Annotated in this window: 103 protein-coding genes and 8 pseudogenes (2 of these 111 only partly in view); 58 read left to right on the forward strand and 53 right to left on the reverse strand. The window is 55.8% G+C overall.

Going from position 1 to position 113449, the window contains the following annotated elements:
- From ACYASS_RS15190 to ACYASS_RS15205, 4 genes are all read left to right on the forward strand, one after another.
- Positions 1–777, forward strand: the 3' portion of a protein-coding gene (locus ACYASS_RS15190) for a tyrosine-type recombinase/integrase (protein WP_463586730.1). The gene continues 471 nt to the left of window position 1, outside the view; the window shows 777 of its 1248 coding nt (coding positions 472–1248); its start codon lies beyond the left edge, outside the window; it ends in the stop codon at positions 775–777.
- A gap of 525 nt (positions 778–1302) precedes the next feature.
- Entirely contained in the window at positions 1303–2502 is a 1200-nt protein-coding gene (locus ACYASS_RS15195) for an ABC-three component system protein (RefSeq protein ID WP_463586731.1), read from the forward strand.
- Entirely contained in the window at positions 2499–2993 is a 495-nt protein-coding gene (locus ACYASS_RS15200; RefSeq protein WP_463586732.1) for a three component ABC system middle component, read from the forward strand. The genes ACYASS_RS15195 and ACYASS_RS15200 overlap by 4 nt, the downstream gene beginning before the upstream one ends.
- Entirely contained in the window at positions 2977–4965 is a 1989-nt protein-coding gene (locus ACYASS_RS15205) for a DUF3732 domain-containing protein (protein WP_463586733.1), read from the forward strand. The genes ACYASS_RS15200 and ACYASS_RS15205 overlap by 17 nt, the downstream gene beginning before the upstream one ends.
- Before the next feature lie 162 nt (positions 4966–5127).
- Here the strand turns inward: ACYASS_RS15205 and ACYASS_RS15210 are convergent, their stop codons facing one another.
- On the reverse strand, positions 5128–5556 hold the full coding sequence (locus tag ACYASS_RS15210) for a helix-turn-helix domain-containing protein (RefSeq protein ID WP_463586897.1): 429 nt from the start codon (positions 5554–5556) through the stop codon (positions 5128–5130).
- A gap of 144 nt (positions 5557–5700) precedes the next feature.
- On the opposite strand from ACYASS_RS15210, the gene ACYASS_RS15215 reads away from it, so the two are divergent.
- The 4 genes from ACYASS_RS15215 to ACYASS_RS15230 are packed head-to-tail and all read left to right on the forward strand — an operon-like array spanning position 5701 to position 7921.
- On the forward strand, positions 5701–6438 hold the full coding sequence (locus ACYASS_RS15215) for a metallophosphoesterase (protein ID WP_463586734.1): 738 nt from the start codon (positions 5701–5703) through the stop codon (positions 6436–6438).
- A 33-nt stretch (positions 6439–6471) separates the two neighbouring features.
- On the forward strand, positions 6472–6801 hold the full coding sequence (locus ACYASS_RS15220; protein WP_463586735.1) for a hypothetical protein: 330 nt from the start codon (positions 6472–6474) through the stop codon (positions 6799–6801).
- Positions 6802–6852: 51 nt separating this feature from the next.
- Positions 6853–7242 carry a DUF6957 family protein gene (locus tag ACYASS_RS15225; protein ID WP_463586736.1) on the forward strand — a complete coding sequence of 130 codons (390 nt, stop codon included), beginning with the start codon at positions 6853–6855 and terminating at the stop codon, positions 7240–7242.
- A gap of 34 nt (positions 7243–7276) precedes the next feature.
- The gene (locus ACYASS_RS15230) at positions 7277–7921 is read left to right on the forward strand and encodes an HAD family hydrolase (protein ID WP_463586737.1); all 645 of its coding nucleotides are present in this window, start codon (positions 7277–7279) and stop codon (positions 7919–7921) included.
- Positions 7922–7946: 25 nt separating this feature from the next.
- Here ACYASS_RS15230 and ACYASS_RS15235 read toward each other — a convergent pair whose 3' ends face one another.
- Both ACYASS_RS15235 and ACYASS_RS15240 read right to left on the reverse strand, forming a co-directional pair.
- Complete coding sequence (locus ACYASS_RS15235; RefSeq protein ID WP_463586738.1) at positions 7947–8873, reverse strand: Kiwa anti-phage protein KwaB-like domain-containing protein; 927 nt, start codon at positions 8871–8873, stop codon at positions 7947–7949.
- Positions 8873–9454, reverse strand: a complete 582-nt coding sequence (locus ACYASS_RS15240; RefSeq protein ID WP_463586739.1) for a hypothetical protein — start codon at positions 9452–9454, stop codon at positions 8873–8875. Before ACYASS_RS15240 ends, ACYASS_RS15235 begins: the two co-directional genes overlap by 1 nt.
- Before the next feature lie 1141 nt (positions 9455–10595).
- Between ACYASS_RS15240 and ACYASS_RS15245 the strand changes: the two genes are divergently transcribed.
- The gene (locus tag ACYASS_RS15245) at positions 10596–10946 is read left to right on the forward strand and encodes a hypothetical protein (protein WP_463586740.1); all 351 of its coding nucleotides are present in this window, start codon (positions 10596–10598) and stop codon (positions 10944–10946) included.
- Positions 10947–11244: 298 nt separating this feature from the next.
- On the opposite strand, the pseudogene ACYASS_RS15250 reads toward ACYASS_RS15245, so the two are convergent.
- Positions 11245–11373 (reverse strand): annotated as a pseudogene (locus ACYASS_RS15250) (CopG family transcriptional regulator); the annotation flags it as partial.
- A 164-nt stretch (positions 11374–11537) separates the two neighbouring features.
- On the opposite strand from ACYASS_RS15250, the gene ACYASS_RS15255 reads away from it, so the two are divergent.
- From ACYASS_RS15255 to ACYASS_RS15265, 3 genes and pseudogenes are all read left to right on the forward strand, one after another.
- Positions 11538–11870 (forward strand): hypothetical protein, encoded by a 333-nt coding sequence (locus ACYASS_RS15255; protein ID WP_463586741.1) that lies wholly within the window; start codon positions 11538–11540, stop codon positions 11868–11870.
- Positions 11871–11956: 86 nt separating this feature from the next.
- Positions 11957–12466 carry a ProQ/FinO family protein gene (locus tag ACYASS_RS15260; RefSeq protein ID WP_463586898.1) on the forward strand — a complete coding sequence of 170 codons (510 nt, stop codon included), beginning with the start codon at positions 11957–11959 and terminating at the stop codon, positions 12464–12466.
- 1282 nt (positions 12467–13748) lie between these two features.
- Positions 13749–13922, forward strand: a pseudogene (locus ACYASS_RS15265) (FAD-dependent oxidoreductase); the annotation flags it as partial.
- A 540-nt stretch (positions 13923–14462) separates the two neighbouring features.
- Here ACYASS_RS15265 and ACYASS_RS15270 read toward each other — a convergent pair.
- From ACYASS_RS15270 to ACYASS_RS15290, 5 genes are all read right to left on the reverse strand, one after another.
- The gene (locus tag ACYASS_RS15270; RefSeq protein ID WP_463586742.1) at positions 14463–15980 is read right to left on the reverse strand and encodes an amino acid ABC transporter permease/ATP-binding protein; all 1518 of its coding nucleotides are present in this window, start codon (positions 15978–15980) and stop codon (positions 14463–14465) included.
- 57 nt (positions 15981–16037) lie between these two features.
- A complete protein-coding gene (locus tag ACYASS_RS15275; protein WP_463586743.1) occupies positions 16038–16868 on the reverse strand; it encodes an ABC transporter substrate-binding protein in 831 nt (276 codons plus the stop codon).
- 760 nt (positions 16869–17628) lie between these two features.
- Positions 17629–18789: a M24 family metallopeptidase gene (locus ACYASS_RS15280; RefSeq protein WP_463586744.1), complete on the reverse strand. Its 1161-nt coding sequence runs from the start codon at positions 18787–18789 to the stop codon at positions 17629–17631.
- Positions 18790–18822: 33 nt separating this feature from the next.
- Positions 18823–20055 carry a hydantoinase/carbamoylase family amidase gene (locus ACYASS_RS15285; protein ID WP_463586745.1) on the reverse strand — a complete coding sequence of 411 codons (1233 nt, stop codon included), beginning with the start codon at positions 20053–20055 and terminating at the stop codon, positions 18823–18825.
- The gene (locus tag ACYASS_RS15290) at positions 20052–21236 is read right to left on the reverse strand and encodes a diaminopropionate ammonia-lyase (protein ID WP_463586746.1); all 1185 of its coding nucleotides are present in this window, start codon (positions 21234–21236) and stop codon (positions 20052–20054) included. The genes ACYASS_RS15285 and ACYASS_RS15290 overlap by 4 nt, the downstream gene beginning before the upstream one ends.
- Positions 21237–21350: 114 nt before the next feature.
- Between ACYASS_RS15290 and ACYASS_RS15295 the strand changes: the two genes are divergently transcribed.
- Positions 21351–21824 (forward strand): Lrp/AsnC family transcriptional regulator, encoded by a 474-nt coding sequence (locus ACYASS_RS15295; protein WP_463586747.1) that lies wholly within the window; start codon positions 21351–21353, stop codon positions 21822–21824.
- Positions 21825–22071: 247 nt separating this feature from the next.
- Here the strand turns inward: ACYASS_RS15295 and istB are convergent, their stop codons facing one another.
- Positions 22072–22827: an IS21-like element ISPsy14 family helper ATPase IstB gene (istB, locus tag ACYASS_RS15300; RefSeq protein WP_025992911.1), complete on the reverse strand. Its 756-nt coding sequence runs from the start codon at positions 22825–22827 to the stop codon at positions 22072–22074.
- Positions 22828–22847: 20 nt separating this feature from the next.
- On the reverse strand, positions 22848–23621 hold the full coding sequence (locus ACYASS_RS15305; RefSeq protein ID WP_463586748.1) for a hypothetical protein: 774 nt from the start codon (positions 23619–23621) through the stop codon (positions 22848–22850).
- Positions 23622–24321: 700 nt separating this feature from the next.
- On the opposite strand from ACYASS_RS15305, the pseudogene ACYASS_RS15310 reads away from it, so the two are divergent.
- A pseudogene (locus ACYASS_RS15310) lies at positions 24322–24729 on the forward strand (histone-like nucleoid-structuring protein, MvaT/MvaU family).
- Positions 24730–24851: 122 nt separating this feature from the next.
- Here the strand turns inward: ACYASS_RS15310 and ACYASS_RS15315 are convergent.
- The 3 genes and pseudogenes from ACYASS_RS15315 to ACYASS_RS15325 all read right to left on the reverse strand — a co-directional run bounded on the left by ACYASS_RS15315 (position 24852) and on the right by ACYASS_RS15325 (position 28462).
- A pseudogene (locus ACYASS_RS15315) lies at positions 24852–25106 on the reverse strand (DUF7740 domain-containing protein).
- 115 nt (positions 25107–25221) lie between these two features.
- Entirely contained in the window at positions 25222–28026 is a 2805-nt protein-coding gene (locus ACYASS_RS15320) for a tetratricopeptide repeat protein (RefSeq protein WP_463586749.1), read from the reverse strand.
- Between the two features lie 187 nt (positions 28027–28213).
- The gene (locus tag ACYASS_RS15325) at positions 28214–28462 is read right to left on the reverse strand and encodes a DUF7740 domain-containing protein (protein ID WP_463586750.1); all 249 of its coding nucleotides are present in this window, start codon (positions 28460–28462) and stop codon (positions 28214–28216) included.
- Between the two features lie 113 nt (positions 28463–28575).
- Between ACYASS_RS15325 and ACYASS_RS15330 the strand changes: the two genes are divergently transcribed.
- Complete coding sequence (locus ACYASS_RS15330) at positions 28576–29685, forward strand: hypothetical protein (protein WP_463586751.1); 1110 nt, start codon at positions 28576–28578, stop codon at positions 29683–29685.
- A gap of 442 nt (positions 29686–30127) precedes the next feature.
- On the opposite strand, the pseudogene ACYASS_RS15335 reads toward ACYASS_RS15330, so the two are convergent.
- Positions 30128–30865, reverse strand: a pseudogene (locus ACYASS_RS15335) (glutamate synthase-related protein); the annotation flags it as partial.
- A 222-nt stretch (positions 30866–31087) separates the two neighbouring features.
- Positions 31088–31453: a hypothetical protein gene (locus ACYASS_RS15340; protein WP_243246238.1), complete on the reverse strand. Its 366-nt coding sequence runs from the start codon at positions 31451–31453 to the stop codon at positions 31088–31090.
- A gap of 193 nt (positions 31454–31646) precedes the next feature.
- Between ACYASS_RS15340 and ACYASS_RS15345 the strand changes: the two genes are divergently transcribed.
- From ACYASS_RS15345 to ACYASS_RS15355, 3 genes are all read left to right on the forward strand, one after another.
- Positions 31647–31928 (forward strand): type B 50S ribosomal protein L31, encoded by a 282-nt coding sequence (locus ACYASS_RS15345; protein WP_122665407.1) that lies wholly within the window; start codon positions 31647–31649, stop codon positions 31926–31928.
- Between the two features lie 164 nt (positions 31929–32092).
- Entirely contained in the window at positions 32093–33184 is a 1092-nt protein-coding gene (gene ddlA, locus ACYASS_RS15350; protein WP_463586752.1) for a D-alanine--D-alanine ligase, read from the forward strand.
- A 53-nt stretch (positions 33185–33237) separates the two neighbouring features.
- Positions 33238–33588 carry an NUDIX hydrolase gene (locus ACYASS_RS15355; protein ID WP_463586899.1) on the forward strand — a complete coding sequence of 117 codons (351 nt, stop codon included), beginning with the start codon at positions 33238–33240 and terminating at the stop codon, positions 33586–33588.
- Between the two features lie 6 nt (positions 33589–33594).
- Here the strand turns inward: ACYASS_RS15355 and ACYASS_RS15360 are convergent, their stop codons facing one another.
- The 8 genes from ACYASS_RS15360 to gap all read right to left on the reverse strand — a co-directional run bounded on the left by ACYASS_RS15360 (position 33595) and on the right by gap (position 42691).
- A complete protein-coding gene (locus ACYASS_RS15360) occupies positions 33595–35103 on the reverse strand; it encodes a sigma-54-dependent transcriptional regulator (RefSeq protein WP_243246234.1) in 1509 nt (502 codons plus the stop codon).
- Positions 35104–35378: 275 nt separating this feature from the next.
- Positions 35379–35735, reverse strand: coding sequence for a DUF5064 family protein (locus tag ACYASS_RS15365; RefSeq protein WP_243246231.1), 357 nt, complete (start codon positions 35733–35735; stop codon positions 35379–35381).
- Positions 35736–35853: 118 nt separating this feature from the next.
- Entirely contained in the window at positions 35854–36309 is a 456-nt protein-coding gene (locus tag ACYASS_RS15370) for a YbaN family protein (RefSeq protein ID WP_243246229.1), read from the reverse strand.
- A complete protein-coding gene (locus tag ACYASS_RS15375) occupies positions 36306–36920 on the reverse strand; it encodes a biliverdin-producing heme oxygenase (protein ID WP_463586753.1) in 615 nt (204 codons plus the stop codon). The genes ACYASS_RS15370 and ACYASS_RS15375 overlap by 4 nt, the downstream gene beginning before the upstream one ends.
- A 188-nt stretch (positions 36921–37108) precedes the next feature.
- Positions 37109–39712 (reverse strand): TonB-dependent receptor, encoded by a 2604-nt coding sequence (locus ACYASS_RS15380; RefSeq protein WP_463586754.1) that lies wholly within the window; start codon positions 39710–39712, stop codon positions 37109–37111.
- A gap of 122 nt (positions 39713–39834) precedes the next feature.
- On the reverse strand, positions 39835–40800 hold the full coding sequence (locus ACYASS_RS15385; protein ID WP_463586755.1) for a FecR family protein: 966 nt from the start codon (positions 40798–40800) through the stop codon (positions 39835–39837).
- 67 nt (positions 40801–40867) lie between these two features.
- Positions 40868–41386: an RNA polymerase sigma factor gene (locus ACYASS_RS15390; RefSeq protein WP_463586756.1), complete on the reverse strand. Its 519-nt coding sequence runs from the start codon at positions 41384–41386 to the stop codon at positions 40868–40870.
- Between the two features lie 303 nt (positions 41387–41689).
- On the reverse strand, positions 41690–42691 hold the full coding sequence (gap, locus tag ACYASS_RS15395) for a type I glyceraldehyde-3-phosphate dehydrogenase (RefSeq protein ID WP_463586757.1): 1002 nt from the start codon (positions 42689–42691) through the stop codon (positions 41690–41692).
- A gap of 219 nt (positions 42692–42910) precedes the next feature.
- Between gap and edd the strand changes: the two genes are divergently transcribed.
- The 10 genes from edd (at position 42911) to ACYASS_RS15445 (ending at position 55214) form a co-directional block, all read left to right on the forward strand.
- Positions 42911–44737, forward strand: coding sequence for a phosphogluconate dehydratase (edd, locus tag ACYASS_RS15400; protein ID WP_463586758.1), 1827 nt, complete (start codon positions 42911–42913; stop codon positions 44735–44737).
- Positions 44734–45711 carry a glucokinase gene (locus tag ACYASS_RS15405; protein WP_463586759.1) on the forward strand — a complete coding sequence of 326 codons (978 nt, stop codon included), beginning with the start codon at positions 44734–44736 and terminating at the stop codon, positions 45709–45711. Before edd ends, ACYASS_RS15405 begins: the two co-directional genes overlap by 4 nt.
- A 139-nt stretch (positions 45712–45850) precedes the next feature.
- Positions 45851–46588 carry a response regulator gene (locus tag ACYASS_RS15410; protein ID WP_243246219.1) on the forward strand — a complete coding sequence of 246 codons (738 nt, stop codon included), beginning with the start codon at positions 45851–45853 and terminating at the stop codon, positions 46586–46588.
- A 60-nt stretch (positions 46589–46648) separates the two neighbouring features.
- On the forward strand, positions 46649–48055 hold the full coding sequence (locus ACYASS_RS15415) for an ATP-binding protein (protein WP_463586900.1): 1407 nt from the start codon (positions 46649–46651) through the stop codon (positions 48053–48055).
- A gap of 339 nt (positions 48056–48394) precedes the next feature.
- Positions 48395–49681: an ABC transporter substrate-binding protein gene (locus ACYASS_RS15420; RefSeq protein WP_463586760.1), complete on the forward strand. Its 1287-nt coding sequence runs from the start codon at positions 48395–48397 to the stop codon at positions 49679–49681.
- Between the two features lie 108 nt (positions 49682–49789).
- Positions 49790–50698, forward strand: a complete 909-nt coding sequence (locus tag ACYASS_RS15425) for a carbohydrate ABC transporter permease (protein WP_243246215.1) — start codon at positions 49790–49792, stop codon at positions 50696–50698.
- A complete protein-coding gene (locus ACYASS_RS15430) occupies positions 50691–51536 on the forward strand; it encodes a carbohydrate ABC transporter permease (protein ID WP_243246214.1) in 846 nt (281 codons plus the stop codon). The genes ACYASS_RS15425 and ACYASS_RS15430 overlap by 8 nt, the downstream gene beginning before the upstream one ends.
- Positions 51537–51538: 2 nt before the next feature.
- Positions 51539–52702, forward strand: a complete 1164-nt coding sequence (locus ACYASS_RS15435) for an ABC transporter ATP-binding protein (RefSeq protein ID WP_463586761.1) — start codon at positions 51539–51541, stop codon at positions 52700–52702.
- A 113-nt stretch (positions 52703–52815) separates the two neighbouring features.
- The gene (locus ACYASS_RS15440; RefSeq protein WP_463586762.1) at positions 52816–54171 is read left to right on the forward strand and encodes a carbohydrate porin; all 1356 of its coding nucleotides are present in this window, start codon (positions 52816–52818) and stop codon (positions 54169–54171) included.
- Between the two features lie 188 nt (positions 54172–54359).
- On the forward strand, positions 54360–55214 hold the full coding sequence (locus tag ACYASS_RS15445) for a D-hexose-6-phosphate mutarotase (protein WP_463586763.1): 855 nt from the start codon (positions 54360–54362) through the stop codon (positions 55212–55214).
- Between the two features lie 135 nt (positions 55215–55349).
- Here ACYASS_RS15445 and ACYASS_RS15450 read toward each other — a convergent pair whose 3' ends face one another.
- Complete coding sequence (locus tag ACYASS_RS15450) at positions 55350–56216, reverse strand: MurR/RpiR family transcriptional regulator (RefSeq protein WP_087264633.1); 867 nt, start codon at positions 56214–56216, stop codon at positions 55350–55352.
- Between the two features lie 218 nt (positions 56217–56434).
- On the opposite strand from ACYASS_RS15450, the gene zwf reads away from it, so the two are divergent.
- From zwf to ACYASS_RS15465, 3 genes are read left to right on the forward strand one after another with little or no spacing between them, the layout of a single operon-like run.
- A complete protein-coding gene (gene zwf / locus ACYASS_RS15455; protein WP_463586764.1) occupies positions 56435–57904 on the forward strand; it encodes a glucose-6-phosphate dehydrogenase in 1470 nt (489 codons plus the stop codon).
- Positions 57891–58604 carry a 6-phosphogluconolactonase gene (pgl, locus tag ACYASS_RS15460; protein ID WP_463586765.1) on the forward strand — a complete coding sequence of 238 codons (714 nt, stop codon included), beginning with the start codon at positions 57891–57893 and terminating at the stop codon, positions 58602–58604. The genes zwf and pgl overlap by 14 nt, the downstream gene beginning before the upstream one ends.
- A gap of 17 nt (positions 58605–58621) precedes the next feature.
- Entirely contained in the window at positions 58622–59296 is a 675-nt protein-coding gene (locus ACYASS_RS15465; RefSeq protein ID WP_463586766.1) for a bifunctional 4-hydroxy-2-oxoglutarate aldolase/2-dehydro-3-deoxy-phosphogluconate aldolase, read from the forward strand.
- A 118-nt stretch (positions 59297–59414) separates the two neighbouring features.
- Here the strand turns inward: ACYASS_RS15465 and ACYASS_RS15470 are convergent, their stop codons facing one another.
- Together ACYASS_RS15470 and ACYASS_RS15475 are read right to left on the reverse strand one after the other, a co-directional pair.
- Positions 59415–60590 (reverse strand): aminotransferase class V-fold PLP-dependent enzyme, encoded by a 1176-nt coding sequence (locus tag ACYASS_RS15470; RefSeq protein WP_463586767.1) that lies wholly within the window; start codon positions 60588–60590, stop codon positions 59415–59417.
- A gap of 175 nt (positions 60591–60765) precedes the next feature.
- A complete protein-coding gene (locus tag ACYASS_RS15475) occupies positions 60766–61005 on the reverse strand; it encodes a DUF3820 family protein (RefSeq protein ID WP_122665573.1) in 240 nt (79 codons plus the stop codon).
- Positions 61006–61225: 220 nt separating this feature from the next.
- Between ACYASS_RS15475 and ACYASS_RS15480 the strand changes: the two genes are divergently transcribed.
- On the forward strand, positions 61226–61696 hold the full coding sequence (locus ACYASS_RS15480) for a PA2169 family four-helix-bundle protein (protein WP_463586768.1): 471 nt from the start codon (positions 61226–61228) through the stop codon (positions 61694–61696).
- 173 nt (positions 61697–61869) lie between these two features.
- Here ACYASS_RS15480 and ACYASS_RS15485 read toward each other — a convergent pair whose 3' ends face one another.
- The 5 genes from ACYASS_RS15485 to ACYASS_RS15505 form a co-directional block, all read right to left on the reverse strand.
- Entirely contained in the window at positions 61870–63366 is a 1497-nt protein-coding gene (locus ACYASS_RS15485; RefSeq protein ID WP_463586769.1) for a GGDEF domain-containing protein, read from the reverse strand.
- A gap of 330 nt (positions 63367–63696) precedes the next feature.
- Complete coding sequence (locus ACYASS_RS15490; RefSeq protein ID WP_463586770.1) at positions 63697–65061, reverse strand: heavy metal sensor histidine kinase; 1365 nt, start codon at positions 65059–65061, stop codon at positions 63697–63699.
- A complete protein-coding gene (locus tag ACYASS_RS15495) occupies positions 65058–65741 on the reverse strand; it encodes a heavy metal response regulator transcription factor (RefSeq protein WP_463586771.1) in 684 nt (227 codons plus the stop codon). Before ACYASS_RS15495 ends, ACYASS_RS15490 begins: the two co-directional genes overlap by 4 nt.
- Before the next feature lie 217 nt (positions 65742–65958).
- Positions 65959–69060 carry a multidrug efflux RND transporter permease subunit gene (locus ACYASS_RS15500; RefSeq protein WP_463586772.1) on the reverse strand — a complete coding sequence of 1034 codons (3102 nt, stop codon included), beginning with the start codon at positions 69058–69060 and terminating at the stop codon, positions 65959–65961.
- Positions 69057–70217 (reverse strand): efflux RND transporter periplasmic adaptor subunit, encoded by a 1161-nt coding sequence (locus tag ACYASS_RS15505; protein ID WP_463586773.1) that lies wholly within the window; start codon positions 70215–70217, stop codon positions 69057–69059. The genes ACYASS_RS15500 and ACYASS_RS15505 overlap by 4 nt, the downstream gene beginning before the upstream one ends.
- Positions 70218–70465: 248 nt before the next feature.
- Here ACYASS_RS15505 and ACYASS_RS15510 point away from each other — a divergent pair, with 248 nt between their 5' ends.
- The 7 genes from ACYASS_RS15510 to ACYASS_RS15540 all read left to right on the forward strand — a co-directional run bounded on the left by ACYASS_RS15510 (position 70466) and on the right by ACYASS_RS15540 (position 77658).
- Positions 70466–70837, forward strand: a complete 372-nt coding sequence (locus ACYASS_RS15510; protein ID WP_463586774.1) for a hypothetical protein — start codon at positions 70466–70468, stop codon at positions 70835–70837.
- Between the two features lie 331 nt (positions 70838–71168).
- Positions 71169–71753: a fimbrial protein gene (locus ACYASS_RS15515; protein ID WP_463586775.1), complete on the forward strand. Its 585-nt coding sequence runs from the start codon at positions 71169–71171 to the stop codon at positions 71751–71753.
- A gap of 181 nt (positions 71754–71934) precedes the next feature.
- A complete protein-coding gene (locus tag ACYASS_RS15520; RefSeq protein WP_463586776.1) occupies positions 71935–72684 on the forward strand; it encodes a fimbrial biogenesis chaperone in 750 nt (249 codons plus the stop codon).
- Between the two features lie 242 nt (positions 72685–72926).
- On the forward strand, positions 72927–75374 hold the full coding sequence (locus ACYASS_RS15525) for a fimbria/pilus outer membrane usher protein (protein ID WP_463586777.1): 2448 nt from the start codon (positions 72927–72929) through the stop codon (positions 75372–75374).
- Positions 75371–76102, forward strand: a complete 732-nt coding sequence (locus ACYASS_RS15530; protein ID WP_463586778.1) for a fimbrial biogenesis chaperone — start codon at positions 75371–75373, stop codon at positions 76100–76102. Before ACYASS_RS15525 ends, ACYASS_RS15530 begins: the two co-directional genes overlap by 4 nt.
- Before the next feature lie 201 nt (positions 76103–76303).
- Entirely contained in the window at positions 76304–77332 is a 1029-nt protein-coding gene (locus ACYASS_RS15535; RefSeq protein ID WP_463586779.1) for a fimbrial protein, read from the forward strand.
- A 101-nt stretch (positions 77333–77433) separates the two neighbouring features.
- Positions 77434–77658, forward strand: a complete 225-nt coding sequence (locus tag ACYASS_RS15540) for a hypothetical protein (RefSeq protein WP_243246532.1) — start codon at positions 77434–77436, stop codon at positions 77656–77658.
- A gap of 193 nt (positions 77659–77851) precedes the next feature.
- Here the strand turns inward: ACYASS_RS15540 and ACYASS_RS15545 are convergent, their stop codons facing one another.
- The 4 genes from ACYASS_RS15545 to ACYASS_RS15560 form a co-directional block, all read right to left on the reverse strand.
- Entirely contained in the window at positions 77852–78604 is a 753-nt protein-coding gene (locus ACYASS_RS15545) for a YkgJ family cysteine cluster protein (protein WP_463586780.1), read from the reverse strand.
- A gap of 106 nt (positions 78605–78710) precedes the next feature.
- The gene (locus tag ACYASS_RS15550; RefSeq protein ID WP_243246183.1) at positions 78711–79031 is read right to left on the reverse strand and encodes a hypothetical protein; all 321 of its coding nucleotides are present in this window, start codon (positions 79029–79031) and stop codon (positions 78711–78713) included.
- Positions 79032–79074: 43 nt separating this feature from the next.
- On the reverse strand, positions 79075–79572 hold the full coding sequence (locus ACYASS_RS15555; RefSeq protein WP_463586781.1) for a GNAT family N-acetyltransferase: 498 nt from the start codon (positions 79570–79572) through the stop codon (positions 79075–79077).
- 5 nt (positions 79573–79577) lie between these two features.
- Positions 79578–80477: a chemotaxis protein gene (locus ACYASS_RS15560; RefSeq protein ID WP_243246180.1), complete on the reverse strand. Its 900-nt coding sequence runs from the start codon at positions 80475–80477 to the stop codon at positions 79578–79580.
- A 323-nt stretch (positions 80478–80800) separates the two neighbouring features.
- Between ACYASS_RS15560 and hmpA the strand changes: the two genes are divergently transcribed.
- From hmpA to cyoE, 7 genes are all read left to right on the forward strand, one after another.
- On the forward strand, positions 80801–81982 hold the full coding sequence (gene hmpA / locus ACYASS_RS15565; RefSeq protein ID WP_463586782.1) for an NO-inducible flavohemoprotein: 1182 nt from the start codon (positions 80801–80803) through the stop codon (positions 81980–81982).
- Positions 81983–82460: 478 nt separating this feature from the next.
- The gene (locus tag ACYASS_RS15570) at positions 82461–82985 is read left to right on the forward strand and encodes a disulfide bond formation protein B (RefSeq protein ID WP_463586783.1); all 525 of its coding nucleotides are present in this window, start codon (positions 82461–82463) and stop codon (positions 82983–82985) included.
- 454 nt (positions 82986–83439) lie between these two features.
- Positions 83440–84399, forward strand: a complete 960-nt coding sequence (gene cyoA, locus ACYASS_RS15575) for a ubiquinol oxidase subunit II (RefSeq protein ID WP_463586784.1) — start codon at positions 83440–83442, stop codon at positions 84397–84399.
- Between the two features lie 3 nt (positions 84400–84402).
- Positions 84403–86421 carry a cytochrome o ubiquinol oxidase subunit I gene (gene cyoB, locus ACYASS_RS15580; protein WP_463586785.1) on the forward strand — a complete coding sequence of 673 codons (2019 nt, stop codon included), beginning with the start codon at positions 84403–84405 and terminating at the stop codon, positions 86419–86421.
- 2 nt (positions 86422–86423) lie between these two features.
- Entirely contained in the window at positions 86424–87047 is a 624-nt protein-coding gene (locus tag ACYASS_RS15585; protein ID WP_122665369.1) for a cytochrome o ubiquinol oxidase subunit III, read from the forward strand.
- Positions 87048–87383 (forward strand): cytochrome o ubiquinol oxidase subunit IV, encoded by a 336-nt coding sequence (gene cyoD, locus ACYASS_RS15590; protein WP_243246165.1) that lies wholly within the window; start codon positions 87048–87050, stop codon positions 87381–87383. It begins immediately after the preceding gene.
- Between the two features lie 10 nt (positions 87384–87393).
- A complete protein-coding gene (gene cyoE, locus ACYASS_RS15595) occupies positions 87394–88281 on the forward strand; it encodes a heme o synthase (RefSeq protein WP_122665367.1) in 888 nt (295 codons plus the stop codon).
- Between the two features lie 78 nt (positions 88282–88359).
- On the opposite strand, the gene ACYASS_RS15600 is transcribed toward cyoE, so the two are convergent.
- Positions 88360–89868, reverse strand: a complete 1509-nt coding sequence (locus ACYASS_RS15600) for a hypothetical protein (RefSeq protein ID WP_463586786.1) — start codon at positions 89866–89868, stop codon at positions 88360–88362.
- Between the two features lie 321 nt (positions 89869–90189).
- Between ACYASS_RS15600 and ACYASS_RS15605 the strand changes: the two genes are divergently transcribed.
- The gene (locus ACYASS_RS15605; RefSeq protein WP_463586901.1) at positions 90190–91071 is read left to right on the forward strand and encodes a glycosyltransferase family 2 protein; all 882 of its coding nucleotides are present in this window, start codon (positions 90190–90192) and stop codon (positions 91069–91071) included.
- Positions 91072–91098: 27 nt separating this feature from the next.
- On the opposite strand, the gene ACYASS_RS15610 is transcribed toward ACYASS_RS15605, so the two are convergent.
- Positions 91099–91524: a VOC family protein gene (locus ACYASS_RS15610; protein ID WP_463586787.1), complete on the reverse strand. Its 426-nt coding sequence runs from the start codon at positions 91522–91524 to the stop codon at positions 91099–91101.
- Positions 91525–91649: 125 nt separating this feature from the next.
- Between ACYASS_RS15610 and ACYASS_RS15615 the strand changes: the two genes are divergently transcribed.
- Both ACYASS_RS15615 and ACYASS_RS15620 read left to right on the forward strand, forming a co-directional pair.
- Positions 91650–92534, forward strand: coding sequence for a LysR family transcriptional regulator (locus ACYASS_RS15615; protein ID WP_463586788.1), 885 nt, complete (start codon positions 91650–91652; stop codon positions 92532–92534).
- A 108-nt stretch (positions 92535–92642) separates the two neighbouring features.
- Positions 92643–93662, forward strand: coding sequence for a branched-chain amino acid aminotransferase (locus ACYASS_RS15620; RefSeq protein ID WP_243246156.1), 1020 nt, complete (start codon positions 92643–92645; stop codon positions 93660–93662).
- A gap of 100 nt (positions 93663–93762) precedes the next feature.
- Here the strand turns inward: ACYASS_RS15620 and ACYASS_RS15625 are convergent, their stop codons facing one another.
- From ACYASS_RS15625 to ACYASS_RS15635, 3 genes are all read right to left on the reverse strand, one after another.
- On the reverse strand, positions 93763–94740 hold the full coding sequence (locus tag ACYASS_RS15625) for an ATPase (RefSeq protein ID WP_463586789.1): 978 nt from the start codon (positions 94738–94740) through the stop codon (positions 93763–93765).
- A 166-nt stretch (positions 94741–94906) separates the two neighbouring features.
- Positions 94907–95695 carry a transporter substrate-binding domain-containing protein gene (locus tag ACYASS_RS15630; protein WP_463586790.1) on the reverse strand — a complete coding sequence of 263 codons (789 nt, stop codon included), beginning with the start codon at positions 95693–95695 and terminating at the stop codon, positions 94907–94909.
- A 242-nt stretch (positions 95696–95937) separates the two neighbouring features.
- Positions 95938–96726: a transporter substrate-binding domain-containing protein gene (locus tag ACYASS_RS15635; protein ID WP_463586791.1), complete on the reverse strand. Its 789-nt coding sequence runs from the start codon at positions 96724–96726 to the stop codon at positions 95938–95940.
- A gap of 423 nt (positions 96727–97149) precedes the next feature.
- Here ACYASS_RS15635 and ACYASS_RS15640 point away from each other — a divergent pair, with 423 nt between their 5' ends.
- Positions 97150–97764, forward strand: coding sequence for a YitT family protein (locus ACYASS_RS15640; protein ID WP_463586792.1), 615 nt, complete (start codon positions 97150–97152; stop codon positions 97762–97764).
- An 85-nt stretch (positions 97765–97849) separates the two neighbouring features.
- Here the strand turns inward: ACYASS_RS15640 and ACYASS_RS15645 are convergent, their stop codons facing one another.
- Together ACYASS_RS15645 and ACYASS_RS15650 are read right to left on the reverse strand one after the other, a co-directional pair.
- Positions 97850–98089 (reverse strand): hypothetical protein, encoded by a 240-nt coding sequence (locus ACYASS_RS15645; RefSeq protein ID WP_463586793.1) that lies wholly within the window; start codon positions 98087–98089, stop codon positions 97850–97852.
- A 46-nt stretch (positions 98090–98135) separates the two neighbouring features.
- Positions 98136–99020, reverse strand: coding sequence for a manganese catalase family protein (locus tag ACYASS_RS15650; RefSeq protein ID WP_463586794.1), 885 nt, complete (start codon positions 99018–99020; stop codon positions 98136–98138).
- 721 nt (positions 99021–99741) lie between these two features.
- Here ACYASS_RS15650 and ACYASS_RS15655 point away from each other — a divergent pair.
- From ACYASS_RS15655 to ACYASS_RS15665, 3 pseudogenes are all read left to right on the forward strand, one after another.
- Positions 99742–100267 (forward strand): annotated as a pseudogene (locus ACYASS_RS15655) (BRO-N domain-containing protein).
- A gap of 395 nt (positions 100268–100662) precedes the next feature.
- Positions 100663–101349: pseudogene (locus tag ACYASS_RS15660) on the forward strand (PAS domain-containing protein); the annotation flags it as partial.
- Between the two features lie 105 nt (positions 101350–101454).
- Positions 101455–101889 (forward strand): annotated as a pseudogene (locus ACYASS_RS15665) (methyl-accepting chemotaxis protein); the annotation flags it as partial.
- A 307-nt stretch (positions 101890–102196) separates the two neighbouring features.
- On the opposite strand, the gene ACYASS_RS15670 reads toward ACYASS_RS15665, so the two are convergent.
- The 7 genes from ACYASS_RS15670 to ACYASS_RS15700 form a co-directional block, all read right to left on the reverse strand.
- Positions 102197–102439, reverse strand: coding sequence for a hypothetical protein (locus ACYASS_RS15670; protein WP_243246147.1), 243 nt, complete (start codon positions 102437–102439; stop codon positions 102197–102199).
- A gap of 398 nt (positions 102440–102837) precedes the next feature.
- Positions 102838–103152, reverse strand: a complete 315-nt coding sequence (locus tag ACYASS_RS15675; protein WP_463586795.1) for a hypothetical protein — start codon at positions 103150–103152, stop codon at positions 102838–102840.
- Between the two features lie 201 nt (positions 103153–103353).
- The gene (locus ACYASS_RS15680) at positions 103354–103854 is read right to left on the reverse strand and encodes a hypothetical protein (RefSeq protein WP_463586796.1); all 501 of its coding nucleotides are present in this window, start codon (positions 103852–103854) and stop codon (positions 103354–103356) included.
- Positions 103855–104067: 213 nt separating this feature from the next.
- Positions 104068–104346, reverse strand: a complete 279-nt coding sequence (locus ACYASS_RS15685) for a hypothetical protein (protein ID WP_463586797.1) — start codon at positions 104344–104346, stop codon at positions 104068–104070.
- On the reverse strand, positions 104343–104747 hold the full coding sequence (locus ACYASS_RS15690) for a hypothetical protein (protein WP_463586798.1): 405 nt from the start codon (positions 104745–104747) through the stop codon (positions 104343–104345). Before ACYASS_RS15690 ends, ACYASS_RS15685 begins: the two co-directional genes overlap by 4 nt.
- Before the next feature lie 633 nt (positions 104748–105380).
- Positions 105381–105632, reverse strand: coding sequence for a hypothetical protein (locus ACYASS_RS15695; protein WP_463586799.1), 252 nt, complete (start codon positions 105630–105632; stop codon positions 105381–105383).
- Positions 105633–105981: 349 nt separating this feature from the next.
- The gene (locus ACYASS_RS15700) at positions 105982–106866 is read right to left on the reverse strand and encodes an AraC family transcriptional regulator (protein WP_463586800.1); all 885 of its coding nucleotides are present in this window, start codon (positions 106864–106866) and stop codon (positions 105982–105984) included.
- A 139-nt stretch (positions 106867–107005) separates the two neighbouring features.
- On the opposite strand from ACYASS_RS15700, the gene ACYASS_RS15705 reads away from it, so the two are divergent.
- The 3 genes from ACYASS_RS15705 to ACYASS_RS15715 are packed head-to-tail and all read left to right on the forward strand — an operon-like array spanning position 107006 to position 109136.
- Positions 107006–107749 carry an SDR family NAD(P)-dependent oxidoreductase gene (locus tag ACYASS_RS15705; RefSeq protein WP_463586801.1) on the forward strand — a complete coding sequence of 248 codons (744 nt, stop codon included), beginning with the start codon at positions 107006–107008 and terminating at the stop codon, positions 107747–107749.
- 11 nt (positions 107750–107760) lie between these two features.
- Positions 107761–108162 (forward strand): VOC family protein, encoded by a 402-nt coding sequence (locus tag ACYASS_RS15710; RefSeq protein WP_463586802.1) that lies wholly within the window; start codon positions 107761–107763, stop codon positions 108160–108162.
- Positions 108159–109136 (forward strand): saccharopine dehydrogenase family protein, encoded by a 978-nt coding sequence (locus tag ACYASS_RS15715; RefSeq protein ID WP_463586803.1) that lies wholly within the window; start codon positions 108159–108161, stop codon positions 109134–109136. The genes ACYASS_RS15710 and ACYASS_RS15715 overlap by 4 nt, the downstream gene beginning before the upstream one ends.
- Positions 109137–109152: 16 nt before the next feature.
- Here the strand turns inward: ACYASS_RS15715 and ACYASS_RS15720 are convergent, their stop codons facing one another.
- The gene (locus tag ACYASS_RS15720; protein ID WP_463586804.1) at positions 109153–110031 is read right to left on the reverse strand and encodes an AraC family transcriptional regulator; all 879 of its coding nucleotides are present in this window, start codon (positions 110029–110031) and stop codon (positions 109153–109155) included.
- Positions 110032–110230: 199 nt separating this feature from the next.
- Here ACYASS_RS15720 and ACYASS_RS15725 point away from each other — a divergent pair, with 199 nt between their 5' ends.
- Complete coding sequence (locus ACYASS_RS15725) at positions 110231–110980, forward strand: glucose 1-dehydrogenase (RefSeq protein WP_463586805.1); 750 nt, start codon at positions 110231–110233, stop codon at positions 110978–110980.
- Between the two features lie 49 nt (positions 110981–111029).
- Here ACYASS_RS15725 and ACYASS_RS15730 read toward each other — a convergent pair whose 3' ends face one another.
- Positions 111030–111941 carry a LysR family transcriptional regulator gene (locus ACYASS_RS15730; protein WP_463586806.1) on the reverse strand — a complete coding sequence of 304 codons (912 nt, stop codon included), beginning with the start codon at positions 111939–111941 and terminating at the stop codon, positions 111030–111032.
- Positions 111942–112090: 149 nt separating this feature from the next.
- Here ACYASS_RS15730 and ACYASS_RS15735 point away from each other — a divergent pair, with 149 nt between their 5' ends.
- Positions 112091–112840, forward strand: coding sequence for an SDR family NAD(P)-dependent oxidoreductase (locus tag ACYASS_RS15735; protein ID WP_463586807.1), 750 nt, complete (start codon positions 112091–112093; stop codon positions 112838–112840).
- Positions 112841–112875: 35 nt separating this feature from the next.
- On the opposite strand, the gene ACYASS_RS15740 is transcribed toward ACYASS_RS15735, so the two are convergent.
- Positions 112876–113449 carry the 3' portion of a TetR/AcrR family transcriptional regulator gene (locus tag ACYASS_RS15740; RefSeq protein WP_463586808.1) on the reverse strand. It continues 26 nt past the right edge of the window, so the window shows 574 of its 600 coding nt (coding positions 27–600); the start codon falls outside the window, past its right edge — the gene reads right to left on this strand; its stop codon occupies positions 112876–112878.

Below are 113449 nucleotides of genomic sequence, written 5' to 3' on the forward strand. Positions count from 1 at the left end.
GTTCAGATTCTGGATTACAAAGATGTTGTCTTAAGCAACGAGGAGTACATGGAACTCAGTGGCGCTCTATCAGACATTGATCCCGTGTATAATTATATCGGCTATATGATGGTGACCACGGGTTTACGTATTGGTGGTGTTGTACAACTGCCCCTCGGAGCCGATGCTAAAAATCCTGGATGGCTTCGTTATCCCGAGCTTAAGGCTAAGGGTGTTCCGTTTCAGCGGTTAACGTACCTCCCCAAGGGCAAGAAGCGTTTGTTGAGATGCGCGGTGCTCACTGACGCGCTGAAGCGTCTGCACAATGAATACATTGTGGGAAGTCGCAAGGAACGCCTCAAGTTGTTTTCTCATCGCTACCCTGATGAGTCAGCGCCTCTGTGGTTGACCGCAAACGGCAAGCGGGTTGAGTTTCATGATATCTGGGACGCGTTCAGGGCGGCGTCGGAGAAACTGGGTCGCAGGATCGCTCCTCACCATCTGCGTCACACCTATGCGACCTATGTCGTTTATCACTATTTCAAAGCCCATGGCCTAAAACCGAACCTCGCGTATGCTCATGACATCCACGAGGCCTTGAGAATTCAGCTTGGTCACTCGGATCTTGAAATCACCAAGCGATACATCCGGACAGTCATCGGTACCGAGGCTGACGCTTGGCTTCCCTTGCTCACGCCGCATGTGGGTCAAGTCGTAAATGAGAGCATGCCAGCGCACGTTCTCGCATCGGTGATGAGATTTTTTGAATCTTCCTCTGGGGGGAACGTGGATTCGTGAACGGGGAGGGGAAAGCGGGTTGTACTTCAAATGGTGGTATTGAGGCCGACCCGCGCGCCATCCCTAGAGCTGTTGCTTGGGACGGACTCAACCGTTCGACGAGGTATCGCCTATTTCCCCTGCATGTTTCGCCAATCAGTACCAACCGCCCGCAAATCGCGGCTTACTAACCTTCTGACTTCACCCATTCATACACCAACCCGCGTGTCCTCGGTGCTGACGGCATGGGCCCTTGAGCCAGTACCTTCTTTACTTGGGTTGCCGGCTCAAATCACAACTCTACCGTCATGCTCTTACGAGGTACGGCTGAAGCCTAATGATCAGCCGATGGGGCCTTCTGCGCCGCCTCGTTAGTCCCGCGTCCGGTAGCTTCGAACTTAGAAAATCGGGTTCTGAGGTTCTTGGATCCTGTTAAGATCGCAGGGTGGCTAGATGATATTATTCTCGGCCGGTCTCGCGCGGGAGTGAATCTGGCCCGAGCGGTTGCATCGTTCTCTTGTGGGACATGGAAGACGAGATGGAAAGATGACAGATCAAGAAGCAAGTGCCAGCGCAGCGGGCTATGGCTACCAATACGAACGTGCCCTCTATCGGATTTTTAACGCTCCGAACGTTCAGACTCGATTTGGTATAGAAACGGCTGACGATGTCGAAGAAATCAGCGAGACATCGTCAGGAGTTCGGCGAGTTTCAGAACAGGCAAAACTGTCGGTCCAGCCGCGCAAAAATCCCCTGCAGGACAGCAGTAAAAACCTTTGGAAGACGTTGCGGATCTGGCTGACGGGGCTCGCAGAAGCACGGCAAAGCTTCGACCATCTGGAATACCTCCTCGTAACCAACCGGCTAGTGAAAAAGGGCACTCTGGTTATGCGTCTATCTGAGGCTAGCTCCGAAGCAGATGTCGCGTCGGCGCTCACAGCCTTACGTACCCACGCAACCACCATGACTGGGGAGGCAGGCAAGATAGCCAAGGATGTAGTCGGATATCCGGATGATGATCTTGAATTCGTAATTGAAAGAATGCGTGTTGAGGATGGTCAGCTCAACGCTCAGATGAAGGAGCGCATCATCGCTTCTCTGCACCTACCCGAGGACGCAATTGCTTGCAGTGAGATGATCTACGACGGCTTGGTGGGTTTCCTATTCAGGCAGTGCCAGGAAAGCTGGGTTAATCGTAAGCAGTTTTGGACGCAAGCCCAACCTTTCTACAATCTGCGCCAAGCTTTGGTGGACAAAATTTTGAATGGCCCTTGGGAGCCTCTCCCATTTGAGAAAACAGAGTTTTCCAGATGGGCCCAAATGCTTGATCCGGAAAGCATGTTGTTTATGGGGCAGCTCACCAAGCTCAGCATACCGAGTGACCTTCTACAGGAGCAATTTACCTACTACTGCGCGGCCTACTCGGAGCGCGTCCGACTGTTGGACTCAGGGCGGGTGCTACTGGACGATTTCGACACTGCAGAAAATGTCCTCTGTGCGCGGTGGCGGTCAATCTCGGGGGCACATCGGATTGCGTCTAGCAAGACACTCGATCAATTTGACGTTCCAGATTACAACACCGTCCTTGCCAAGACTCTGTTCCCAGAGACGTTTCCTATGAAAGTTGGGCGAGTTAAGTCGTCGGAGCAATATCTGTTTTGCGGGACGTACCACAGAATGGCAAATCAGATCGAAACACGGTCTCCCATCCACTGGCACCGTGATCCTTCGGATGGTGACGAATGAGTGAGCCTTTCCTCGATCGTCAACTGATCCACAATTCGACGCTGGCGTGTTTCGTGCTTGCTCACTTCATCAGCCAATATCAAAGCAATTCCTCGGGGCAGGCCCCTGACCTACCGAAGCTGATGCTCGTGCTGCCTTTGACTTGGAACGAGCGATCCCGTGATGCGTTGAGCAAACGCAACGCGCGATCAACAATAGCAACGGTTTTTAGGGAGGCGCCTTCGCTCAAGATCGATCTGCAGCAACGGGTGCAAGCTCACGTCGGTGCTACCCTTCAAGGCCTTAATCTCGCAGTCTCTGCACACCTCATCGGCAAGCTTGACGACAGTCGATTTCAAGCGCTATCGACTCGTTGGCCAAATGGCATACGAAACACGATACCTGGCGCGATGTTGCAAACCGCAGAGAAACTTGCCAAATGGTTCGCTGCTGAGTCCACGGAAAATTTGTATAAGCTCATGTTTGGAATTCCCAATGAAATTCACAATTGACGCTGTCATCCTTTGGTCTCGTTTTGAGCACATGGAGCCTAGAGTCATTCCCTTCGTGGAGGGAAAAATCAACATCATCCACGGGATTAGCGGTACGGGTAAGTCGTCAATTGTTCATATCATTGACTACGTCCTCGGCGCCAAGAAATGCCATATCCCGATCGGGATCATTCGAGACTCTGTTGATTGGTTCGGCCTAAAGATTCGCATCCTGGACGCGACTTATATTGTGGGGCGGCGTACTCCAGGGGCGACGCAAGGCTCTAACGATTTTGTCATGCTAGATGCCCATGGTGGTGAGATCCCCGCTAGGGTCGCTCGAACCCATAATCAAAGCCAGTACCAGGCGGAGATCAATGCAATGGTTCGCGTAAGTGACCTTACGCACTCTGAGTCTGATGAGCCATCGGGCTTCGATAGCAAATCCACCTATCGAGATATGGCGGCGTTCAATTTCCTTCCTCAGCACATCGTGGCAAACCCCAACACACTCTTCTTCAAAACTGATTCATTTGCGCATAAAGAGCGTTTGACCAGGGCTATGCCATACGCGCTGGGCATGGTTGACGCTAACTATGTCATAAACGGACGTCGCCGGGACGAAGCGCAGCGGGAGCAGGACAAGTTGCGCAGGCAAATGGAAATTCACGCCGCTGCCAAGGCAAGCCATCACGCGGACATTGATAACTTATTCGATAGGTGCGTACAGCTGGGATTGCTATCCTCCGCAAACGCTTCGATGAGTGCTGAAAAGCTGGTGCAGCTCAGGCGTATACTCACAGCGACTGAAGAAGGGCGTTTGGAGCAAACACTCTTAGAGCCCCAACGCCTCCACATCTCTGAGAAGCTCAAAGAGGCCGTTGCTGCTGTTGCTAGGCAGCAGGCAATCATCGATGAACTCGACACAGAAATTGATGGTTTTTCTCATCTAGCCCGCACAAGTGAGCGTTTTGTCGCTGCGATCGATATCGAGAAATCCCATGTGATAGGCCTCGATTGGCTTAAGCAATGCGTGTCTGACGGTGGACACTGCGTCGCATGCGGCTCTTACACAAACGCATTACCTATGGTAATCGAGAACCTCGAAACAAAGGTCAACCAGGCCACTCGGATTTCGGATGCGCTGAAGGATAATCCGGTCGTCGATCAGCAGCTGGCGGTTCTCAAGCGCAAGCGAGCGAAAGAGGAGCGTGAGCTTTCCCGTCTGCTCAAAGAGCGCAATCGTTTGATCCAGGATGATAAGCGCACCCGCGATGCGGTCGGTCAAATCTACTTCGTGGCGGGAGAGATCAGCCGCCTCGTTAAGCAGCTCGACGGCTCGGATGCTGATCACGATCTGTTGAGCCGGCTCAGCGAGCTAGAGAAACTCATCAAGGGTTACAGTGACTCAATGTCCGCTATCCATAGAGGAGAGCGAGAACGGAAAGTCGATCAGCAACTGACTCCGATGATCGAAGAATACGCCGACCAGTTTGGACTCAACGGCACTCCAGGATCTCGTATCTTCCTAGATAGGAAGGAGCTTACTCTACGCTTTGAATCCGAGAACAGAAGAGACTTTCTTTGGGAGATTGGCAGTGGTGCTAACTGGATGGGATACCACATCGCGACCTTCTTGGGCATCCATGAATACTTATCGCGTGATGAGAACAGAAACCTGCCGCCCTTCAGCTTTATTGTGATCGACCAACCGAGCCAAGTTTATTTTCCCAGTAACTCCGCTGGATTCAACGCTTTAGATAACGGGTTTGAAGCTATCAGCCAGAGCAGGCCTGCGGATGTGATTGCTACACGTCGAATCTTTGAAGTGCTGTCCGAAGGGCTGAGGCGCGCTGGGCACTTTATTCAGATAATCGTACTGGAACACGCCGGGCCTGACATCTGGGGTGGCGTTGAGCATACAGTTGAGGTTGAAGCTTGGGAGCGGAAGGGCGATGGCCTCATCCCCGCTCACTGGATAGATGCCGCCTGACTGAGTCTTTCTCAGCACGTGTTGTGATACTCACCGCAGGCTCTAGTGGCTTCGGTGGGTAATCATGACAAAGACTTGATTGTTGTTAGATCGCAGCCCGAGCATGACAATCGGCCTCCTCAGATCTGTTCGGGTAGAGCTTGAAGAATTGGCGGCGACACGCTAGGTCTTGAGCCAGTACTTATCCACGGTAGAGCGACTTACCCCCAACTGGCGTACGACCACCATCTTTGGATGCCCTTCACCCTGAAGCTTCCTGACAGCCTCCATGGTTTCATCTGCGCGCTTGCCGCGTACGCCCCTCGCCGCAGATTCCTGAGGAGTACTCCCGAGGAGGCCGAGCCCTAAATGATTCGCCACCTTGACATCCCAGAGGGCCTTGTAGGCGTCCAGGTCTATACCTCGCAGGCGAGCCTCAACTGCCAGCAGTACCTGACTGGTCGGAACACCTAGCAGCTCGCATAGGGAATGCAGCTTGATCGCCGTTATGGCTTGTTGGCCCAGTTCAACCTTGGCCAGATGAGGCCTGCTCAATACCTCGGCGCACGCTTCACGGGTCAGGCCTGCCGCGACACGAAGCTCGCGCAACACTTGGCCCAATATTGGCTGGAATCCCATCTCTTGGATGTGCTCACAAAAGAAGAGAATGAAGCCACGCTTTGACGTCTAGCATCGTCAGCGTATACCATTCATTAAATGCGCGTTCTCAACATTCAATAAACGGTAAATCGACTTATGCGGCTGCTAGCGATGTCGGATCTGCACGCCGAGTTTGAGCCCGTTGAGCTGCCCGATCCATCTTTGTATGACGTCGCGGTTCTTGCCGGCGACATCAACATCAAGGGGCGAAGCTCTGAGTGGGCCGGCGAGCATTTTTCGAAAACGACGATTCTGGTGGCCGGCAATCATGAGTTCTACAAGTCGAGCTGGGACAAAACGCTTGGTCGCTTGAACTCATCCAGCGCCCCGCACGTGCACTTTTTGGAGCAGCGCACGCTGGCCGTGGAGGGTGTGCGATTTATAGGTTGTACAGGATGGGCCGATTTTGAAGGCACGGGGAACGCGCCATTGGCGATGATGGAAGCCCGGGCACTGATGAATGATTACAAAGTCATCCGGGTCGAGCCGCAGTATCGAACCTTGGTTCCTCAGCAGACTAGGCGGGTCGCCCAGCAGTCGCGTGAGTGGCTACGTAGTGAGTTGGAGCAACCGTTTGACGGCAAGACGGTTGTGGTCACGCATTTTCCGCCGCTGATGCATTTCGTTCCTGACTACGGCAAGCATCCGCATTTGCGCGCCGCTTATGGCAACAATTGGCAAGAGTTCCTGGACATGAAAATCGATCTCTGGGTGTTCGGGCACACACACATGCCAGTGGACGAAACCATTAACGGGATAAGGTTTTTGTCCAACCCCAGAGGGTATCCGGGGGAAGGGGTGGATTTCGACAACCAGTGCGTAATCACGCTATGAACAGCTGGCGATGGCCGGCCAGAGGACTTTCCATTGTATTTTCCACCCCAGCTGATTGAGGCCACAAAGACCGCCTTCGATGAGACGATCAGTGGCTATTTGCTTGATGCTCGCCCAGCAGGTGCAGGGTTCAAGGGGGCCATGTTTTTCGACATCCACGAGCGATCGGTTGATGGCGACACGGTCATTACCGACGACGTAGCGAAGATGGATGAGGAGCAAGGCTACACGGTTGCGGTCACCGTCAGAGGCGAGCGGTATTTGATCGTCAGCTTCCTTTTGTTCATGGTCGAGGAAGTGAATGGAGCTGAGCAGACACTGGTGCTCTCTATGACGCGGAACGCTGCCAGGTCGAACCCCTAGCCACTGCCCTCTCAATCATTGTTGGTCACCACTTTTGGAAAAGGGATATCCATGTCGGACTTCGATGTACAGGACATGATCGGCCCGAGCGCCGTGATGTCAGGAAGCGACGTTGGGCTTGAAGAGGCCATTCGGGTCACCCGGGAGAAATTTCCGGACTCAAGCTTTTGCGTGGTCAAGGAGTGGGTTTGGCTCGATCTAGATGCGCCTGGGCTAGTCGTTGAAGAGTTGGCTCAAGAGCGTAAACAGCCGGTGATGCTGCTGGTCTTCGATGTGCTCTTCGATAGCTCCACGACCTCCAATACTCATTGGTTTCGCTCGACGCCCTTAATTGAGTTTAGTGAGGGCATGTTTTTCCAGACGGCGAACAAGCTCTATGTCCTGCTGGGGCATGGCCGACGCAAATCCATGGCGCTCTCAGCTGTCGTAAGATTGTTTTGAGCCAGGTTATTTATACCCAAGAGGCTCGCGCCTTATGATCAATGCAGTCGTGTTCGACGCGTTCGGCACCACCGTGCGGATCGGACAGCGCACGAACCCTTACCGCGAGCTGATGCGTGAGGGGCGCCGTCGAGGCATTGCACTCACGCCGGAAAGTGCCAATATTGCGATGACAACGGCCCTCTCATTCGATGACCTGGCTTCATCACTGGGCATCTCGCTGACGCCGTCCAAGCGCGAGGAGTTGCATCGAAGGCTGGAGATAGAGCTCTCTTCGATTGAGCCGTATCCGGACGCAGCTGAGGCGATATCACTGTTGAACGAGGCAGGCATCAAAACCGGTCTTTGCTCAAATCTTGCCAGTCCTTATGGGCCGAAAGTCCGGGAAATTTTTCCGCATATGGATGGCTACGCCTTCAGCTACGAGGTGGGGGCTCCGAAACCCGATCCAGGTATTTACCGGTCAATCTGCAGCGAGATGGATGTCGAGCCTGGTCATTATTTCGGTGATGCACTGGGCCGCGTGCTGATGATCGGAGATTCGCAACGGTGCGACCGTGATGGCCCTCGCGTTGTTGGAATCACCGGGTTTTATCTGGATCGTACAGGACGTGGGCAAATCCATGACCTTGTCCAGTTCGCCCGGATGGTAATCGACAGCAACCGTCCCAATACTTGAGCGCAAGCAACCGCTTGCTACCCCACTACTTCGCAACCGGGCTCGCTGAGGGGACATCGAAGTCATCCCCAGTCATCTCAGAATGCAGGCGGTGGTTCAGAAGCACTTGGATGATCGTTCTGACCGACTCTGGCGATGGGACGATTTTGCCGTCGGCATCAAAGTCGATTTTCCAATTTCGCGTCAGATTGACAGCCTGCAATTTAGCCATGAAGTTGGCATCGCTGTAGTAGGCGCGCTGTTGAACAACTGCCATGCGTCGCAGGTGCATGGTGTTGGTGCCAACGTGTTCGATCAGCAGCGCCATGTCCGAGAACACGCTCTGGAAGGTGGCATCCGCCTGTAGCTGTGTGAAGGAGCTAATATAGGTCTGCTTATACTCTAGAAGGGATTCGAAGTTTGGCCGGTTGGTAACCAGAATGTCCCCATTCAGCACAAAAAAGTCGAAGGTCTTGGTGATGGCAAACGTCTCGTCATCAGCGAGGTCGAGGCGATTTTCACGCAAGACCAGATTAATGCGCTGTTTTCGCTTCTTGACCTGCCAATCGCCCGGAAGCTTGCAGACGCAATACAACACAGCCTCTCCATGAGCAAAGCGTGCGACGTAGCCCAGGCTGCCCTGTAGGTCAGAGAAGTCATCAATCAGATGCTCCTCTGGCGGCTGATCCACGACATCCTGCATCTGTGGAAAAAGTGTTTCGTCAGACTCCAAAAACAGACACGAGGATTCGTTTATCTGGGTAATCAGGTCGTAGTCATCAACCTCTGCACACCTGTCGATGCGCGCACTGGCGATATCCTTGAACTCCTCGATCAGCTCTGGTGTGGCAACCACTGATTGGGCTTTGAAGCGGCCACTTTTGCTCTGGCTTTTCTTCAGCGTCCAGACGCTGAGGGTCGCGGCCTCGACATCAAACTGGCGGAGCGCGCTAAGGGCTTGTTCTGCGGGCATCAATCTTGCTCCTTCGACAGAATGTACATTCCTTGGATGTAGCAGCACTTGAGGGTGTCTTTCGGATTCACTGCCGACCTGGACAGCGCCATTCGCGTCCGCTCCTGTTTGGCGGTCACGATATTGAGTTCGTACAGCTGCCAGCCCATCGCGAGCAGCAGCGGGTTCATCAGGATTTGCCCGGATCGGTAGGTGATCAGAAACATCCATCCCAGGAAGACCAGAAATCCATAGAACTTCCCGTCGCTACCTAGATCCAGGCCCATGAATGAGACTACGTAGGGGAACACGTAGTTGATCAGATCGTTGGGAACCGTCTTCGCGTCCTTTACGGTGACTTCGTGATCGCTGGGCAAGTTGCGAAGCACCCACAGGAACACGATCAGACTGATTGAGCTCAACACGAAAAGGGTGAGGGAGCGCCAGCCATTCATGAGCGTCGGCAGTTCGCAGTTCTGCAGAGACCAGCAGATGGACTGTTTCCAACTGGCTTCGGCTACGTCTTGCAACAACAGGATCACGCTCAGCGGAAAGTACGAGCCGAGAAACAGAAACGCAGCAGGTAGGAGCTTGACCTTCATACCCTGTCCTTGGTGAGGCTAAGCGAGGCCTTCACTATGCCTCAGCCGCCCCAGCCGGCAAAGAAGTTAGTAACACGATGATCTTAAATATCAGCTGCGCACAAAGGGGCGGGCGGCCCGCAGGTCGCTCACCGGGCCTGCTGCCACGCGAAGGCGGACAAACACGGATCAACGCGACGATCCGGTTTTCGCCCATGAGTATCAGCGGTTCAGGTTTGGTAGATAGGAAGACGTGTGTGCTTACTTCCGTATTTTCCCTAGCTGGCATTTGATTTCTAACGCTGCATGAGTCTAGGGGGTAATCCCTCTCGGCTCGCGGTGGTGGATACGTCCCGCGCGCAGATCATCAGTGCAGCGTCGTGGCTTGCTTGATCGGCCTCAATCGCTCATTCGCCTCGGCTCTCTCTTGAATAATGAGCGCCTGCTTTCTGCTGATCACTACGCTTACCAAGCGAATGACCGAATTGCTCACCCATACGGGAGCGCCATTTGAAGGTTTCACGGGATCGATGGAGGAAGCGGTCTCAACCGTCGACGGAAGGCGAAAGCCTTTCTGCATCGTCGCCGATTGGAGAGTCATCGAGGTGGACGTCGACGAAGCATTTCGCCAGTGCCTTGCCCGAGATGGGCTCTCGCGCAGATCGTGTACGCGAGCAATGTTCTGTCTCACAGTCAACATATCCACATCTACCACGCCCACTGGAACGGTATGGTTTGACTCGACCTCGTTGTATTGACTAAAGCGGTGGACGGGGCACGAACCGCAAAAAATCGAGCAGACAATGTGATGGGAATCACATTTCGTCAGCTTTCGAAAAGTAAGTACCCTTTAATTTTTTTTCGCTTGACGGAGTTGTATATTTGAGAGCAGGTGAAAAGCAGCTCTCTAGAACTCACTGGCACCTTGTCTCTCTGCCCGATTTTCTGAGGCCGTTTGCTCTTCGCTTTTCGTTCTTGGTCACAGTCTTGGATCAGAAAAAAATGTGTCGGAGCGCAGGGGGGGGCAGAGGGAAGTCGCCCCTTGGAACGGAGGCCACTGCTTTTCATTTTGATCTCAAAGACACGGCTTTTAAAAAACGCCGTAGGTGTGCCTGCTTCACCAGTGTCGGACAACACGTGCAGCTTCGCCAGATGAGATTTTGTGGATATTGAATTTAAAGGCCTTGTGTGGAAAGCAGCCGCGCAGGCTTTCGGCGCGCGACTGCAAAATCTGGTGGAGGAAGGGATTGCCAGCTTCAAACGGGTACCCGGCCTTGATGATCCGACTCGAATCCATGCCGCTCTCATCGGAGCACTCGGCTTTGAGGCGCTGCAGGGCGCTCTAGAGGCGCGAGGCATCGTCGAAAGCGGTTGGAGTGGCGTCGGCTTTATCGTCGTTCGATCGCATCTCAAAACTCATCTGAGATGCCATCTACAATGGCAGCTGATGCAAACAACGGACTGGAGTGATGAGATCGTCGACAGTTACTTGGCGGGAGACCTTGGGTTGTAAGATCCTGGCGCGATGTACCGGTCTTTATGATGATAATTGGAGGTCATGTGACGCAAGAGAACGCGCCAAGGCCACTTGCAGCTCATGAGTTCGAGGCAATAATGCGCGAGTTCGATGAAGCTCAAGACTGGATGCTTGATCAACTGAGGCAGCGTCGAATTGCTCAAGAGCCTCTTCAGGTGCCAGTGGAGCCTGGTCACTGAAACAGTGATCGATAGCACCGTGCATAGGGTAAGTTTTGGCCAGTGTTGAGCACAGGTATTTATCTTGATCCCGATGAAGCCGAGATTTTGCCTGCTCAACTCAACGGAATGTCAGTGCTGAGACTGTCAGCCCAGGTTTGGACGGATAGGTGGTCAATAACGCGGCCAGCGCCAACATCCGCCAAGGCCGCGCGGGTCAGCCGGCTACGCTCATCTCTGACGTCTCCGCTTCTATCGCCATCAACGTCGCTAATCCCCATCCCTATCAAGTAATCATTCATGAATGTCTAGCTCCGCTTTCAATGGTAGTGCCAGCGTCATCCTACGCTCGCTAGCGTGTGACTGATAGAATTGGAACAGCAAATATGCCTTACCTTCGAGACGACGCATGACCCATGACCTGACAGAAGAAGAGATGCGCCGCGCGCTTTTTGGTGACCCTGAACCTGCATCTCAGGTTACCGCTGCTCCAATTCCGGAGCCCATCCCCGAAGTGGTGTTCGTAAAGCCAGTGCCGTCTACAGCAAAGAAGAAAGCGGCGAAGGCATTCACACCGAGACTGCGAGTCACGCTCCGTGTGGGTAACGAGTTTGAAGGCAAAACGTTTGAGCTGATTCATGAAGCGGACACGCTCAGCAAGCTGTTGGCGGAGCAAGAGGCGATGAAAGCAGCTAGGAAGAAATTTCGGTATGTAGAAGTCGTCTCTGTAAAATCTATGTAGTCGAAGTATCTCGTCTCCGCTGCTCCCAAACGCTGAATGGAATATACTTGCACTCCGTAATCAACCTTCGAGCATTGAATAAAACGATGGGTTTTGAACAATTAGCTGAGCTGCGTGACCGCCTGCGGGCTGAAAAAGAGCCGCAAAAGGTGGATAACGTGAAACAGCCTAAGCGCAAGTCCTCATCGCAGGTTAAACCTCGTATTCAGGATCCAGCGGTGGAAGCGATCTGGCCGTTGCAGAAGCATTTTCCACTGGCCTTCCCTGTCAACCCGGCGCCAAAGGTTCCGCTTAAAGAAGGCATTCTTAAGGATGCTGAGGAACATCTAGAGCTACTTGGGTTGACCCCTGAGCAGCTGAAGTTGGGTATCTCGACTTGGTGCCGGGGAACACGGTACTGGGCAAGCATGGCGGAGAATGCACCGCGCTTGGACTTGAGCGGTCAGCCAGCCGGCGTGGTGACTGCCACTCAGGCTGTGCATGCCAAGCAGCAGGCTTCACGGCAACGCGGTCAAGACCGACGGCATCGTGCGAAGTCAAAAGAGGGTGGGCAGGCTGCAGTTGCCGCTGCTGGGGTAGAGCAGACTGCGAACTGAATTCAGTCTAGGTTTGGTGGTGGAAGTCTGAGAGATACCCATGGAGATCATGAGCACGGCCTCACTCAGCACTAGGTGACCGAGAGATGAGGGGTAGCAGGCGCCGCCAACAGCGCCCTGGTGGGCCGCTATCGCGGAAGGCTATCGTGACCGAGCCTACGCATTACCGCTTCGTCTCGGCCCTCCCGGGCTTCCAGCCTCCCATCCGCGTGCTCCGCTTGCACATAGCAACATCCGCATACGTGGGCTTGTGGCTCAGTCAGTATCGGCTGACTGCTCATGCCTGCTGAGCCATTCCCCGATATTCATCCCATTCGTACCAGTCTGTTGGGGCCTGAAAAGGGTTACAAAGACGAACCTTTCCTTTCGGCGTCTGACCCATGACCCTTATTCTTTCTCGCCCTTCAAAAACACGGCGTAAATTTGGCATTGTTCTCGACGCCGGCATGACGGATGCTCCGCGCCTGGTCGGCCCAGAATCTCTCAGTTTTAGCAAATGAGTCGCTTTTGCTTGTCAATAATCACCTCCCCAGGCGTTCTTGCGGGAGCGTTCAACGCAGAGCTTTCTATATTGGGGGATGGATGTGAGTAACAAAACCAGAAATGATACGGCCACAAGCTTGATGAGCGAACACAGCACAGAATATTGCTTGGTTCCTCGAATGCTGACCATTTTGAGGCAATCTTTTCAGGATGTTACGCCAATTTTTCCAGCAATGATGAGAGAGTTCGGTAAGAAATCATACCAACAACAGAATGGTATATTTCGCGTGTTAGCGCTCTTTCCTCGCCGCCCAAAAGTCACGAACGATCCCTCATCCGGGATCTCTGTGACAATAAGTCAAGAGCTTTATCGGTTTGACGATTTTATGAAAGTCAGAGGCATATATACAATTGCAGGGTGCCCAATGGTAAGGACGATATGGGATCTGTCCCGCGATCCACAAATAGCTTGGATCGATATCCAGCATGCTTCGTTGAACAACTACCTTAATCAAATGGATTGTGTTAGTACATCTGGCGCGTTATTGACGGATCAGGAAATACTAAAGCAGGTCTCAGAGTCGCGAACGTTTTCGCTAGATGGCTTGGGCGATATCGTGCGGGAATGTAGAGAGGTCACTGGCGCAACGTTCATGTACGGCCCTAAATATAAGCCCGTTTTTTTTCTAATCAGGTAAGCAGTAAAGTAATTTTGGAGGACAGTGAAGGCGAATAGATCAGTTTATTCGCCTCATGCTGCTTATTAAAAAATGGCCGAATGATCCGTAATTAGCGTTGAACCGTATCTGGCCGGTTGCTGGCTGATATGGTTGTGGGTGCCGATTCCCAGCAGCTCCAGAACATTCGGGCTGTAACAGGAATGCCTTCATTGAACCCGCCTGAGCCCTTCTTGGGCATGGGAGTGCGGACTCGAATTCGCTGGGCAGCTTGGAACAGCAGGAGTGGGTTGTGATGGGCCATTCCTTTACCGGTACGAGTGAGCATCCAAACCTCGACCTCGTGAGCCTGCCGACGAGCTCGCTCCTTAGCTTCTTGAATTCCCTTTCGCCAAATCGATGAACTCCGATGTTGATACAACTGTGTTGCCCAAGCATCATGGAGTACGGCTTGTCCAGGGCCATTGCTTCGAACGCATTCAGCGACGTCGGAAGATGCTTTTCCAAAGCCGGTCAAGAATAGGCTTGATAGCTTCATGAGCTGTGGAGCAATTGCTCGAAATGTCTTTAGCTGGAATCACATCAACGGTTGACCATGTCTCGGTTCGGCATTCCCCGATGTCGACGTAAGCCGCAGTGATAGCATTTTTCATCGCAGCGTCCTCAGGTGATGGATTATTTGTGGGCTCGCCCGGCGCCTTCGCGGCTCTAAGTCTGGCTGTCGAGGTCACTATGCAGGACGGCTTAAGGGCTATTCGGACAGCCGCCTGGCCGAACAAACCAACGGAACCCCATTCAAGGCCATCAGGCGAGCATGGGGTTGGTGAGCGTCCGGTTTAAGCAGCGACCCTGACGGCTTCCATGAATTTCTGGAGGCGGGCTGAGTCAGTGCCTTTCAACAAAACCTTCGGTGGCGCGTCATGGATGACTTCGCCGCTTTCCATGTACACCACGCGATCAGAGACGTTGAAAGCGAAGTTCATCTCGTGAGTAACAATCACCATGGTCATTCCTTCTTCCGCCAGCTGAGTTATGACCTTTAGCACGTCATTCACCAGCTCGGGATCAAGCGCGGAAGTCGGTTCGTCAAACAACATCACGGCAGGCTCCATCGCCAGGGCTCGTGCTATCGCCACCCGCTGTTGCTGGCCACCGGACAATTGGTGTGGGTATTTGTTTGCGTGCTCGGCCAAGCCCACCTTGGTCAGCATTGCGAGGCTTAATTGTTTGGTGGCCTCGTAGCTATCATGTTGGTGATAAAGGGGGGCCAGCATAACATTGTCCAGAACGGTACGATGTGAGATGAGGTTGAAGTTCTGGAACACCATCCCAACGTGAACGATGCGACTGGGATTTTGCCGGCTTTTTTTCGCTCCGGCGTTCTCAGTCCCGGCTAAAAACGGTTCGCCCTGCAGAAGAACTTCACCCCTGTTGAGAGCTTCTAGGCCGTTCAAACAACGAATCAGGGTAGTTTTTCCGGATCCGGAGGGGCCGATAATGGATATCACCTCACCCCATTTCACTTTTAGTGAAACGCCTTTGATGACTTCATGTGAGCCGTAAGATTTTCGGCCTTCGACCAGCTCCAGCGCATATTCGCCTTTCTGTTCTAGTTTGAGGGCTTTGGACACGGTCGCTGGCTTAATAACGGTCTCCGACGATCTGATGACTCCAGGTTGTCGACGTGTGATGTCAAGTCTCCGCTCAAGCGTTTTGAGCAAGAACCCGAATACCGTCACGATGAGGACGTAGTAACAAGCGACCGCCGTCAAAGTCTCTAAGATCAGAAAATTCTGGGTGTACAGACGTTCGCCAACTAGCAGAATTTCGGCGAGTGAGATGACCGATGCCAGGGAGGTGAGTTTAACAATGGTGATGTATTCGTTAATAAGTGTTGGCAGGGCAATTCGGAATGCCTGTGGGACGATGATCAGTCGTTGGATGCCCACGTAACGCACCCCAAGCGCTTTCCCGGCCTCAACCTGCCCGCGAGCAACTGACAGTAATCCACCACGATGGATCTCGGCAATATAAGCCGCTTCGCTGAGAACCAGAGCAACCAGGCCGGCAACAAATGGGCTTCCAAGCCAGGTGCTAGTTGAAGGAAAGACTTGGGGGATATTGAAGATGAACACCAATAACACCAGCAATGGCAGGCTTCGGAAGAACCAGATGTACAGACCGGCAGTGTGGCTTAAAAAATTGTTCGAAGACTGCTTGCCAAGAGCCAACACGAAGCCGGCGATAATGCCCAAGAGCCACGTGGTTACACTGAGCTCGATGACTGTCCAAGTAGCATTCCAAAATGCTGGCTCGAAGAACAGGGTGAGGATATAACTCCAATCGAAAGACATAATAAACTCCTGCGGGCAGCTTGATGAAGCTGCCGTGTATTCTTATGGTCGAGTTATTTATTTGCCTGCATATGCAGCGGCAATGTCGTCTTTGGTCGGCTCTTGCAGGTTATAGCTTGAAAGCAATGCTTGATATTCACCGCTCTCCTTCAAACGCTTAAGTTGCTCTTCTAGAGCAGCCGCCAATGCGGTATTTCCCTTCGCGATTCCCAGTCCGATAACCACTGGTTCAATGATGCTCTTTGAGGTGATTTCCAGCCTGCCTTTCGTTTGCTTGACGAGCATCTGTGATACGGCAGCATCTTCGAACTGAACGTCTGCAGCCCTCGACAATAAGGCTTGGGCCGCCACTGGAGACGATTCATATTCCTGAACTTCGATGGCGCCCTTGCCAGCAGGAGTGCAGTATTCACTGGACAGCTTTGCCAAGTTTGGTACCCAGGCGGCCCCTTTAAGCGAGGCTACTTTTTTTCCGCAGAGATCGTTCATGGTCTCTGGCCGGAATTCACTGCCTTTGAGAGTCATGAGCGATCCACCGGTTTTCAGATAGGGCACATAATCAATCTGTTTCGCCCGCGCCGGGGTGATGTACAGTGCAGAGGCAACAACATCAAACTTTTTGCCAGAGAGGCCGATTACGAGATTGGCAAATCGGGTGTCATCAATGCGCGGCGTAAGCCCCATGCCTTTGGCGATTTTTGACATCAGGTCAGCGTCAAATCCAGCTGGAGTATTCTTGTCGTAGTAATCGAACGGGGCCCAGGTAAGATCTGAGCCGATGGACAGTACGCCGCTGTTGAGGGTTTGAACCTCTTCAGCGTTAGCATTGATTGCTACTGCGCTGAATCCGCTGATAAGTAACACATTGAAGATCTTCGAAATACGCATGATATAATCCTGAATGAAAAAGACGGTTATGCTGCGCAAGGGACAGGATGCGCAGGTTCATTGTTTTAGAGGTCACACTTCAGAGACCAAAAAAAGCTTCAAAGCGCGGAACTCGTGGTAACGAAATCCATGGTTAGCTCCAAGTGTTTAACCGGCAGTCATTCAAATTGCTCTAGCAGCCATGTACGTGGGCAAGGCATGCCGATGTATTTCGGCTTATAGAGTTTGGTGTTGAGCGTCTTATCTTTTTTTGGTGTTGCCCCGAAACGAGTAAAAGTGGAAATCTCCAGGCGGGCTGATCGAGCTCAGAATCCTGCTTTACTGATGATCTCGCTGCTTTCTTGTCCTCCTGGATTCGAAATGGTCAAGTGGTTATCTGGCTTCGGACAGCTTAGTGATCCTAGGCTTAATAGCCCTTGAGGGAGAATATAAACCTAGCCGCACCATAATTGGTCTCTGAAATTGATGCCCTGGAGAGAAAATTTATCGTGTGCCGGATGGCTCGCATTTTGGCGTGGTGGCGAGTCGTGGAGTCCAGGGGCACGGTTCTCCCTTTTTTACAATCCTATGGGCTATTGATCCTGGCAGGCACCTCGAACATGCAAGGTACGCCCCACTGGGCGACTTGAGGTGTGCCGCAACCCACATCTCGCGGATGTGGGCGGCCACTCACTGCTGTTCAGGTCGATCCCTGCCCATCCACTGGCTGGGTATGAAAACGAACGGCGAAGCATGTCACTGTACAGCGGATCTGTTTCGATCAGTTGTCGATGATCACCATCTCACGCGGAGCTCGGCGAGTCAGAATTTCCGGGCCGGAGCTCGTGATATGGATGTTTTCCTCGTGCACGAGCATCTTGCCAGGGGCATATTCCATGCCGGGCTCAATGGTAATAACCATCCCTTCGCGCAGCACGGTATCGTCAGTTGGCATGTGAGATGGTGGTTCGGTCAATTGGAGGCCTAGGCCATGACCCAAGCGTCCCACGTTGTTGCGAAGCATCCCTGCTGGCTCAAGAATGCCCATCATGGCTTTCCAAAGCTCTGAAACCTTGGTGCCCGGACGAGAGATTGCAAACGCAGCTTCAGTGGCGTCCCAAATTGCCTCGTTTGCACGCAGTGCAGCGTCTTCCACTTTGCCAAATCCGAAGTTGCGGTCGAAGTCACAGAAGTACCCGTTGACCGTCGCGCCGACGTCAATGATCAAAACGTCACCGTTTTCGATCACTCGGTCGCTGGGGCGGGAGATGATTTGCTCATAGCCACCTGGGCCAGAAGCTGCAGCCATGAACGGAAGTGCGTGCGCGCCGCCGGAAATGATGTCTACGGACAAGGCTTTACTAATGGCCAGCTCGGTTTGACCGCAACGAGCATGAGCGGGAAGTTTGTCGAATGCATCGCTCACGATGGTGCAGGACTGGCGGATGTACTCGACTTCGCCTGCAGATTTGATAGCCCTAACGCTCCAGATGCAGGGAGAGCCATCCACCAGATCGACGCTACCCAATTTTTCCTTGAGGAGGAATAGATCATTTACAGGCATCCGAATCACGGATTCGCGCCCCATTTCCATCCCGACTCGGCCATGACGGCGAGGAAGAGAAAGTAGGGCGTCGGTGAGCAATGTTACGCCTTCATCCGTGGGGCGTGGTGCCGGCCAGCTCAACGTTTTACTGATCCAGGAGCCTTGCAGCAAAGGCGCGCCGATTTCTGGAACGACCGCAATGCATCCGCCCTCGGCAGGAATAATGAAAAACCATGGCCGAGTAGGGCTTTCCCAGAACTGGCTATCGAAGCCGCTGAAATAGCGGAAGTTGGGAGGGGAGGTCACGAGCAAAGCATCGAGCTTATGCAGATTCATTTCCGCCTGCACGCGAGACACTCGGTTTGAAAACTCTTCACTGGAAAATGCGATGTTCATGGCTGTATCTCCAACAGTTTTTCTTTATATGGATCAATTCTTGGATGTAGCGAGCGTCCACATTGCGTTAGCCAGAATCTGAGCCCCTAAAACGAGATCGTCATCAGGTGTGCTTTCTCGTGGGTTGTGGCTGATCCCTTTGCTGCTCTGAACAAACACCATGGCGGATGGGCAGACCTTCGACATCATCTGGGCGTCGTGGCTTGCCCCAGACACCATTCGCCGGTTCGACGCTCCGATGAGATCTGTGGTGGATTGAAGTAATGCGCAGAGGCCTTCATCAAATTGCACCGACAACGCTTTCGAGAGCGGCTGAAGTTTTACCTCGAACCCCTCATCCTGAAGTTTCGTCGCCTCAGCTTGGAGCAACGCTTCCGCTTTCCGGAGCTGGGTGTCATTGGCATCTCGGAAGTCAATCGTGAACCTGGCTTTACCTGGCACCACGTTTATAGCGTTCGGCTCCAGCGCAAATGTTCCTATGGTGGCCACATTCGGAAGCCGATCTTTTATCGAGCACTCCTGGAGCTTGCAGGCCAACTGCATGGCCGCAATGCTGGCATCTTTGCGCAAGTCCATCGGGGTTGTCCCTGCGTGGTTTGCACAGCCGATAATCTCCACCTGCCACCAAGAATGCCCTTGTAGCGCTCCCACAATCCCAATCTGTGTTTGGGTGGCTTCCAGCACTGGGCCCTGCTCGATGTGAAGTTCTAGAAAGCTTTCAGGAATGAATTTCCAAGGATCGACCTTACCTGCATAGCCGATGCGTACGAGCTCGCCCTGAAAGGATTTTCCATCCCTGGTTTCGACTGCCAAGGCTTCATCCAGGGCAATGTCCTTAGCGATAACGCGCGATCCCAAGAGATCTGGCGAAAACCTTACTCCCTCTTCATTGCTAAACACGGCAACGGCAATAGGTTTGTCAGGCACCAGGCCGGACTCACTGATGGCGTGGAGCAGTTCGACACCTGCGATGACGCCATAGCAACCATCTAAAAAACCGGCCCTTGATACGGTATCGATGTGTGATCCAGTCATTACTGGTCGAGTACCGGCAGAACCGTCAAGTACGCCGAACATGTTCCCGATTTGGTCAATGTGTAGGGAGGCTCCTGCTTCAGCAAACCAGCTCGCAATTAGATCCCGGCCTTGCTTATCCTCATCGGTCAAAGCAAGACGTGTGCCTCCGCCGCCCGATAATCCACCAATCTGGCCTAGCTCTTGGATCCGTCTCAGCAACCGCTGAGCATTGACCTGAGGAAAGTTCATGGTAGTGCCTTGGCTTGGGCTAGAAGCTGAGCGTACAACTCAGGATCGGTGGCTCCTTCAGTGTTTATCACCAGAGCCACCGAGTCCTTGTTCAGATGCAAGGATTGTCTGATTTCAGGATCCTTGAGAGCTGCGAGCAACCCACCCAGTGAAGCCGCACCGCTTTCGCCCCCTTCTATAACAGGGTCGGGGGAGTGGTCGTGTGCCATGGCCGCCATTGCGTAGAGAGCTTCCTGATCGGAGATCGTAAGGAAAGCGGTAGCGGTCTGTTGAAGGATGCGCCAAGCAATCATCGAAGGCTCAAAGCATTCCAGCATTGCCATAACCGTTGATTCACCATGATCAATTCTGGTGGCTTCACCCTTGATGGCACTTTCGTAAATGCATGCAGCTTTTTCAGGTTCTACCACGACTATTTTGGGAGCCAGTTCTCCGTAAACGAAAGTGAAATACGCTGCCAGCGCAGCGGCGAATCCACCTACCCCTGCTTGGAGGAACACATGAGTCAAACTACGACCGCTGGTCTCAATCTGCTGCACGATCTCGTCTGCCATTACCAGGTAGCCCTGCATCACCCATGTGGGAATTTCTTCATACCCGGGCCATGAGGTGTCTGATACGACAATCCACTGATTTTGATTTGCCGCCTCGGTGGCGTATGCCACTGAGTCGTCATAGCTTCCAGAAACTCGCTCTACTTCAGCGCCAAGTGCCGCGATCGCGCCGGCTCTGCTTTCACTGACACCAGCATGGACGAAAATGACAGACCGACATCCCACGACTTTAGCCGCTGCTGCCACAGCCCGACCGTGGTTGCCATCAGTAGCACATGTGATCGTCATGGAGGCCGCGACTTTTTGCACTTCGGGGGACTGGATGTCGCTTGGCGGGACAGTTTTGCCAAGACGCTTGCTCGCTTCCTGGAGGACAACTCGAATCACAGCGTGTGCGCCGCCCAGCGCCTTAAAGCTTTTGAGGGCTGAACGCTGGCTTTCATCCTTCACAAGGATGGCCCCTACGCCTCGATCGGCAGCTAGACCTGGGAGGCTGAACAGCGGAGTAATCTTGTACTCGATGCACTCCAGGTGACTGCGAATTTCACTGAGGCTGGCAGGGGTAAATGCCCTCATCGCGGCATCTGGCGCATGCATCTTTGCATGAACGTTATTGTTGTATCGCATTTTGGAAGACACCTTCGTTGCATGGGGCATGGGGAGAATATATGCTCACCATGACCATAAATGGTCTCGCTTTTCAGTGCTTCTAAGAGAAAATTTATCTTAAGTGGAGGTTGTATGCGTGAGAAGGCTCCCCAGATGGACGCGTTCGACCTCCACTTGCTTGAGCTAGTCCAAGGCAATAATCAGTTGCCTATGAGAGAGCTGGCCGAGGTCGTAAACCTCTCTCTGCCTGCGGTGGCGAAACGGTTACAACGACTCCGTAAATCGGGTGTGATCATGGCTGATCGAAGCATCCTGGCGCCTGAGATGGTGGGGGTTAATACCACCGTGATCGTCAATGTTTCGGTGGAAAGCGAAGTGATCGAACAGCTCGACTCGATCAGGCAGCGGTTCTTGGATTGCCCACAAGTCCAGCAGTGCTACTACGTCACGGGTGATGTCGATTTCATTCTGATTCTTGCCGTCAAGGACATGAAAGAGTACGAGAGGCTTACCCGTGAACTGTTTTTCGAGGGGGGCAACATCCGAAGATTCAAGACGTTCGTGGCTATGGACAGAGTGAAAGTTTCTCTGGATTTAACCTTGTAAATCTAGGGTGTCTATAGGCCCCGTTATTTCAGTAAGTCAGCCCACGGCCTGAGCTGCAGCCGACCCATTTTGCCCCTTGCTCGCCGGAATGACGCTCATCTGGTTGTAATACGAACGGAGGAACATTGGGAAGATAGTTAATCTGCGGATTCCACGCCATCCGGACACTCAGCCCACCAACATCCGGACACCCGTTCCACGATCATCCGGACAGGCAGTCGGAGCGCAGCGACGCAGGTTCGCATTGTTAGTCTGAAGTCCCTGCTGTCGTCAATTTCGTTGCGCGTCTGCGCATCGACTCGCCCTTCAGTTCGATCCGATAAGCGTTGTGCACCAGCCGGTCGAGGATCGCGTCGCCCAAGGTCGGATCGCCGATCAGCGCATGCCATTTGTCCACCGGCATCTGGCTGGTGACCAGCGTCGAGCGGTTGCCGTAGCGGTCGTCCAGCAGCTCAAGCATGTCGCGTCGTTGCGCGGCAGTAAACGGTGCCAGGCCCCAGTCGTCCAGGATCAGCAGGTCGGTCTTGGCGTAGCCGGCCATCAGTTTGGCGAAGCGGCCGTCGCCATGGGCCAGGCCCAGCTCCTCCATCAAGCGCGGCAGGCGCAGGTAACGCACGCTGTAGCCGTCGCGGCAGGCCTTGTGGGCTAGCGCGCAGGCGAGCCAGGTTTTGCCTACGCCAGTTGGCCCGCCGATGATCAAGTTCAGGCCATCACGCAGCCACTGGCCACCGCCCAGTTGCAGGATCATGGCCTTGTCCAGGCCACGCGGGCTGCGGTAGTCGATGTCTTCCAGGCAGGCGTTGTGGCGCAACCGCGCCGCTTTGAGGCGAGTAGTCAGGCGGGCGTCTTCGCGCTCGGTCACCTCACGGTCGACCATCAGGCCAAGGCGTTCATCGAAGCTCAAATCATTGATATCGGGCGTTGCGTGTTGCTCGCCCAGCGACTTGATCATGCCGTGCAGGCGCAGGGTTTGTAGCTTGTCGAGCGTTGGATTCGGTAGCATTTCGAAGCTCCTTTCTCAGGTCAGTGGTAGTAGCCCGGGCCACGCAGGTTGATGTGCTCGTCGGGCAGTAGCGGCAGGTTTTGCTGAGCCAGCGGCAGGCGCTCCAGCCCTTGGCGCAGGATCGATTCGAGGCTTTTGTAGCTGCATGCGCCCAGTGCCAGCGCCCGCTGGCACGCGGCTTCCAGCCGCGCTTCGCCGTGCTGTTTACTCAGGCGCAGGATGCCCAGGCAGGCGCGGAAGCCGTGCTGAGGGTGGATTCGGCGTTCGAGGATGTAGGCGATGACGCCAGCGGTGTTTGGCCCGGTCTGCTCTGCCCAGCGGATCAGCCGTTGCGGTGTCCACTCGGCGTGTTCGCGGTGGCTCTTGGGCATGTGCTCGGTTTGGGTGGTGTGGCGGCCTTTGTGCAGCGAGCGCAAGTGGCTGACCACGTCGACCTTGGCGGCACAAAGGCGGTAGTGCTCGCAGAACCAGCTGTATTGGAAGCCTTGCGGGTGAGCGAGTCTATATTCCTGCCAGAGCAAGGCCAGAGTGACGCCGGGGCGGCGCAACTCCGCGTGTACCCACGCCCAGTCAGGCATTGGGCGCTGGTCGGTCGGCACCGGCACTGCCGGTGGAAACAGCCGTCGATTCAACTCCGCATCAGAAATATCGATGGGCCACTGAAGCCCACTGGCGGCGAACCGGCAAAGGTAATCCCCTGCACTCGAATGGCCGATGGATAAGCTGGCGGCGATCTTGCGCACGGACAGGCCGGCGTCGAACTTTAGGCGTAGTACCTCTCGGATTTTACGCATGGATAAACGCTCCACGACGACCTCTTCGCTTCGAAAAAAGAGGTCGATAGTAGTGAATAGTCCTGCGTTGCTGCCTGCCTGAAAGTGTCCGGATGGCCGTGGAATCGGTGTCCGGATGCTTGTGGAATGAGTGTCCGGATCAGGGTGGAATCAGTGTCCGGATGTCGGTGGAATGGGTGTCCGGATGGTCATGGAATCCCCAGTTAATCAAGACTGGTACGTCGTACCCACACCGCAAAGGTGTCGGATTTTCCTTGAGCTTTTACTCCACTTGGGCCATGGCCAGAGGGGGTAGTTGCCTGATGCGGGCGATTGCAAACTGTTCGCAGTAGCACCCCGCTGATTCGGTGTCTATCTGCTTGAGCTTGAAGGCCAACCACTGATGGGGGATGCCGGATGCTTCTCATTGGACTCGGCCATGAGCAAAAAACTCTACATCAAGACGCCCGTCAGTCTCATGAAGCCATCGTGAAGCGATTGGGTCGTGCCAAGGGTCGCAGAGTCGTTCCTTTGCGCCGAAGGCGCTGCTCATCGTTGGGATCAAAAAACCACAAAGCCATATCTTTAGTGAGATAGCTTCGTCCAAATTTGAGGAATGGAAGAATTCGCATCCCCCGGTATGCAATCCAGATGACTAGCTGAGGGTTTGTAACTAACATTAAACTCACAAGCGACACCATTAGGATCTCTGGAGAACTTCATGTCCCGCCTTGCCGAATTCCGGAAACTCGAACAGCAGCTCGCAGCCCAATTGGCGGAGTTGGAAACGCTGAAAAACGACGACGGGTTGAAAAGGGAAATCGAGTTTGAAACCAAACTACGGGATCTCTTAGCTGAGCATGGCTAAAGCCTGCGTGATGTGATCAACATCCTTGATCCCCAGGCTGGCAGCCGAAAAGCCGCACGAGCAGGCTCTGAAAAAACTGTTCGTCGTGCGCGCACTGTGAAGATCTACAAAAACCCTCACAACGGTGAGGTCGTCGAGACGAAGGGTGGGAACCACAAGACGCTGAAAGCGTGGAAATCAGAGTTCGGAAGCGATGAGGTTGAGTCCTGGCTGGCTCAGGCTCGTGGTGAGGCCGGGGGTAGAGGCGCCAGTTTTACCTGAAGCCGCTTGCGTAAGGGTACCGGGGCGATGGGGCAACATTGGAACCGACTGGAGCGGTTACCCGTCCATCAATGACCAAGTTGCTCAAGATGAGTGGATGCGGCATGGTCTTTCTCCCTGTATCACCTGGTCGTCACTGCGAGTCCAGATAATCCAGCGTCAAGATTCGACGCCATCTGCCTGACGAGTTCGAGTGGCTGCTTGCTGTCAATGACCAACTAGATGAGGTCGCGCTGACTGCGGGGCAATTTTTTGACCACGTTCTTCGCTGCGGCCCTGACGCCTGCATCTGTGCCGTGGATTTCTGCGGCCAAAAGCAGGACGAGGGTAGCGTGGGATAGGTTTCGGCAGAACCCAACGCATAAAACAAGAGCCAGAATGCCCTGCTCTTGGTTTGCCGACCTTCGAAAAGCCATCCTCTGTAGACAGCGGAGTGGAAGTGCGCGTCCTGCCATTCAAGAAGCAGTATGCGACGCGCATAACACTATGACGCTATGGCAATTTCGCGGTCAGCTTTTGGAGTTGAGATTCCAACTGTTCGCGGTATTTGTGATCAGTGGTGAGTTCGCATGCCGCTGCCATGCTGGCGACGGCTTTTTCTACGTCACCCAAGGCCTCCCAACATTGGCTTTGCTGGGCATGATAAATATTCCTCCTGCCTTGGTTTTTTTCTTCATTTTCAACCATTTCCAATGCAAGCGTCGCAGATTCAATTGCAAGCTCTGGGGTACCCAAGGCCAGCTCAGCCCGGGTCTTCTGATAGAGTACCCAGTGATCAACACGGTCTGGGGGTACCTTGGCAATCGCCACCAAGGCATCTGATGCTCTATTAGCTTCAATCAATGCCTTCGCTACCACACGGGCTGTGTAAGAAGTCAACCGGTCACCGCGACTGACTTCATCTGCGAAACTACAGGCGGCTTCGTTGAGTTCATTGGCAAGCGCCTGCTTCCCAGCCGAGCGAGCCGCAACAGCAACATTTGTCAGCCCTTCGCACGTATTCGACCATTGTCGCGCCTCTACGGAGTTGGGACGAATCGTCAGCATTTCTGGAAATGCCTCAGCGAGCACAAGGCAGATATCAGCGTGGTGATACCCATACAGGCTAGTGAGAGCCAGAAATGCTTCATAGAATTGATCGAAGCCTTCCAGCGCCGAAAGTCCAACGACATCGGCAAGCTGTTGCACCTTTACCGAATCATCCTTGATTTGATTACTAAGCGTAAAGTAGCTCCTAAGCCTGCTAATGGCTGCTAGCGAAACGCGAAGCGGAACCTTCTCCGGCGAATCAAGCGTGCGGTCGATAAGATATCTGTTGGCTATCTCACCCTCTGCCACCATTGTCTGTGGTACACCTTTCTGGGTACCTAGATGTGCAACCTGACCGTGAGCAGCGTGCCAATCGGGTTGTTCAGTCAGTAGGCGCTTGAAGCAATCCAGCGCCAGCTCTGGCTTAGCGCAGCGACGAAACGCTTTCCCTTGATGGTGCATCAGCTCTGCTCGCACTTCTGGATCAGAAGCCGAATCGAGAGCTTGGCCATATTCTTCAGCGCATCGTTCGTAATACGCGCTGCGGTCTTCCTGAGGCAAGGTATAGGCGTGTGCCTCCTTGGCATCTACGACGCACAGCAGCTGGGCCATCGGCATATCACCAGTGACTGGGGTGTCCTGCAAACTGGGCGCTATATACCTGATAGGGTCAACCTGCATGAGCGCGTATGTCAGCCAATCAGGCGCCCTATCCCCTTTTCGGTGATTCGCAGACTTAAGTTGCGCGACGGCCAAATGGATCTGGCGCAGCGTGCTTGGAACCATTTCACCGTGACTGAGACTCACATACTGTTCGATGGCGGTGGCCAAAACGCCGTCGTCCTCAGCGGTGCGTACTGCCCGGCAAATAAGCTCATGCACGGCAACAGTTGAGGAGGTCGCAGTTCGGCTAAGAATTGCCAATCTCTGTAGCGCCGCTCGCGTCATCGTGCCGATGAAGCTGTTGAGAAATTTTATTTCGTAGGTTCTACAGCCACCATTGGCGATCTTGACCAAGGCGTTGCGGTTTTCCGGACTCAACTTTCCCAGCATCAGCGAGAGTATTGAGGTGCCATCTGCTTGCTGTGCTTCACCAGGGTTCTCAAGCACCTCCAGATACAAATCTTCTTTGGATATATCGTCCTCGTCACCAAGACTTCGCACGATCGATAGAATGAGAGGTGAGAATCGACACTCTTCGACAAACCTTCGACAAGCGTCAGTAGCAGTTGCCTCGCTTTCATCTAAAATTTGAAGCGCTGTTTTATGGGAGACTCGCTCAATCGGGACACAAATCTTAGCCTCCTCCTTACCAGTTGCTCCAATCTGAGAGGTTACCAGCACTCTGCCGCCATGATTGAACCCGGCAGCCAGCTCTACCTGTAACTGGCTGGGCTGCAACGCACGAGTCAGATCATCGACGATAAGCAGGGTTTTAGAGGCATTGAATATCCCCGCAACGTTGATGGCGACCCCGCCGCGAACCCGTTTTATCGCGCTAAGGGCTACATCAGGCCTCCAATCCTCTCCGGAAATCCAGATATAGTTTTCGTATTCATCCAATGTCTCGCGAACGTAATTGATTGCGGCTTGAGTTTTGCCTGCTCCGCTGAGCCCATGTAGCACACAGATCTGAGGGCCGGCAGCGAAATGGTCGCGAATCTGGCGAAAGAAAATCTCTTCACTTTTGAAATCCGCACAAACCGGCGGCACACGACCAAAGTATGCGTAATTGTCAAGATTCTGACCAAAATCTGGAAAATATTCGCGAAAAAAATCGGCGTGATTAGCATTGTCGACGGATGCATCGAATATATGCTCAGCGAGATCACGTGCGCTTAGAAATCGAATCTGTTCCGAGTAATCTTCGGCTAGCTTGGTTTTGTTAAATTTAACACGGAAGGACGCCGGCTGTTCCTCGCTAGAGACCAAGTAGATTCTCTCAGGAACTCGACCAGCGCAATGTGCCAATACATGGGTCAAATCTTTTTCAATTTTTGCAAATTTAGTACTTTCATCGGCAGTTTTTACACCAATAAAATAATCTTCTTCAGTACTATATTCACCCACCACTTTGAAATCGTGAGAGTAGGTATCTAAGGTGTAGCCGACAGGCTTGTAGTCCTTGTTCACGCCGCGCTGAATCAGGGGGAAACCTTCAAGGATTTCGAGAACTTTGTGACCTACAAACTCAAGTGACACGGCATCAATTTCAACTATTTCTTCGATCAAGTCTTTGACGATGCGTTTTCGAACAAACTGAGCCATTCATTCCCCCTTAACCATCAGATTTTGTGCGGCGACGAGCGAACGTAAGCGTCGCTTAACCTCGATCTATCCGTCCTGGTAGCCCTCATTTCTGCCACCAGCCTACCGTCCGGTGTATTTTACCTGAGCCGGATGACGTAATGCGGCGATCATTTTTTCTTTGCGCTCAGCTGGTTGCCTGTACGCCCTATGTGGTGGACAAAAATGGAAGCGTAGTGAGGCTTTCGGCTGCCGCAATTTGCCAGACCATTTCGAGTGGCTGCTTGCTTTCGATGACTAGGTAGATGAGGTTTCGCTGACTGCGGGGGAGTTTTTTGACCACATTCTTCGCTGCGGCCCTGACGCCCGCATGCGTGCCGTGAATTTTTGCGGCTAAAAGCAAAACGAGGGTAGTGTGGGTGGTGTACGCGCCCTCGGTGTCGTCACCATACAGCATACGTGATTATGTGGAGTTGAATGAGCACCATTTCTACAGTCCGGTCAACTACAAAAACGCCTGTGAGCGACACTGCCTGGAATGTTGGCTTGGCGTGGCTGAACTCGTAGATATTGCTCCAAAAAATAACCAAAGCAGCAGAGTTGGAGGTTCTTGGGCCACTCGCCAATGAGCACTGGTACGATGTCGCCCTCTACAAGGAAATAGACCAAGGTGATCTTGGTGCTACGTACAGTGAGTACTTTCACCAGGGCTGCCACCTGGCAATCCTCCAATTGTGGCGGTTGGTTACTGATCGGTCGATTTTTTTACCTCACGGCATCATGATTTACCCGCAGGGGAGACTGGATTTGAGTAGTGTAAGACTTGATAACAAGCTGCTGACCAAAGCTGCTTGTTCTCAGGTTAGCGCTTCAGGGGTGCGTCTTAAAGAATTAGATAAATACCCTCTTCTGGTGATCCCGTTAAGGTTTTCATGGGACTCACTTGTGCAAGGTGATCACAAAGCACATATGGAGATGATAGCAAGTGTGTCTGAGGTTGCGGACGGTCTCTGTTTTGATTTGATCAACTACATAGGGTGTAGGTTGGAGCATCTGTCGGCAGAAACTAAGCCAGCGTCTCCAGGACAGTTGATGTCTAATCGAATGATGTCTGCGATGTTATTGGTAAAGTCTGGTGACATGGACTCCGTATTCTTAGCGGGGGCTGCATTTACGCATGCACTGACGAAAGGGCTTGGACTTGATCTGCGTCAGCCTGAGTGGGATCAATTTCCAGCTGATGGGGAAGTCGGAAAGTTTGCTACTCATGCGTTGTCGCTGTATTCACAAATGCTTCAGGCGCAGTCGGCCACCTCGAAATTCGTACAGGCACTGAGTTTAATAGAGTTTTTAGCATTTCCAACTGAGTATAAGCCGTTCAAAAAAGTAAAAACGGTGGTGTCGCGCTATATGACGAATTGCCTTGTGGAGCGCAAGCGAATACTTGACAGGTTCGAGGATCTTACTGGCAAAATCGATGAGGCTACTAAAGAGCAGATAGGTTTGCGAACCAGAATTGTGCACATCGGTTCGCGACTTGAACAGTTGGTTAAAGCCCGGGTTGATCGGGAGGAATTGTTTGGTGAACTCGATGACTATATTCGAACTATGATAGATCCCATGATCGAGCATTCGTACATGTCGCACTCGGTGTATGAAGAAGTTAAGGAAACTATGTAGGGGGTATTTCGTATCCTAGAGCTTACGTGTTGGGGTTAGCGAGGGTTACGGCCCTAATTAGGGCAGAACATGCAGGCCGCGCATGAGATCCGGAGATTAAGGTTCTGGGCCCCCCCCACTTCTTTGGGGCCATGCTGCCCAGCTCGTGACATCAATATATAAAGTGATGGCGCAGGTCTTTCCTTTCTCGCGCCTGTCAAATGGAAAGCAGCGTGGGCGGTGGAGGCCGGGATGATCCTGATCTAGAAAATGGCGGTGATAAGGATGGGTTCGGACTGAGGATTTCGCGGCTGCCGATACATCAACACAGTGCCTCTTGAATGGCCTTGGGTGTTGACCTAGGTTTGAAGACCGGATATCGGCCCGGTGCCCATGGTCTGGGAGCCTGATGGCCAAAAAAAGCGAAAAATACCAGGTCAACGTATTGACAGTATAAGTTTAGTGAGTTCTTGATCTCGATCATCCGCACCTGCGGGTCTTTGGCTTGTTCGGCGAATCGTTGTGGATCGAAGCGCCCGTCGGCTGTCCTGCAACCAAAATAACCGCTGCCCAATTCCCAGGTCAGGTCGCCGCCGTGCTCGCGGTGGTAGGGGCTGATGCTGCCTTCACCGGTGTCATGGGCAAAATTGCCGAGCTTCGCCCCCTGATTCAAGGCGCGGATGGCATTGGCGCTGAGCGAACCAAAGCTCATTGCTGAAATGTTGAAAATCGAGGCCGAGTAGGGCTGGGTGCATTGCGGTCCGCCGACGATCACCCGAAAGGCGTTGGGATCGCTGAGTGGCGCGGGGCGCATGGAGTGGCTGATGAACTCGAAGCCTGTCTGGTACACATCAATCAGGGTGCCGAATGGCCTGTCTGCCGATTCGTTCTTGGCTCGTGAGTAGACCAGCGAACGTTGTGCCCGGGAGAAGGGCAAGGCATCGCTGTCGGATTCCAGCAGGTACTGGCGGATCTCCGGGCGAATAGCCTCTACGGCGTAGCGAATATTGCCGAGAACCGGGTAGTTGCGTCGTACCGAGTGGGGCGACTGCAACAGGTCGATTATCCCCACTACTGACAGCACGCCGGTCAGCAGGGTGAAGGGCCACAGCCACTCGTGATGCCAGAACGGCAAACTGCACAAGGTAAAAAGCACGCAACCAACGAAGAAGGCGTAACGACTGAGAATCGACAGACTCATACGGTTTCCTGGGCTAATGACGGTGGTTTTCGATCTGATTTTTTTGGGGTGTTTCCGGCACGGCACTGTTCCGGGGGGAGATGCTCACGCAGTGCCTCAAAAAGGCTCGATGCTTCAACCACCCGAAAGCAGCTTCGGCAAAGCAGGTGCTTCGTTCTGAAAGGCTATCGGCCGGATTGAGAATAGCTCAATGACAGGGATCGAACGGCAGAGTAGCTGAATTCAGTCCTCTAGCACCCATGGCTTGATTTGGCGGATTCGTCCGGCCATTTCGTAGACGTCTTCGCGTCCTTCGAGGCTTGTCCAGCGCAGGTGCTCGATCAACGTCCGCTCTTTAGGGTTGAGCGCGACAAAGCCCAGCTCATCGGCTTTATGCATGAACGCTTCGCGGGGTTCTGAGGGCGTACTGGCTGCGATCACTTCCTGCAGCGCGCTTTGCAGCATCGACACGTAACCGACCAGCATGGATGGATTACACAGCACGTCAGTCTTGTTGACGTAGCCGTCGAGCAGGCGCAGCGAATCCCTTGCTTCGATCAGGCGGCTATAGGCATGGAGGGAGATTTGGTAGTGATCTGGTTGAGACATGGCTTGTTTCCATCCGGCCAATACGCCAGGAGCCAGTCCCGGGCCGCTGATCCTGCAACGGCGGGGCGAACCTTAGCGGCAAGCGTCGGCCTAATCAAGTTCACGAATGATGCAAGTCACGACAATCGATTTGGGTGTGAAACGAGTGATATGTTATGTTGTAACTATCTTCTCATCTCGCTCTGGAGGCATCATGAAACCTGATATCCATCCTCAATACCGTCAAGTGCTGTTCCACGACACTGCGGCTGATGTTTACTTCCTGATCGGCTCGACCGTTGACACCGACCGCACGCAAAAACACAGTGACGGCGAAACCTATCCTTACGTGGCGCTTGATGTGTCCAGTGCGTCTCACCCGATGTACACCGGGCAACAGCGCAAAACGACGACAGAAGGCCGGATCGCGGGCTTCAACAAGCGTTTTGCCACGTTTGGCTCCGGTGCAAAAAAAGACACTGCAGCGGCTGAATGATGCCGTGCCGGTCTCGCGGCCTGGACGATCAGAACCTGATCTTCCACGCCGCGAGATTTTTTTTGCCTTTTCTTTGACTTCGACGACCACCTGCACGCATCGCCACTGGACTAAAGGGCAAATTTGCTTTTGACTCTGCGGCCTGAAAATCAGGAGTTGTCGCTTTGAAAAAATCAGTCGCCATCCTCTTCGGCGGACAATCCAGCGAACACGAAGTCTCGTTGCAGTCAGCGAGGAACGTGATCAACGCGATCGATCGTAGCGCCCACGATCTGACGCTGATCGGCATCGACAAGTCGGGCCGCTGGCTGCACTTCGATGAGAGCGATTACCTGCTGAATGCCGGTGACCCGGCGAAGATCAGCCTCAGTGCCTCAGGTAAGCGGTTGTCTTTGCTGCCGGGCAGTACTGACGGGCAGTTCGTTGACGTCGAGTCGGGCATCGAGCTACCGCGAATAGACGTTGTGTTCCCGTTGATTCACGGAGCATTCGGTGAGGACGGTTCGTTGCAGGGGCTCCTGCGTCTGCTGGCCATTCCTTTTGTCGGTCCTGACGTGCTTGCTTCTGCTGCGTGCATGGATAAAGACGTGACCAAGCGCCTGCTGCGTGACGCCGGTATTGCTGTTGCGCCGTTCGTGGTGGTCAGTCACGGGGAGTCAGTGGCGTATGCCTCTGTAGTCGCTCAACTCGGCTTGCCAATATTTGTAAAGCCTGCGAGTCAGGGCTCTTCGGTTGGCGTCAGCAAGGTGACCGATGAAGCCAGCTACAGCACGGCTTTGGCACTGGCTTTCGAATACGATCACAAGGTTCTGATCGAAAAGGGCATCGTTGGCCGCGAAGTGGAATGCGCAGTGCTCGGCAACCGTCAGCCGCAAGTCAGTGTCTGTGGTGAAGTGATTGCCAACGACGAGTTCTACGCCTACGACACCAAGTACCTGAACGGTGATCAGGCGCGTATCGCAATCCCTGCCGAGCTGGCGTCCGATGTGAGCGATGAGGTCCGCGCCGTTGCATTACGCGCGTATCAGGTACTCGGTTGCGCAGGGCTGGCGCGTGTGGACTTCTTTGTCACCGAGGCTCGGGACATCATCATCAATGAAGTGAACACGATTCCCGGTTTCACCTCTATCAGCATGTACCCCAAGTTGTGGCAGGCCACTCACTTGTCTTATTCAGGCCTGATTGACCGTCTGATCGAGTTGGCTCTGGAGCGCGCCGAGGAAGCCAGGCACCTCAAGACCGAGATATTTGCATGAAGCTGATTCACATCGCTGCGGCGTTACTGATCGGGGATGACGGCCGCACATAGCTGGTGCGCAAGCGGGGCACCCAGGCATTCATGCAGCCAGGCGGCAAGATTGACGCGGGTGAGTCTGCTGCGCAGGCTTTGGTGCGTGAACTAGAGGAAGAACTCGGGTTGCATATCGATCCTGCCAGCGCGGGGTATCTCGGCTCATTCGCGGCACCTGCTGCCAACGAGCCGGGCTACGAAGTGCGCTGCGAGTTGTTTGAAGTGCGCATCACAGCCGATGTGGTGCCCGCTGCCGAGATCGAGGAGGTCGTGTGGATCAGTGCCCAGAGTCGTCCAGAGCTGAATCTGGCGCCGCTGACCAGGGACACGATTCTGCCGATTTACCGAGGCATGTTCGCCCAAGCCTGATAGTGATCAGGCTTTCCCGGTAATCCCGTATTTGCGCAAGCGATGGGCAATGGCGGTGTGCGAGGTCTGTAGGCGCGCCGCCAGTTGCCGGGTTGATGGATAGTCGGCGTAGAGCTTTTCCAGCAAGGATTTTTCGAAGGTATCAACGGCCTGCTCCAGGCTGCTCACTTCGCCTTCATTGTCTCCGGCAACAGCAGTGCCAGCGATATCCAGATCACCGATGTCCACCAGATTGCTGTCACTGATGGCCGCCGCGCGGAAAATCACGTTCTGTAACTGACGCACATTGCCCGGCCAGCGGTTGCCGAGCAGTGCCGGATAAGTGCTGTTGGCAAGGCGACAAACCGGGCGCTGAATCTGCGCGCAGGCCTGTTCCATGAAATAGCGCGCCAGCAGCAGAATGTCCTGACCGCGATCGCGCAGTGGCGGGACCTCCAGATTGAGTACGTTCAAACGATAGAACAGGTCTTCCCGGAAGCTGCCTTCGCTGACCATTTTTTCAAGGTTGCGATGGGTGGCGCTGAGGATGCGCACGTTGACCTTCACTTCCTTATCGCCGCCGACACGCCTGAAACTTCCATCATTGAGAAACCGCAGCAGCTTGGCTTGCAGGTAGGGTGACATTTCGCCAATTTCATCGAGAAACACCGTGCCATGGTTGGCCAGTTCCATCAGACCCGGCTTCCCACCTCGTTGCGCGCCGGTGAACGCGCCAGGGGCGTAACCGAACAGCTCACTCTCGGCGAGGTTTTCCGGCAGCGCGGCACAGTTCAGCGCCAGAAAGGGCGCGCTGTGTCGCGTGCTGGTGGCGTGGCAGGCACGGGCCACGAGCTCCTTGCCGGTACCGGTTTCACCCTGAATCAGGAGTGGCGCATCCAGCGCAGCAACCCGTTGTGCCCGGGCTTTCAAGGTGCGAATAGCGGGTGATTCACCCAAGAGTGCGTCGAAGCCTTCTGCGTGATCGTGATGCAATGCCGACAGGCGTTCACCTATCCGGCTTGGCTGGTAGAGCGTGAGCAACGCACCGGCATCGGTGATTGGCGTGGCATCCAGCAGCAGCGCTTCGCCGTTGAGGGTGACTTCACGCAACGGCAGGCGGAACCCGTTTTCCAGCAGTGCGCTGTGCAAACCAGGATCGCTAAACAGCTCAGCCACTGGCTCGCCGGCAGGTTCGCGACCGATCAATGCGATTAACGCGGGGTTGGCCAGCAAGACGTGCCCGGCGCTGTCCAGAGCCAGAACCGGATCCGTCATGGCCGCCAGCAATGCATCGAGTTGCAGATGACGGCGCTGACCAGGAAGGATGTCGACCACGGTAATGGCTTCGACTCCGCGAACCCGAAACAGCGCGTCCTTGAGTTCTTCAAGCACCTGATGGCTGAGAGTGGGGGCGTCGATGTAAACGTTGGGCGGGACCATCTCTACCGCATCAAGATTCAGATTACGCCCACCCAGAATGGCCAGGACTTCCTGAGTGATACCGACGCGGTCGATGAAACTGACGTGGATACGCATGAGACGCCAAAGGTTCTGGGTGAAGAGGTGGGCGATTATGCCAGTAAAAATGGGGTATTAATTATTGGAAGAAGCGGCATGGATGGGGCCGACCTGGAATGCTACCCATGTGGGAGACTCCATATCTTCGCGCAATCTCAAATCCTGCGGGAGCGAATTTACTCGCGAAGGAGCTGGTACATCCGATGTCCTGGTATCGGCTGTTATACCGCCTTCCCGAATAAATTCGGTCCCACAGGGCCTGTCATGAGCTTGAGATCATGGCCTCACATATCTCAGACCAAATGCTCCGGCTTTACCGGCTCGCCTGACTCAAGGCCAAGCTTGTCGCGTACATCCTTGAACATCCGATCATATTCTTCATGCATCGCCAGTGGCAGGACGGCAATGTGCGGCATGCCATGTTTGACGGCAACCTGGTTGGCGTTATGGGCAAAATTGCAGGCTAGATCTCGCGGCAGTTCGAACTCATCTTCAAACGTATTGCCAGCGACCTCGCCTTGCATGGAGAAGTGCATGCACTTGCCTTCCTCGGGGTTCTCGCTGACTTCATAGCGAATATGAATGTCGTAGCCGAAATCCGATGCTTGCAGCGGCGCGCGGGTGATATGCAAATGGCCTGGTTCAAACATGTCAGTGCCCCTTGATTGCTCGATGAGTGTACCGGTAGACCCTTTTGAGTCTATTGACGTTCAGTGGCAGTCGAGCCTCAACCATAGACTATCGTGAGTGACAGGGGCATGACGTGGATCAGGAGGCGTCGCTGACTGGCTCTGGTCGGGACCAGATCCACAGGTTGCCCAGCAACATGCCACCAATGGCGGCATAGACCGGCCAGCCGTGCATCAGGTACAGCATCAGGCCCGCACAGACCAGCATGCTGATGGTGGCGCTGACTTTGGCGTTGCGGGTCACCCGGCGACCGTTGCGCCAATTGCTCAGGATTGGCCCGAACAACTTATGATTTTCCAGCCAGGCACTCAGGCGCGGCGAGCTTTTGGTCGCCGCCCACGCCGCCAGCAATATGAACTCGGTGGTGGGCAGGCCCGGAATGAAAATAGCCGCGATGCCTATACCGAGGCTGATATAGGCAAGGAGGCCGAACAACAGGCGAGAGAGTCGGGAACCGGGTGGTTTGGAGGTCATGGTCACTACAGGCAGGTTCAGAAAGCCCGGCCAGCTTAACAGCACCGGGCGCTTTTTCATGCTTGAACCGGCTCTGCTTTTGGTGCGTGAGCATAGGCGTGCTGCAACAGCACATTGAAGCGCTCGAAGGCTGCGAGTGCGCCTTTATCTGCTTCTGCTTCCTCCTGTGCTGTGAGGCTCAGGCTGTCCAGGGTTCTGATAAAGCTTTTCCAGCCTTCGGCGCGGCCACCGGCAGGCTCGCCCAGATGCCGGGCACCAAAGTTCTCGCTCAGGTCCAGCGCAACGGCACGCTTGATCAGAAAAGCCGCCCCCAGCTTCGAGCCTTCGGACACGAACAGCCAGCCCAACGCCTCAGCCTTGCCCGGTTGGCTGACGGCACCGTCGATTGTTTCAGGGATTGCGGTATTCAGATCTGCAAGGTCAGCCTTGGCCTGCTCCGCACGGCAACGAGCAGGCAGGTCAGGGACAATTTGCCTCAGCTCAGGATCGTTGTACAGACCCTGCAGTTCAGCCTGAAACAGGTACTGGGCGACGACAAAACGTTTGTAACTTTCCAGCGTTTCGAAAGGCGCATTGGCTTTTACAGCCTTGTCGAGCCGCTCATGCGGCGCATGGGTGATCTGATTAAGGCGCTGGGAACGCAGGGCAGGGCGGTTCTGCTCGGTGCTCATCGGGTCTTCCTTGGAAAATGGAGGGGATGTTGAATAGACGAATGACAAACGTTTGAAGCGTAAAAATCGTGGGACCGGCTTTAGCCGGGAAAGCGGTATACCCGATGAATCATTTTTCCGTGACTGTAAGGGCCTCTTCCCGGCTGAAGCTGGTCCCACGACGTGAAGTCCGTGGGGGCATTGTTTAATCAGATATCCCAGACCACGTTGACGCTGAAGTTGCGACCCGGTTGACTCAGGCGATCCAGGTTGGCCGGGGAGGTGGCGCCTGCTTCTCCTACGCCGTCGTATCCGCGCACGTCATCCCACAACCAGTATTTTTTGTCGGTCAGGTTGTAGAGCCCTGCGTTGACAGTCACGTCGTTGGTAACTTTGTAGTAGCCCGTCAGGTCCAGAATGCCAAAGCCAGGCGTCTTGAACTGTCTGGATGTGCCATCTGGCGGATTGAACTGGCTGTCATCCACACGGTTTTTGCGTTTAACCAGGGTCCAGCTTACAAGGCCGCCGTAGGTGTCTTGTTCATAGCCCAGCCCGAACACACTGGTCAGCGGGTTAACGCTGTTGATCGGCTCGCCAGTGTCATTGTTGCGACCATTGGCGTAGGCGATCGAGGCCTTGCTGTAGAGACCTTCAGGCGCACCAAAACTGTCGAGGTTCAGGCGACCCTTGATCTCGGCACCCTTAATGGTGGCGTGCTTGATGTTGTAAGACTGGAAGGTGGTTTGGCTGTAACCGGCAGCCAGGCCATCCTCGTTGATGAAGTCGCGGTACTTGTTGTAGAACACGGCAACGTCGAAAGAGCCGGCATCGAAACGTCCGCGCAGACCCGTTTCATAGCTTTTGCTTTTTTCCGGATCAAGGTCGGGGTTAGGCTCGACCACGTACCCGGCACTGACGTTTTCAAAGCTGCCGTACAACGCCTTGGCCGACGGAGTGCGGAAGCCCTCGGCGTATTGGCCGTACCAGGTATATTCGTTGCTCAGCGCATAAGTCACGCCGAGTTTGGGTGACACGCGATGCCATTTACGATCTTTGTCATTGGCCCCGCCCTCATTTCGCAGGCCTTCGGAGTTGAGGAATTCTTCGGTCATCTTCGGGCTGAGGCGGGTGTAGTCGTAACGTACGCCAGGCAGGAAGGTCCAGTCATTCCAGCTGATCTGGTCCTGTGCGAACAACGCGTAGCTGGTGATGGTTGGATCCGGGAAGTCGCTGGCCGGTGCCGGGTTGTCGGACGCCACCGGGCTTGGCGCGCCGACAACGCTACACGCTCCCAGGACACTCGCGCAGGTGGCGCTGCCGGTGCGTAATCCGGTGACTTTCTGTTGTTTAACGGTGGTGCCGTAGGTCAGTTCGTGATCGGTGCTGGCGATGGCGAATGCCTTGTCGAATTGCGCATCGACGATCCACTGTTTTTCCTGGTAAGTAGTGTCCCGGTTACGATGCAGCAAGCGGCTGAACGGGAAGTAAAGCTCACGCGTCGCCTGATCGGTCTTGGCATTCTGATAGTTCAGGCTCCATTTGACCTTGTCTGCCAGAAGGCTATCCAGCGCAAAGCTGTGGTCAATGCCAAAGCGTTCGCGAGTAATGGTGTCCTTGGCGGTACGGCCCTGGTACATGCCTTGCCCTACACCAAAGCCGAAAGGTCCTCCGACGGCGCTCAGCTGATTGGTATCGCGGGTGTCCTTGTACTTTTCGTACGTCAGCCCAAGGCGTGAATCAGCTGCGTAGTTCCAGCCCAGTTTGGCCAGCACGTTGGTCGCACGTGCATCTTCAGGGTTGGCTTCAGTCCGTGTCAGCCCGCTGCCGCTCGTGCTGCCGTAGGATTCGGTCTCATGACCGTTGCGCTGGCTGACATGCAGCAGGCTATCGAAGTCGTCAAGGCGGCCCGCAACGGTAGCCGAGGTCAGCCAGCTTTCATCGGCTGAGCTATAACCGGTTTTCAGGCGCGCACCGACGTCCTTGCCCGGCTTGATGATGTCGTCCGGATCCAGAGTGTAGTAACTGACAACACCACCTATGGCACTGCTGCCGTAGAGCGCTGAGGCAGGGCCACGAAGAATTTCCACCCGCTTGACGATTTCCGGATCGACATAGTTACGGCGGGTCTGGGCAAAAGGCCCGGTGAAGAAGCTGTCTGGAACTTCGACGCCGTCTACCTGGGTCAGGATCCGGTTGTTGTCGATACCGCGAATGTTATAACCGGTAGTCCCCCCGCGCTGACCGGCACCGCCTACCGAAACGCCTGGCTCGTAACGCACCAGATCGCGAATGGTGTTCACGTTCTGGCGGTCGAGTTCGGTACGTTCGTGCACTGAAACGGTGTTGGGTACTGAGGCAATATCCTGTGCCTGACGGGTCGCACTCACCGTGATCTGGTCCAGTGCGACAACCCCGGCGCTGCGCTTTTCCAGCACCACATTGTTGTTGCCCATGGCGCGGTAGCTCAGGCTCGAACCTGCCAGCAGTTTCTCCAGCGCATTGGCAGGTGTGAGCGAACCCTGAGCACCCGGAGAGGTGACATTGTTTGCCAGCTCTGAAGAAACCCCCACTTGCCAACCCGTAATGCGGCTGAACTCGTTAAGTGCCGAAGCCAATGGCTGCTGCGCAATGTTGAAGGCGTAAACCCCGGCAGCTCGAGTCGGCGCCGTTGCAGCTTCGGATTCGCCGGTGGTGGCTGCGTGCAGTGCACTGGACCATCCAGCGGCGGATAGCAGCGCAAGGGTCAACAGCGAGAGGGCAGACTTTTGCAGCCCGGCGGTGCGGGATGCGTTGGGCGTGGCGGGATTACGCATTGTCGATGGGGCTCCGTTGTGCAGTCTTTTTTAGTTTTCTGCGACTGACGCTAATACGAATCAGTTGCATTGGCTAAGACGAGACGCGCGACGGATAGCTATCGAGTAAAAATAAATTCGTTTTAGTTGAGGATGACCAGTGCGGGCAGTTCATGCAGCTGTGCAGAGGTGATATGTGCCAGTGAGCGAACCACTTCCATTGGGTTGTCGAGGCGGTAATTTCCGGTCACGGCAACGCTTTCCAGCTTGCTGTTGGTGTTGACGATCCAGCCAGGGTAATAGCGCCGCAGCTCGGCAAGCACCTCGCCCAACGGACAATTATCAAACACCAGTCGACCCTGAACCCACGCCAGGTCTGTGTTTTGATCAAGCTTTTGCCGATGACTGAACCCCTCAGGACCCACGCGGATACTGTCACCACCAGCGAGTTTGACGGCTTCGTTGCCCTGCGTAGCGCGGACATCCAACGCCCCGCGTTGTACCTGGATTTGCGCGATGCCATTCAGGTAGCGCACGGCGAACGCACTACCGCTTGCGCGCATGCTGACTGCCCCGGCAAGCACCTCCAGTGGCTGTTGAGGGCTCGCTGGCACTTCGAAGAACGCCTCACCCTGAAGCAACTTGGCAACCTGGTTTGTATCAGTCGCTTTGCTGGAAAAGGCAGAGTTTGTGTTGAGTAATACCTTCGAGCCGTCGTCCAGTTGCAGGCGTTGGCGTTCACCGACAACGGTCAGGTGGTCAGCCTGAAGGCGCAGCCCCAGATTGCTGAAGCTGAACAATCCGATCAACAACATGGCGGCGGTGGCCAGTGGTATCCAGTGGGGACGTAGACGGCGCCAGCCAGAGGGTTTGACCGCGGTCAGCTCTACCGCTGCCTGGGTGACCGGTTGCGAATGCCAGATAGCCTGAACTTTGTTGAACGCCTCCCGATGAGCCGGGTCGGCCGCCAACCAGCTCTGGAAGCGGGCTTGCTGCTGTTCGTCGGTGCCGTCCAGTTCGATCAGCCAGCTCAAGGCTTGATCCATCACGCTGTCGCTCAGCATTTCTTCAGCGACAGTGCGCGCGCGATGGAGGTCAGGATCCTTCACGGGAAGCCCTCGATTGTTCTTGTAGATCGTCGGCCAGTGCCGGATTTGCCGCAGCCTGCTGCAAGACTCAAGGGTGGTCAAGTCTTGTGGCAACAGCGACGCAGATTGCCATGATCAGTTTCAGCTCTTTCTGCACGGTACTTGCCGATACGTCGAGTCGCTCTGCAATTTCTACATAGCTGAGACCCTGCAGGCGGCTGAGACTGAAAATCTGTTGTTGGCGTGCTGTCAGCGTAGCAAGGCTTTTACTCAGTCCTTCGACCAGTCGCCTCGCATGGGTTGCGTCTTCAAGTGAGGTCACCGGAGCGCTGACGTTTTCCATCTCGGCTGTCGTCGCGTCCTCGGCCAGCGTACGTTCTCGCACACGCCGGGCGCGCAAATGATCCAGTGCCAGGTTGCGGGCGGTCTGAAAAATGAACGGCTCAAGATGCTCGATGGTCCGGTTGCTCAATGCACCCGTCACACGTAGGTAAGTCTCCTGAAGCAGGTCTTCTGCAGTGCTGTGATTGCTGACAATCCGCTGCAACGTGCGCAGCAGAACAGGTCTGTGAGAGACGAATACTTCGTTTAAACGCGATTGACTCACCAGAGGAGTACTCGACCAAAAAAGCAGCGGATGATAATGCTTCTCATCCTCTTGTCTGGTCAAGGAGTGTTTGCTGTTCTGATCTGCAGAAAATAACGCGGCTTGGTGACCTGTGGGAGATCGCCCCTTGTCTCTGACGCATCGCTATCGCGCAGCAAGCACCGGACCTGTAGGAGTGAGCTTGCTCGCGATTCGGTCTGTCAGTCGATGTACATATCGGCTGTGCTGACGCTATCGCGAGCAAGCTCACTCCTACAGAAATGCATCCCGACTCAGGAATGATGGTTCCTCAAACTCAGAGTTTCACTCCGCGTTATGCAACGCCAGGCAGTTATCCAGCATGCGGTTGGAGAACGCCCATTCGTTGTCATACCAAGCAAGGACTTTTAGCAACTTGCCACTGACTTTGGTGTGATTGGCATCGAAAATTGACGACAACGGGTTGTGGTTGAAGTCGTGAGAAACCAGCGGCAGGGCGTTGTATCCCAGCACCTTCGAGTGCTGACTGGCTTCTTTCAACAACGCGTTGACGTCAGCCGCGGAGGCTTCACGGGTCAGCTGTACGGTCAGATCCACCAGAGACACGTTGATCACCGGAACCCGGACGGCCATCCCTGTGAGTTTGCCTGCCAGCTCTGGCAGAACAAGGCCGACTGCTTCAGCAGCACCGGTCTTGCTCGGGATCATCGACTGGGTTGCCGACCGCGCGCGGTACGGATCGGTGTGATAAACATCGATCAGATTCTGATCGTTGGTGTACGCGTGAATAGTGGTCATCAAACCACTTTCGATGCCCAGTTCACGGTGCAGCACTTGCGCCACCGGCGCCAGACAGTTAGTCGTGCAGGATGCGCTGGAAATGATTTGATGCGATTGGCGCAGGGTGTCGTGGTTCACGCCATAGACGATGGTCGCGTCGGCACCTTGGGCCGGGGCCGAGATAATCACCTTGCGAGCACCGGCAGTCAGGTGCGCAGCAGCTTTGTCGCGGCTGGTGAACAAGCCGGTGCATTCGAATACCACGTCAATGTTCTGGGCTTTCCAGGGCAACTCGGCAGGGTTGCGAATGGCGCTGACCGCAATACGGTCACCATTGACCGTCAGGCTCTCGCTGTCACACTCGACAGTGCCGGAAAAAGGACCGTGAACCGTGTCGAAACGCAGCAGGTGAGCATTCATCTCACTGTCGCCCAAATCATTGATGGCGACGACCTGCAGGTCTTGGCGGTAGCCTTGGGTATACAGTGCTCGCAGGACGTTGCGGCCGATGCGGCCAAAACCATTGATTGCAATACGAAGAGTCATACAGCCGTCCTTTCTGAATTTGTTGTTGGAATTACAAGATTATTCGCATAGAAATAGAAAACAAGCCTTTTTAATGGCAATATTTTGTTTTATCTACAACGAGAAGCCTGTAAGGCCAAAACAGTTGATCGAGATCAAGCTTTTACAGATAAGGCCTGTGCCTCGAAATCTGCAAGGTCTGAAACGGGTGACCACATACGTTAGCCTGGAGTTCAGCACATGCATCCCCGCATCCTTGAAGTAACCGAGCGGCTGATAGCCCGTAGTCGCGAAACCCGGCAGCGCTATCTGCAACTGATTCGAGGCGCCGCAAGCGACGGCCCGATGCGCGGCAAGCTGCAGTGCGCCAACTTCGCTCATGGCGTTGCAGCCTGTGGCCCTGAAGACAAAAACGCTCTGCGCATGATGAACGCGGCTAACGTTGCCATCGTGTCGTCCTACAATGACATGCTCTCTGCGCACCAGCCCTACGAGCATTTCCCGAACCAGATTAAACAGGCTTTACGTGACATTGGTTCGGTCGGGCAGTTTGCCGGTGGCGTGCCTGCGATGTGCGACGGTGTGACCCAGGGCGAGCCAGGCATGGAGATCGGCATCGCCAGTCGCGAAGTGATTGCCATGTCCACCGCCGTCGCGCTGTCCCACAACATGTTCGATGCCGCATTGATGCTGGGCGTCTGCGACAAGATTGTCCCGGGCCTGATGATGGGCGCATTGCGCTTTGGCCATCTGCCGATGATTTTCATCCCGGGCGGACCGATGGTTTCCGGTATTTCCAACAAGGAAAAAGCCGACGTCCGTCAGCGCTATGCCGAAGGCAAAGCCACCCGTGAAGAGCTGCTCGACTCCGAGATGAAGTCCTACCACGGCCCAGGCACCTGCACCTTCTACGGCACTGCCAACACCAACCAATTGTTGATGGAAGTCATGGGCCTGCATTTGCCGGGTTCTTCGTTCGTCAATCCGTACACCCCGCTGCGTGATGCGCTGACTGTCGAAGCAGCACAACAAGTGACGCGCATGACCATGCAGAGCGGCAATTTCATGCCCATCGGCGAAATCGTCGACGAGCGTTCGCTGGTCAACTCGATTGTCGCGTTGCACGCTACGGGCGGCTCCACCAACCACACGTTGCACATGCCGGCCATTGCTCAAGCCGCAGGCATTCAGTTGACCTGGCAGGACATGGCCGACTTGTCTGAAGTCGTGCCAACCCTGACCCATGTCTATCCAAACGGCAAGGCCGATATCAACCACTTCCAGGCCGCTGGCGGCATGTCGTTCCTGATTCGTGAATTGCTGGAAGCCGGTCTGCTCCATGAAGACGTCAACACGGTGCTGGGTCGCGGCCTGAGTCGTTATACCAAGGAGCCATTCCTGGAAGACGGCAAGCTGGTATGGCGCGAAGGCCCGATCGAAAGCCTTGATGAAAATATCCTGCGCCCTGTTGCCAAAGCGTTCTCCCCTGAGGGTGGGCTGCGGGTGATGGAGGGCAATCTGGGCCGCGGTGTGATGAAGGTTTCGGCCGTCGCCCTCGAGCATCAAATTGTTCAGGCCCCGGCAAAAGTCTTTCATGATCAGCAGGATCTGGCGGACGCGTTCAAGGCTGGCGAGCTGGAATGTGATTTCGTGGCTGTCATGCGTTTTCAGGGGCCGCGTTCCAATGGCATGCCTGAGTTACACAAAATGACACCATTTCTTGGGGTGCTGCAGGACCGTGGTTTCAAGGTCGCGCTGGTGACTGACGGACGCATGTCTGGCGCATCGGGCAAGATCCCGGCAGCCATTCATGTATGCCCTGAAGCCTACAGTGGTGGCCCTTTGGCACTTGTGCAAGATGGCGACATCATCCGTGTGGATGGCGTAAAAGGGACCTTGCAAGTTCTGATCGAACCGGCAGAATTGGCCGCCAGAGAACCTGCGGTAGGTCATCTGGATAACGCGGTCGGTTGCGGTCGCGAGCTGTTCGGTTTTATGCGCATGGCCTTCAGCTCCGCCGAGCAGGGCGCCAGCGCCTTTACCTCGAATCTGGAGACGCTTAAGTGAAGTTGGCCCTGGTCGGTGATATTGGCGGTACCAATGCACGTTTTGCCATTTGGGAAGACGACAAGCTGCATTCGATCCGGGTATTCCCGACCATCGACTACGCCAGCCCGGAGAAGGCCGTTGAGGTCTATCTTCAGGATCTGGAGCTGCAACGGGGTGATGTCGGCTCCGTGTGTCTGGCGGTTGCGGGGCCTGTGGATGGTGATGAGTTCGAGTTCACCAACAGCCACTGGAAACTCAGCAAATCGTCTTTCTGCGCCAACCTCAAAGTTGATGACCTGCTGCTGATCAATGACTTCAGTGCCATGGCGCTGGGTATGACGCGTCTGGCAGATGATGAATACCTGACGGTCTGTCACGGTATCAGCGAACCAGACCGGCCGCGTGTGGTGGTGGGGCCTGGTACCGGGTTGGGGGTTGGCACTTTGCTCAGTGTCGGCGTCAATCACTGGATGGCTTTACCGGGCGAGGGCGGCCATGTTGATCTGCCGATCGGCAACGCGCGTGAAGCGATGTTGTGGATGCGTCTGATGGCCGAGCACGAACATGTCAGCGCGGAAACCGTACTCAGTGGTGCAGGTCTGTTGGGGTTGTATCAGGTCAGCTGTGCGCTGGATGACATCGAGCCGGTGCTCAAGTCTCCGGCCGCCATTACCACTGCGGCTGTGGCGGGGGATCCGGTTGCGGCAGCGGTGCTGGAACAGTTCTGTGTGTTCCTCGGGCGTGTCGCGGGTAACAACGTGCTCACGGTCGGCGGTCGCGGCGGGGTGTACATCGTCGGTGGTGTGGTACCGCGGTTTATCGAGTTTTTCATGAGCAGCGGTTTCAAGCGCGCCTTCGCCGAGAAAGGTGTGATGAGCGATTATTTCAACGGCATCCCGGTGTGGCTGGTGACTGCCGAGTATCCGGGCCTTATGGGCGCGGGCGTGGCATTGCAGCAGGCATTTGGCGAAGAGCGCGCGGTAGAGCTTTAGTTTTTCTGTAGGAGCTGCCGAAGGCTGCGATGACGGTGTGTCAGGTAAACCGCTTTCGCAGCCTTCCGCAACTCCTACAGGGTTTGTGTTCAGGATTCACCCCTAACAATAACGATCCATAGCAACAAGGACGACCCCAGTGAGCTCAGTCAGTAAATCGATCCTGCTGGTCGATGATGACCAAGAGATTCGTGAGTTGCTGCAAACCTACTTGAGCCGTTCCGGTTTTCAGGTGCGCGCCGTCGGCGATGGCGCGGGTTTCCGTCAGGCTTTCACTGAAGAGCCAGGCGATCTGTTGATCCTTGATGTGATGTTGCCCGACGAAGACGGTTTCAGTCTCTGCCGTTGGGTGCGTCAGCACGTTCGCTACCCCCATGTCCCCATCATCATGCTCACCGCCAGTTCCGATGAGGCAGACCGCGTCATCGGCCTTGAATTAGGTGCCGATGACTATCTGGGTAAACCTTTCAGCCCGCGGGAGCTGGTCGCGCGTATCAAAGCCCTGTTGCGGCGCGCCCAGTTCGGCCAGGAACGCGTCGGTGGTGATGTGCTGACCTTCGATGAATGGCGGCTGGACATGGTCAGTCACCGGCTCTTCCACAGTGACGGCGAAGAAGTGATTCTGTCCGGCGCTGACTTTGCGCTGCTCAAACTGTTCCTCGATAACCCACAGCAGATCCTTGATCGTGACACCATCGGCAATGCGACGCGGGGTCGCGAGTTGATGCCACTTGAGCGAATCGTCGATATGGCGGTCAGTCGCCTGCGTCAGCGTTTGCGTGACACTGGCAAGTCACCGCGGCTTATCCGTACCGTGCGTGGTAGTGGTTATCTGCTGGCGGCGAACGTGATCTGCCAAGCTGGCAGTGGTTACTGAGTGTTGATCTACGACGCGCCAAAACGCTCGTTGCCGTTGCCGCGTTCCCTCCTCGGGCGCATGTTGCTGTTGACCCTGCTGGCGGTCCTGCTCGCTCAGGCGCTGTCCAGTGTCATCTGGTTGTCGCAGTTACGTGCGACGCAAATGGAAGGGTTGGTGACCAGTGCGCGCAGCCTGGCCCACTCCATGGCGGCCAGCGTCAGTTATTTCCGGTCTTTGCCTCTGGCGTATCGCCCGTTGGTGCTTGACCAGCTACGCAGCATGGGCGGCACACGTTTCGTCGTATCCCTCAATGACCGTCCGCTGGACATGCAGGTACTGGATGCCACGCCGCGCAAACAGGCAGTGTTGACGGCTGTCGACGAGGTGCTGCGTCAGCACTTGGGTACAGATCCGGCCATCGCGGTCTGGTTCGTGCGCCCTGAGGATTTGCGCATCTTCAATAGCGGTCTGAAACTCGACGAATTACCTCGCTCCTGGGCGCATTACGCCCTGACTCTGGAACCGGTAAATCCGCCGGTACTGGTGACGCAAATCGAGCTGGCGGCGGGCGAGTGGTTATACATCGCGTCACTGTTGCCTGAGCCTTACACCACGCTTGAAGAGCAGGACTTACCGCTGCAGCAGGTCTGGTTCATTGCCCTCACCAGCGGTTTTCTGCTGCTGTTCATTGGCCTGTTGGTGCATTGGCAAAGTCGGCCGCTCAAGCGTCTGGCCCGAGCGGCGAGGGACATGTCATTAGGGGCGGACGTCGAGCCTGATGTCGAAGGTGGCGCCAGTGAAGTGGTGGAGGTCAGTCGGGCTTTTAGTGCCATGCGCACCCGCATCAGTCGCTATTTAACCGAGCGTGGTCAGTTGTTCAGCGCTATCTCCCACGACTTGCGCACCCCAATAACCCGTTTGCGCCTGCGGGTAGAGCTGCTTGAGGACGAAGCGCTGCAAGCCAAATTTACCCGCGATCTCGATGAGCTGGAGTTGTTGGTCAAAGGCGCGTTGCAGTGCGTGAAGGACACCGATATTCACGAAAACATCGAGGCCGTGGACATCAATCAGGTGCTCGATTGCCTGGTGGAGCCTTACCTGCTGCCTCACGGTAATGGCAACGCTACGCAGGAGGGTAAAGCGCTGGCGCCTTACCCCGGCAAACCACTGGCGCTCAAGCGCTGTATTGGCAACCTGATCGACAACGCCCTCAAATATGGCACCCGGGCCCATCTCAAAATCGAAGACAACGTTCAGGCGTTCGTTCTGCACGTGGACGATGAGGGGCCGGGTGTGCCAGAGCAACGTCTGGAGCGGGTCTTCGAACCGCACTTCCGGCTGGCGGGCAATCAGCAGCAAGGTTACGGCCTGGGCCTGGGCATCGCCCGCAACATTGCCCACAGTCACGGCGGTGAGGTCAGCCTGCAAAACCTGCGCGGCGGCGGGCTGCGGGTGACGTTGTATTTGCCCAGAACGGTAGAGTGATCCCATTGCCTCTGTAGGAGTGAGCTTGCGCGCGATAGCAATCTATCAGTCAAAAATACCTCGCCTGAGTAAATGCTATCGCGAGCAAGCTCACTCCTACAGGGGGCGTGTTCATCCCGAGCAAGCTCACTCCTACAGGGGTCGTGTTCATCGCGAGACAGCGCGGCATCGAATGTGTGGTAGCCCTTCCTGCAAAGCGCCTGATCTGTTTTTTTTCAATGTAACCATCCTGTGACCATTGCGCGTCGCTTCGTTACTGTTCTTTCAAAACCCTTGGTTAGACTCCATGCAGCGCAAGCACAGACTTGCTCATGCATAACAACAAGAAAGGTTAAATCGATGAATTCAATTTCCCGCCTCGCAGCTGTCATCTCTGTCGCCTCGTTGTTCCCTCTGAGCGCTCTAGCCGCTGATTCGAAAGGCACCGTCGAAGTTGTCCACTGGTGGACCTCCGGTGGCGAAAAAGCGGCTGTTGATGTGCTCAGGGCTCAGGTCGAGAAAGACGGCTTCACCTGGAAGGACGGCGCAGTTGCCGGTGGTGGTGGTTCGACGGCCATGACAGTGCTCAAGAGCCGTGCCGTCTCTGGTAATCCACCGGGCGTAGCGCAGATCAAAGGCCCGGATATTCAGGAATGGGCGTCCACTGGCTTGCTCGACACTGACGTTCTGAAAGACGTTGCCAAAGAAGAGAAGTGGGACAGCCTGCTGGACAAGAAAGTCTCCGACACCGTCAAGTACGACGGCGACTATGTGGCCGTGCCGGTCAACATTCACCGCGTCAACTGGCTGTGGATCAACCCGGAAGTCTTCAAGAAAGCCGGTATTGAGAAAAACCCTACAACCCTCGAAGAATTTTATGCCGCTGGCGACAAGCTGAAAAAAGCCGGTTTCATCCCTCTGGCCCACGGTGGTCAGCCATGGCAGGACAGCACCGTTTTCGAAGCCGTTGTGCTTTCAGTGATGGGTGCTGATGGTTACAAGAAAGCCTTGGTCGATCTGGACAACGCTACGCTGACCGGTCCGGAAATGGTCAAGTCGCTGACCGAGCTTAAAAAAGTCGCTACCTACATGGACCCAGATGGTAAGGGGCAGGACTGGAACCTTGAAGCTGCCAAAGTTATCAACGGCAAAGCCGGTATGCAGATCATGGGTGACTGGGCCAAGAGTGAATGGACCGCCGCCAAGAAAGTCGCGGGTAAAGACTACGAGTGTGTAGCGTTCCCGGGCACCGAAAAAGCCTTCACTTACAACATCGATTCGCTGGCTGTCTTCAAACAGAAAGACGCCGGTACGGCTGCTGGTCAGCAGGACATCGCCAAAGTTGTGTTGGGTGAAAACTTCCAGAAAGTCTTCAGCATCAACAAAGGCTCGATTCCGGTCCGCAACGACATGCTCGGTGATATGGGCAAGTACGGCTTCGACTCCTGCGCGCAAACCGCTGCCAAGGACTTCCTGACCGACGCCAAATCTGGCGGCCTGCAACCAAGCATGGCGCACAACATGGCGACCACGCTGGCGGTTCAGGGCGCGTTCTTTGACGTGGTCACTAACTACATCAACGATCCGAAGGCCGATCCTGCCGACGCTGCAAAGAAACTCGGCGCAGCGATCAAGTCTGCCAAATAACGCCTTACATACCTGGTAACCCCGGCCGCAGTCTGTGCTTATGAAACCTTGCACGGTTTCATCGCGCAGCTGCGGTTCGAATCAAACCGTTTCAAGTGGATGCTGCCAATGAGCTCTGTCGCTGCCCTCAGCAAAGCCTCGCCGTTCGATGCGCTGCAACGCTGGCTGCCCAAGTTGGTGCTCGCGCCAAGTATGTTCATCGTATTGGTGGGTTTTTACGGTTACATCCTCTGGACGTTCGTCCTGTCGTTCACCACTTCGACTTTTTTGCCCAGCTACAAGTGGGCCGGACTTGCGCAGTACGTGCGTCTGTACGAAAGCGACCGTTGGTGGGTGGCCAGCAAGAACCTTATGGTTTTCGGTGGCATGTTCATCGCGATCAGCCTGGCAATCGGCGTATTGCTGGCGGTGTTCCTCGACCAGCGCATTCGTCGTGAAGGCTTTATCCGCACCATTTATCTGTACCCGATGGCGCTGTCGATGATCGTCACCGGTACCGCCTGGAAGTGGCTGCTCAACCCGGGCATGGGTCTGGACAAAATGCTCCGGGACTGGGGCTGGGAAGGCTTTCGCCTGGACTGGCTGGTGGACCCGGATCGCGTGGTGTACTGCCTGGTGATTGCGGCTGTGTGGCAGTCGTCCGGATTCATCATGGCGATGTTTCTTGCCGGGCTGCGTGGCGTTGATCAATCGATCATCCGTGCCGCGCAGATCGATGGCGCGAGCATGCCGAAGATTTACTGGAAAGTCGTGCTGCCGAGTCTGCGTCCTGTGTTCTTCAGTTCGGTGATGATCCTCGCGCACATCGCGATCAAGAGTTTCGACCTGGTGGCGGCGATGACAGCAGGTGGGCCGGGTTACTCCTCGGATTTGCCCGCCATGTTCATGTACTCGTTCACCTTCAGCCGTGGCCAGATGGGCATGGGCTCGGCCAGTGCAATTCTGATGCTCGGCGCGATCCTGGCGATTCTGGTGCCTTACCTGTATTCCGAGCTGAGGACCAAGCGCAATGACTAGTCATGTCGGCAAACCAGCCTTCAGCTTCGGTCGTATCGCCATTTATGCGGTATTGATCCTCGCGTGTCTGCTGTACCTCGTACCGCTGGTGGTCATGTTGCTCACCAGCTTCAAAACACCTGAAGACATCGGTTCAGGCAACCTGCTCAGCTGGCCCACCGTGGTCACCGGGATTGGCTGGATAAAGGCCTGGGCGACGCTGGACGGCTACTTCTGGAACTCGATCAAAATCACCGTGCCTGCCGTTCTGATTTCCACGGCCATCGGTGCACTCAACGGCTATGTGCTGTCGATGTGGCGTTTTCGCGGTTCGCAGTTGTTCTTCGGGCTGCTGCTGTTTGGCTGCTTCCTGCCGTTTCAAACGGTATTGCTGCCTGCGTCTTTCACACTCGGCAAGATGGGGCTGGCCAGCACCACCACCGGGCTGGTGTTCGTGCACGTGGTTTACGGTCTGGCCTTCACCACGCTGTTCTTCCGTAACTATTACGTGAGCATCCCGGATGCGCTGGTCAAGGCGGCGCGGCTCGATGGCGCTGGTTTCTTCACGATCTTCGGCAAGATCATTTTGCCGATGTCGACGCCAATCATCATGGTTTGCCTGATCTGGCAGTTCACCCAGATCTGGAACGACTTCCTGTTTGGTGTGGTGTTCTCCAGTGGCGATTCGCAGCCCATTACCGTGGCGCTGAATAACCTGGTCAACACCAGTACCGGGGTCAAGGAATACAACGTTGATATGGCGGCCGCGATGATCGCCGGGCTGCCGACATTGCTGGTGTACATCGTCGCCGGCAAGTATTTCGTGCGTGGGCTTACGGCCGGCGCAGTCAAGGGGTAAACATGGCAACGCTCGAGTTACGCAATGTAAACAAGACCTACGGCGCGGGCCTTCCGGACACGCTGAAAAACATCGAACTGCAGATCAAGGATGGTGAGTTCCTGATCCTGGTCGGGCCGTCCGGCTGTGGTAAGTCAACCCTGATGAACTGTATTGCCGGGCTTGAAAACATCAGCGCAGGCTCGATCCTGATCGACGACGCCGATGTCAGCGGCATGAGCCCCAAGGATCGTGACATCGCCATGGTCTTTCAGTCATACGCGCTGTACCCGACCATGAGCGTGCGGGAGAACATCGAGTTCGGTCTCAAGATTCGCAAGATGAGCGCGGCGGCCATCGACGAAGAAGTCAATCGCGTTGCCAAGCTGCTGCAGATCGAACACCTGCTCAATCGCAAGCCAGGGCAATTGTCCGGCGGTCAGCAACAGCGCGTTGCGATGGGGCGTGCTTTGGCGCGGCGGCCGAAGATTTACCTGTTCGACGAACCACTCTCCAACCTCGATGCCAAGCTGCGTGTCGAGATGCGTACCGAAATGAAGCTGATGCACCAGCGTCTGAAAACCACCACTGTTTATGTGACCCACGATCAGATCGAAGCGATGACTCTGGGCGACAAAGTGGCGGTCATGAAGGACGGCATCATTCAGCAGTTCGGCACGCCCAAGCAGATCTACAACGACCCGGCCAATCTGTTCGTCGCGAGCTTCATTGGTTCGCCGCCGATGAACTTCATCCCCCTGCGTTTGCAACGCAAGGAAGGGCGTCTCATCGCGTTGCTTGATAGCGGTCAGGCGCGCTGCGAGTTGCCGCTGGGCATGACTGATGCCGGTCTGGAGGACCGCGAGGTGATCCTTGGTCTGCGACCTGAACAAATCGTGCTTGCTCCGACCGAGGCTAATGGCCTGCCGACTATTCGCGCTGAAGTGCAGGTCACCGAACCGACCGGCCCGGACACGCTGGTATTCGTCACGCTCAACCAGAGCAAGGTCTGCTGCCGTCTCGCACCAGACGTCGCTCCGCAGGTAGGTGAGAGCCTGACGCTGCAATTTGACCCGGCCAAAGTCCTGCTCTTTGATGCCGCCACTGGCGAGCGTCTGGGCGTGCTTGCCAGCCAGCAGCCAGTCGAACGTGCGGCCAATGTCACCCAGATCAACCGTAACAACTGACCGAGCACTGCCAGCCGGGCGCTCACTGCCATTCAGAGCGCCCGGCCAGCGAATACGAAGTAGTCGATGTCAATGCCGTAAAAGCTAATAACAATAAAATGAGGATCCAAGGGATGAAGAAGCTACGCAATAAATCGCTTAATCAGTTCCAGCTTGTCGGTGGTTTGTCCGTATTGAGTGCGCTGGTTTTTTCCAGTGCGGCCTACGCCATCGAGCCCTATAACCCCAACGGGCATATGACCGGTGACTGGGGTGGCATGCGCAAAGAGCTGTATGACAAGGGCTATGATTTCTCGCTCGAATACGTCGGCGAGATGGGCTCCAACATTCACGGCGGCTACGACACCGACAAGACGGCTCGCTACAGCGACCAGTTCGCGCTGGGCGTCAATATCGACCTGCAAAAAGCTTTCGGCTGGAACGATGCTGAGTTCAAGCTGGCAATCACTGAGCGTAGCGGCAAGAACATCTCCAATGATCGTCTAGGCGATCCACGAGTCGGCACGCTCAGTTCCTCGCAGGAAGTCTGGGGTCGTGGTCAGACCTGGCGCCTGACACAGATGTGGGTCAAACAGAAATTCTTCGACGGCAAGCTCGATATCAAGGCCGGTCGGATGGGCGAAGGCGAAGACTTCGGCAGCTTCCCTTGCGACTTCCAGAACTTGACCTTCTGCGGCACTCAGGCCGCCAACTATGTGGATACCTGGTACAACTGGCCTGTCAGCCAGTGGGCGCTGCGTGTGAAATACAACATCACGCCTCAGGTGTACGCACAGATCGGTGTGTACGAGCAGAACCCGTCCAACCTGGAAACCGGTAACGGCTTCAAACTGAGCGGCAGCGGTTCCAAAGGGACGCTGGTGCCGGTTGAAGTGGTGTGGTCGCCGACCGTTAACTCGCTGCCTGGCGAATACCGTCTGGGTTATTACTTCAGCAGCCCGAGCGCCGACGACCGCTATGAGGACGTCAATGGCCAGCCTCAGGGTCTGACCGGTGCGGCGTTCAAGTCGCGTAACGAAAAAACCGGCTGGTGGGTTGTGGCACAACAACAGGTCAGTACCTTCGGTGGCGATCCGTCTCGCGGCCTGACCCTGTTTGCCAACGCCACCGTGCATGACAAAGACACCAACTTCGTCGACAACTTCCTGCAAGTCGGTATGGTCTTCAAAGGGCCTTTCGATGCGCGTCCCAAGGATGACATCGGCATCGGCGTTTCGCGTATCCACGTCAACGATAACGTGACTGATCGTGCCCGTCAGATCAATGCCGTCAATGGCATCAGCGACTATGACAACCCAGGCTATCTGCCTATCCAGAAGAGCGAGTACAACTCCGAGATCTACTACGGCGTACACGTTACCGACTGGCTGACTATCCGCCCCAACCTGCAATACATCAAAAGCCCGGGTGGTGTAGATCAAGTGGATAACGCTCTGGTCGCGGGTATCAAGTTGCAGACCAAGTTCTAAACGATCAAGGGTCGTGTGTGCTTTACGGGCAGCCTGGCTGCCCGTTTTTTTGAGTATTACGGGCCTGTTGGAGCGAGGCTTGCCCGCGAACCTGACGACGCATTTTCACAGACTAGCGGCGTTATTGTTCTTCGCGGGCAAGCCTCGCTCCAACAGGGATGTATCCATCCCAAACTGGAGCGGATTGGATGTCCGAACACCCCCTACAGCGCTTCTTCACATCCCGACGCACCCGGCCGACCTTCGAATGGGAGCGTCATCAGCGTCGCGATGTGTTGCTGATTGATCATCCGTTGTGTCAGGCAGTGTTCAGCCGGCAGGGCGCACAACTGCTGCATTTTCAGCCCACGGGTCAAAAACCCTGGCTGTGGTGCGCATCGCGCTGGCCGCAGGTGGGTGCGATTCGTGGCGGTGTGCCGGTGTGTTGGCCCTGGCATGGGAGGCATCCCGTTGAGTCGGGCTGGCCTGCGCATGGTTGGGGTCGATTGCTGGACTGGAAACTGATCGACAGTCGCGAAAGCGAATCAGGCGTCAGTCTGCATTGGCGTTTGCAACTGTGTGACTGGCAGGCCGATCTGTTTGCCGAACTGGGGGAGGGTATGGAATTACGCCTTGGTACCTCTCATGAAGACAGCGAACCCTGTCAGTTCGGTCACGCGTTGCACGCTTACTGGCGCATCAGTGACGTAGCTGATGTGGCTTTGCACGGCCTGGAAGGCGCTCAAGGCTTCGATCAGTTGAATCGGCGTGCCTGCCGACAGGAGGGCGAGTTACGCGTTGCTGGTGGCTGTCAGCGGGTATTTGAGCACAACGGTCCATTGCAGCTACAGGATCAATCCTGGCAGCGCCGTCTGAGTATCAACAGTGGCGATAACGCCAGCACTGTTGTCTGGCATCCAGGTAGCAGGCCGTTGCTGGGTGTGGCAGGCAAGGAAGCATCAGGTTTCGTCTGCGTCGAAGCAGCGTCAGGCAGCGATGAAAGCCTGAGCCTTGCGCCGGGAGAGCAGGTCGAGCTGAGTTTGCAGGCGTGTCTGCTGCATTGATGGCAAACACAGGAGCCAACCTGCAACTCCTGGATTGAAATGCGTTTTCTGTAGGAGCTGCCGCAGGCTGCTAAGCATTTATCCCGACCCACCGTGATCGCAGCCTTCGGCAGCTCCTGCAGAGCGATTTAAGCGCTACCCCTGATCCTCAATCGGATACCGGCTGTCATTCAGGCTCTCCTTGATCTTGCGCAGGTGCGGCTGGAAGTCCACGCCGCGGCGCAACGTCATGCCCGTGGCGAGCACGTCGAGCACGGTCAGCTGGATGATCCTGGAAGTCATCGGCATATAGATGTCGGTGTCTTCGGGCAGTGGAATGTTCAGGCTCACCGTGCTGGCCTGGGCCAGGGGCGAACCGGCTGCTGTCAGCCCCAGCACCGAGGCACCGTTGGCCCGGGCAATGCGCGCCACTTCTACCAGTTCGCGGGTACGACCGGTGTAGGAGATGATCACGAACAGCTCGCCGGTGTGCGCCACCGAGGCAATCATGCGCTGCATGAGCACGTCGGCATGGGCGGTGACCGCCAGATTGAAACGGAAGAATTTGTGCTGCGCATCCAGCGCCACCGGTGCCGAAGCGCCCAGGCCGAAGAAGTGGATCTGGCGCGCCTGAATCAACATGTCCACTGACTTGCTGATCAGGGCCGGGTCCAGTTGCTGAACGGCGCTGTCCAGTGAAGCAATCGCGCTGCCGAAAATCTTCTTGGTGTATGCCTCTGGGTCATCATCGGCTTCAACCGCGCGACTCACGTATGCGGCACCGCTGGCCAGGCTCTGCGCCAATTGCAATTTAAGTTCCGGGTAACCGCTGACGGCGAAGGAACGGCAGAAGCGATTGACCGTTGGCTCGCTGACTTTGGCTGCCTGGGCTAATGCCGCAATACTGAAGCGAGTTGCTTGCTGCGGGTTAAGAAGAATCGCTTCAGCAACCTTGCGTTCAGCCTTGTTGAGTTCTTCGAGGCGGCTCTGGATCTGCTCCAGAAGATTTCTTGAGTGGTCCATTCAAAGTCCTAATCAGGCAGATTTGCTCAGGTTTTTTTGAGGGCAGGCAGATAGGCCCTTTAGCCTGTAGCAAAGGTGGCCTATCGTACTCAGGGCCTGTGTTGATCACCACTGGAATATGCTTTTAGATTGAATGTTGTGGTTATTACTACATATGGCCTTGAGTAACGCCTTTAAAAAAGGTATTTGTAGCTTAACTTGATAAAAGAACCAACATTATGCTCTCGATTACGGTTGAACCGTGCACTTTTGCCTTGTTTGGCGCCTTGGGCGACCTGGCAGTGCGCAAGCTGTTCCCGGCGCTTTATCAGCTCGACCGCGCAGGATTGCTGCATGCCGACACTCGAATTCTTGCGTTGGCACGTGAGCCCGGCGACGAACAGCAGCATTTGGCACACATCGATGAAGCGCTACGCCGCTTTGTTCCTGAAGCACAGCTTGAAACGGAACACGTGGAGCGTTTTCAGGCGCGTCTGAGCTACCTGCACGTGGACTTTCTCAAGGCTGAGGATTATGTCGCACTGGCAGAGCGCGTGGGCGACGCAGAAACCCTGATTGCCTACTTCGCCACGCCTGCTTCGGTATACGGCGCGATCTGTGAAAATCTGGCCTCGGTGAACCTGACCGAGCGTACTCGCGCAGTACTGGAAAAACCTATCGGTCATGACCTCGCCTCTTCGCGCCGGGTCAACGACGCCGTAGCGCAGTTCCTGCCGGAAAGTCGCGTTTATCGCATCGACCACTATCTGGGCAAAGACACCGTTCAGAACCTGATCGCCCTGCGTTTTGCCAACAGCCTGTTTGAAACCCAGTGGAACCAGAACCACATTTCCCACGTTGAAATCACCGTGGCAGAGAAGGTGGGCATTGAAGGCCGTTGGGGTTACTTCGATCAGGCCGGGCAACTGCGCGACATGATTCAGAACCACTTGCTGCAATTGCTGTGTCTGATCGCCATGGACCCGCCGAGCGACCTGTCTGCTGACAGTATTCGTGACGAAAAAGTGAAGGTGCTCAAAGCCCTCGCGCCCTTCACCCCGGAGCGTCTGGCCACCCAGGTGGTTCGTGGTCAGTACACCGCGGGTTACAGCGAGGGCAAAGCAGTGCCGGGTTATCTGGAAGAAGAGAATTCCAACACCCAGAGCGATACCGAAACCTTCGTCGCGCTGCGTGCAGATATCCGTAACTGGCGCTGGTCAGGTACCCCGTTTTACCTGCGTACCGGCAAGCGTATGCCGCAGAAACTGTCGCAGATCGTGATCCATTTCAAAGAGCCGCCGCACTACATCTTCGCCCCTGAGCAGCGCATGCAGATCAGCAACCGTTTGATCATTCGCCTGCAGCCGGACGAGGGTATTTCCTTGCAGGTAATGACCAAGGACCAGGGCCTGGACAAAGGCATGCAGCTGCGCAGCGGCCCGTTACAACTGAATTTTTCCGACACTTACCGCAGCGCGCGCGTCCCTGATGCCTATGAGCGTTTGTTGCTGGAAGTCATGCGCGGCAATCAGAACCTGTTTGTTCGCAAAGATGAAATTGAGTACGCCTGGCAGTGGTGCGATCAACTGATCGCCGGCTGGAAAAAGGCGGGCGATGCGCCCAAGCCTTATGCCGCCGGATCGTGGGGGCCGATGAGCTCCATTGCCTTGATTACTCGCGATGGGAGATCGTGGTATGGCGATATGTGAACTTGAGTTTCCGCAGGGCCTGGTGGCCCGGGAATTCGATAATCCGCAGCTGCTGGCCGAGGCGCTGGCAGCCAACGTAGCCGAACAGCTAAAAGCAGCCATTAGCGCTAAGGGTGTTGCGACGCTGGTGGTTTCCGGTGGGCGCAGCCCGGTGGCGTTTTTCCAGAGCCTGGCTCAGCAGCCGCTGGACTGGTCGAAAGTGGTCGTTAGCCTGGCTGACGAACGCTGGGTGCCGGTCGAGCACGCCGACAGCAATGCTGGTCTGCTGCAACGTTTCCTGTTGCAAGGCCCGGCGGCCAAGGCGCGTTTCTTCGGTCTATACACCGTCGCGCCAAGCCTTGAAGAAGCTGCCGAGGCGGCTGATCAGGCGCTGGCCGAGCTGCCGCCGATTGACGTGCTGATTCTGGGCATGGGTGATGACGGGCACACCGCATCGCTGTTCCCCAACAGCCCGAACCTGAGCGAAGCGTTGCAACTGGACAGTACTCGCCGTTGTTTGCCGATGCTGGCGCCTGCTGTTCCGCATCAGCGTCTGACCATGACCCGTCAACTGCTGGCTTCGGCACGCCTGCCGATCCTGTCGGTTTCCGGTCAGGCCAAACTCGACACCCTGCGGGCCGCATTGGCGGGCGATGACCTCGCTGAAATGCCAATTCGCGCCTTTCTTGACTCTTCACTTGAGATTTACTGGTGCCCATAACAAAAGGATCCGCCGCCATGAACACCGTCGATAACACTCAGCCGCTGAACAGCATGGCGAACAAGATCAAGCAGATTGACGAACTCTGCGCCAAGGCAAAAATTCTGCCGGTCATTACCATCCTTCGCGACGAGGACGTACTGCCTCTGGCTGACGCCCTGGCCGCAGGTGGCATGACTGCGCTGGAAGTCACTTTGCGCTCGGCATTTGGCCTGAGTGCAATCCGTATTCTTCGTGAGCAGCGCCCTGAGCTGTGCGTGGGTGCTGGCACTATTCTCGACCGGCATATGCTGGCCGATGCCGAGGCGGCGGGTTCGCAATTCATCGTCACGCCTGGCAGTACGCAGGACTTGCTGCAAGCCGCGCTCGACAGCCCGTTGCCGCTGTTGCCGGGTATCAGCAGTGCGTCGGAAATCATGATTGGCTATGCCATGGGCTATCGTCGCTTCAAGCTGTTCCCGGCTGAAATCAGCGGCGGCGTCGCTGCGATCAAGGCGCTCGGCGGTCCGTTCAATGAAGTGCGTTTTTGCCCAACCGGCGGCGTCAACGCCGACAACCTCAAAAGCTACATGGCCCAGCCCAATGTGATGTGCGTGGGCGGGACATGGATGATCGACAACACCTGGGTCAAGAACGGCGACTGGGGTCGCATCCAGGAAGCCACCGCGCAGGCGATGGCGTTGTTTGACTGATTAATCCGCGGTTTGTGGGAGCAGAGCTTGCTCGCGATAAACGATAACGCGGTATGGCTTCTGGCTGCGTCTTATGTATCGCGAGCAAGCTCTGCTCCCACAATTCGGAATCCGCTGCTCAACCCAACTGCTGCAACGCCTCCACCAACAATCCCATATCCGCAGCCGAGGTAGTAAACCCCGGCGTAATCCGGATACACGGTCCACAGGCAGCGCCCTGGCGGGCGACAGTGAACAGGTTGTATTCCTCTAGCAAGCGCTCAACCATCCGCTGCTGATCGTGTTGCCGGGTAAAACGCAACGCGGTAATCCCGCAATACAGGCGCGGGTCGTCCGGGGTCAGAATTTCAACATGCTCCAGGTCTCTTGCCGGCTTGACCCAAAGGTCACGCAGGTAGCTCAAACGTGCGCCTTTGGCTGCCGAACCGCCCATTGCCAGATGCTCTTCAAATACTTTGGGCAGTGTCATCCACGCCGGGATGTTCGGCGTGCCATAAGGCACCAGTGACAGGATGTCATCGGCAGCGTAGCGGGTGTCGCCCATGTCCGGGTCGATAGCCGTAATACGCTCGCGGGCCACGTAGATAAAACCCAGACTCAACGGTGCGCCGATCCATTTCTGCAGGTTGTACCCGGCGAACGCCACGCCCAGTTCATCCAGTTTGAAGTCCAGTTGCCCAAGCGCATGTGCGCCGTCGAGGATGACATCCACGCCATGCTCTTTAGCCAGATCGGCGATGGCCTTGACCGGCATCACCAGGCCGGTGCGATGGGTAACATGAGTGAGCGCCATCAGCTTGAGCCGTGGGTACTGCTCGAACGCTTGCCGATAGCTGTTGAGCAGGCTGTCGTAGGTGGCAGGGTGGACGTGGGAGATTTCGATGACTTCGACGCCACGGCTTTTCGCCAGCCAGCGCATGGCACTTTGCACACTGATGTAATCAAGATCGCAGATCAGCACCTGATCACCGGGCTGCAACTGATTGTAGTTACGGATCAGCGATTGCAGGGATTCGGAGGCGCAGCGGGTAATGGCAATTTCCTGCGCGCTGACCTGTAGCAGTTGCGCCAGTTGAGCGTGGATCATGCCACTGTCCTGGGTATCGAACTGGCGCCGCACGTACACCGAGTTGCTGCGGTTCACGTAATCAATATTACGCCGGTAGTCTTCCAGCACCTCGCGAGTCATGCGGCCGAAGTAACCGTTTTCCAGATTAACCGGCCCTGGTTCCACGTCATACCGTCCAGCGATGCCCTGCCAGAACTGTTCATCCCTTGCCTGTTGCTCAAGCATTGCGTCCTCTCTTTCTGACTGAATGGCTCATTCTGTAGAAACCACTTTGAACTGTAGGAGCTCACCGAGGTTACGAGGCCCGCGCTAGCGGTTTGTCTGATACACCGTTATCGCTGGCCTCGTAACCTCGGTGAGCTCCTACAGGGGCAATCTGCACGACCCCGGAAATCCGTTGCTATTGGCGGTCGTTGTACTTCTTCCTGGGCCGGGTGCGCAGTGGATCAAGCAGCTCCGACAGACCGTTATGATCGATTTCCTGCATCAGTGCCAGCAAACTACCCAGCTCACCTTTAGGGAAGCCTTCCCGCGCAAACCAGTTCAGATACTGGCCCGGTAGGTCAGCCAGCAGACGTCCCTGATATTTGCCAAACGGCATCTCGCGGGTCACCAGCAGTAAAAGTTTTTCCGGATCCATGACTTCTGTATCACCTGATTTCTAGACACCTTAACCATACGTGCATTCTGCATGCAGGCCAAAGGACAGTTCATGCAGAAATCACGATCCATCTGTCTGGTATTTAATTTAAGTTATTGATTCTAAACGGGTAAATGTTTTCAAAAAAGCTGGCATGCGCCCTGCAATTACTTATGCATGCAAATCATTTTGTATAAACCTGCCCATAAGGAACTTGAAAATGACTGACATCAATAAAGAATCGATCTCCATTCTGAATGACCTGATCGAAACCAGCAAAGATGGTGAGAAAGGTTTTCAGACCAGTGCAGAAGACATTAAGAACCCGGCCATCAAAGCCTACTTTCTGAGCCGTTCTGCAGAGATTGCTACTGCGGTTCGTGAGCTGCAAACCGAAGTTCGTGCACTGGGCGGCGATCCAGAAGATTCCTCGAGCGTCAGTGGCACATTGCACCGCGCCTGGGTTGACCTGAAGTCGGTTTTGACCGGGAAAGACGACAAGGCGATTCTGGAAGAAGTAGAGCGCGGCGAAGACGTGGCCAAAAAGGCTTACAAAGACGCGTTGGAAAAAGCCCGCGAAAAAAATGTTCCTGCCAACGTGGTCGCTCTAATCACCAAGCAGCAAGCTGGCGTGCTGGCTACTCACGACAAAGTCAAGGCTTTGCGTGACACGGCTCGCGCTGCAAGCTAAGACTTGCCCGAACCAGAAAACGCCAGCCAGTCTGGCGTTTTTTTATGGCTACCGTTCAATAGTTTACTGGTTGACGTGGGACCGGCTTCAGCGGGGAATGCCTAATTATGACGATGAAAACATAGCGACTGCCCAGCTAAAGTTGGCCCTCGGGACCGCGCAGCAGGGGACGGTCAAGCCGGTTCAACCCGGTTACGACCTTTGCTCTTGGCGACGTACAACGCCTCGTCTGCCGTCTTGAACAGCAGGTCGATTGTTTCGCCCGTTTTAGCCTCAGCGCAGGCGATGCCAATGCTCACGGTAATCGGCTGGCTATCGCTGGCGTAGGGCGCAATCGCTTCCACTGCTTTACGGATGATCTCGGCGATGACGCGCGCGCCCTCCAGACCCGTCTCACCCAGCACCACCACGAACTCTTCACCGCCATATCGCGCAACGAAGTCGCCCGGTCTTCTGATGTTGTGGGCGATGGTGGATGCAACGTTGCGTAGGGCTTCGTCCCCGCCGTGATGACCGTGACGATCATTGAATGCTTTGAAGTGATCGACATCTATGACCAGCAATGAGAGCGGTTCGCCTGAGCGCATGCTTCGCGTCCATTCGCTTTTCATCACTTCGTCGAGCCGACGCCGATTGGCCAATCCCGTCAGGGCATCGGTTGACGCGCGAGCCCGAAGTTCGCTCTCGGCCTGATGCCGCAGTCCTAACTCGCGGCGCAACAACAGGCTTAGCCACAGAATGCCCAGACACAATACGGTGGTAGCGGCGCCGACCAGCAGCACATTGCGGTACCAGAGGGCATAGACCTCCTTTACGGACTGGCCTACCACCACAATCAACGGCAACTCTCCGACATGGGAGAAGGTGTACAGCCGCTCCTTGCCGTCCACCGACGAAATTCCGGAAAAGCTGCCGTTACCTTCTTCAAGAATGCGTTTGAAATTGGGGCTGGATGCAAAGCTTTCGCCGATGATGTCTCTGCCAGGTATGTCCGGGTGACGAGCGAGCAGCGTGCCGTCAGTGTTGAGCAACGTGACGTTGCTGTCCGGGCCGATGTCCAGCGTGCGAAATAGCTGTTTGAAATACACCAGACGCATCGCGGCGCTGGCGATACCCTGAAACGAACCGTCTTCGCCGGAGATGCGGCGGCTGAAGCTGATGCACCAGTCCTTGAAGCCCCATCGTGCCTTGAAGGGCGCGCCGACCATCATGTCCAGCGACGGGTTGCGCATGTGTTCCTGAAAATGCGGACGTTCGGCGAGATTATAGGGGCGCGGTTCGAGAGAGGTGGAGTCAGCAAGGATGCGGCCGTCCTTGTCGAGTAATAGCAGGTCTCCTTTGTACCGCGCTGCCGTTGAGCGGTCGAACAAAACCAGATGCCGCAAGTTTGGCGCAATGCTTTGTAACTCGGGTAGTTGCCACGCGTTGATCATGCCTTGCAGTGAGGTGTCGTAAAGTTCGGCGTTACGCAATACATCGGCATCGATCAGACGCACGATATTGGAGGACGCCCGGGCGGCGGCTTCATTTGCATCCCGGCGCTCGCGGATCAATAACGAAACGACAATGATCGCGATTGCAGTGATCGCCAGCACACTGCCGAAAATCAAAATAATTTCTGGCCGCTGCCAATTGTTACGAGATGCCTGCATGGCTTGAGGAGCAATCATTGCTGGGAGTGAACTCGGAAAATGATGAATGCTTCTTCAACGCTTTGTTTTTAAAGAGTTTGAGGAATTTGTATATTCAGGATCAATGTCGACCCGGTATTTATAACTCATGTGCACCGGGTCGAAACAGGTGTGATTTTACCGTGTGCGTGCATGTGTTTTTATTTCGTGAAAGATATTACGGTTTGGAAGACAGCACATGCGGCAGAGATTAATCCCTGTGGGAGCGTTGCTTGGTCTGATCAAGTGTGTGAGCAAACATAGAATCATCCACAACAATCGTGCGTTCCAGGTAAGGTGCCTGTGCGTCGTTCGGCTCGGGGCAGGGCATCACAACGGCAAATTGATCCCGAAGGTATTGATGCCCTCGCGGCTGTGTACAAACACGCTGCCGCCATGCATTAAAGCAATGGCTTTCACGATGGCCAGCCCCAGCCCATGGTTTGCACCACTGTTGGCGCGTGACGCATCCACCCGATAAAAGCGTTCGAACAGTTTGGGCAGGTGTTCGCTGGCAATTTGCGCACCGGGGTTAGTGACGCCAACGCTCACATGGTTGGCCTCTTCGGTGATATCCACGCGGATCAACCGGCCCGCTTCAGTGTGTTGCACAGCGTTGTGCAGCAGGTTGATAAGCGCCCTGCGCAAGTACGCTTTTTCCATCGGGACGCGGGCGTCGCCGTGGACTTCTACGCGCACCTGAGCATCTTCAAGAATGAAATCCAGATAATCCAGCGTGGTGGCCACTTCCTGAGCCAGCGAGGCACAGGTCAACTCTTTGGCTTTGCTGCCCTGATCGGCACTGGCCAGGAACAGCATGTCGTTGATGATTGAGCGCAGTCGTTCGAGCTCTTCCAGATTCGATTGCAGCACTTCGAAGTAGTGTTCCGCCGAGCGTCCCCGGGTCAGGGCGACCTGAGTCTGACCGATAAGATTGGTCAGGGGCGAGCGCAGTTCGTGGGCGACATCGGCGTTGAACGACTCCAGCCGCGCATAGGCCTGTTCGACCCGCTCCAGTGTCGAATTGAACGAGGTGACGAACTGGTCGAGTTCCGGTGGCAATGGCGTCATCTGCAGTCGGCCGGAGAGTCTGGGTGGTGCGAGTTTTTGTGCCTCCAGCGACAGGTTGGTCAACGGCCGCAGACCAATACGCGCGACCCAGTAACCCAGCACCGAAGCCAGCAAGATGCCCAGCGCTGCGAAGCCGATCAGGGCAATCATCAAAGAATGTTGGGTCTGCAAGAAAGTTTCGGTATCGACAGCAATCAGAAATCGCAAAGGAGGGCGCTCTTCCTTGGCTTCAAACTGGCTGACCAAGACCTTGAACGGGAACTCATGCCCTTTAATTTTCAGGTTGCGCATGCCCAGCGGGCCGTTGGCGAAGCTGCGAATGTCGGCATCCGGATTGCCGAATTCGTAGGTTGGATTGTCACTGACAACCCAAAAGCGCAGACGCTTGTCTTCTTCACTGAGCAGCTTGAGTTTGCTTTTGATCCGCCCCCAGTGTTCGACGTCACTGTGCCGGTTGACCGCAGATTCGAGCACGCTGTAACGCGCCTCGGCCTCGGCCTCCGGTAGCAATGCCATGCTTTTGTCGACCTGCAAGTACAAGGCCCAGCCGATCAGGGTGAAGACCAGCAATGCCACCAGTGCAAACAGGCCGCTCAGACGCAGGGCGATCGAGTCAGTCTTCACTGCGGCTCTCCGGCGCGGCTCTCCAACACGTAGCCCATGCCGCGAATGGTGTGCAGCAATTTCTGTTCGAATGGCCCGTCCAGTTTGGCGCGCAAGCGTTTTATCGCGACTTCGACGACATTGGCGTCGCTATCGAAATTGATATCCCAGACCATTTCGGCGATGGATGTCTTGGACAGGATTTCCCCCTGTCGACGCGCCAGTACGCTGAGCAGCGAGAACTCTTTGGCGGTGAGGTCCAGGCGCAGTCCGGCGCGAGTTGCCTTGCGGCTGATCAGGTCGATCCACAGGTCGGCAATGCTGATCTGAACCGGTTCGTGGCCGCTGCTTCGTCGGGTCAGGGCCTGGAGTCGGGCGACCAGTTCAAGGAACGAGAACGGTTTGCCCAGGTAGTCATCGGCCCCTTCGCGAAGGCCGCGAATACGATCGTCCACTTGCTCGCGGGCGGTCAGCATGATTACCGGCGTCTGCTTGCGTGCGCGCAACGTGCGCAATACGCCAAAGCCATCCAGACCGGGCAGCATCACGTCGAGAATGATCACGTCGTAATCGCTCTCCAGCGCCAGGTGCAGCCCCTCGATACCATCGCGGGCGAGGTCTACGGTAAAGCCTTGCTCGGTCAGACCGCGATGCAGGTAATCCGCGGTCTTCTCTTCGTCTTCGATGATCAGGACACGCATGGGGCAGTTCTCGATAGGTGAACCATAACTTTTTATCTTCTGCAGGAGTGACCGGAGGAAGCGTTGTGTGTTGGCTCCGAGGGCAATCTGTAGTAGCCAACTTGTTGGCGAAGCGATAGGCCTGCAGACGCAGAGAGATCGCCTCGCGAACAAGTTCACTCCTACAGGTCCATTGCTTGCTGTCAGACAGCGGCCCCTACAGGTCTTTTATTGGTAATCATTTGTGCATTACCAGAGCTGGCTCAGGCTCGGCCTTACGCTTATGAAACACCCGCTCCAGCTGCAAATAAATCACCGGCGTCGTAAACAGCGTCAGCATCTGGCTGACCAGCAGGCCGCCGACCACGGCAATCCCCAGCGGCTGGCGCAGTTCGGCGCCGACGCCATAACCGAGCATCAAGGGCAGGGCGCCCAATAGCGCGGCCAACGTCGTCATGATGATCGGGCGGAAACGCGTCAGGCAGGCTTCATGAATGGCGTCCAGCGGGCTCATGCCTCGGTCGCGTTGTGCCTCAAGGGCGAAATCCACCAGCAGGATACCGTTCTTCTTGACGATGCCGATGAGCAGGACCACGCCGATCAAGGCCATGATCGAAAAATCCTGTCCCATCAACCACAACAACAGCAGCGCGCCGATACCTGCCGAGGGCAGTGTGGAAATAATGGTCAGCGGGTGGACGAAGCTCTCATAAAGCACCCCGAGAATGATGTACACCGCCACCAGCGCCGCGAGAATCAACCAGGGTTGATTCGCCAGCGAACTCTGAAATGCCTGAGCCGCGCCCTGGAAGTTGCCAATGATTGACGCTGGCATGCCGATCTCGTTCTTGGCCTGATCAACCATACGCACCGCATCACCCAGGGCCACACCTGGCGACAGGTTGAAGGACAGGTTGGCCGCCGGGAACATGCCGTCATGGGCAATTGACAATGGGCCCATGGTAGGCGCGCCGACTTTGGCCAGCGCCGACAGAGGCACCATCTCGTTTGTCAGGGGCGAGCGCAGATAAAAATACGCCAGGCTTTCGGCCTTGCCACGTTGTTTGGCGTCCAGTTCCAGAATCACTTTGTACTGGTTGATTTCGGTTTGGAATTCGCTGATCTGCCGTTGACCGAACGCGTCGTACAGGGCCTGGTCAACGTCATTGGTGGTCAGCCCGAAACGGGCAGCGGCGCTACGATCAATATTGATGTGAGTGACGCTACCGCCCAGTTGCAGGTCGTTGGACAGGTCGCGGAATGCCGGATTGCTTCGCAGCTTTTCCGTCAGGCGCTGGGTCCAGGTGTTGAGCAGCGGACCGTCATTGCTCTTGAGCACATACTGATACTGGCTGCGACTCGGGCCGGGGCTGAGGTTGATGTCTTGCCCGGCCCTCAAATACAGGACGATGCCGGGTATCTTCGCCAGCTTGGGACGTATCCGGTCGATGAATTCACTCACCGACACGTCACGTTCACCTCGAGGTTTGAGGGAGATCCAGAAGCGTCCGTTGGCGATGGTCTGGTTGCTGCCGCTGACGCCAACCGAGTGGGAGAACGCCTGAACGGCAGGATCGGCACCGACGATTTTTGCCAGTTGCAGGTGTTTTTCCACCATGTGCGGGTAGGAAATATCTGCCGCAGCTTCACTGGTGCCAAGGGCAAAAGCCGTGTCTTGCACCGGAAAGAAACCTTTCGGAATCAGCACGTAGCCAACCCCAGCCAGTACCAGCGTCAACCCGAAAATCCCGAGCATGATCCGTTGATGGGCCAGCGCCTTGTTCAGTCCGCGTTCATAAAGCGCCAACAGACGTTCACTGAAACCCGGCTTCCCATGCGGATCATGTTTTGGCGCGCGCATGAACAGCGCTGCCAGTGTTGGAGCCAGGGTCAGTGAAACGACGACCGAGATCAGAATGGTCGCGGTAGCGGTCAGGGCGAACTCCTTGAACAGCCGCCCGACCACGCCGCCCATGAACAGCAACGGAATAAAGGCCGCCACCAGCGAGAAGCTGATGGACACCACGGTGAAGCCGATTTCTCCCGAACCCTTGATCGCCGCTTCACGCATGCCGTCACCGGCCTCAAGGTGTCGGTGGATGTTCTCCACCACGACAATGGCGTCGTCCACCACGAACCCGACCGCCACCACAATCGCTACCAGCGTGAGGTTGTTAAGGCTGAAACCGAACACGTACATCATCGCGAAACTGGCAACCAGCGAGACCCCCAGTACCGCACTGACGATCAGGGTTGCCGAGAGCTGACGCAGGAACAGCGCCATGACCGCGACCACCAGCAGAATGGCGATTACCAGCGTCATTTCCACTTCATGCAACGAGGCGCGAATGGTTCGGGTACGGTCATTGAGCACCGAAACATCCACTGATGCCGGAAGCATTTCCAGCAGACGTGGGAGTTCGCGCTGAATACGATCCACGGTTTCCACGATGTTTGCGCCGGGCTGGCGGAAGATCGTAACGTTGACGCCTTGCTGATCACCCGACCAGGCCTGCACGTAAGCGTTTTCTGAACCGTTGATGACCCGCGCCACATCCTTCAGGTGCACCGGGGCGCCGTCCTTGTAGGAAACGATCAGTTGCGCGTAATCCTGAGGCCTGAACAGCTGGTCGTTGGAAGCGATCGTGGACACGCTGTCTTTGCCGTACAACGCACCTTTGGCGAGGTTAAGACTGGTTTGCTGTACCGCGACACGGATGTCCGCCAGCGTCAGACCCAGCGCGGCCAGTTTCTCCGGCGCAGCCTGCACGCGAATCGCCGGGCGTTGCTGGCCGGTAATAAACACTTGACCCACACCGTCAATCTGGCTGAGTTGCCGTGCCAGCAGCGACTCGGTGACGTCGCTGAGTTCGGTGGGCGGCATCAGATTGGAGCTGACGCTGAGTATCAATACCGGGCTGTCGGCCGGGTTGACCTTGCGCCATGTTGGCAAATTAGGCATGTCAGCGGGAAGGCGGCCCGCTGCGGTATTGATCGCGGCCTGAACTTCCTGCGCGGCGGTATCGATACTTTTATTGAGGGTGAATTGCAGGGTCAGGTTAGTGGAGCCTAGCGCGCTGCTGGACGTCATCTGGGTCATGCCGGGGATCGCGCTGAATTGCACCTCCAGCGGGGTCGCGACCGACGATGCCATGGTTTCCGGACTTGCGCCAGGCAATTGGGCGGTGACCTGAATGGTCGGAAACTCCGCCTCTGGCAACGGTGCAACCGGCAGGCGAGGGAAGGCAATCGCCCCTAACAGAACCATGGCAAACGTCAGCAGCAAGGTGGCGACTGGGTGGTCTACGCACCACGCCGAAATAGATCCGCGGCCCTTCATCGTGTGCCGTCCAGATTGGCTGTCTGGCTATTCTCGGTTGTGTCGCGCAGCACTTCGATGCGCGATCCGGCCTTCAGTCGTGATTGGCCGTCGCTGACCAGCACGTCACCTGCCTTGGGGCCTGATATCAGCATCAGGGCGCTGTCCTGATACAGCACCTGCACCGGAACGACCTCGACCTTGTCACCATTGACCCGGAAGGCGAAGTGCTGGTCGATGCCGCGCTGTACCACCTGTGGAGGTACTCGCAGGGCATCGCGCTCAACGGCTGTCTGGATTTTCACCGTGACCAACTGGCCCGGCCACAATAACTGTTTCGGATTACTGAACTCGGCCTTGGCGCGAATCGTTCCGGTGGTGGCCGAGACCTGGTTGTCGATCAGCGTCAGCTTGCCGTCACCCAGCAGAGTGCCGTTGTCGCCATCACCGAGAAAGGCTTTGACCGCCGCTGGTGTGCTTGAGGCGATCAAACCTTGCAAGGTCGGCAGCATCTGTTGCGGCAGCGAGAATTCGACTGAGACCGGATCGATCTGTGTCACGGAAAACAGGCCCTGAGCATCGCTGACGCGCAGGAAGTTGCCTTCGTCGACATTACGAATCCCGACCCGGCCGGTCACCGGTGAGCGAATCTGTGTATACGACAACTGCACTTGCGCGGCGTTGATTGCTGCGTCGTTGCCCATCGCAGTGGCTTTGAGTTGATGAACCGTGGCTTGCTGCTGGTCGAAGGTTTGTTTGGAGATCCCATTGTCTTCACTGAGCAGCCGATAACGCTTGAGATCAACCTGAGCCATGTCCAGTTGCGCCTTGCTTTGCGCGAGCTGCGCTTTGGCTTGTTCCAGTGTCGCGCGGATTGCCCGGTCATCAATCGTCGCCAACAGATCTCCGGCTTTGACCGTTTGCCCTTCCTTGACCAGCACTTTGGTGAGGATGCCGTCCACCTGGGGCCTGATCACCACACTGTGCAGCGACAGCACCGAACCTATACCCGTCACGAAGCGAGGTACATCCTCCTCGGTCACTTTGACAACTTTGACAGGTACCGCCACCGGCGCGCTTATTTTTGCGGTGGCCGGACGGGTCAGACTCCAGCTGGAAACACCGATCAAGCCCACGATGACAGCAACGGCAAGGACGGTTCTGGTCTGTTTACGCATTCGAGAGACGCCGGAAAGTCGGGATAGGGAAGTGTGTCGATGTTGGCTTGTCTCTTATAACCCGCCAACCCGGTCAGCAGAGTGACGGCCGCCTGTCAGAATTGTCAGCAAGAAAAGCGCGCGACCCGCGAACGTTATCAAGAAACCCCGGCCCGAGACGATATCCATAGAAAGGAATCTGCGGAAATTTACTGCTTGTTCCCTTTGACTCTTTGTACTGATCAGAACGTATAACCTGGAGCAAGCCTATGGAACGCAGCGTCTCAAGTTTTAATCGTTGCCTGGACGTCGCTCATGAGGTGCGCAAGGTTGCCGCCCTTGTGATGGTGGCTTCCCTCTGTATGAGCGTTTCGGTGGCGCAAGCGTCCGAAGGGCAACTGAGTTTTACCGGGTATATCAGCAACTCCAGTTGTGCGGTGCTGCCGTCGACGAATGCGCAAGAGGGGGCCAATACTCAACGGGTGAAAGTGTCTGAGCACCTGTCCATCGTTGTCGACACTTCGCACAATGCCTGCACTGCGTCAGTCATTCCATTCTCTGCTCAGTATCAGACGCTGCCGGTAGCACTCTCCAGTAATGACCGCGCCGGTGCGGGGATTCTGACGCTTACCTACCAATAGCATCATGGAAGTTAACCGCTGGCTGCTAAACCTTGCGCTTGAGCATACAAGTGCAAGGCTGGGTAGTTAAAAACTTCGGCGTCTGTCGTGTTTCGGTCGACTTTGTATGAGGTTTTACCTGACCTCTATTATCAGGTATTGTCGCCAGGCTATACATCACGTGGCCTGCGCAAGAGTTCGGGGTTAGTCCTACAGAAAGTTCCCGCAAGTTGTGTGGGTTAATCCATTTTGTCAAAGTAACAAAGACGACATCGATCACAAAGATCGAACCTTATAGTGCGTGGCGTCCGATTCAGGGCGTACACGAAATAACACAAGGAATGTCGTTAATATGAAAACTATCACTCTTGCACTGGCCATTAGTGGCGCTATGGCTTTGAGCCTGACCAATACGGCCAATGCTGCGAACAATGGCGTGCTGAAATTTACCGGCACCCTGACCAATATTTCCTGCAGCGTTGCACCTGGTACAGGCACTGGCCCGGGTAATCAGCCTGGCGATATTGCTGTTGATCTGGGCAATGTTTCGTTCTCTGAAATTGGCACCTCTGGCGAAAACAGGCTCGAGACCGCGACGCCTATCCAGTTGCTGGTCAACTGCACTGCGGGCGCCGATCAATACAATCTGGTGAAGATGCGCTTTAAAGCCGGAATGGGCCATGGCACGGATGACAATGACAGCAAGCTACTTCGTGTCACCGGTTCGGCAGGCGGTGTTGCCATCGGCGTGCTTAACGCTTCGAATCAACTGATGGATCTGTCCGGCACTGGAACCATTGACAAACCATTGGTCAAGGACGGCGCTGATGGTGCCACCGCTGAGCTCAACCTGGCTGGCGTCTACATGCTCAACGGCACGGAACCCCGGCCAGGTACCGCCATGGGCGACCTGCCGTTCACGCTGGATTACGAGTAATACGCTGGCCGGAGCGAGCAGCACTCGTTCCGTCTGCGGTTACGCATCTCCATAGAATATTGAAAGGTATGGACGTCCGCAGGACCAGCTTTAACCGCTCGCGGTTCAAGCCCGGTCCTGCGGGCAGTGTCTTATCAAAGACGCTGTGATGTTTCATATCAAGTACAAGGCGAGCGTCAGCATGTTTTTGTTCTTACAGCGTCGTGTGGCCCTGCTGGTTTCAGCGGCTGGGTGGCTATTGCTGCTCAGCGCCAGTGCGCAGGCAAGCATCGTGATAAACACCACACGCATCATCTATCCCGCGTCAGACAAGGAAGTCAGCTTCGGCGTACATAACGTCGGAAATAAAGAGATCCTTGTGCAAAGTTGGCTGGAGCCAACGGCTGAATATGCGGATCCGAATAATCTGCCCTTTGTCATCACCCCGGCGATAGCCCGCTTACCGGGTGATGGCAGGCAACTGGTGCGGATTATCCATGCCGGGATGGACATGCCACAGGATCGGGAGTCAGTACTCTGGCTTAACGTCCAGGAAATCCCCCAGGTTGCCGCGCAAAACACATTGCAGATCGCGATTCGGCAGCGCATGAAGCTGTTCTTCCGGCCCAAAGGGTTGGTGGGTGATGCCGCCGAAGCACCCGATAACCTGCGCTGGAAGCTGACTGCAAATAATACCGTGCACGTTGAAAATCCCGGGCCGTTTCATGTCTCGATGGTCATGATCGCCGCACAACGTGCCGGCAGTGAGTTGCTGAGCAAAGACAGTCAGATGATCGCTCCCGGACAGCAACTGCAACTGCCGTTGAGTTCGCCCGCTGATGGAGCGGTGCTGAGTTTTATCAGCATTAATGATTTCGGCGGTCAGATTGCTTATCGCGCTGCGCTGAAAACAGGCGAAATCAGCCGGGCCGTCAAGGTGGAACCTCGATAGCCGCCACGTAGTTTTACATAACGCCTTACTTACCCAATTTGAGCCGCGTCATGCGCGACGGCTCAGTAGTTGTGTGTCTGCCTGAAAGGGATTCGGGTGTGACCCAGAACTTCTAGATCGAGTGGAAGCAGCTAATGGAATGGCTTTACAAGAACATTGGGGAATTAACCCCGGGATCCATCCTGCCGTTAACAAAGGGGTTCAAATCAACGTGTTTGAAAGGTGCTATGGCATTGGCTTTAATGCCCTTGCTGACGGAGCAGACCCGGGCTGTCGAGGGGGCGCCGGTCGCCGTTGTGAAGTTCAATACCGCATTCATTCAGGGCAGTGACCAGCCGCCGGAGCTCACCGAATTCTTGCAGGCCAATACGGTGTTGCCCGGAACCTATCGGGTGGATATTTACGTCAATCGTGCATTGAGCGGTCGGCGCGACATCGTCTTCGTCAGCGACTCTTTATCCGGTCGTATCGAGCCTTGTCTAACACTGGAGATGCTTCAGGCTTTCGGTCTTGATATCGAGCGCCTGCAGACTGGACAGCCGCAGCAAAGTCCGCAGGCGTGTTATGACTTGCCAGCACGTGTCGAGTTTGCACGTGTTGAGTACCAACCCGGCACGCTACGTCTGAACATCAGCGTGCCCCAAGCTGTCATGCAGCGCAGCGCCAGAGGTTATGTGCCACCGGAGTTATGGGATGGGGGAGAATCAGTAGGTTTTGCCAGCTACTCGTTCAACGCTGTGCGTCGCAGCAACCAGCGTGAGAAAACCGATCAGTACTATCTGGGGCTGCGCAATGGCCTGAATCTTGGCGCATGGCGTTTACGCAACGAATCTTCATTGGCCTATGGTGATAATCAGTCTTATCGCTTCAGTAGTAACCGTACTTATCTACAACGGGATCTGAGTACGCTGCGCAGTCAGTTGACCCTCGGCGAAACGTTCACCGATTCACAGATCTTCGACAGTGTGCGTTTTCTGGGGGTGGGCGTCAGCTCCGACGATGCGATGCTGCCCGACAGTGAGCGTAACTATGCGCCGGTGATTCGCGGCACCGCCGAAACCAACGCGTCGGTGGAAGTTCGGCAAAATGGTTTTTTGCTTTACAGCGGCAACGTGTCGCCGGGGCCGTTCGAGATCAGTGATATCTACCCGAGCGGCTCCAATGGTGATCTGCAAGTCACCATTATTGAAGCCGATGGTCGTCGGCGCTCTTTCACCCAGGCCTATGCTTCTCTGCCAATCATGGTGCCCGAAGGTGTATTTCGCTACAGCCTTGCAGCAGGACAGGTCGACAGCGGCAGCGATGACGCCGCAACCCCGATATTTGCCAGCCTCGGTTTGATCTACGGCGTGTCCGAACGGGTCACGGGCTTTGGTGGTTTGCAGTTGGCTGATGATTACCACGCAACCAATGTTGGCGCCGGTCTCAATACCGGATACGGCGCACTGTCAGCCGACCTGACCCACTCCGTCAGCGAGACCGATCAGCAGAGTCAGGCGGGACAGAGTGTGCGCCTGCGATACGCCAATACCTTGAATGCCACCGACACCACGTTTGCAGTGGCCGGTTATCGATATTCCACCGACCTTTACCTGTCCTTGAACGAGCACGTCGAATCAGCTCGCGCGCGTTTTCGCCGGGCAATGATCGGCCGTCCGAAAGACCGCATGGAGCTGAATGTGACTCAAACCTTGCCTGCGCAGTTTGGCAGCCTGAGTCTCACGGCCTCGGAACAGCGGTATTGGCGCATGGAAGGCAAAACCCGGCAGTTCTACCTGGCGTATAACGCTGCCTGGCGGTCGCTCAGTTACAGCCTGTCGCTGGAAAACAATCGTGATTTCGGTCGCGACGGGCAGGGTGAGAGCGACAATCGAATCGCCGTCAGCCTGACCTTGCCACTGGGTGAAAGCACCAGTGCTTCGCGGCTGTCTTTCAATGGTGTACGAGACAGCGCAGGCGAGTACAACGCTCAAGCGGGCCTCAGTGGCCAGGTCCTTGACCAGCGCCACGCGTTCTATTCGGTACAGGCCGGGCATGACAGCAGTTCAGGCAGTTTTGGCTCCGGAAAACTCAACACTACCCAGCCCTACGGCCGTTTCGAGGCAGGTTATAGCCAAGGGCGTGACTACAACGCCTTGAGCCTGGGGGCTTCCGGTTCTGTGCTGGTTCATGGTGGGGGCATAAACCTGGGGCAGTCACTGGGGGAAACCTTTGCTCTGGTGGAGGTGCCGAAGGTCGGCGGAGCCAGACTGACCAGCTTCAGCAATGTTGAGACCGCTGCCAATGGCTACGCGGTATTGCCGTATGCGCAGCCCTATCGAAGCAACTGGATCAGCCTGGATACCCGGCAACTGGGCGCGGACGTTGAGCTGGATAACGCAGTCAGTCAGATTGTCCCGCGTCGCGGCGCGATGCCTGTGGTGCGCTTCAAGGCCTCAACCGGGCGCCGCGTACAGTTCGAGCTGGTTCAAGCCAACGGCAGCAAAGTGCCTTTGGGGGCGAGTGTCGAAACGCCTGAAGGCAAGGCTTTGGCGCTGGTTGATCCCACTGGTCGGGCGCTTGTCCTGAGCGAACAGGACAGCAGTGAGTTACGTGTCAGGTGGGCCGATCAAAGCTGTCGTGCACCGTTCTCGTTGCCAGCTCGTGATCCGCTGCGTGCCTACGAGCGTATTCGGGTGATTTGCCAATGAAGACGCTTGTTTATCTAGGGCTTGCTGCGTTGCTGGCGAGTTTTAGTGTGCATGCTGCGGTGTCCCTGAGTGGGACGCGGCTGATCTTTGATGGCCGCTTCCCCGAAGCAAGCCTTGAAGTCGTCAATCGCAGTGAGCATGAAGTGTTGATCCAGTCCTGGCTAAGCGATCCGGCCAACATTGACGGCAGTCTTGACGGTGCCGCCGTCGAGCTGCCATTCGTGCTCAGCCCTCAATTGGCGCGCCTGGAAGCGCGCGGCAAGCAGACAATCAGGGTTCTGTATCAAGGTCAGGGCATGCCGCTGACCGGAGAGTCCTTGCTGCACCTGTATGTACTGGAAATTCCAAGGCGCACTCAAGTCACCAATGCGTTGAGCATTGCCATTCGCCAGCGCATCCACCTGTTTTATCGTCCCGTCGGGCTTACTGATGATCCTGCTGCAACCGCCTACCGGCTGCGCTGGACACTGGCCTCAACCTCGCTGCGTGTGAGTAACCCGACTTCTTACCATGCCGCGTTACAGGATGTGCGGCTGGGCGGGGTGGCTGCCAGCGACTACCTGCTCTTGGCGCCAGGCACGAGCCAGGACATCCCGATACCTGCCGCTCTCGGTAGGCGAAACCTTTCTTTCAAGGCGCTGAACGATTACGGCGGGGCTGACCTTTACTGCGCGGCAGGCACGGACGATGGCTTTGATAACACGGAACCCCGGCAAAAGGACTGCTGAATGATGAATACCTATCTCCAGACTGCACGTGATTTTCTGCACGGGAATGCCTTCCCTGTAGACATGCGTTCCTGTCCAGCAAAATATAAATCACGAAATAGATACGATTTTCATGTGGGAGCGGTGCTTGCCCGCGATAAAAACACCGCGTTTTATCCTTCAGAATGCGTCGCCTTTATCGCGGGCAAGCACCGCTCCCACATGAAGCCGAGTTTGCTGCGCGACAGCGAGGTGCATTGGCGACGGGGCGGCGCCTGCAGAGCCATACTTCTGCTGGCTCTGTTGCTAACCCCGGCCACCAGCTTCGCGATGATCTGCAAAACTCAAGGCTCGGGGGAAACGGTGGTTCGGGCTGATCTGGACAGCAGCGTGGCGATCCCTGCAAGCGTGCCTGATGGGGAGGTTGTCTGGCGATCCGAGCGTATGGACCTTCAGGTCGAATGCGCCAAGGACGGCGCGCTGGCAGCTCAGGAAGAAGTCGTCCTTTACCTCAATCCTGACAACCTGAAAGTCGGTCAGGGCATTCGGGCGGGCCTCACGTTGGCGGGAGTCGACCATGCGCAGAGCAGCGGACGAATCGGTACGGGTCATTACCTGCCCGTTTGTCACGAAGGCGAGGGCAATATCGGCGCTTGCCCCAAGGTTCGATTCAACCTGGCGTTTTCCGTGTTCATTCAGAAGTTCGGGCCAATCCCTCACTCCGGCATTGCCAGCGATCTGCTTGATTACCGGGTGTTCCAGCTCGACAGCGCCAAGGGGCTCAATCCGTTGCCGGATCAAAGCCTCAATTACCGGATCAATAACCTCAGCGGGCTACGATTTGTGGCTTGCGATGCGCAGTTGCAAGTCGTGCCTGAAACCGTGGAATTCGGCAACGTCGGTATTCAGCGGGTCGCGGTGGGCAAGGTCATCGAGCGCCGGCCGTTCTCGCTTGTCACCCGACGCAGTTGTGATTCACCGTTCAGCCTCGGCGCGCGCTTCAAGCCGGTCAGTGGCAAATTGTCAGGCAACTATCTGATCCCTGTCGCCAACGACGGCGTGGGTATTCGCATCCTCAGCGCTCGTGATGAATCCGTGTTGAGTTACAACGAGCCTTTTCATCTGGCTGATCTGCTCAACGACACTCAGACAAGCAGTGTGGACTTCAATGCTGAGCTGGTCTGGCAAAAAAACAATCCTAAAGCCGGACCTTTCGAGGCTGAAGTCATGGTGGACCTGTTCTACAAATAGCTTCAGCCGATAGGAGGTTCCGGCTGTGCAGGCAGCGGGTAAATGATTCAGGTATGCTGCGCGACCTTTCGACGACTGATTGCCAATTTCTGGAGCTTTTCATGACTTCTATCGACCCAACACCGGCTCCTGAAACTGTCATTGCCGAAGATTCGGCCACGGACAAAAAGGCGCCGGTCCCTGCGTTCAGCTTTCCTTTCAAGCCTGCAGACTTCGCGCAGTCGAAAACGGACCAGCCCTGGTACCAGAAGTCGAACAAGCACGGCCACAACAAAACCCCTGGTGCCGCGCCCCACGGCACGCGCAAGTCGATGGGCAAGCGCTAAACCGTAGGCGGGATGTTGTGAGGGTGATGCGGGATTCTGTGGGAGGGATTCCGTGTTTCCTGCTAGCTCAATTCCCTGTAGGAGCTGCCGAAGGCTGCGATCGCGGTGTGTCAGGATAAATGCTTCGCAGCCTTCGGCAGCTCCTGCAGAAAATGCATTTCAATCCAGTGGTTTGATGAGAGCGAGGCTGCTGTTAAACCGCCTGCAGCGGAATAAACATGTAGCCCGCAGGTTCGCCCGTGGCCAGCTCGGCCCCGGCCAGATTGAGTGTGTCGATAACCGCGTCGCCCGCCACGTGAAAAGTCCAGCCATCGTTGACGGTGGCTGCGTCATCGCCGTCCATCAGGTCCATCACTGCGCTGGCGAAAGCCTCCATATCCGGCAAGTAAGCAACGAAACCATTGCCTTTCAGCGCCGTGGCACGAATTCCCAGCCGTTGGCAGATCGCCTCTTTGGCGCCGATGTCTTCGCGGTCGGCCTGGCGAGACTGTTCAATGAGGCGGCTGAGCTCGGTGTCGGCCAATTCTCCACCAACGATCAGATCCGGCCCCTGCTCCCAAGACTCGGGTGGGCAGTCCTTGGCTTGTGGGCGTAAAGGAATATGCGGATTGATCTCCATCGGATAAATCCGGCATACCAGCGGTCGGCGGTCATAAATCCGGCAGAGCTTGTCTGCGTCAAGATTCCGGCAAGGGCCGACGTTATAGGCGGCGAAGGTGATCGCTACCTGTGCCTGGGTCAAGCCACTTTGCACCCGCGTTGAACGACGCGTGGCGTGAGTCAGCTGGGCCTCAGGCACACCATAACCGTCGGCCAGAAAGGCCTCGGTCAGGATGATCAGTGATCCGCCGTCGGCCGCCCATTGCAAGGCTTCACCGAGTGTCAGGGGGACATGGTGGTCGGTGCAGCAGCGGCCGCAACCGACACAGGAAAATCGGGTATTCATTGCGATAAAGGTCCGTCATGACAGACGTCGCGCGCTGCACAGGCCAGGGTTGCAGGCACGACTGAGACGGTGTTCGAAGCAAGTTATGAGCCAGTGTGGGGCGCTGTCACTTTTTCAGGGTAGCGGGCAGTTCGGTCCATTCACTGACCGTGGCTTTTTTAGTTTGGCGGTTGTACAGGCACAGCTCTGCCCCTGGCTGATTTTTCATGTGGGGCTGTGGGTAGCGCCCTCTGAGCATAAGCGCCTCATAACCGAGGTTGTCGTCAAACCCGGTCTTACCGACAGCCCGTACTTCCTTGAGCTGGCTGGCTTTCATGCAGCTCTCGATAACCGCTTTCTCCAAGGCTACCCAGGCGTCCGGACTTGCGGCGTTGGCCTGGCCGACAAACGTCGCGCAGGCGATCAGCAGGAAGGTAAACGCTTTCATTGTCGTTCTCCATGGTCATCGATTGATGGTGGAGTATGCCAGATCAGGCTTGAGCGGTTTCCAGCCGCTGCACATAGCGCATGCCTGCTTTCTCGTACAGGCAACGTGCGGGCAGGTTGTTTTCCATGACTTTGAGGTCTGCAAAAGCCTCACGCCGCTGGTGAAAAATGCGGAATACGTGGTTAAGTAACTGGAGCGCCAGGCCTTGGTTTCTGGCCCGGGGGTGAATCACCAGGTCTTTGATGAACGCGCTGGTCCAGCCCTGAATCAGGCCGACCATGCCCTCATCGTCCCTGAGGGCGAAGCACAAGGCCGGATCGTACTCAGGGTCGGTTTTCCAGTCGTTTACCCAGTCTGAGTAGTCAGGCAGCGCAACATCATCGGCATAACTCTGTCGCAAGAGAGCGTGGGCTTGCGGTGCGTCCTCAAGAGTGAACGCCGTCATGCGAATGTGAGATGGCCACGCCGCTGCCGCAGGCAAGCGATCAAGGTCGCGGCGCATCAGCCAGCAATGCCGGTCAGAACCGCCGAGGCGTTCCATCACATTCACGCGCCCTTGGCCTGCACTGCCCGTGCGGCGACGATCAGGCTGCGGGTCAACTCCGGAGAGGAGAACTTGGTCAGTACCGAGTTGGCACCGGCAAGCCTGGCTTTTTCACTGTTCATGGCGCTGTCCAGGGACGTGTGCAGCAGGATGTACAGGTCCTGGAAGTCAGGCGTTTCACGCAGGGTTCGGGTCAGTGCGTAGCCGTCCATCTCGGACATCTCGATATCGGATACCACCACGTTGATTTGCGCGGGAGAGCCTTGCAGCTCAAGCAACACGTCAATGGCTTCCTTGGCACTGCGCGCTGTGTGGCAATCCAGGCCCAGGTTACGCAACGTGAGCAGCGATTGTTGCAGCGCTACCTGACTGTCATCGACGACCAGAATTCGCGTTGCTGCCAGCAACTCGGCTTCTTCCATGGTCAATTCGTCCGGTTGCGCAACGATCTGCGCCGGAGCAATCCCGTGGATAACTTTTTCGATATCCAGCACCTGCACCAGCGTCCCGTCTACTTGCGTCACGCCCGTAATGAACGAACGGCCGTTAGCGCCAAATGGCGGCGGACGGATGTCGGTGGTCAGGCAATGGACGATCTTGCTCACAGCCTGAACATGCAGGCCCTGCTTGGAACGGCTTACATCGGTGACGATCAGGCAGCCACCATCCGGGTCGACCAACGGCTTTTCACCAATGGCCCGGCTGAGGTCAATCACTGAAAGCGAGGCTCCCCGCAGTGTGGCAACGCCTTTGACGTGCGGGTGCGATTCTGGAAGTCGTGTCAGGGCAGGGCAGGGGATGATCTCACTGACCTTGAGCAAATTGATCGCCATCAACTTGCCGCTGCGTAACGTGAACAGCAGCAGCGAAAGTGAGTCTGCTCGGACATTCTTGGTGGACATATAAACCTTCTGGCAATAAGTGTTTTGCCGCAGTAAGCAGCAAACAGCCTTCTCTGGATAGGTTATCGACCCTGCACAGGCACGCTTGAGGTTTTTTGTGCGCTAGCGGGTTTTCCCTGATCCGCCGAGTGGCCGATAAGGGCCTGGATGAATTGACCGGAGCCGGGTCATTAAGACTTCCATGAGTCAAAATGACTATTCCGTTTTCGGTGTCTATTTGACCATTTAACGCTAACTTGTTGATTTTGTTAGCTCTAAATTCTGGCACGGTTCCTGAAACACCCTCGGTACATTCTACAAAGCCTGTGTGCCTGGAGTACATCATGTTAAGCGCCTCGGATCGTGCCATTGTCAAAGCCACCGTGCCATTGCTCGAAAGCGGCGGTGAGACGTTGACGACTCACTTCTACAAAAAGATGCTCAGCGAGTACCCGCAGGTGAGGCCGCTGTTTAATCCGGCGCACCAGGCCAGTGGTGACCAGCCCAGAGCGTTGGCCAATGGCTTGTTGATGTACGCCCGGCATATTGACGAGCTTGAGCAACTGGGTGATTTGCTGGCGAAAATCATCAATAAGCACGTCGCGCTGCAGATTCTTCCCGAGCACTATCCCATTGTAGGCAGTTGCTTGCTGAGTGCTATCCGCGAAGTGCTCGGTGAGGAGATCGCCACCGATGAAGTACTGCAAGCCTGGGGCCGCGCTTATCAGCAGCTTGCCGACGTGCTGATCGGTGCCGAGCGCGCGATCTATGACGAAAAGGCCCACGCCCATGGCGGGTGGCGTGGTACCCGCGAATTCAGGCTGGCGGCGAAAGTTGCTGAAAGTTTGGAGATCACCTCGTTCTACCTGCAACCCGCGGACGACGGCCCATTGCTCGATTTCACTCCGGGTCAGTACATCGGCCTGCAATTACGAATAGGCGACGAAGAGATGCGCCGCAATTATTCGTTGTCAGCCGTGGCGGGTGGTGATCAGTACCGGATCAGCGTCAAGCGCGAGCCTCATGGCAAGGTGTCCAATTACCTGCATGATGAACTGCACGTGGGCGACAGCCTGCTACTGTTTCCGCCGTCGGGTGAGTTCACCCTGACCACTAGCGACAAGCCACTGGTGCTGATCAGTGGCGGGGTGGGTATTACGCCGACCCTGGCGATGCTGGAAGCCGCACTTGAAACCTCTCGCCCGGTGCATTTCATTCACTGCGCGCGTAATGGCAGTGTGCACGCTTTCCGGGATTGGGTTGATGATCTGGTGACTCTGCACCCGCAGCTAAAACGATTCTATTGCTATGCCGAAGATGATGGCGTCAGTGCGGCTGGCGATGCGCTTGGCCTTCTCGATCAATCGCGCCTTGAACAGTGGTTGCCCAAAGAGCGGGATCTGGATGCTTATTTCCTCGGTCCCAAGGCTTTCATGAAAGCCATCAAGCACCAGCTCAAGGCGGCAGGCGTCCCAGAGAAGCAAAGTCGCTTCGAGTTTTTCGGCCCGGCCTCTGCGCTGGAGTGAGGTGCGACAAATAGTCGCGCTCTTCTATATATAGAAGAGCTCTGCTGACACCGTGCTTCCGTCGAACGTGGACGCATTTCTGTAGGAGCTGCCGAAGGCTGCGAAGCTTCCATCCTGACGCACCGCCATCGCAGCCTTCGGCAGCTCCTGCAAGGTCCGCATGCCTGACCATTGGGATCGGGCGCCTGATCCATTTTGCCTGCGACAAATAGCCGCATCCTTCTATATATATAGAAGGATGCGTTTTTTGGCGTAGGTGCATTGCTCAAGCGCCGAACTCGCACGTCGAACGCCATCGGGCTGCCAAATATGGCCATATGGCGGGTGCAGGCTTGAGTTGTCCTTCATGGCCCCTGATTATCGCGAGCGATCGGGGCGCTGTGCCTTTACAATCCGGTGTCTGCCCTGAAGGGCACTGTTATACGCCTCCGGCATTGATCGAACGGTCCGAATGGACATCCTTTCGAAAGGTATGTGAATGAGCGACAACATGTTGTACCTAAAACGCGAAAAGCGCTTCCTGGTCCTGCTGGGCGTTATCTGCCTGGCGTTGATCGGCGGGGCACTGTACATGCAGATCGTGCTGGGCGAGGCCCCGTGCCCTCTGTGCATCCTGCAACGCTATGCGCTGCTGTTCATCGCAATCTTCGCTTTCATCGGCGCAGCCATGCCTGGCCGCCGGAGCATCACCGCGCTTGAAACACTGGTGGTGCTTAGCGCCATAGGCGGCATCGTTGCAGCCGGCCGTCATGTCTACATCCTTTCGCACCCTACCGAGAGTTGCGGCATCGACATCCTGCAACCCATCGTTGATGGCCTACCGCTGGCCTCGATGTTCCCTATCGGATTCCAGGTCGGCGGCTTCTGCACGACCCCTTATCCGCCAGTCCTCGGATTGTCACTCGCTCAATGGGCGCTGGTGGCGTTTGTATTGACCGTCATACTGGTCCCGATCGGCATCATTCGTAACCGGCGCAAATACCGCGGTCTACAGGGCTTGTGAGGAAATAATGCCCCTACAAAAAGGGGCATTTCTTGTGAAAATTTCGTGAGCTGATTCTCGATTTTTACAGATCCTGATACAAACTGTTGCTAAAAAAAACATAGTCATTAAATTTCTAGATATCTACAATCCCCGCACTTGCCGCGCAGGGTCACCCCGCGCTGAGCATTTTTGAGGTCAGAAAGCGCCTTTTGCGCAGGCTGTGCCGGTAGTGCCAGTCGGTCTCTGAAAGCACCATGAATGTCCGCACCAAAGGGAATTGGCCCGTTTCCGGGCTTGATGCCATACATTCGAATAAGAAATTAAAGATAAATATGGATTTGTCGTTACGCTTTGCATGCGTCGTGACAGGCTTTGTTCAATCCAAAAAATATGCCAACACAGGCAGGTTTCGGTGTTGGCGTTCGAAAACCAATTGCACCCGCAAGCTGCTTTTGCTTTTAGAGGTCGTGAGATGAGTAAAAAAAGGTACCCCAGGTTTTTTGGCTTCTTGGCCCTTTTCAGCATGCTTTTGCTCAGTGGTTGCGAGGGCGTGCCTCTGCTCGATCCTAAAGGGCAAATAGGGCTCGACGAGCGCAACCTGATTATCACCGCAACGCTGTTGATGTTGATCGTGGTAATCCCGGTCATTTTCCTGACGATCATTTTCGCCTGGAAATATCGCGCTTCGAACAAGGCTGCTACCTACACGCCTGACTGGTCTCACTCGACCAAGATCGAAGCTGCAGTGTGGGGCATCCCGATGGTGCTGCTGCTGGTGCTGTTCTACATCACCTACAAGTCTACCCACGCACTGGACCCGTATCGTCCGATCGAATCCGACGTACCGCCGGTCACCATCGAAGTGATTTCGCTGGACTGGAAATGGGTGTTCATCTATCCGGAACAGGGCATCGCTACGGTCAACAAGATCGTTTTCCCTGCCAACACTCCGGTTAATTTCAAGATTACTTCCGATTCGGTCATGAACTCGTTCTTCATCCCGGGTCTGGGCGGCCAGGTTTACGCCATGGCGGGCATGCTGACCAAGCTGCACCTTATCGCCAACGAGAACCATGAGTTCAACGGTATCTCCGCCAACTACAGCGGCGCGGGTTTCACCGGCATGAAGTTCAAGGCGACCGCAACCTCCAAGGCAGATTTCGACGCCTGGGTCGCCGAAGTCAAGAGTTCACCTAAAAAGCTTGAAGCTTCGGAATACGCTGCTTTGCTCAAACCGAGCGAGCGTAACCCGGTCGAGCTGTTCTCCGAGGTCACTCCGAATCTGTTCAATGCCGTCATCGACAAGTACGAAGGCATGAAACCAGGCAAGAAAAACCCTCACGAGCAGGAAGGTACTGCTGAAGAGTCGGCTCAAGCCGGTCAGGTCGGGATGGACATGGGTAAGCATGTAGCTGCTGGGGCAGAGGAGTAAACGATGTTTGGTAAATTAAGTCTGGACGCGATCCCGTATCACGAGCCAATAGTCATGATCACCCTCGCGATGATCGCGCTGGGTGGCATTGCGTTGGTCGCGGCGATCAGCTATTTCAAAAAGTGGACCTACTTGTGGACCGAATGGCTAACGTCAGTCGACCACAAGAAGATCGGTGTGATGTACATCATCGTTGCCATGGTCATGCTGTTGCGCGGTTTCGCCGACGCCGTGATGATGCGTACCCAGCTGGCTTTGGCCCAGAACGGCTCGGAAGGCTATCTGCCGCCTGAGCACTATGACCAGATCTTCACCGCTCACGGTGTGATCATGATCATCTTCATGGCGATGCCATTCTTCACCGGCCTGATGAACATCGTCGTGCCGTTGCAGATCGGTGCCCGTGACGTTGCCTTCCCGTTCCTGAACTCCCTGAGCTTCTGGCTCCTGGTGTCCGGCGTACTGTTGGTCAACATCTCCCTGGGTGTCGGCGAGTTCGCCAAAACCGGTTGGGTTGCTTACCCGCCTCTGTCCGGTCTGGCTTACAGTCCTGGAGTGGGGGTCGACTACTACATCTGGGCGCTACAGCTATCCGGACTCGGGACAACGCTCACGGGTGTCAACTTCCTCGTCACCGTGCTGAAAATGCGCGCGCCTGGCATGAAGTTGATGGAAATGCCGATCTTCACCTGGACCTGCACCTGGGCAAACGTTCTGATCGTGGCTTCGTTCCCGATCCTGACCGCTACCCTGGCAGCGCTGACGCTTGACCGTTACCTGGACTTCCACATTTTCACGAACGAGTTGGGCGGTAACCCAATGATGTACGTGAACCTGTTCTGGGCTTGGGGTCACCCTGAGGTATACATCCTGGTACTGCCGGCGTTCGGTGTGTTCTCGGAAGTCATCTCTACCTTTACCGGCAAGCGCCTGTTCGGCCACAAGTCGATGATCTACGCCAGCGGCGGGATCTGCGTGCTGGGCTTCATGGTATGGCTGCACCACTTCTTCACCATGGGTTCCGGTGCCAGCGTTAACGCCTTCTTCGGTCTGGCGACAATGTTGATTGCTCTACCGACGGGTGTGAAGCTCTTCAACTGGCTGTTCACCATTTACCAGGGCCGTCTGCGCTTCACCGCGCCAGTACTCTGGACCCTGGGCTTCATGATCACCTTCTCGATCGGCGGTATGACCGGCGTTCTGTTGGCGATCCCTGGTGCTGACTTCGTACTGCACAACAGCCTGTTCGTAATCGCTCACTTCCACAACGTCATTATCGGCGGTGCGGTATTCGGTTACATCGCTGGCTTCGCGTTCTGGTTCCCTAAAGCGTTCGGCTTCAAGCTGAATGAAACATGGGGCAAGTCTGCGTTCTACTGCTGGTTCTTCGGTTTCTTCATCGCGTTCATGCCGCTGTACTTCCTGGGCTTCCTGGGTATGACTCGTCGTCTGAACACCACTGATAACCCGGCCTGGAACCTGTACCTGGACATCGCCTGGGTCGGTGCAATGGTGATTGCCGTTGGTATCGCATGCCAGCTCATCCAGATCTTCGTCAGTATCCGTGACCGCAACAAGCCAGAGAATCGTGATCTGACTGGCGACCCATGGAATGGCCACACGTTGGAATGGTCGACGTCTTCGCCGCCACCGTTCTACAACTTCGCTGAACTGCCTAAAGCCGACGAGCTGGATGCATTCACCGCGGCCAAGCGCAACGGCACTGCTTACAGCGTACCGGCTCACTATTCGGCTATTCACATGCCGAACAACACTGCGACCGGTCTGGTAATGGGTCTGCTGTTGACAGTGTTCGGTTTCGCCATGATCTGGCACATCTGGTGGTTGGCTATCGCCAGCCTGGCGGCGACGGTTGTTTCGTTCGTCATCCACGCCGCACGTGACGATCAAGGCTATATGGTGCCCGCTGAAGAAGTGGCGCGTATCGAAGGTGAGCAGCACAAGGTCCTCGTGGCTCAGGGTGCATACACGCCTGGCAAATCCACACTGGAACAGGTTTAAACATGTCGAACTTAGTATTGAATCCAGGAGATGCCCACGGTCATGACGACCACGGGCATGATCACCACGATGCGGGGCCAATGACCGTCTACGGTTTCTGGCTCTACCTGATGACCGACTGCGTGTTGTTCGCATCCTTCTTCGCGATCTACGCGGTGTTGGTCAACAACGTAGCGGGCGGTCCTTCGGGGCACGACATTTTCGAACTGCCATTCGTGGCCGTCGAAACCGCGTTCCTGTTGTTCAGTAGTATTACTTACGGCTTTGCAATGCTGGCCGTCCACAAGGGCAAGAAGAGTCAAGTGCTGGGCTGGTTGGCCCTGACCTTCCTGTTCGGTGCCGGCTTTATCGCGATGGAAATCTACGAGTTCCATCACCTGATCGTCGAAGGCTACGGCCCTAGCCGTAGCGGCTTCCTGTCGGGCTTCTTTGCACTGGTAGGCCTTCACGGCCTGCACGTGACCAGCGGCCTGATCTGGATGGGCATCATGATGTATCAGGTCAAGACTCGCGGCCTGACGTCGACCAACGCTACTCGTCTGAGCTGCCTGAGCCTGTTCTGGCACTTCCTGGACGTAGTATGGATTTGCGTCTTCACCGTTGTTTATCTGATGGGGACTTTGTAAATGGCTAACGCACACGCGCATATCTCTGCTGAAGATCACAGCCATGGCGTTAAGGACTACGTGATTGGCTTCGTCCTGTCCGTGATCCTCACCGCGATCCCGTTCGGCGTAGTGATGTACCCGATCATGTCCAAGTCAGCTACGCTTGTGACTATCCTGTTGTTCGCTGTAGTGCAGGTGCTGGTTCACCTGCGCTACTTCCTTCACCTGGATCGTTCGGAGGCTCAGCGCAATAACGTGTTCGCATTTGCGTTCACTGCGCTGGTCATCGTTCTGCTGGTCGGCCTCTCGTTGTGGATCATGTTCAGCATCCACACCGTCATGATGGCTAAATGAGGTAACCCTGATGTCCCTTAAGCACTTTATCCAAATCACCAAGCCGGGGATCATTTTCGGTAACGTGCTTTCGGTGGCAGGTGGCTTTTTTCTGGCCTCCAAAGGGCAAATTGACTTCGGCATGTTCCTGGCCGCAGTCATAGGCACCTCATTGGTCGTTGCATCCGGTTGTGTTTTCAACAATTGCATCGACCGTGACATCGACCAGAAGATGGAGCGCACCAAGAACCGCGTGCTGGTACAAGGCCTGGTCTCGTTGAGACTGGCCTTGCTCTACGCAACGATTCTGGGTGTTGGCGGGGTTGGTTTGCTGTACACCAAAACCAACCCGCTCGCGGCATTGCTTGCAGTGATTGGCTTCGTGATTTACGTCGGCTTCTACAGCCTGTACTTCAAGCGCAAGTCGGTACACGGCACGCTGATCGGTAGCTTGTCGGGGGCTATGCCTCCGGTGATTGGCTACTGCGCAGTGAGCAACAGCTTCGACTTTGCGGCACTGACCCTGCTGGTGATGTTCAGCCTCTGGCAGATGCCGCATTCCTATGCCATCGCGATTTTCCGTTTCAACGACTATCTGGCTGCGAAGATTCCGGTACTGCCGGTTGAGCGCGGCATCAAAGTCGCCAAGCGTCATATCCTGCTCTACATCCTGGCGTTCCTGGTAGCCACCTTGATGTTGACCTTTGGCGGTTACGCCGGGCTCAACTATCTGGCGGTCGCTGCGGGCATGGGCATGTACTGGCTGTATATGGCCTGGAAAGGCTACAAGGCAGTGGATGACACTGTCTGGGCCCGTAAGCTGTTCGTATTCTCCATCTTCACCATCAGTGCTCTGAGCTTCATGATGTCGGTGGACTTTCAGGTGACCAAAGATCTGTTGGTGACTTACGCCTTCTGATCCAGGCCCGCCTGAAAACAAAAAACCCCGAGGCTCGGTTGAGCCGCGGGGTTTTTTTTTGCCTTTATCTTTTTCGGGCTACCGATTCTCGAAGATAAACTCATATTTCCCTGTCGGCTGCTCCAGAGCATACGTCTGCATGACATCCTTGAGGGTCTGCGCCGAGAGTTCGTCGGTGGCGTAGAACGCAACGTGATTGAACGCGGTCGCGATCTTGGGCACATGCATTTGCAGTTCACCGACCTTGATCCAGTTGTCCGGGCGTTCGGGGAACCACTCTTCGTAGATAAACGCGTAGTGCACGTTCTTGCGGTCCATCAGGTCTTTGATCCAGCCGGGGCCAGTTTCTGTCTTGCGCAGTTTCAGGGCCTCAAGGTTGCCCAGCCCCCAGAGGTCCAGCACGTATTGCCTTGAGTTCAACGCGACCAGGCCAAGGTCATTGACGGCCACGGGCGCATTGAGTCGTTGGGCTATCTGTGACATCGGGTATTGCTGGTTGTACACCGCTGCTGAGGCCAGTGGCGTGCTCAGGGTGGTGTACACCAGTTGTGCGAAGGCCAAGGGGAGCAGGGCGAAGATAAAGGCCGTGCTGCGCGCCTTGAGACGGGTGATGCACAGGTGCAGGAAAAACACCCCGAGGAAGGTCAGCCAGTAGATTTCATAACGGCCGAACCAGCCGTTCTTGCCGAACAGCGCGTGCAGCGCTGTCACCGTGATCAGCAGCATGATCAGCAGCTTGCGGTTTGGCATGAAGGCGCACATGACCAGCAGTGCCACGATGATCCAGCCATACTTTTCAAACTGGCCGATGGCGTTCATGGCGATGGACGACAACCCGGTGGTGTCTGATTTGGCGATGACCGAGGAGGGCAGGTAACCCACGCCTAGCCTGGCCAGGAACATCGAGAACAGCGCCACGGCGCTGACCAGTACCGCCCCGTACACCAGCGGCCTCAGGCGCTCCCCTTTGCAAAGCAGATACAGCAAGACGGGGAGAGACACCGCCAGCCCTTCGTAGCGCACCAGCGGTAGCACCAGAATGGCCAGATACAAAGCATTGCCGGTCACCTGTTCGCTGTAAAACTCTTTGCGCAGCACGCCCAGTGCAATCACTGTCACCAGAAAGATCTGCAGGCAGTGTTCCATACCGTTGAAAATCAGGCCGTAGAAGTTGGTTGCCAGAAACCATCCGCCGAGGATGCACAAACGGTGAACCAGGCTGATCTCTGGCAACAGGCGGTTGAAGAGTGAGCAGGTCAGAAACGAGAAGCCAATGTTCAGTAGCAGAGGAACCCACAGCATGAAATTGCCAAGTGGGGTAAAAGGCGCCAGCAGAAAGGGCCAGAGGATACTGGACGATGGGGCTGAGTATTCCCCGGGATTAATACCGTAATGACCGCTGAAGATGCGTTTGGCCAGATCGATATGGATATACGGATCGTCCAGCGTGTACATCAGCATGCCGCCGTTTATGGCCAGTGTTGCCAGCACCAGAAGGGTGACCGGCAAAAAGAACAACACCAGCATCACGCGGCGATCAACAGCGTGGGAGGCGACCGGACTGGCTACGTTAATGCCTGTTTCCATGGCGAGTTTGCTCATTCTGTCGAGTAAGGCGGGAAGGTCCTGTCTGGCGTGTCACGGGCTGAGCGTAATCGAGAGAGTTTGCAAGTCAAATTAATGACTTCAATGGAGGGGCTGGAAAGGCAGGGTTTAACGGCTGTCAAAGTAATGACTGGGAGGGAAGGCTGGCCAGGACCGCGTCTGGGAGCCCAACCCAGGCTCATCGAGCCGACAAGCTCTTCAGCGATACGTTCGCCCTGTTAAACCAATTCTCTATAACCAACGTGCGTTGATTACTCAGGATCGTTACAATCGCTTTCGTTGAAACCATTCCGAAATGTGATGATGACCGAATTCTCCATAGAACAGCCGCTCGCTAAGCCTCTCGTCTCGATTGTTGCGCCTTGCTATAACGCGGAAAAGTTTCTTGAAGACGCCATGGCAAGTATCTTTGCCCAGGACTATGAGAACTTCGAAGTTATTGTCGTGGATGATGGTTCGACGGATAACAGTTTCGCCCTGCTGCAATCACTTCAGTCAAAGTATACGTTTCAGCTTTACCAGCAAGAAAACCAGGGTGTCAGTGCTGCTCTTAATCACGGCATGCGATACGCCAAGGGGACTTATGTTGCGACCCCGGATCTGGACGATATTATGTTGCCCGAGTCTGTGAGAGTGCGCGCTGAATATCTGGACAAGCATCCCCATGTGGGATGTGTTGGTGCATTGATCATATATATGGACAGTGAGGGTAGAGATACCAAGCGTCAGCATCGCGACTACATTGAATATCTCAAATTTGAGCAAGTACTCAGTGGTGCCGTTGTGGTGGGCGCGCCGGTCGCGCTTTATCGGCTGGATGCAATTAAGGCCGCTGGTTTCTATGATCCGAATATCAGGGTTCAGGATTTCCAGATGACCCTGAAAATTGCTCATCAGGGCTATGGCATTGACGTGTTGCCGGTATGCGTCACCCGCTATCGTCGGCACGCGAATAACCTCTCGCGTAAATACAAAGTGCTACTCGACGCTGATCTGCAGACCATCGCGCCTTATAAGTCGCATCGCGATTATCACAAGGGCAGAACCTTGATCGTGCACAAGGCGCTCAAATACGCGGTGGTCTCAGACAAGAGACACGCCTGGAGCCTGTTGCGCTCTATCCCGCTGCGGCACATGAACATGAAGACCCTGACACGCTTCAAGCGGCTGGTGCTGAGTCACTGAGCAAGTGGCACGGCACCAGCGCTTGCCTTACTTGGCGAACAGTTGACCGATGTCTTTGAACGCCTTGAATTCCAGGGCGTTGCCACAGGGGTCGAAGAAGAACATGGTGGCTTGCTCGCCCACTTCGCCCTTGAAGCGCACATAAGGTTCGATCACGAACTTTATACCCTGTGAGCGCATGCGCTCCGCCAGGATTTCCCAGTCTTCCCAATTCAACACCACGCCAAAGTGAGGCACCGGCACGTCATGGCCGTCCACGACGTTAGTGCCTGCCGATTCCTGCGAGGCGGTTTTAGGGTGTTCGTGGATCACCAACTGGTGGCCGTAGAAATCGTAATCAACCCAATGATCGCTTGAGCGACCCTCAGTGAAACCGAACACTTCAGTGTAGAAGTGGCGCGCGGCGGCCAGGTCGTAAACGGGGATTGCCAAATGGAAGGGGGCGAGGCTCACGGTAAATATCCTTTTTTATGAAGAAGGCTATTGAAGACGATTTATTTTAGATAAGAATAAATTTATACAAAGCGGATATATTCACTGCTCAGCTCAAATAAATTCGATCAATGGGGCGGTGCATCATGCTGCGTGAATTGAAAACCTTTTTGGCCGTGGCTCGTTACGGCACGTTCGCGGCAGCGGGTATGCACATTGGTTTGACCCAGTCGGCGGTCAGCTCGCAGATCAAGAATCTCGAACGGGCGCTAGGCGTGCGTTTGTTTGATCGCACCGGACGACAGGCCATTCTTAATGCGGCCGGTATTCGTGCGCTGCCCATGGCTCAGGAAATGTTCGAGCTGTTCAACCGCATGTCGACGCCAGTGGACCCCGAGGAATATCGCGGTGAAATGAAAATCGGGGCGATTGCCAGTGCGCAAACCGGCTTTCTGCCTCAGGCATTGCTGCGGTTGAGGCGTCGCGCTCCCGCAGTTGAGGCCAAGCTTGTGCCGGGTGTGTCATTGAACTTGCTCAGCCAGTTGGATGCCGGTGAGCTGGATGTGGCAATTCTGATCAAACCGCCGTTCGAGTTACCCAAAGAGTTGTATGTGCAAGTTCTGGAAACTGAACCCTTCGTGCTGATCGTTCCGCAGGATCTCAAAGAGACTGACCTGCTCAAACTGTTGGTTGAACAGCCGCATGTGCGCTATGACCGCGCGTCGTTTGGTGGGCGTCAGGTCACCCGGTTTCTGCGTGAGCAGCAGATTGAGGTGCATGTAGCGCTAGAGCTGGACGAGCTGGACGCCATCGTCAAGTTTGTTGAAAGCGGGCTGGGGATTTCTCTGATTCCTCGCGCCGGTCTGTGGCTGGAGCGCGATGCCAGAGTGCAGGTGATCAGCCTGGGCGACCTCACGTTTTACCGCGAAGTGGTGTTGATGATGCGCCGCAGCCAGCGCGACTTGCCGCTGCACAAGCTGTTTGCTGATTGCCTGGCACCAGACGCGGGTAAAACCCGATCGCCAGATTGAACATGTATCAAGGTTTATGTGTTTTTCGGGCCGCAAGCCGCGGATGATCTGGCAGAATACGGCCATGGCCTGATTCGTCCAGGCAGCCGCTAAATGAAAGAGGGCGTTATGAGTCACGACAGCATTAATTGGGACACTCTGGGTTTCGACTACATCAAAACTGATATGCGCTACCTCTCTCATTGGCGCGATGGCGCATGGGATGAGGGCTCGTTGACTGAAGACAACGTGCTGCACATCAGCGAAGGCTCCACCGCGCTGCATTACGGCCAGCAGTGTTTCGAAGGCCTGAAGGCCTATCGCTGCAAGGACGGCTCCATCAACCTGTTCCGCCCAGACCAGAACGCACTGCGAATGCAGCGCAGCTGTGGGCGTCTGTTGATGCCGCAAGTGCCGACCGATGTGTTCATCGAAGCCTGCAAAAAAGTCGTTGCTGCCAACGAGCGTTTCATCCCACCCTACGGCTCCGGCGGCGCGCTGTACCTGCGCCCGTTCGTGATCGGCGTGGGTGACAACATTGGCGTGCGTACCGCACCCGAGTTCATCTTCTCGATCTTCTGTATCCCGGTGGGTGCCTATTTCAAAGGCGGCCTGAAGCCAAACAACTTCGTGATCTCCGGCTACGACCGCGCAGCGCCACAAGGTACTGGCGCAGCCAAGGTCGGCGGTAACTATGCGGCCAGCCTGATGCCGGGTTCCGAGGCCAAGAAACTGAGCTTTGCGGATGCCATCTATCTGGACCCGCAAACCCACACCAAGATCGAGGAAGTCGGTTCGGCCAACTTCTTCGCCATCACTAAAGATGACGTTTTCGTCACGCCCAAATCGCCATCCGTGCTGCCGGGTATCACCCGTCTGTCGTTGATTGAGCTGGCGCAGAGCCGCCTGGGCCTGAAAGTCGTTGAAGGTGACGTGTTCATCGACAAGATCGCTGACTTCAAGGAAGCCGGCGCGTGCGGCACCGCTGCGGTGATCACGCCAATCGGCGGGATTTCCTACAAGGACAAGCTGCATGTGTTCTACAGCGAAACCGAAGTCGGCCCTGTTACCCGCAAGCTCTACGCAGAACTGACCGGCGTACAGTCGGGCGACGTTGAAGCGCCAGCGGGCTGGATCGTCAAGGTTTGATGCGTTGATCCCGTGATCTTGTAGGAGCTGCCGAAGGCTGCGAAGAGGGAGTGTCAGACAGACCCTTTTCGCAGCCTTCGGCAGCTCCTACAGATTTTCTTTATTGATCAGAATCTGTCTCCTTCGTCGGCCCCAGCACAATCACCAGGTGCCGCAAGTCTTCCACGCTCAAACTGATGCTCTTGCCCGACGGGCTCTCGCTCACTTCCCCCAGCGCATACACCGTAAAGAACTTCACCTCTTCGGCATGGCTCAGCAATTCGCTGATGTATCGGCTGGAGCGGTACGCTTTCATCTGTGCAGGCGACACATACAGCGTCACCAGTTTGCCCTCAAGGCGGTCAAAGAACTTGAACTTGAAGCCCAGCCCATAACGCTCCATCAAACCGCCGCCGTAAAGCACCCGCCCGTTATCGCCCAGCTTCGCGTATTTGATATGCCGGAAGTAGGAGCGCAACGCCAGTTCACCTTGTCCGGGAATCTTCAAGGTCAGCAGCTTGAAGTCATCGGCGGATAATTGCGCTTTGGCCTGGCGATAACTGTCGACGAGCCGTTCGAGATTGTTGGTGCGCGTTTCACTGTCGCGAGGTGGTTTTGCGGCGGGTGTTTTAACGGTTAGCGGTTCGTCCGCTACCTGCACCGCAACAGCAGCAGGCTTGGCTTCTTTGCTCTTTTCTATACGTGGCGTTTTTATCGTGGGGTCAAAGACATCGATATAGTCATCGAGCTTGCGTTTGGCCTTGCGGATGCGTGTTTGCGGCTCGGTTTCTTCGGTATCAGCGGGCGGCTGGTTTTCTTCAGCCAGCTCATCAATCCATTCGCAATCCGGGTGGTGATCGGAATGTGGATTGGCGCGAAAGTGGGCCGACACAAACGTTGGATTGTCCTGAGGCTTCACGTCATAGCGCACGCCCGTGATCTTTGCCCCCAGCTTGCGACAGGGCTCACTGGAGCAGAGAAACTCGAAACGCTGCCGAGGCTCTTCCTGGGAAAAGTACTCCCGACGCGCAGCACTGATCGACACCTCTTCCTGAAGCTCGACACAGAACGCCCGGGTAATGCTTTTGTTGGTTTTCATCTGGCAGGTCCGACAGGTCAGTAGCACGTCGTAGTGTCTTTGACATGACTGTGTCCTGCAATAGACCTCAACCCTGTGGGAGCCAACTTGTTGGTGATGCGGCGTGTCTGTTACGTCGCATCAAGCCTCTCGCGAACAAGTTCGCTCCTACCGGTTTTTGCCAGCCTTACTGCCCCGGCACTGCCAGCCAGTTACCGACAGTTTTCTGATACGCGCCAGTGGCTTTGCTCAAGTGCAGCCACTGATCGACGTAGCTCTTCCAGGCCACATCGCCCCGTGGCAGCAAATACGCCTTTTCACCGTATTGCAGAGAGTGGGTCGGGTTGATCGCACACAAGCCCGGCATACGTTTTTGCTGGTAGAGCGCCTCGGACGCTTCGGTGATCATCACGTCGGCTTTTTTATCCAGCAACTCCTGAAAGATCGTCTTGTTGTCGTGGAAGGCCAATTGCGCATTGGGCAGGAACGCACGGGCGAAGGCTTCGTTAGTGCCGCCTGCCGGTTCGATCAGGCGCACCGTCGGCTTGTTGATCTGCTCGATGGTTTGATAAAGCGCCACATCTTCACAGCGCGCCAACGGGATCTTGCCGTCGACGTCCAGCGTGCTGCTGAAGAAGACCTTCTTCTGGCGCTCAAGCGTTACCGAAATGCCACCGACGGCGATGTCGCACTTCTCGGCCAGCATGTCCGGCACCAGCGTTTTCCAGGTGCTCGGAACCCATTGCACTTTTACGCCCAGACTTTGCGCCAGAGAACGCGCCAGTTCGATATCGATGCCTTCGTATTCACCGTCTTCGCGCAGGAAAGAATACGGTTTGTAATCCCCGGTGGTGCACACCGCCAGTTGTCCTTCCTGCAGCACCTTGTCCAGATGAGACGGCAATTCCTGCGCCAGGGCAAAACTCGACAGCCCAAAGAGCAGGGCGGCTGTAGCGCTGTATTTCATATTTTTCATAGGAGTCGAGCTCGACGATCGGAATGATGCTGCGGACAAAGCAAGAACGAAGCCAGTTCATGCTGTCCCGTCGGGAGTGGTGCTGGAGTGTATTTCCTGTAGGAGCGCGCTTGTCCGCGATTCGATCTTTCAGTCGATAAATATATCGCCTGTGCTGATGCAATCGCTGGCAAGCGCGCTCCTACAGTTAGAAAGCATCCCAAATCAGAAGGTTGAGTATTGTTTGATAGGCGCTGTTCTTCTTACTGCCCCGGCACTGCCAACCAATGACTGACCACGGTCTGATACGTCCCCGTCGCCTTGCTCAGGTGCAGCCATTGATCGACATAGGCCTTCCAGGTGATGTCGTCCCGTGGCAGCAGATAGGCCTTCTCGCCGTACTGCATGTAGCGCGTGGGGTTGATCGCGCACAACCCCGGCATGCGCTTCTGTTGGTACAAGGCTTCGGATGAATCAGTGATCATCACGTCGGCTTTCTTGTCCAGTAGCTCCTGGAAAATGGTTTTGTTGTCATGGAAAGCCAACTGCGCCGCTGGCAGGTGGGCACGAACAAAGGCTTCATTGGTTCCGCCAGCGGGCTCGATCAAACGTACGGACGGCTTGTTGATTTGCTCGATGGTTTGATACAGCGCCTGATCTTCGCAGCGGGTCAGGGGGATCTTGCCGTCAACATCCAGCGTATCACTGAAGAAGGCTTTCTTCTGGCGCTCCAGCGTGACCGACACGCCACCCATGGTCACATCGCACTTACCGGCAAGCATGTCTGGCATCAGGGTTTTCCAGGTGGTCGGTACCCACTGGATTTTCACCCCAAGGCTTTGCGCCAGGGTGCGGGCCATTTCGATGTCGATGCCTTCATATTCGCCATCTTCGCGCAGGAAAGTGTAGGGCTTGTAATCACCGGTGGTGCAAACGGCCAACTCACCTGACTGCAACACCTTGTCCAGGTGAGAGCCTGAATCCTGCGCCAGAGCCAAGCCGGAGAAGCCGAACAGCAGGGTAGCGGTGATGCAACGTTTCTTATTATTCATGGCAGGCAACACTCGAAAGTTAAGTGATAAAGCGGCGGTAATCCTGCCTGACAATGCTCACCGATGCCATCGTTCGCGGTTCGGGGTAGGAGGTAACTTGTTGCCGAGAGGGCCTGATGCGGTGGTTCCGGTCTGACGCCTCTCGCGAACAAGTTCGCTCCTACCGTCTGGCGCGGTGTCGGGTAGGAGGTAACTTGTTGCCGAGAGGGCTTGATGCGGTGGTTCCGGTCTTGCGCCTCGCGCCGCACCACTGCAGTGCGATCTGGTGCGTAAATGGCGCGTAATCTGGTATTTGGTGCGCGTTATACGCATATATTTATAATTTACGCGCAAATCAATCTTTTATTGGGTAATCTACGCGCGCTTTGGTTTGCAGTGCTCTGCTTGCCTGCTATTCATCCTTACGCCTTTCAAGAGTTCGCCATGACCCAGATCGCCGCCACGCAAACCGTCAAGCATTCCACTTTCGAAGACATATTTGCGATCGTCATCGGCACGTTGATGGTGTCCTTCGGGGTGATGATGTTGCGCCAGGTGGGAGGGGTGACCGGCAGCAGCGCCGGGATAGCCTTCCTGCTCAGCTACGCAACCCATTTGTCATTTGGTGTGGCGTTCTTCCTCATCAACCTGCCGTTCTATTACCTCGCTATCCGCCGCATGGGTTGGGCGTTCACCATCAAGACCTTCTGCTCGGTAGCGTTGGTGTCGGTGTTCTCGGAACTGCACGTGCGGTTCATCCATATCGATCAACTGCAGCCTATCTACGCGGCGTTGTTCGGCAACATCATGATGGGCCTTGGGTTCATCGTTCTGTTCCGTCACAAGGCAAGCCTGGGCGGGATCAATATCCTCGCGCTGTATCTGCAGGACCGCATCGGTCTGCGCGCGGGCAAATTGCAAATGGTCGTGGACGTACTCGTCGTACTGGGTTCGCTGTACCTCGTGAGCCTGCCAATACTGCTGGCGTCCATTGCGGGCGCCATCGTGCTCAACCTGATCATCGCCGTTAATCACCGGCCGCATCGCTACACGGCTTGAGCCCTTTTTCAGCGTCTGTGAATGAATAAAAAAGAGCAGGTCCGGTAAGGGGCTGCTCTTTTTTAATGCAGTGCGTCACTGGTCTTTACTCTGGCGGCGGGCCTGACCGATAGCTGATTGCTGCATAACTGCTACCAGATTTCGATTGAAGCTCTCGGGTCAATTGCCCGAGTGTACGCAGGCTGTGGAGTGTTTGATTCACCCGAAAGCCGCGTTTGAGGTTGAGCGCCAATTGATCAAAGCTTTTCAGCGTTGAATCAAATACCGCAGGTTTGACCTCCAGCGATTCGAAATCCTGATGGGGCGAGTGTTCCGGTAAATCCATGATGACCTCCTTACTTTAATGAGCGGATCATTGCTTTGGATTGCGATCAAGCGTCCTTGCCCTGTACAAAACCGGAGCCCAGATCAGCGGCTGTGATCGGGTTTGACTCCGGATCGGACATGGTTCGGTTTTTCAGGTTGAGCAGCACTTCTTCATCGTCAGATGACAACACCACCGAGGCGCTGCCGTCGCCGCCGTCTACAGCAGGCTCTGGCGACTCGACGTATTCCCATTCCTCCCCTTCGTTCCATGGGCCGCGCAGGTCAGGGCCGCCATTGGACATGTTGAAGTAAACGTTGGTGAATTCCGGCATGCCCGGCAGCTTGCCTTGCGGGAAGTTCGGCTGAATGGATTGCAGCGCCTTTTCGAACGATTTCTGGTGGGCAATTTCCCGGGTCATCAAGAATCCCAATGCCTCTTTGATACCTGGATCATCCGTGACGTTCATCAGGCGTTCGTAAACGATCTTGGCCCGTGCTTCGGCGGCGATGTTGGAACGAAAGTCGGCAGTCGGTTCGCCAATGGTATCGACGTAGGCGGCAGTCCATGGCACCCCGGCCGAGTTGGTCAGCGGCGCGCCGCCGCCGTACAACAGGCTGGTGATGTGTGAGTCGTTACCGGCGCCATTGATCGCCCGATACAGCTCACCTTCCTCTTGTACGCCTTCGGCTAATTGACCTTTACCGCCGCGGTTAAGCATGCAGATGATCGAGCCGATGATTTCCAGGTGGCTCAGCTCTTCCGTAGCGATGTCCATCAACAGGTCTTTGCGGCCTGCATCTTCCTCGGCCAGGGCTTGCGTGAAATAGCGCGCGGCGGCTGCCAATTCACCTTGGGCCCCACCAAATTGCTCAAGTAGAAGATTAGCCAACCCCGGATCCGGTCTTGCTACACGCACGGTGTATTGCAAACGTTGGTTATGCATAAACATGGTTTTAATCCTCAACTTTATTTTGGCCAAAACGGCTATGTGGTCATCTGCGTGGCCACAGAAAAGAGAGCAATCGAGGAGAAGCGCCGTTCCGGAAAATTGACCAGCGGCCGAAAAATTCAGGAACCGGCAGGTATTTGGATTCGATCGGATGTGTAAGAGGGGGGCGGTGGATTTTTTTGGATTGCTAGCGTGGGGCCAGCTTCAGCTTCGATCTTTTCTGAGAGTGCAAACACGCTTCTGTCGGAGCGCACGAGCATCGCGAGGCCGCGATGGCGTACCGTCTGACACTCCGCGCGGCCTCGGGGTGCTCGGTGGCGCTCCACCCCCGGTCGCTCCTATAGTTTCTGGATTTATCGGGTGGGTTCCGGAGCTTTCCTACGTCATTTAAAGCGTTGCCTGATAGCGATAATTTTCTTTAAAAGCCCCAGTCTATAAGGCCTTGCGGGGAGCTGATCAGATCGCTAGGCTCCGCTGCGTTGCTCAAAACAAGCGACCGGATTTAGCGACCCGAACCTCAATAAAACATATCTCCTGCGGAATTTTTCAGGTGTTCATCTACGCTTGAAACATACGTTATGGCGGTTGTGCGTCGGAGACCTTCGGGTCTGCCGGTGCGTTTATGTTTTGTTGAGACCGGTTCGCTAACCCTCGCACAACTGCCACCCTTACCCCTTCATCGGGTAAAGGTGGCAAGTCCTGATCGAACGGAGTTAAACGGATGCAAGCTCTTCAACCCCAGCCAACCCGTCCAGCCGATTGTTTCGATACCTTACTGTTCCTCCGCCACCAACGCATGCTGCGCGCCCTGATGATTGAAGGGCAGGGCTGGTTCTGTCTGCGGGACCTGGCACGCCTGATGGGCAAAGCTCTGGATCAGCGCTCTATCTGCAAGCTCGACCCGGATCAGTACCGCAGCGCCTGGCTGTTTGCCAACGGTCATTGGAGCAAGCAACTGTTGCTCAGTGAGTCCGGTGCCTACGCGATGCTGGTTCACCATTACGTCCCGGAAAACCGTGCCTTGCGTCGCTGGCTGACCCACGATGTCATGCCAGCCCCTGCGCGAAGCTCCGCAAACCGGACAGCCCAGCATTAGGGTGATGCAGTGGCCTGGCAAAAGTCTGTGTCTGCTTCATTGGCAAAGCGAACAATTGATCAAACTGCGCGACATGCCAGATGTCATGCCTGCGTCTCAAACATGGGAGCAACCCTGGTGGCGCAAAGTACTGCGCATGGATCGGCCCTGAGCGAGTTTTTCACATGTTGACGGTAGATAAAAAACCACTATTTAATTATAGGAACACCCGGTTGTTTCGTTAATAACCCACCTAAAGTACGGGTATATTCTGGATCCAATTTTTCAATTATCTAACTCATTCAACTGTGTATCCCGCGTCAATCCGCGAGTTACCTCACTGCGCTGCAAAACCTTGTTTTAGAGCCTCAAGTCTTAGACGTCGCTGCCGTTATCAAGCCTAGACACGGCGAACAATCACTTTTGATTGCGCTTGCCTGCCTCTATAAAAAATGCGTGCGGAGTGACTGCTTTATGATTTTCAATAAACGATTGAAGCAGGAGTTATTAACGATAAGCGAAAAGCTTTCGACCATGGAGCAGGTACGCGACAGTCTTGAGATTGAAATGCTGTCCATCAACCTCGATGAGCGCGGCAAAATCGAGTCGGTTAACAGTAAGTTTGAACAGGAAATGCGCTACACCAGTAAAGAGCTGGTCGGCCGTTCGCTGGTAGAGCTGGTCCCCAAGTACGCTCAGAGCACCGACCACTTCGCGCGCATGAGCAAAGCCATTCAGCAAGGCAAGCACTGGGCGGGCGCCCTGCAGATTTTTCGTGGCGACCAGAAAGAGGCGTGGCTGCGTGTGATTGTTCAGCCGGTGACCAACAGCGCTGGCAAGGTCATACAGTTCTCTTTGTACGCCAGTGACCTGACTCGCACCATCGAGAATTCCCGTGAGCACGAGAACCTGATCGAAGCGCTGCAACGCTCCACCGCGGTTATTGAGTTTGATTTGAGCGGCAACGTGCTGACTGCCAACCAGCGCTTTCTGGATTCCATGGGCTACTCGCTGGCGCAAGTGGTTGGCAAACACCACAGTATTTTCTGTGAGGCGCAAGAAGCCAACTCCCAGCAGTACCAAGTGTTCTGGGAAAAGCTGCGCCGTGGTGAGTTCGTGGTTGATCGCTTCAAACGTATCGACAGCCGTGGTCATTCGGTCTGGCTTGAGGCTTCTTACAACCCGGTTACAGATGCGCACAATCGTCTCTATAAAATCGTGAAATTCGCGACTGTTATCACTGAGCAAGTCGAACGCGAAGAGGCCGTTTCCGAAGCGGCAAAAATTGCCTTCACGATTTCCAAACACACCGACGAAACTGCACGCAAAGGCAGCATCGTGGTCAAGGAAACCGTCGACGTCATGCGCGCCCTGGCTTCGCAGATGGAGCTCGCCGTAGAAGGCATCGGTGCGCTCGACAAGCAATCGCAAATCATCGGTTCGATCATCACCGCCATCAGCAGCATTGCTGATCAAACCAACCTGCTGGCCCTTAACGCCGCCATCGAAGCCGCCCGCGCCGGTGAGCAAGGCCGAGGCTTCGCCGTTGTTGCTGACGAAGTCCGCCAACTCGCTTCCCGCACCAGCGCCGCCACCGCCGAAATCGTCGACGTGGTGCAGAAAAACCAGGCACTGGCAGAACAAGCCGTGGGCGTTATCGAACACGGTAAAAAGCAGGCCGAACAAGGTCTGGAACTGTCAGGTCAGGCAGGCAAAGTCATCGTCGAGATTCAGGACGGGGCCAAGCAGGTAGTGAACGCGGTGGGGCAGTTTGCGAATCAGGTTTCAGGGTGATTGATCAACCAGGCCCGGATTAGACCGGGCTTGGTTTGATTGCTCGTCTCAGGCCGCTTTGGTTTCCGTCCATTGACTGTTGTTCATCATGAAGACGGCACCTTCAACCGGGGCCGCATTGCAAAATCTGCCCCAGACCTTGCAGGTCGGTCAGGGCAGCGCGGTCTCTGTGGGAGCCGAGCTTGCTCGCGATAAGGCCGGACGCGATCTAAAGTGAATCGAGTCCAGCCTTATCGCGAGCAAGCTCAGCTCCCACAGTGGAATGCAATCCTGCAGGCAGAGCTGGGTGGCCAGACCAGATTCGCAATCAATCCTCAGGATCAACCTGACTCTCCGGTTTCCAGCGCGCCACCAGATCAGCCATCCCGGCCGTAATGCCGTCGGTGTTGTCTTCGATGATCTGTAAGTGGCTGGCGATGCTGTCGGCTGCGTCTACTGCGCCGCGCTCATCGAGCCAGATTCGAACCTCGTCCATGGCCGCACGTAGCGCGTTGATGTTTTGGTCAAGGCTGGCAAGCAAGGCAGGGGTGGGGTCATCAGGCACTGACATGGTCTTTCCTCCATAAAAAGGAAAGTGTAGTTGTGGCCCCTACAGTGTCATGCAGATCAAACGGGTACTTTGTGTCCAGTCTTGTCGGTCGATACCGCGCCTTCCTCAGCCCGGAGGAATGGTACCCAGCAGACCCACGCCGATTGCCGCCACCAAAAAGATCGCCATGTAGATCGTAAGCTTGCCCATAAGGCCTCCCGAGGATGGGTGATGTAGCACGTTCAGAATCACATCAAGAACGACCCGATCAGTTGAAGGGTTCAGGCTGTCGGGGTGGCGTCATTATCAAGGGGAGGGCGATTGCAATACAGATTCAGATGGGGGAGAAAAATACGGATCAGAAGGGGGCGAGGTGAACAAGCGATAAGGCTGTACAGCGAAATAGCTAGCGTAATCGACTAGTGAGCACTGGAGCTGTAAAACTCCTCAAAGTCAGTGAGGCGTATGGTCGGTGCCAGATCACCAAGGACTGCTATTTCCTCATCAGCTTTTCTTCGCTTGTCCCGGTCATCCACTATGAAAAGTACGTCGACAGGGTCGTCAGCTTTGTTGACCTGTAGTGCTTTTCTGAGCCTTGCATTGATGGCGTTGGCTGTAGGCGTAACTGAATCCACGTAGGTGGTCCCCCAAAGGAAGTCAAAGTGAGTACCTACTCCGCCCACGTTGATAAGTACGTTTCGATCCAGATACCTTGTCGGGTCCTTGGCGCGCAACAGCAGCTCGACTTCTTGAGTTAACGAGAAGTCGGTATCGCCCTCCGAAAAACGATCCTCCTCCCAAGCAGCAACGGAAGAGAACGTACATCAGTACGCCGATCACATTGCCGGGCGCAAAGCCCTTGGATTTTTACCTGTTCGCAGATGGCGAAAATCTGGTGCCATCCTGATTTCACAAAGAAGTCGTCGCAGCTTGTATTACCCATATTCATGCCCGAAAAAATCGTCTTTGAAAGGCGGGGACAGCGTTCGGTTTTTGTTATCAAGAACCCTTGCATGTCGCGTGAAACGCTCAACCCACCGAGACATCGTAGCTAATCTGAGCTGCGAGATAACTGTCTTGGTGACCTGACAGAGTCTTTCGTCGCCAAGATGGATATGTGGGCCAAAAAACACTCTGTCGCGTTCTTTATGGGAGCGCTCATGTCTGGGAAAAGTCTCCAACATGAAAACCCGGCGCTTCTCCTTCCCGTCGCGAAACATCAGGCCATAGCTCATACGCTCACCCATGCGACCAGGCTGGTACTCGCCCTTGAAATAGAGGTGAGGAATTGATACTCGGCGTTCATCCAATAGCGAGCTCGTCGCTTGAAGCCATCCCGAATGTGTTGGCTTCGCCTGCCACTGTATTTCATCAGATAGATATTTTGCTTTCCGACACCAATCACGACACGCGGCAAGCCAGTCTTCTTCAACCATTGCAATTCCATAGGTGCGAGCAACGAGCTATTTGGCGCTACTTTTGGGGGAGGAAATGCTAATGAAACGCGGAGGGGATTGCTGTCAGAGAAGTCTGTTAATGGCTGCGATTTTTCGCTGTGGTAATGCGGGCAGGCTGAGGGCCGCAGCCCGTGATCCATGCGTCACGTTTCTTTAGGGACCTCATTGGCATGTTCGGACAAGACTGATACATCAGCGAATATTTGCTCCAACTTCGCTGATTTCATCCGCCGAAAGGTCTCGCCAATCTGGTCGGCCTATCCCGTACTCCGCGCTTGCAGCTTCAAGCACTTCTTCAAGTGAATGGTAGAGATGGTCGCCTTCAACGATGTTTGGGTAATCGATGTAGCGAATAACCAGATAAAACACCTCAGCGTCGGTGGTCACCAGACCGAACGCGACCAGTGCGGTGACGCCTGCATCATCCGGCTGCTCCAGTGAGGCGAACAGGTAGCTCGGTTGTGACGTCATGGTGGTGCGCCTTTAGCGGGATGAGAGGCCTGGTCATCCTTGATCTCTTCCAGTCGACCTCCGCAGTCAATGAACGACTCCTTGTAATTCTGCCGACAGATCTTGCTCTGCGCCGCGCCAGGGTCGACCGGCTCCGAGCCGCAGGGGTTGGAAATTTGCGGGGTCGCTGGGGTCTGCTGCATGCAAGCTCGGTAGCCAACCATTCGACCCTCGTAAGTCGCCCGCTGGCCCTGAACGCTTTCCTCCGCTCGCTTTTCACAGGCCTGGACTCTTGCATCCAGCTTGGCAACACAGCGCTGTCCCTGCTCGGTTTCAGGTTTGACATAGCGGTAGTGATTACAGGCGGCGAGGTTGAGTAAAGCTAGAGTAGCGAGGGTGATCGAAGCCAAGCGGCCAGTCATGGATTTCATATCCGTATGGGTAAACAATGCGCTGTTCGACCGGGGAAATGGGCGCAGGTTCTGAGCTGCCGAGCCTTTGTCTGCAAGTAAACCTTCGTGGGTCGAATGGAGCCACCAGCGCCGGATAATCCTGTAGCTCCGCAATGAGTAATATCGCCATCAACATTCACGGGGAGAAAATGAAGGACGAATTCAGCTATGTCTGGTTATTGCCGCTGCTTGAAAAGCCTTTCCAGACAGCTGCACTCGATGTCAGATGCAGTAAAAGCCCTCAGCGAAAAATATGCGCTTGCTGCCGAAATAACGTTGCAGCCGCTGGTGATCACCGCGTTGACGTCACGTTCCGAATATTGGTCCGGACTAGCGCTTAAATGGCTAGAGGATGGCTTTCCTATAGATTTTTGAGCTGACGGCGGTCTTGGGTCATTGCGCAGAGGACCGAGCGTTTTCCCAATCTCGGCGTCACAGGGCACGCAGGCTTGCTCGGAAAGGATCAGTTAACTGATCCGGGTTTTTAAATGGCCGTTCACTACCCACCGCGGTCATTCATGTGGGTCAGCTAACGGCCAAAAGCAGTCATTAACACCTGAGAATTAAGCCAAGCCGCGAAGCGGTGTCGGCTTGAATGAATTGTCAGGCCAAGGCCGTTCCAGCTGGGATCCAAAGATCATCGCCCTCAACATCATAGGTGCGATGCTCGCAGCCACCGTCTTTGCAGCGGAAATAGGAAAGCATACGGATCGCGCCATCGCTGTGCGCCACCAACCAGTAGTAAGCATAACCATCATTTGAAAACTCGCTATCTGGCCAAACTTCGATACTGGGATGAAATGCGCTAAGGCGAGAGAACAATTCCGTCGATTTAATCGCGGGTATGTCGGACATAATCTTTCCTGCGGTTAATTGTTTTGGGGTTCAAATTGGCCGAGTATTAAAAATATCACTTAAAGCCTGCCTCGGGTTGAACCCCTTCCGCACGCTTCTTCTAGGTGCGCAAAATACTGGTCAGACAAAGATTAATTTTATTGCGCCGGCGGCACTTAGTTCGATCATGCGCCGATAAGCGTCCGCTTTTGGCCGATAGCAGCCTCTCGGACATGTGTATGACCTTTAAGCGAGACGTTCAAAGTCCTCTATCCCCGTTGCTACACATTCGCAAATTCCACTGGGTTAATTCCGCCACCTTGGCGGGCTGGCAGCCACGTAGAAAGCCACAACTGCACTCGCGGTGACCCTAAACTTTTGTTGCTTCCTGGATTCTCCCCGCATCTCTCGCCGGAGGTAACCCGAAAACCCGTACGTAATCTCGACTGAACTGGGTCGCGCTTTCATAGCCCACTTCGAAGGCTGCCGCCGTGACGCTTTTGGCGTTGGCGATCATCAGCATGCGCGCTTGCAGCAGGCGTACGCGCTTTTGATACTGCAACGGGCTTAGAGTGGTGACCGCCTTGAAATGACGATGAAACGCCGAGACACTCATGGCCGCTCGTTGCGCCAGGCTCTCGACTCTGATGGGTTCGGCGTAGTCCCGGCGAATCCATTGGATGGCCTGGTTGACCCTGGCCATGGCTGTGTCAGGCGCCGCGATCTCTCGCAACATCCAGCCATGTGGCCCCTGCAAAACCCGGAACAGAATCTCGCGCTCATAAGCAGGGGCGAGTGCCGCGATGTCATCTGGCTTGCCCATCAAGCGCAGCATCCGTACCCAGGCGTCCATCAATTCAGGTGTGGTAGCGGCGACCGAAAAACCCGGATCCTTGTCATGGCGCCCGGCAGGTTTGGGCAGGTCCGCCAGCAGTGTCGACAGCACCATGGGATCGAGCGTCAGGCTTACCGCAAGGTATGGCTCGCCGGTGGCGGCAGGGTGGACAGCGCCCACGGCTGGCAGCTCGATGGACATGACGAAATAGGTCGCCGGGTCGTACCGTAACGTGCGGTCGCCCACCGTCATGGTTTTACTGCCCTGCAAAATCAGGTTGATCATCGGGTCGTAGACCGCGGCGAGCATGTGCTCCGGGATCTTGCCCTGGACCATTGCTACACGCGGGATGCCCGTCTCGGTGCGACGGTTTTCGGCCTTGGCGGCGAGGGTGCGCAGTTCATTCAGTTGGCTGTTCATGCCGGGCATGCTGACGTGGCTTTGGTCCGCAGTGCAAGCGAAAAGCAGAAACAGGCAAGTTTGCAGCAGGAACCGTCGCGCCCGTCAAGCCTCAGTCCCTTACCGTGGAGGCTCATTCAACGGGCAGCGGAGCATGATCATGGGCGTAATCGTCATCACCGGTGGCAGCCGCGGTATAGGTGCCAGTGCGGCGGAACACGCAGCGCAACGCGGCATGGGCGTCATCCTTACCTACAAGGCTCACCCAGAGGCCGCGCAGGCGATCGTGCAGCGCATCGAGCAGGCTGGCGGCAAAGCCGTCGCGCTCAAACTCGATGTTGCCGACGTTTCCAGCTTTCAGGGTTTTCGCAGCACTGTGACCACGGTCCTTCAGGAAGTCTGGGGCACGAATGTGCTTGCGGGCTTGGTGAACAACGCTGGCTACGGCCTGTTCAATCCGCTGGAGTCGGTCACCGAGGCGCAGTTCGACGGGCTCTTCAATGTTCACCTCAAAGGGCCATTCTTCCTGACTCAGGCGCTGCTGCCAGTGCTGGGAGAGCACGCCAGCATCGTCAATCTGACCAGCGCCACGACCCGCGTGGCCACTGCCGGGGTCGCACCCTATGCGGCGTTCAAAGGCGGGCTGGAGGTGCTCACCCGTTACATGGCCAAGGAGTTCGGTGAGCGGCGTATCCGCGCCAATGCGGTTTCGCCAGGTGCGATTCGTACCGAGTTGGGCGGGGGGCTCAACGATGAGTTCGAGGCCCTGCTGGCCGGGCAGACGGCACTGGACCGGGTAGGTGAACCCGAGGACGTTGCCCGGGTCATCGCCATGCTGCTCTCGCAAGAGGGCGCCTGGATCAACGCGCAAAGCATCGAAGTCGCTGGCGGCTACATTATCTGAGGGGTGGCACCATGCTGGATCATATTTTCCTGTCGGTCAGCGACATTGCACGCTCTATAGCTTTCTATGAGGCGGCGCTCGCACCGTTAGGCATCACTGCGCGATTGGACTACGACGGCAGGGATGGCCCGCACGGGCATCCTGACTTGAAAGGGTTTGGCGCCAATGGGCGGATGTTCTTCTGGTTGCGTAAGGGCGTCGTCCAAGCGCGGGCGCTGCATGTGGGGTTCGTCGCACACAGCAAGGCTGAGGTTGAAGCCGCCTATGCTGCGGCGCTAGACAATGGCGGTGGTGACAACGGCGCACCTGACGCGCGTTTGCACTACGACCCCGACTACTACGCCGCCAATGTGCTGGACCCGGACGGGTACAGCCTGGAATTCGTCTTCAAGAACTGGCAGCACGTCCAATGAAAACACTTCTGATTTATGGCGCCACGGGCTATACCGGCCGCATGGCTGCCCAGCGGGCCAAGGCGCTGGGCCTGCCTTTCGAAATAGGCGGTCGCAATCGCCAGGCTCTGGTCGATTTCGCTGATCACCTCGAGGTGCCTTATCGCGTGTTCGAAGCAGACGCCGATGCTGCGCGTTCGCTGTCGGGCATCAGTGTGCTGCTGAACTTCGCAGGCCCCTTCGCGCATACGGCTCCAGCTCTGATGGCCGCGTGCATCGAAGCCAAGGTCGACTACCTGGATATCACCGCAGAGATCAATATCTATCGGCTGGCCGAGCAACTAAGCATACAAGCCGCCACGGCAGGAGTGATGCTGTTGCCCGGCGTTGGCTGGGATGTCGTTCCCACCGACAGCCTTGCGGCGCAAGTTGCCCAGCGCGTCGTCAATCCCCTGGCGTTGAGCATTGCACTCCAGGTGCCTGGGTCGATGTCCCGTGGTTCAGCGATGAGTGTTGGCGAGATCATAGGGGCAGGTGTGCTGGCGCGAATCGATGGCGAACTCGTCTCGACCCCGGACGCGCAGCCACGCCATTTTGATTTCGGTGATGGCGAGGTCTTGTGTGTGCCGTTGTCATTCGGCGATCTGGTAACCGGTTGGCATACGACACGGATACCGAACATCGCGATGTTCGTGCATATCTCCGGTGAGGCGTTTCCCGAGGGTGATTTGTCACTCCTGCCCGATGGTCCCAGTGCCCAGGAGCGTCATGCCCATCGAGCCCGCGCTGTGGTCGAGGTGATAGCGCAAGATGGCAGCAGGTCCTGTTCGAGGATAGAGACGGTGAACGGATATTCCTACACTCCGTTGGCGGCCATCGAGGCGGCGCGGCGTGTTCTGGACGGGGACCGCCGGCCCGGCTTTGCGACGCCCGTAGGGGTGTTTGGCAACGGGTTCGCCGAGAGTATTCCCGGAACGATCATCAGCGATCTTTAGGCACGATGCCCCGTTTTCACGAAACAGGTTCTGCCAGGGCGGCAGGCGGCAGTTTGAATCTCGCCGCATCGCGCGCCGGCGGCAGACCGAACAATCGTGCGTATTCGCGGCTGAATTGCGAGGCGCTCTCGTAGCCCACGGTGTAGGCAATCGAGGTGGCATCTCGCGTGTCGAACAGCAGCAACCAGCGTGCCCTCAGCAAACGCAGGCGCTTCTGGTATTGGATGGGCGTCATGGCGGTGACCGACTTGAAATGGCGGTAGAAGGCCGCCACGCTCATATCCGCCATCTTCGCCAGTGGCTCCACGCGAAATGGCTCGGTGTAATGTTCGCGGATCCACTGGGTCGCCCGTCGAATTTGCGCCAGTCGACCCTCCGCGTGCGCAACGGCTCGCAGCACCCCGCCCAGTGGGCCCTGCAATGCGCGGAACAGGATCTCGCGCTCGACCATGGGGCCCAGCACCGCGGCCTCATGGGGGCGGTCCATTAATCGCATCATCCGCAACCAGGCATCGATCATTTCGGGCGGTGCCTGCACAGGTTCAAAACAGGAGCCGCTGCAAGGCTTGGCGGTGCCGTGATGTTCGATCAATAACGTCGAGATCACCACTGGATCCAGGGTGAGGCTCACAGCAAGATAAGGTTGGTCAGTGGCGGCACTTTGAATCTGCCCCGTCGCAGGCACATCCACGGGGACCAGAAAATAGCTGCCCGTCACGTATCGAGACACGGCATCCCCTATCGACAGCGTCTTTTGCCCCTGAAGCACCAGATGCAGCATGGGCTGATAGACCTGGTCGGCGCAGGCCTCGGCCCGGACCATTTGCACGCGAGGCAATCCCGTATCGGTCCACTTGTCGTGTGCGCGCATCACGATGCTGCGCAGTTCTGCCATTGCTTTGTCCATGGCGAGACGATGGCCCGGTTACCGGGGCAGCGCAAGCCATGTGAGAAGAATAGGCAAGGATGTGCGAGAAACCGGCACACGCTGGAGCAGCAGGAGGCGAATACTGGGGCACGCAGTTCGTTGTGTTGTGGCCAGAGACCGGTGGCGACGAGCCTTCAGTAGAACCCTCACTCAGAGAAAATCGAACATGAAACTCGAAGGAAAAATCGCGGTAGTCACAGGCGCCTCCAAAGGCATCGGCGCGGGCATTGCCAAGGCACTCGGCGCTCAGGGCGCAACAGTGATCGTCAATTACGCATCCAGCCAGATCGAGGCTGAGGCTGTGGTCGCGCACATCACCGGGCAGGGAGGCAGGGCCTATGCCTTACAGGCCGACATGAGTATCGGCGCCGATGTCATGCGTCTGTTCGATACCGTAAAGTCTGAGCATGGAACACTGGATATTCTCGTCAACAACGCGGGCGTGGCGGTGTTCCAGATGATCGATGACCTCACCGAAGAGGCCTTCCATAAACAGTTCAACCTCAACGTGCTGGGCTACCTGCTTGCAGTGCGCGAGGCGGTCAAACTGCTGGGTGCCAAGGGTAGCATCATCAATATCAGCTCCATCCTCAGCACCGACCCCTACCTGGCCTCCAGTGTGTATTCGGCCACAAAGGGGGCTGTCGATACCTTGACCTTCGCTTTGGCGCGAGAGCTGGGCGTACGGGGCATCCGAGTCAATTCCATCTTGCCAGGGCATACCAATACACCAGGTACTCACGGCAACTTTGCCGGAGAGTTGGGCGAGAAGCTGCTGGCGGGAACGCCGCTAGGGCGATTTGGTGAACCAGAAGATATCGCTGCGCTTGCCGTCTTCCTCGCCTCCGAGGATTCACATTGGATCACCGGAGAATCCATTCGCGCTTCGGGCGGCGTGCGTGGGGTTGGCTACTGACCGTTGTAATAAGAGGGCAACACGTGAGGCCACGTATTGCCGATGTCATTCAAGCGATCACGTGCGGGTGCGTCGCAAAGTATTCGACCAGCCAATCGACAAATGCTCGGACTCGCACGCTCAGATGCCGATTGGGCATGTACACCACCGAGAGGGTGTTGGCGCGCGCCGACCAGTCCTCCAGCACGGGAACCAGTTCGCCTGAATCCAGATGAGGCTGGACCATGAAGCGCAACGTATGGAGCACGCCCAACCCTGCTAGCCCGGCAGCCAGGTAGCCGTTGCTGTCGTTGACGGCCACCACATAGTTGCCTTCGATCACTATCTGCTCGTCACCTCGCACGAATTCGACCCGGTTGTGTTTGCCGGAGGAAGGGAATGCGTACCGCACCACCGGGTGAGTGTTCTCCAACTGCGAGGGATGGCAGAGCGGTTCGCGCGCAGCGAGATAGGCAGGGGTCGCACAGGTGACGAATTCCACGCTTCCCAAGCGACGGGCGATCAGGGAGGAGTCGCGAAGATCACCGCCGCGAATGACACAGTCGATGTTTTCGCTTGCCAGGTCTGCGGTACGGTCGCTGGCACCTATATCGATCTGGATGTTGGGGTAGCGGGCGTTGAAGGCTGCGAGGGCCGGTATCACCAGATGCGTGGCAATGGTCGTGCCCATGTCTACCCGTATACGGCCTTTGGGATTGGCGTGGGTGAGGGCGATTTCCGACTCGACCTCCAGCCATTGGTCGAGCAGCCGGCTCATCCGTTCATAGTAAACATCGCCTTCGTTGGTCAATGTCACGCGGCGGGTCGTTCGGTTAAGCAGCCTGACCCGCAAGTGCGACTCGAGGCTTTGGACCAGTTTGGTCACAACGTTGGGGTGCAGGTCGAGCTGCGTGGCTGCCTTGACGAAGCTTCCTGTCTCCACGATGCGATTGAACGCTTTTACGGCCAGAAAATAGTCCATGGGCAATCCGCAGCGACGAGAGCCGTCGATTATCACCCCTTCAGGGATTTTATATACCTCTTTGATCGGTTTATCCCGCAGGAGATGGCGCTTACTGTGATTGCTCTGGCCTGCGACCCGCAGCGCTCACGTTTCATAAAGGACACCCCATGACTCAGTTTTTGAGAGGTAAAGTTGCGCTGATTACCGGCGCATCACGCGGCATCGGTGCCGCTATTGCAAAGCGCCTGGCAGCGGAGGGAGCCGATATCGCTTTCAGCTACGCCAGCTCGCCAGAGCGTGCGAAGGCGGTGGCCAGCGAGATTGAAGCCCTAGGCGTGAAGGTGTTGGCGGTTGCGGCCGATCAGGCGGATAGCGATGCAGTCGCTTCGTTTGTCCGCAAAGCACACGAGCACTTCGGTCGGCTGGACATTTTGGTCAACAACGCAGGCGTCTTCGTAACGGGCGTTATCGGCGATCCCCAGGCGGACATCGCCGAGCTGGATCGCCAGCAAGCCATCAATATCGGCGGTGTCGTCGCAGCAGTACGCACAGCCGTGCCCTTGCTCACAGACGGCGGCCGTATCGTGTCGATCGGCACCATGTTCGCCATCCGCGCGCCGTTTCCCGGCATTGGCGACTACGCAGCCAGCAAAGCCGCAGTTGCCGCATATGGCCGGGCTTGGGCTCGGGATCTGGGGCCGCGTCATATCACCGTCAATACCATCCAGCCCGGTCCCATCAACACCGAGCTGAACCCTGAGACCGGTGACATGGCGTCGATGGTCAAGCAGATGACGGCTTTGGGTCGATATGGCCAGCCTGAAGAAGTCGCCGCAGCCGTAGCGTTCTTGGTGGGTCCGGATGCTGCCTACATCACGGGCGCAACGCTGAATGTGGATGGTGGACAGAACAGCTGAGTTCGGAATGTGGCACTCGGTGACGGGCGTGTGCGCTAGCGGGTCGTTTGCTGCTCCTGACCCAGCTCATGAGCAATGAACCGGCCCGCCGTCTGCGCGGCCTCGATCAGCCGTTTACGCGGCATGCCGTTACACGCCGCAGACGATAGCCCGCGCAGGGTAATCGAGAGGTAGTCGGTAAGGCATTGGGCTTTTTCGGGCAGTGCCTGATCAAGATAATCCCGAATCACTTTGATGCCTGCGTCCGCCAACGTCTGCGCCAGCTGGCGGGCCACGTCGTCGTCGGCGCGCATGCCCTCAGTGATCATGCAGCCTCGCAGAACACTGTCCTTTCCATACTGCTTTGCCGCTGCGATTAGCAAGGCGGCGAGCGCTTCAGGCACCGGCCGGTCCGGCGCCAGCAGTTTGTCCAAGGGCAAAGCATGCTCGCTGGCATAGCGCAGCATGGCCTTCTCGAACAACTCAGCCTTGCTGCCATACGCGGCATAGAAGCTGGGCGGCTTGATATCCATGGCTTCGACCAGATCCGTGAGGCTCACCGCATCGAAGCCACGCTCGTGGAACAGTGCCTGGGCGATGGCTACCCCCGCTTCTCTATCGAAAGCGGGA

Source organism: Pseudomonas sp. HP_14, from assembly GCF_055283875.1.

Bases quoted from the DNA above. Each gene is read 5' to 3' on its own strand.
- ACYASS_RS15195 (WP_463586731.1), top strand. From the start codon at position 1,303: ATGACAGATCAAGAAGCAAGTGCCAGCGCAGCGGGCTATGGCTACCAA.
- ACYASS_RS15200 (WP_463586732.1), top strand. From the start codon at position 2,499: ATGAGTGAGCCTTTCCTCGATCGTCAACTGATCCACAATTCGACGCTG.
- ACYASS_RS15205 (WP_463586733.1), top strand. From the start codon at position 2,977: ATGAAATTCACAATTGACGCTGTCATCCTTTGGTCTCGTTTTGAGCAC.
- ACYASS_RS15215 (WP_463586734.1), top strand. From the start codon at position 5,701: ATGCGGCTGCTAGCGATGTCGGATCTGCACGCCGAGTTTGAGCCCGTT.
- ACYASS_RS15225 (WP_463586736.1), top strand. From the start codon at position 6,853: ATGTCGGACTTCGATGTACAGGACATGATCGGCCCGAGCGCCGTGATG.
- ACYASS_RS15230 (WP_463586737.1), top strand. From the start codon at position 7,277: ATGATCAATGCAGTCGTGTTCGACGCGTTCGGCACCACCGTGCGGATC.
- ACYASS_RS15235 (WP_463586738.1), bottom strand. From the start codon at position 8,873: ATGCCCGCAGAACAAGCCCTTAGCGCGCTCCGCCAGTTTGATGTCGAG.
- ACYASS_RS15240 (WP_463586739.1), bottom strand. From the start codon at position 9,454: ATGAAGGTCAAGCTCCTACCTGCTGCGTTTCTGTTTCTCGGCTCGTAC.
- ACYASS_RS15255 (WP_463586741.1), top strand. From the start codon at position 11,538: ATGACCCATGACCTGACAGAAGAAGAGATGCGCCGCGCGCTTTTTGGT.
- ACYASS_RS15260 (WP_463586898.1), top strand. From the start codon at position 11,957: ATGGGTTTTGAACAATTAGCTGAGCTGCGTGACCGCCTGCGGGCTGAA.
- ACYASS_RS15270 (WP_463586742.1), bottom strand. From the start codon at position 15,980: ATGTCTTTCGATTGGAGTTATATCCTCACCCTGTTCTTCGAGCCAGCA.
- ACYASS_RS15275 (WP_463586743.1), bottom strand. From the start codon at position 16,868: ATGCGTATTTCGAAGATCTTCAATGTGTTACTTATCAGCGGATTCAGC.
- ACYASS_RS15280 (WP_463586744.1), bottom strand. From the start codon at position 18,789: ATGAACATCGCATTTTCCAGTGAAGAGTTTTCAAACCGAGTGTCTCGC.
- ACYASS_RS15285 (WP_463586745.1), bottom strand. From the start codon at position 20,055: ATGAACTTTCCTCAGGTCAATGCTCAGCGGTTGCTGAGACGGATCCAA.
- ACYASS_RS15290 (WP_463586746.1), bottom strand. From the start codon at position 21,236: ATGCGATACAACAATAACGTTCATGCAAAGATGCATGCGCCAGATGCC.
- ACYASS_RS15295 (WP_463586747.1), top strand. From the start codon at position 21,351: ATGCGTGAGAAGGCTCCCCAGATGGACGCGTTCGACCTCCACTTGCTT.
- istB (WP_025992911.1), bottom strand. From the start codon at position 22,827: ATGCTACCGAATCCAACGCTCGACAAGCTACAAACCCTGCGCCTGCAC.
- ACYASS_RS15305 (WP_463586748.1), bottom strand. From the start codon at position 23,621: ATGCGTAAAATCCGAGAGGTACTACGCCTAAAGTTCGACGCCGGCCTG.
- ACYASS_RS15320 (WP_463586749.1), bottom strand. From the start codon at position 28,026: ATGGCTCAGTTTGTTCGAAAACGCATCGTCAAAGACTTGATCGAAGAA.
- ACYASS_RS15325 (WP_463586750.1), bottom strand. From the start codon at position 28,462: ATGCTGTATGGTGACGACACCGAGGGCGCGTACACCACCCACACTACC.
- ACYASS_RS15340 (WP_243246238.1), bottom strand. From the start codon at position 31,453: ATGTCTCAACCAGATCACTACCAAATCTCCCTCCATGCCTATAGCCGC.
- ACYASS_RS15345 (WP_122665407.1), top strand. From the start codon at position 31,647: ATGAAACCTGATATCCATCCTCAATACCGTCAAGTGCTGTTCCACGAC.
- ACYASS_RS15360 (WP_243246234.1), bottom strand. From the start codon at position 35,103: ATGCGTATCCACGTCAGTTTCATCGACCGCGTCGGTATCACTCAGGAA.
- ACYASS_RS15365 (WP_243246231.1), bottom strand. From the start codon at position 35,735: ATGTTTGAACCAGGCCATTTGCATATCACCCGCGCGCCGCTGCAAGCA.
- ACYASS_RS15370 (WP_243246229.1), bottom strand. From the start codon at position 36,309: ATGAAAAAGCGCCCGGTGCTGTTAAGCTGGCCGGGCTTTCTGAACCTG.
- ACYASS_RS15375 (WP_463586753.1), bottom strand. From the start codon at position 36,920: ATGAGCACCGAGCAGAACCGCCCTGCCCTGCGTTCCCAGCGCCTTAAT.
- ACYASS_RS15380 (WP_463586754.1), bottom strand. From the start codon at position 39,712: ATGCGTAATCCCGCCACGCCCAACGCATCCCGCACCGCCGGGCTGCAA.
- gap (WP_463586757.1), bottom strand. From the start codon at position 42,691: ATGACTCTTCGTATTGCAATCAATGGTTTTGGCCGCATCGGCCGCAAC.
- edd (WP_463586758.1), top strand. From the start codon at position 42,911: ATGCATCCCCGCATCCTTGAAGTAACCGAGCGGCTGATAGCCCGTAGT.
- ACYASS_RS15415 (WP_463586900.1), top strand. From the start codon at position 46,649: ATGTTGCTGTTGACCCTGCTGGCGGTCCTGCTCGCTCAGGCGCTGTCC.
- ACYASS_RS15420 (WP_463586760.1), top strand. From the start codon at position 48,395: ATGAATTCAATTTCCCGCCTCGCAGCTGTCATCTCTGTCGCCTCGTTG.
- ACYASS_RS15425 (WP_243246215.1), top strand. From the start codon at position 49,790: ATGAGCTCTGTCGCTGCCCTCAGCAAAGCCTCGCCGTTCGATGCGCTG.
- ACYASS_RS15430 (WP_243246214.1), top strand. From the start codon at position 50,691: ATGACTAGTCATGTCGGCAAACCAGCCTTCAGCTTCGGTCGTATCGCC.
- ACYASS_RS15435 (WP_463586761.1), top strand. From the start codon at position 51,539: ATGGCAACGCTCGAGTTACGCAATGTAAACAAGACCTACGGCGCGGGC.
- ACYASS_RS15440 (WP_463586762.1), top strand. From the start codon at position 52,816: ATGAAGAAGCTACGCAATAAATCGCTTAATCAGTTCCAGCTTGTCGGT.
- ACYASS_RS15445 (WP_463586763.1), top strand. From the start codon at position 54,360: ATGTCCGAACACCCCCTACAGCGCTTCTTCACATCCCGACGCACCCGG.
- ACYASS_RS15450 (WP_087264633.1), bottom strand. From the start codon at position 56,216: ATGGACCACTCAAGAAATCTTCTGGAGCAGATCCAGAGCCGCCTCGAA.
- zwf (WP_463586764.1), top strand. From the start codon at position 56,435: ATGCTCTCGATTACGGTTGAACCGTGCACTTTTGCCTTGTTTGGCGCC.
- pgl (WP_463586765.1), top strand. From the start codon at position 57,891: ATGGCGATATGTGAACTTGAGTTTCCGCAGGGCCTGGTGGCCCGGGAA.
- ACYASS_RS15465 (WP_463586766.1), top strand. From the start codon at position 58,622: ATGAACACCGTCGATAACACTCAGCCGCTGAACAGCATGGCGAACAAG.
- ACYASS_RS15470 (WP_463586767.1), bottom strand. From the start codon at position 60,590: ATGCTTGAGCAACAGGCAAGGGATGAACAGTTCTGGCAGGGCATCGCT.
- ACYASS_RS15475 (WP_122665573.1), bottom strand. From the start codon at position 61,005: ATGGATCCGGAAAAACTTTTACTGCTGGTGACCCGCGAGATGCCGTTT.
- ACYASS_RS15480 (WP_463586768.1), top strand. From the start codon at position 61,226: ATGACTGACATCAATAAAGAATCGATCTCCATTCTGAATGACCTGATC.
- ACYASS_RS15485 (WP_463586769.1), bottom strand. From the start codon at position 63,366: ATGATTGCTCCTCAAGCCATGCAGGCATCTCGTAACAATTGGCAGCGG.
- ACYASS_RS15495 (WP_463586771.1), bottom strand. From the start codon at position 65,741: ATGCGTGTCCTGATCATCGAAGACGAAGAGAAGACCGCGGATTACCTG.
- ACYASS_RS15500 (WP_463586772.1), bottom strand. From the start codon at position 69,060: ATGAAGGGCCGCGGATCTATTTCGGCGTGGTGCGTAGACCACCCAGTC.
- ACYASS_RS15505 (WP_463586773.1), bottom strand. From the start codon at position 70,217: ATGCGTAAACAGACCAGAACCGTCCTTGCCGTTGCTGTCATCGTGGGC.
- ACYASS_RS15510 (WP_463586774.1), top strand. From the start codon at position 70,466: ATGGAACGCAGCGTCTCAAGTTTTAATCGTTGCCTGGACGTCGCTCAT.
- ACYASS_RS15515 (WP_463586775.1), top strand. From the start codon at position 71,169: ATGAAAACTATCACTCTTGCACTGGCCATTAGTGGCGCTATGGCTTTG.
- ACYASS_RS15520 (WP_463586776.1), top strand. From the start codon at position 71,935: ATGTTTTTGTTCTTACAGCGTCGTGTGGCCCTGCTGGTTTCAGCGGCT.
- ACYASS_RS15525 (WP_463586777.1), top strand. From the start codon at position 72,927: ATGCCCTTGCTGACGGAGCAGACCCGGGCTGTCGAGGGGGCGCCGGTC.
- ACYASS_RS15530 (WP_463586778.1), top strand. From the start codon at position 75,371: ATGAAGACGCTTGTTTATCTAGGGCTTGCTGCGTTGCTGGCGAGTTTT.
- ACYASS_RS15535 (WP_463586779.1), top strand. From the start codon at position 76,304: ATGAAGCCGAGTTTGCTGCGCGACAGCGAGGTGCATTGGCGACGGGGC.
- ACYASS_RS15540 (WP_243246532.1), top strand. From the start codon at position 77,434: ATGACTTCTATCGACCCAACACCGGCTCCTGAAACTGTCATTGCCGAA.
- ACYASS_RS15545 (WP_463586780.1), bottom strand. From the start codon at position 78,604: ATGAATACCCGATTTTCCTGTGTCGGTTGCGGCCGCTGCTGCACCGAC.
- ACYASS_RS15550 (WP_243246183.1), bottom strand. From the start codon at position 79,031: ATGAAAGCGTTTACCTTCCTGCTGATCGCCTGCGCGACGTTTGTCGGC.
- ACYASS_RS15555 (WP_463586781.1), bottom strand. From the start codon at position 79,572: ATGGAACGCCTCGGCGGTTCTGACCGGCATTGCTGGCTGATGCGCCGC.
- ACYASS_RS15560 (WP_243246180.1), bottom strand. From the start codon at position 80,477: ATGTCCACCAAGAATGTCCGAGCAGACTCACTTTCGCTGCTGCTGTTC.
- hmpA (WP_463586782.1), top strand. From the start codon at position 80,801: ATGTTAAGCGCCTCGGATCGTGCCATTGTCAAAGCCACCGTGCCATTG.
- ACYASS_RS15570 (WP_463586783.1), top strand. From the start codon at position 82,461: ATGAGCGACAACATGTTGTACCTAAAACGCGAAAAGCGCTTCCTGGTC.
- cyoA (WP_463586784.1), top strand. From the start codon at position 83,440: ATGAGTAAAAAAAGGTACCCCAGGTTTTTTGGCTTCTTGGCCCTTTTC.
- cyoB (WP_463586785.1), top strand. From the start codon at position 84,403: ATGTTTGGTAAATTAAGTCTGGACGCGATCCCGTATCACGAGCCAATA.
- ACYASS_RS15585 (WP_122665369.1), top strand. From the start codon at position 86,424: ATGTCGAACTTAGTATTGAATCCAGGAGATGCCCACGGTCATGACGAC.
- cyoD (WP_243246165.1), top strand. From the start codon at position 87,048: ATGGCTAACGCACACGCGCATATCTCTGCTGAAGATCACAGCCATGGC.
- cyoE (WP_122665367.1), top strand. From the start codon at position 87,394: ATGTCCCTTAAGCACTTTATCCAAATCACCAAGCCGGGGATCATTTTC.
- ACYASS_RS15600 (WP_463586786.1), bottom strand. From the start codon at position 89,868: ATGGAAACAGGCATTAACGTAGCCAGTCCGGTCGCCTCCCACGCTGTT.
- ACYASS_RS15605 (WP_463586901.1), top strand. From the start codon at position 90,190: ATGACCGAATTCTCCATAGAACAGCCGCTCGCTAAGCCTCTCGTCTCG.
- ACYASS_RS15615 (WP_463586788.1), top strand. From the start codon at position 91,650: ATGCTGCGTGAATTGAAAACCTTTTTGGCCGTGGCTCGTTACGGCACG.
- ACYASS_RS15620 (WP_243246156.1), top strand. From the start codon at position 92,643: ATGAGTCACGACAGCATTAATTGGGACACTCTGGGTTTCGACTACATC.
- ACYASS_RS15625 (WP_463586789.1), bottom strand. From the start codon at position 94,740: ATGAAAACCAACAAAAGCATTACCCGGGCGTTCTGTGTCGAGCTTCAG.
- ACYASS_RS15630 (WP_463586790.1), bottom strand. From the start codon at position 95,695: ATGAAAAATATGAAATACAGCGCTACAGCCGCCCTGCTCTTTGGGCTG.
- ACYASS_RS15635 (WP_463586791.1), bottom strand. From the start codon at position 96,726: ATGAATAATAAGAAACGTTGCATCACCGCTACCCTGCTGTTCGGCTTC.
- ACYASS_RS15640 (WP_463586792.1), top strand. From the start codon at position 97,150: ATGACCCAGATCGCCGCCACGCAAACCGTCAAGCATTCCACTTTCGAA.
- ACYASS_RS15645 (WP_463586793.1), bottom strand. From the start codon at position 98,089: ATGGATTTACCGGAACACTCGCCCCATCAGGATTTCGAATCGCTGGAG.
- ACYASS_RS15650 (WP_463586794.1), bottom strand. From the start codon at position 99,020: ATGTTTATGCATAACCAACGTTTGCAATACACCGTGCGTGTAGCAAGA.
- ACYASS_RS15670 (WP_243246147.1), bottom strand. From the start codon at position 102,439: ATGTCAGTGCCTGATGACCCCACCCCTGCCTTGCTTGCCAGCCTTGAC.
- ACYASS_RS15680 (WP_463586796.1), bottom strand. From the start codon at position 103,854: ATGGTTGAAGAAGACTGGCTTGCCGCGTGTCGTGATTGGTGTCGGAAA.
- ACYASS_RS15685 (WP_463586797.1), bottom strand. From the start codon at position 104,346: ATGACGTCACAACCGAGCTACCTGTTCGCCTCACTGGAGCAGCCGGAT.
- ACYASS_RS15690 (WP_463586798.1), bottom strand. From the start codon at position 104,747: ATGACTGGCCGCTTGGCTTCGATCACCCTCGCTACTCTAGCTTTACTC.
- ACYASS_RS15695 (WP_463586799.1), bottom strand. From the start codon at position 105,632: ATGTCCGACATACCCGCGATTAAATCGACGGAATTGTTCTCTCGCCTT.
- ACYASS_RS15700 (WP_463586800.1), bottom strand. From the start codon at position 106,866: ATGAACAGCCAACTGAATGAACTGCGCACCCTCGCCGCCAAGGCCGAA.
- ACYASS_RS15705 (WP_463586801.1), top strand. From the start codon at position 107,006: ATGGGCGTAATCGTCATCACCGGTGGCAGCCGCGGTATAGGTGCCAGT.
- ACYASS_RS15710 (WP_463586802.1), top strand. From the start codon at position 107,761: ATGCTGGATCATATTTTCCTGTCGGTCAGCGACATTGCACGCTCTATA.
- ACYASS_RS15715 (WP_463586803.1), top strand. From the start codon at position 108,159: ATGAAAACACTTCTGATTTATGGCGCCACGGGCTATACCGGCCGCATG.
- ACYASS_RS15720 (WP_463586804.1), bottom strand. From the start codon at position 110,031: ATGGCAGAACTGCGCAGCATCGTGATGCGCGCACACGACAAGTGGACC.
- ACYASS_RS15725 (WP_463586805.1), top strand. From the start codon at position 110,231: ATGAAACTCGAAGGAAAAATCGCGGTAGTCACAGGCGCCTCCAAAGGC.
- ACYASS_RS15730 (WP_463586806.1), bottom strand. From the start codon at position 111,941: ATGGACTATTTTCTGGCCGTAAAAGCGTTCAATCGCATCGTGGAGACA.
- ACYASS_RS15735 (WP_463586807.1), top strand. From the start codon at position 112,091: ATGACTCAGTTTTTGAGAGGTAAAGTTGCGCTGATTACCGGCGCATCA.